The organism is Floricoccus tropicus (assembly GCF_001832905.1).
GTDB classification, from domain to species: domain Bacteria; phylum Bacillota; class Bacilli; order Lactobacillales; family Streptococcaceae; genus Floricoccus; species Floricoccus tropicus.
In genome coordinates, this window is sequence record NZ_MKIR01000001.1 from 115,343 (window position 1) to 230,685 (window position 115,343).

Sequence of the window (115,343 nt, forward strand, 5' to 3'; positions counted from 1 at the left end):
TAATGCTTATTGTTCCATAATATAAATATGGATGAAGCTTTTTCATAGTATATTTAACTACACTACTATTATCACCAGTCCTCCATAAATCTAAATACACAAAATTTACGGAATTATTTTTATTTTCAACGTTTTTTAAAAACGTAGTTTTTCCACTTCCCCACTCACCATTAAAAAAAATAGTTTTATTTCTATTATTATCAATAAAATCCATAAAATTTTTTTCAGCAATTCTTGTATTTATTTTTTTTATTTCCAACTTCTTATTATTAAAATAATCCATTATATCTCCTACATATAACGTTAAACAATTTATTTCTTCACCTTAAACAAAAAATGTGGCATATCAATTCCCTTGTAAAATTTATTAAAAATTCTATCCGCTGTCATTCCATTTCTAATGGCGACATTCATAGAGGCAATATTATTATTTCTAACAGTAGATACAACTTCTCTAACCTTCAATTCATTAAATGCATATTCTTTCACAGCACGCGCAGCTTCTACAGCATATCCCTTGTGCCACTCATCAAAAATCAAATGATAACCTATTTCTTTATAAATCTCGCCTTCTACTACCTGATCAGTAAGACCACATTCACCTATAACTTTTCCGTCATCTTTTAGCTCAATTGCCCATAAACCATATCCATTTTTCTTATATGACTCTATATTCCACTCTAACCAAGAAACAATACGTTCGTCAGAAAATGCTCCTTCGTAGGCATACATCACTCTATCATCTCCTAGAAATGATTTTAAATATTTTTCATCTCCTAGTTCCCATTCTCTCAATATTAATCTTTCGGTCTCTTATATCAAAAATATCTATATAAATACTCAAAACCCTCAGGCAAGTGAGCCGAGGGTTTTAAAATATTATCTTTTAATTTTGTGAATCTTCATCAGACTCATCTTTGTTTTTTTTGCGTTTGTAGAAAAATAATCCACCGGCTAAAGCTATTATGCCAGCTCCTATTGTTGCCCAAAGGGCTTTTTCTTCACCAGTGCTTGGTAAATTCTTTCTTACAGATGAGCTGTTTTTATACCCAACTTTTCCAGAATTGGCTGTATTTCCACCATTTCCATTATTTCCGATAATACCAATTGGTCCTTTTGTACCAGAACCTTCTTGATTATTATTGTTTTTGTCTTTATCTTTGTTCTTGTCTTTATTGTTCCCATCTTCACCTGGATTTGGAACAGGTTTTGGTTTTTTATCATCAGGTTTCGGAATTGGTGTTGGTTTTTGATTAGTTGCTTTTATTGAAATTTTTGTAGATGTGATTTCACTTTCATTTCCTGCCTTATCGAAGGTCTTGAATTGAAGCACAGTGTCCTTCTTAATTTCAAAAGGTTTATCATATTCTTGCCAAGTTTTTCCATCATCTAAGCTATATTTTACTTTTGTTATTTCATCTTTTGAATCAATACCAAGTTCAACAGTAACTTTTTCTTTATCTTTATCGACAATGAGATTAACAGTTGGTTTCCCTGCAATTGCAGTACGGATATTCTTCACTTCAAAAGTAGAAACTGATGATTCATTTCCATATTTATCCTTATATTTGAAGTAATAAGTTCCATTTTCTACTACAGATATATCATTTGGAACCTCTGTCCAAACCTTATTGTCGGTTGAATAATAAAGAACAGGTTTTTCAAAATTACCAGCAGCATCTTTTACTGCTTGATAATTATCTGATGAAAGAATAATTGACTTATTAGTCCATTCTGTATTACTAGACGAAATACTTGGCGCCTCAATATCTTTTTTATGATGACTTACTGTAAAATCAAGTTGTGTTTTATTTTGAAGCTCATCAACTAAAAGTGCAGTCATTTTAGAAGTATCTTCTTCAAGTACTTCGACATCATAATTTACATCTACTGCAGGTTTTCCAGCAAAGAATTTTTCATTAAATACTTCGTACGCTTTATCACTGTATACATGGCTATTATTTATTGCAAAATTGTAACCAGATAAGTTATCAGTTATTGTTGCTTTTACAGTATAAGGATTTAAATTTGTATAAGCTGCTAATTTACCATTGTGCTCTTCAATACCTTTAAGTTGAAGACTCGGTAACTTATCATCTACCCATATTTGATATGCATAATTAACAAGAGGACGACCATTATTTAATCTGTCATCTTGAACATATGCTTGAAGTCTATATGTTCCAGTTGTTATATTCTTCAATTTATAACTAAATTGAAGAGTATTTGGATCGTACTGTACTTTTTCTCCATTAAGAGTAAAGTTCTGAACAGGGTATGCCAACTTACCTGTAACAGTTAAAGACTTAGCTGATTTATCATAATGTTCACTTTCAGTATTAATCAGCATTAAGCCTGAATCTAAATTATCAAGACTTAAGACATCAGAACTTAATGAAGTACTACCTGATGAGGCAATAGTTATTCCTACATATGTCTCATTCCCGATTTCATTTGACGCGACTACATAATATAAATTATCTCCGTAATTGAGTTTAACTTCTTGGCTAAAGTTGCCTGATTCTTCAACTTCAACAGGAATTTGCTCTTTTGTATTTGGATTATAAAGAATCACATCACTAGCATCTTTAACATTACCTGAGATTGTATATTTATCATCTGTTGTATTAATTAGACTATTTTCACCTAATCCGTTAACAGTAACTTCTGGTCCTACGATATTTACATTTACAGCAATTTTAGAAATTTCTTTTTTACCAGATTTGTCTTCTGAAAAAATTACTTCTTTTGTAGAATTTGTTAGAGGGATTGAAACCTTAAATAGTCCATTTTCATCAGTTTTCACTTCAACACCATTTACAAATATTGTTGTATTTTCTTTGTAACTACCAGTTATTTCAAAGGTTTTATTTTCTTCATCAAAGCCTGCAGTAGCTTGGTTAATTGAATCACCATCTGCAATGTTATAGGCTAGTAAGCCATCTTTACTAGTTTCATAGATAGTTGAGGCATAAGTTGAATTTCCAGCATTATCACTAATAGCAAGTTCAATATTATTTTTCCCTTTTTCAAAGTAATCAGTAAATGATTGAACTGATTCGTAGGTATCACCTTTTTTGGCAACTTCAATTGTTGTTTTTTGACCATTTAAGGAAATAGCAACTACCCCTTCATTCAATCCTGAAAGCTCATCACTAGCTTGGAAAACAATGTTACCGTTTTTATTGACACTTAGTTTATCCAATTTTGGAGCAATATTGTCAACTGTGATTGGAATATATGTTGTCTGGTCTGCTCCTCCTGTTTTTGGACTTACTGTTACTTTATACTTGTATTGTCCATCTTTTACCTGGGTATCTTTACCAGTCTTTTTATCAAATACTTCTCCACTCCAAGTGGCACTTGTTACTGTGTGGTTACTCCATTTACCACTTGCATAGTAATCTTTTTGTCCGCTATTATCAATTGAGAGTTCTCTAATTGTTTTGTCCTTATCATCTACAATTTCATACTTTGCTTCATTGAAGTTTTTGTTGAAGTAAAGTACTGGTACTGCATAATCTTGAACCTTATCCTTGTTATCAGGTGAGATTGCGATTTTTTTTGGATCAACATTTGTTTTTCCAGCTTTGTCTTTTACAATACCTAAAACATAATTGTTATCAGAAATTAAATATCCGGACTGATTTGGTGCTGAGTGTCCATCCTCATATATTAATGGATCGATAATTTTTCCTGAATCATATTTACCGAAGAATCCCATATATGGAATAACAAGGTTTGGAACATCAACTCCATCAAAACCAACGAAACCTTCAACAAATTGATTCTCAGCAAAATCGTACGGTAAATTAACTGTGAATGTAATATCTTTTGATTCACCAGCTTTGATAGTAACCTTGTTACTATCAGTCTTTATACTTGCTTTTTCAATTTTTGTATCGTAAATCTCTTTGTTTTCATCAGTTTTTTGAGTATAGACTCCACCATAATCATTAAAGGTATATGTTTCGTCCTTAGAACCATTGTTTTTCAAAGTAACAGTAAAAGTTGATGAGCGACCAATTTCCCTAAGGGTAATTGTTCCATTTCCGTCTGCTTTATTAGCAAGACTGACATTGTTCTCAATCGCAGCAGCAACATTTATTTGTCCTGCCCCTTGTCTTCTTGGAGAGATTATTTCCTTTGTGTGATCAAGATCAATGATTGGAACTGATGTAGATAGAGCTGAATTTTTAGCAAATTTAACTAATTCAGAGCCACTTAAGTTAAGATTTTTTTGTTTAATAGCTTGTAATATTAATGCTTCAGATCCGGCAACAAAAGGAGCCGCCATCGAGGTACCACTCATGTTTTGATATTTATTATCATTAGCCAATGAATAAATATTTCCACCAGGTGCAGAAATTTCTGGTTTGAAATTCAATTCAGGTGTTGGTCCCCAAGAACTAAAGTCAGACATCTTTCCTGCTTCAACATTATTTATTGTTGCCATATTAAAATCAAATGCAACATTTTTTCCTGATTTTGATGCCTCTACTAATTTCGCACCATCTGCTTGTGAAAAACCAAGTGTAGGAAATTCTTTATCATCAAGACTCATTGATACTAAACCATCAGTATTATTGTATATAATGACAGCGACAGCACCATTATCCTTAGCACGTTTTGCTTTTTCAGTAAATGTAATGGCACCACGTGAAATTAAAGCAATATTTCCTTTTAATTCATCTTTCTTATCAGAAGTGTAATCATCTTCTGTACCTAATCCCAAGTCAACTAACTTATGTTCAGATTTTAGACCACTATAATCTGACTCCGCCTGAGTAAACACTGTTGTTGAGCCGTCATTTAAATCAGGGATTGAATCAAATTTTACTAATCCTTTTATTTCCTTAATAGTTTCAATCTTAACCTTTGAGTTTTCTGATGATGCAACTGTTAGAGCCTCTGGTGTAACACCAGGACTACCAGTTGTACTCAATTCTGGCGTATCAAATTGATTCTTAGGATTTCCATCCCCAGTTGATCCACTTGTTCCACTATTCCCAGCAGAAATGACAGAAATAACCCCAGCATCACTTGCTTTTTTAATTGCTTGTGATTGAGGATCATCAATATCTGTATTTGCAGCAGGAGATCCTAAACTCATATTGATAACATCTGCACCAAGTTTCACTGAATCTTCAATTGCAGCTATCACATCATCACTATAACATCCTTTATATGCAGTGTTATTTGAGAACACTTTCATTGCAAGTAGTTGGGCTTCTGGTGCAACTCCTTTGATATCACCATTTGAAGCCGCAATTCCAGCAACGTGCTGACCATGCATACTTCCTGTTGTATCAACAATTTCAGTACTTCCATCTGCATAATTATAACCAAAAGGCACCTTCTCTGTGAAATACTTGCCTTTTCCAAGAGCCGTAGCTGAATCTTTGTTTAAACGTCCACTGCTTTTATTTGATAAATACAGATCTTTATGACTTGAGTCTATCCCAGTATCAATGATAGAAACAACCATTCCTTCACCCTTAAGTTGATGTTCTTCCCAGACTTTTTGAACTTGACCCAAAGAATTTGCATCAGCGTCAGTAGGATAAAAAACCTGTGCTGGCGTAACTGCCAATACTCCATTTAAATCTTTTATTTTATCGTAATCTGCTAATTTAATATCAATTGAAAATGCATTTACAAGATAACCAAATGAACGACGAGCTTTTGCTCCCGCAATTTTTTCGATTTCATTTTTAACTGATTCTTGATTTCCTTTTACAGAATCAATTTCTTTTTCAATTTTTTCAATAGATCTCTTATTACCACTACTTGTTCCAACCTTGTCAATCGCAGCATTCTTGTCTAATTGAACAATTACACGAATTCTTTGATTTTGATCAATCTCTGTCTCAGAACCACCGTCTTTAATAATTCCTTCTAGCTTCAATTGTTCCTTTACTGTATCATAAAATGATTTAGTATTATCTTCATTTTTTAACTGACTTTGATTTTGAAGATACTCTTTTAATTCATTCTCATATTTGGCTGATGATACTGTACTCTCCTTTTGGCTATCCTCCGCATAAACTGTTGCAGCTTGCAACACAGGCGTCGATAATAGTAAAAAACCTGCAGTAACAATGGCTGACTTCTTCAATTCTTTTTTCAATAAACTTCTCCTTATTTTATTACAAAGCAATAATTTCATATATCATCTTCAATCAGTTATTTTTAGAATTATACATAATTATCAGACAATTATTGTTAATGATTATATCACATACTCACATAATAATAAATACATTCATAATAAAAATATTTTGTTATGTATTATAAATTTTTAATTGTAAAATACATTATATAATTGTATACCTATTTCTCTTACTTTTTAAATACTCGCTTTTATGCTAAAATATCTATTATGAAAATACAATCATTTTTTGCTGCTTCAGTAGGAAGATCAGCGCATTTTGTACTAAAAAACTTTTTCAAGAGAGGTTCTACTTTCCCTGGAAAGCTAGCCCTTCAACTTGATCCAAATATACTTGATGAACTTGCCAATAACTACGATGAAATCATCGTTGTAACAGGTACTAACGGAAAAACTTTGACTACTGCTTTGACTGTTGGAATTTTAGAACAAGCCTTTGGCTCTGTGACTACAAATCCTACCGGAGCAAATATGATAACAGGGATTGTATCAACCTTCCTGACTGCTCCTAAGGGGACAAACGGTAGTAAAAAAGTTGCTGTACTTGAAATTGACGAAGCAAGTTTACCTAAAATTACCCAATATATAAAACCAACACTTTTTGTTTTTACAAATATATTTCGTGATCAAATGGATCGTTATGGTGAGATTTATACAACATACGATTTAATCCTTAAAGGCGCAGCAAATAGTCCAGAAGCTACGGTTCTTATGAATGGCGACAGCCCACTTTTCAACTCAAAAGAAGTAGCTAACAAGGTTCTTTACTACGGTTTTGATACACAAAAAGATGAGCCAAAACGTGCTCACTATAATACTGAGGGTGTCCTTTGTCCAAAATGTCATCATATACTTGAATATAAGACTAATACATATGCTAATTTGGGGGATTACCTCTGTCCAAACTGTGATTTTAAACGTCCTGAACTTGATTACAAGCTTACAGAACTTGTTAGTATAGACAATGTGTCAAGCGATTTTATTATCGATGGTCAAGATTACAGAATCAATGTGGGGGGACTATATAATATCTACAATGCACTTGCGGCTGTAGCTGTGGCTGAATATCTTGGCGTATCTAGTAATCAAATTAAAGCTGGTTTTGATAATAGTCGTGCTGTTTTTGGTCGTCAGGAAACTTTTAATGTTGGTAATAAGAAATGTACACTTGTTCTTATTAAAAATCCAGTAGGTGCCAATCAAGTTCTTGATATGATAAAGATGGCACCGTATCCTTTTGCATTAGTAGCATTACTCAACGCTAACTATGCAGATGGTATTGATACAAGTTGGATCTGGGATGCAAACTTTGAGTCAATCACTGATATGGATGTAACAAGCGTTATAACTGGTGGTGTACGTCATTCTGAAATGGCACGACGTCTACGTGTCGCCGGTTTTGACGAAAATAATCTATCAGAAGTTGAAAGTCTAACTGCCGTACTTGAACAAATTGAAAATCAAGATACTGATCATGTATATATCCTAGCAACTTATACTGCTATGCTTGAAATGCGTGAGCTACTTAAAAATAAAAATATCATCTCTGGAGAGATGAAATAATAAGGAGACAGCATGTATAAATCAATAGAATCAAAAGAAAAAAATTATCCTTATTCACTTAATGCAGCTCATTTGTACGGAGATTTAATGAATACATACGGGGACAATGGAAATGTCCTCATGCTTAAATACGTTGGTGAAAAGCTCGGTGCGCATATGACCTTCAATATTGTTAGTCTTGAGGATGATTTCAAGGCTGATAAATTTGATCTTGCTTTCTTTGGTGGTGGTCAAGACTACGAGCAAGTGATCGTAAGTGAAGATTTGCCTAAAAAAGCCGATGGTATCAAAAAATACATTGAAAATGATGGAGTTATGCTTGCAATCTGTGGTGGTTTCCAACTTCTAGGACAGTACTATGTCGATGCGAGCGGAAAAAAAATTCCAGGTATTTCAGCAATGAACCACTACACTCTTAACCAAAAAGATAATCGCTTCATAGGTGATATTGAAATTCATAATGATGAATTTGATGAAACTTATTACGGTTTTGAAAACCATCAAGGTAGAACTTTTTTATCTGACAAAGAAAAACCTCTCGGTAAAGTAGTTTTTGGCCAAGGAAATAATAGTGAAGATGGCACTGAAGGTGCCCATTACAAAAATGTTTTTTGTAGCTACTTTCACGGCCCAATTCTTTCAAGAAATGCAAATCTCGCTTACCGCTTGATTAAAACAGCTCTTGAAAAAAAATATGGGAATGAAATTGAAATTCCTGCATTTGAAGATGTCCTTGCAAATGAAATGCAAGGTCAAGTTGTAAACGATATAAAACGTAAGGCAGAAAAAAGTAAATAATTAAAAACGCTTTGACTTTAGTAGTCAAAGCTTATTTTTTTCTATATCTTTCATAATTATTTACATAATCTTCAAGAGAAATCTTTTCCATCAATTCTCCTATTAGTTCATAAGGAATATTTTTGACATTAGTAAACCTTATACAAGATTTTCCCATATTAAGTTTTGTTGGAACTTCTTTTGCAAATTCATCTTCAAACCAAGCTAGTAGTGCACGATTTCCCATCAACCCCATATGATATAAGGAAATATAATTTTTTTGGCTTGCTAGGCTGACAAATGGTAAAGGTTCATCATTTTGTCCTAAATATCCTTCAGGAAATATTGATAAGGGCACAACATAAGTTGGCATATCATATTGAAAGTTCAAGTCGAAATCCGATGGTATATTTTCATTTATAACATCTAATAACTTTTCATAAGAAACTTTCCATTTATCATCAATAGCTGAAATATATTTTTCAATCTCTTTATTAATATTTGACATAGAATCTACCATCCTCCTGAAGCACCTCCTCCACCTGAAGATCCACCACCAAAACTATCACCACCAGAATGATTAGTTGGATTGTAACTTGAAGAAGAATAGTCATTAGTCATAATATATCCGTCTCCACCATACAAACGGTTACCAACAAGAACTCCGTTTGACACAATTTTAGCATTTGGATTTTTCTCAATTATTTTTCCATACCCTATATTATCATGTAGCGCCTTAAGACTTGTAATTGTTGCAATTCCACTCAAAAGTAGATAGTAAAAATCAGTTTTAGTACGATTTAGTGAACTTGTATTACTATAGTTTGTATACATAATACCTAATTCATTAGCAATTAAACGATTTTGTTTGATCAAATATGAAATAATAAAAATGCCAATCACTGAAATTAGAATTATTATTATTGGAATTAATACTCGGTAGGTAATTTGTCCATTTAGTTGGTCAATCTGTTCATTTAAATTATTTACTTTGATATTCATGATTTCAGTTACTGTTTTAGAAACTGATAAAATCGCCTTACTATAATTTTTATCCTTAAAATCATTTACGATATCATCATCATTAACTATTCGACCTGCTTTACCATCGTTCAAAACTCCTTCCATTCCGTATCCAACTTCGAGACGGAATTTACGATCATCTAAGCTTATCAAATATAGCACACCATTATTAAGCTTAGCATCTCCAATACCAACCTTACGAAAGATTTTGTTTGCATAAGATTCAATCGTTTCATTTGAAGGCAATTTATTGATTGTAACAATCATATATTGAGCTCCATCTGTATAGCGAGCTAAATCTTTATTCATATCATAAATTTTTGATCTTGTATCACTATCTATGATATTAGCATTGTCAGAGACAAAAATATTATTTGAATCAATATTGATATAATTATCACCATCAATTTTTAAAGGAGTATTATTTTTCTCCTCTAATACGTATTCCTTCATACTATCTGCTCTATCTTGGTGAGGTGGATTATTTAAAATATCCTTTTTTTCCTTTTCAATCGCATTAATTCTGTTTTGGATACTATTGATTTGTTTAGGAGCAAGAAATACCAAATATGAAATTGACAATACAGTTAAAATAGAAAATATTATTCTAAATGTAGTGTAATACTTCTCGTTTCTAATTAATTTTCCTTCAAAATTATTATATTTTTTTAATCCATACTCAGGATTAGCAGCCTTATTCAAATTTTTATCAAATTTTTCCAAATCTTTTGTCGAAGCCAATTTTATCTACCTCTCTTCTGATAATTCTATCAAAATACCTTCAACATTTACAGAAAAATGTAATATATTAAAAAAAATTAGTTAATGACTATGCATTAACTAATTTTGATATTAATTTTATATAAAGTTTTATTTATTATTTTACAGTTCTGATTCTCATTGTGTTAGTACGTCCTTCACCAACTGGAACACCAGCTACGATAACGATATTATCACCTGAATTTACGAAACCATATTTACGAGCAACTTCTTCTGCAACATCATACATGTCATCAGTTGAAGCTGGACGTTCTTCAAGAACTGGGAACACACCCCAGTTAATCATTAGAGATTTTTGAACAAACTCGTCAAATGTAATTGCAAGAATATCAGTATCAGGACGGTATTTAGAAATTAAACGAGCAGTGTTACCTGATTCAGTAATTGCAACAACACAGGCAATATCCATATTCTTAGTAGCATCTTTAACTGCTGAAGCAACAACTTCTGTTACACTTGAACGGTCGAATTCTTCTTCGTTTAGACGTCCATATTCAGATAACATAGATTGAGCATTCATGTCAATTCTTGCCATTGCAGCTACAGATTCAACTGGATATTTACCATTTGCTGATTCACCTGAAAGCATAGTAGCATCAGTTCCATCAATAACAGCGTTAAATACGTCTGATACTTCTGAACGAGTAGCACGTGGTTTTTCAGTCATTGTTTCAAGCATGTTAGTTGCAGTAATTACAACTTTACCAGCCTTGTTAACTTTTCTGATAATTTGTTTTTGATAAACTGGAACCATTTCAAATGGAACTTCAATACCCATGTCTCCACGGGCAATCATGATACCATCAGAAACTTCAATGATTTCATCCAAGTTATCGATACCTTGTTGGTTTTCGATTTTAGGAAGAAGTTGAACATGACCGTTACCAGTTTCTTCAAGAATTGCACGAACTTCGTTAACGTCTTTTGCAGAACGAACGAATGAGATTGCGATAAAGTTAATTCCTTGTTCAAGACCAAAACGGATATCCGCGTTATCGCGATCAGCAAGAGCTGGGAAAGGAATTTTAGTGTTAGGAATATTAACACCTTTTTGTTTAGCGATAACACCATCATTTTGAACTTCTACTTCAAATTCATGATTAGTAGGATCTTTAGCAATAACTGTAAGACCTAATTTACCATCGTCGATAAGAATTGTTTGTTTAACATCAACATGGTGATAAATATCAATTCCACCAGCGACGTTCAAAGCAATTTTATCGCGAGTTGATTTAAGACCTTGAGTAGTCATAACACGGATTTTTTCACCAGTTTTGTATTCAAACTCTTTATCGTCACCTTCGAAAAGTTCAGTACGAATTTCTGGTCCTTTAGTATCTAATAGATACCCAACTTTTTGTCCTGCAATTTCTTCTGCACGACGAACAGTTTTCATACGTTCACCTTGCTCTTCATGATCACCATGTGAGAAATTAAAACGGAATACGTTAGCACCAGCTTCAATTAATTTAGCAATGTTTTTTGCACTTGCTTCAACATCAAGTGACTCACCCCAATAACCATCATCACCAAATTTTTTACCACCGCGAATTTCAACGGCTGGTCCAAGAGTTGCTACGATTTTTACACGTTTTTTCATTTTGTGGATACTCCTTCTTTTCTAAAATAATAGTTTATATAAATCTCTTATATATCGTTCTTTTGATTATGAAATCTCTTGACTAAGTTTATAAAGATCTAAGTCAGTTTGGTGCTTGTGATTTGTTAATGTTTCAATAATATCACGAGCAACAAGTTTTTCGCCTTCAACACCTACTGCAAGACCACCTTTATTATCTTTAAGTAAATCTACAGCAAACGCACCCATACGACTAGCTAGAACACGGTCACGAGCAGTTGGTGCACCACCACGTTGCATATGTCCTAAGATAGATACACGTAAGTCACCTACATCACCATGTTTTTTAAGTTCTTGAGCGAATTCTTCTCCACCCATAACACCTTCAGCTACAACGATAAGGTTGTGTTTCTTACCTCTCTTGTAACCTTCTTGAATACGGCTAACAATTTCATCAAAATCAAAGTCAACTTCAGGAATGATGATCTCATCAGCTCCACCAGAAATACCAGCGTTTAAGGCAATATCTCCAGCGCCACGACCCATCACTTCAATTACGAAAGTACGAATGTGACTCTTAGAAGTATCGCGAAGTTTATCGATTACATCAACTGCAGTGTTAACAGCAGTATCGAATCCAATTGTATAATCAGTACCTGGAATATCATTATCAATAGTTCCTGGAACCCCAACAGCTGGGAAACCATGTTCAGTAAGTCTCATTGCTCCATGGTAAGAACCGTCTCCACCAATAACAACAACACCTTCAATACCATGTTTCTTCAATTGCTCAATACCAGCCAATTGACCTTCTTTTTCTTTAAATTCTGGATAACGGGCAGAATATAGGAAAGTTCCACCTTGAGATGCTTTATCAGATACATCTTTAGCTGTAAGTGGGAAGATATCTCCAGCAACCATACCAGCGTATCCGTAGTTAATTCCAAAAACTTCCATGTCTTCATGAAGAGCTTTACGGACAACCGCACGAATAGCAGCGTTCATTCCAGGTGCGTCTCCACCACTGGTTAAAACAGCAATACGTTTCATTAATACATTTCCTCCATCAATATTTTAAACATTAATATTATAGCACGATTTCCTTGTTATGTCTTAGAAATTGTTAATAAATTATCTATAAACCGTTTTCAAGATAAAAGGCTCTAACTTATTTAATAATAAACCGTTTTCTTCAACAGAAATCTCAATTTGCCTTGTCTGACCACTGTCTTGAAAGTGCAAAATAACAGGAATAAAACCAGGGAACTCTCGCAAAATGCTGGCAATTCTTTGATTATTTAAAGAGTTTCCCAGATTAATCCAAAGTTTTACACCATTATCCTCTCTTAAAACAATTCTATCTGCTACCATTTGTAAACGATCATTACGACTAGATACCTTACCCATCATTAAGTAAATTCCACCCTCTTGGAGCAAATTACGATATTGACGGAAGCTTTCAGGAAAAAGTGTTATATCCAAAGTTCCTTGTGTATCTTGAACAGTGAGGAAAGCCATTTTCTCACCTGTCTTAGTCTTATGTTCTCGAATTCGAATCAACTCAACTAAAATAGTTTGCCTTTTATTTACTTGTAACTTGTCTGTTGGTGTATATTCTCCCGTATATGAAAGTGTGATATCAGTCAAAGGATGAGGAGTAAGAGCAACAGATAAAAGTTCCAATTCTTTGTTATATTTCTCAGTTTGACTATAATCCTCAAAATCTTGATAAGAAAAATTAAGCGAATTTAAACCAAATAAATCAAGCTGAATTGTTTGATTATATTCAATCAATTTTGGAAGATTCTCCACCAATTTCCTTCGATTAGAATCAAAACTTTCAAAGGCACCAATCTCGATTAAGGGATTAATATAATTTGGCTTTTGAAAGTTCTCTGGTAATTTTTTAATAAAGTCCGAAAAATCACTATAAGGTCTTTCATTGATGATGTGCAGTGCCATATCTTTTGGCACTCCTTTTACATGACTCAATCCTAGGTTAATTTTATTTCCTGAAATTTTATCATGGTAGGGCATTGAATTAATAGATAACTTGGCAAAATCAAAACCATTCTTCTGAGCATCGGCCAAGTAAATTTCTCTTTTTCCATCAGTCAAAAGTGCTTCGTAAAAGGCATCCGGATAGTAAGCCTTAAAGAAAGTTAGTTGGTAGGCAAGTGCTGCATAGGCATAGGCATGCGACCTGTTAAAGCCATAGTTTGCAAACTTCTCAATCAACTCGTATATATATATTGCTTGACTCTCAGTGTGACCCTCGGCAACTGAACCATTCACAAATTCCTGCTTAAGTGCTTCAATCTCCTTAAGGTTCTTTTTCGAAATAGCTCGACGAAGTAAGTCAGCACGGCTAAGACTAAATCCAGCATACCGGTTAGCAATCTGAATAATTTGTTCCTGATAAATCATTATTCCATAGGTTGGTTCCAAAATATCCTTAATGGAATCATCAGGATAAACTGGAACTTCTTGCCCATGACGCCTCTTTATAAAAGAATCAATATTTTGAGATGGCCCTGGTCTAAAAATTGAAGTTGCATTAACTATATCATCAAATTTGTCAGGTTTTAATCTTCTTAACATTTTAAGCATCTGAGGATTTTCAAATTGAAAAATTCCCATTGTATTGCCTTGTCTAAAAATCTCTAATACATTCTGGTCTTCAAGGTCAATAGCTAAAAAGTCGATTTCCTTGTCATATTTTTTCAATACTAACTGCTTCATCTTTTCAATCAAAGAAAGATTTCTTAGTCCTAAAAAGTCAATCTTAAGCAGACCAATATCTTCAATTGCATATGCTTCATATTGAGTAATTGCTAAGTTATCTCCAGGAGCCAGTGGCGTATAATTTGTTAATTCATTTTCAGCAAGTACTACTCCAGAAGCATGGATTGATGTCTGACGCGGAAAGCCTTCAATTTTAACTGCAGTATCATAAATTTGCTTTAAGAAAGAATCTTTAAGAATCTCAGACCTAAAACGATTATTGTTGGCATATTCTTCCTTAAGATTGGTTCGTCCATGAATCATTTTTGTAAGGTTTGTAGCTTCTACATCAGTCATTCCATAAACCTTAGCTACATCCCTTAAACTTTGCTTCATACCAAAAGTTGAGTAAGTCAAAATTTGAGCAGAGTGGCTTTGACCATAACGAGTTTTAACGTAGTTTAAAAGCACATCTCTTTTATCATTAGGAATATCTATATCAATATCGGGCATGCTGTAACGTTCAGGATTTAAGAAACGTTCAAAAAGTAAGTTGTTTTTAACAGGATCAACGTGCGTTATCTCCAGGGCATAAGCCACCAAAGAACCAGCTGCAGAGCCCCTTCCCATACCTGTATAAATATCTTCACTTCTTGCATATCTCAAAAGATCAGCAACAATTAAAAAGTAGTCATCAAATCCCATGTCGTGAATTACTGACAATTCATGGTTCAGACGTGCTTCATAAATCTCATCTAAATTGCTAATTTGTTTTTCTAAACCAGCAAATGCCAAATCACGGAGCTCTTCAACTGCTGGAATTTTTTTATTGAAAACTGGAAGAGATAAGTTTTCTACTAAATCGTATTTAATATTAGATGCTAAATTTTCAAGAGTCTTCACACTTCCAGGAAACTTTTCATCAAAATATGATGCAAATGAATCTGGTGACTGAAGATACTCACTACTATCATAGACCAAACTTTCATCTAGTTTTGAACCATCACGTACCGCTTGCAAGACATATAAAGTTTCAGAATCTATCTTATTTAGATAACGAATAGTAGGTAAAGGCAATATTGGATAGTCCGACTTCATGTTAGAATTACTATCTAAATCAACTGCTGTATAAATATCTAGCTCTTTTTTGTCGTTTGGAATCCTAAATCCTTGAGGAATAGCTATTGCTATGTTATCTAAGTGACTAAGGAAGTCTTTAATATCCCTACGTCCATAATTATATTTTGTTGAAACTTTAAGTAAATTCTTATATCCTGCTGTATTTTTTGCAATAAGGTAAACAGTTACTGGTACCCCGTCCAAAAGCAAATTTGCTTCAAATCCGATTATTGGATTGAGACCTGACTTATTCGCTAATTTGATAAATGAATAAGCTGCATGGAGATTTGCTTGGTCCATGATGCCAATATTTTTATACCCCATATTTTTAGCAGCAGAAATATAGCCTTCAAGACTTATGGTACTTGAAAGAAAACTATAATATGTTTTAACATTTAATGGTGTAAACATGGGTAAAACTCCTTAACTAACTATCACTTGCTCAATAGAATTGATTATGTTAATATTATAACTGATTTTGAAGAAAAATGCTGAAAGTCTTTTCCAGTATTTCTAAAGCTTTATTTATAGAAAAGAGACGATTATGAAATTTTTAACAGTACTTTTTTGGTCAATGATTTTGGGACAAATTTTAGGATATATCCTAAGCGCCTTACAAGGAACTCCAGATAATTATCTTATTGCTGCAGGAATGTCAATTTATATGGCAGTATTTGTATATTTCATTGGAAATGTTATAAAACCTAAAGTAGAAGCTAAATAATCCACTTGAATGGTGGATTTTTTCTTCCTCTACATCCTAGAAAAAGGAGAAAAATATTGAATATTAAAGGTCCATATTATCATGGAACAAAAGCAGATTTACAAATTGGTGATTTATTAACTGCAGGTTTCAAATCAAATTACGATGATAATGTTGTCATGAATCACATCTATTTTACTGCAATAGCAAAGGGTGCCGGACTTGCTGCTGATATTGCACAAGGTAAAGGAAAACCAAGAGTCTATATTGTTGAACCTACAGGACAATTTGAAGATGATCCAAATGTTACTGATAAAAAGTTTCCGGGAAACCCAACAAAATCTTATAGAAGCCAGGAACCATTAAAAATTGTTGGAGAAGTCACTGAATGGGAAGAATTCCCTGCTGATTTTATCCAATCAATCAGAGATAAGATTGCAAGTGGTAATCCAGGTGAAATAATAAACTAAAAGAAGGTAGACTTGCGCTTACCTTCTTTTTCATACATTCTATTGATTCCATGCAGCTTGGAGTTGCTTTGTTCCATCTTGGATCATTTTTTCCCTGTCTCCTTTAGGATTAGAAAGAATGTTTTCCATTATTGACTTAACTTCGTTATTAAGTGCTGCGTTTGAGTTTTCAGTAACCGGGAAATAAACCAAATCTTTTGTAGACTCAGCTAAGATACCTGGAATTTGAGTATCTTTAGAATCTAGATATTCTTTGTTTTCAAGTACAGACTCAACAACTGGCATATAGCCACTTTTTTGAGCCCAATATAATTGAACCTTAGGTGATGATAGATACTTCATATATTCAAATGCTGCCGTTTTCTCTGAACCACTAGCATTTTTAAACATATATATATCAGTACCACGTTGAATATTCTTCTTCTCTGGGCGAACAGCCATACCATACTTATATCCCGCTGCTGCTGCATTTTTGGCAACAAAAGGTTCTGCTGAAATACTACCTATAAACATAGCGACTTTTTTATTTCCAAATGGAACTGAAACATATTTATCTGAACCTGCTGTCTGAAAATAGCCATCTTTCACTCCATCAGCATAATAATTCACTACTTCTCTTGATTCTTTACTATCAAATGGAACATCTTTATTTACTTCTATACCCTTATTTTCCATTCCAAGGAAATAGTAAATATCTAAAGCATCAAAACCTGCACCTACTACTTGTCCATTAGATTTTTGATAGATGGTCTTAGATACTTCCTTAAGCTCATCTAAGGTTTTAGGAACCTCTACTCCATACTCTCTGAACATATCTTCATTATAGAAAAGTGCCTCAGTTGACTTATTAAAGGGAATACCATATTGAATATCTTCAATTTTTGCACCATCTAAAAGTGGTTGTCTTATTTTCTCTTGGTCTCCCCAACCAATTTTATCATTTTCAATGTAAGGCGTTAAATTCTCCATTTGACCATTTTTTGCTGCATCATAAAACCAACCGGGATGCCCTTGAGTAATTGTCGGTAAATTTTTAGGAGTTTGCATTGTTGAATTTAGTTTTGCTTGCAAATCCTTGTATTCTTGTTGATTTTGAAGTTTAATCTTTATCTTTGGATTTTCCTTTTGAAAGTCATCTGTAATTTTAGTAAGCGCCTTCTCTTGTTCACCATTCATGGCATGCCAAAAAGTAACTGTAGTCTCATCTTTAATCTCAGTAACAATATCATTACTACTTGATTTCTTTCCACCACATGCAGATAAACTAGCGATTGTAGTTACTGCTAACGCTAATATTGCCCATTTCTTGAATTTCATTTTACTCTCCCTATAAAATAATTTTCTATTCTTCTTTGCAAAACTTACATTGTATTCCATCATATTATTTATTAATTAAATTAGATGGAATCATGTAAACGTTTACCGTTATAATATATCATTAATAAAAAAATATCTCCATACAATTATTTCACTTTCTGTGCACTTTTCTTAAAAATATATTTCTATATAAAAAAACCTTGCCAAAATTAGATTGACAAGGTCAGAATTTTTATTTTGATTCAGCATTTTCAACTGATGCAGTAATAAAGGCTGTATAAAGTTCTTCAGAACGATTTGGACGGCTTGAAAGTTCTGGATGATATTGACAAGCAACAAAGAATTTTTTGTCAGATAATTCCACAACTTCAACCAAACGGTTGTCAGGAGAAACTCCTGAGAATACAAAACCAGCATCTTCAAATTGTTCACGGAACTTATTGTTAAATTCGTAACGGTGACGGTGACGACGTTGAACCACTTCTTGGTTATTATAAGCTTTTGCAGTAACACTATTAGCTTTTAATTTAGCAGGATAAAGTCCTAAACGAAGTGTTCCCCCCATATCTTCAACATCAACTTGATCACGCATCAAGTCAATGATTGGATAATTAGTTTCAGGATCTAATTCAGCAGAGTTTGCTCCTTCAAGTCCTAAAACATTACGAGCAAATTCCACACATGTAAGTTGCATACCAAGACAGATACCTAGCATCGGTATATCATTTACACGAGCATATTCAATAGCAACTAGTTTGCCTTCAGTTCCACGGCTACCAAATCCACCAGGAACGATGATACCATCCGCATCTCCAAGCAATGTCTGAGCATTTTCCTTAGTAAGATCATTTGCATTAATCCAATCAAGATCAATCGCAGTATCATTTGAATAACCAGCATGTTTCAATGCTTCAACAACTGATAGATATGCATCAGGAAGTTCTACATATTTACCAACAAGAGCAATTTTTGTAGTCTTCTTAAGATTCATTACATGGTCAACCATGTTAGTCCAGTCAGTCATATCTGCTTTTGGAACATCAAGTTTCAAGTGATCAACTACGATTTGATCCATGTTTTGTGCTTGTAAGTTTAATGGAATTTGATATAAATGCTCAACATCCATAGATTCGATTACAGCTTCTGGAGCAACGTCACAGAATTGAGCTAATTTATTTTTAATTCCTTGTTCAACTGGCTCTTCAGTACGAATGACTAGCATATCTGGTTGAATACCTAAACCACGAAGCTCTTTAACAGAGTGTTGAGTTGGTTTAGTTTTCATTTCACCAGCGGCTTTTAGATATGGGAGTAAAGTTGTATGGATATACATAACATTATCACGACCAACATCAGCCTTCATTTGACGAAGTGCTTCTAAGAATGGAAGAGATTCAATATCACCAACTGTACCACCAACTTCAGTAATGATAACATCACTATCAGTTGTAGTTGCTGCACGTTTAATTTTTTCTTTAAGAGCATCAGTAATATGTGGAATTACTTGAACTGTTGCACCAAGATATTCCCCTTTACGTTCCTTACGTAAAACTTCTGAATAAATTTTACCAGTAGTAACGTTTGAGTATTTATTTAGATTAATGTCGATGAAACGTTCATAGTGGCCAAGGTCTAAGTCAGTTTCAGCTCCATCATCAGTTACATAAACTTCACCATGTTGATATGGGCTCATTGTACCTGGGTCAATATTGATATAAGGATCAAATTTTTGAATTGTCACCTTCAATCCACGGTTCTTCAACAAACGTCCAAGACTCGCTGCTACAATACCTTTACCAATTGATGAAACTACACCACCAGTGACGAAAATATACTTTGTCATTAATTTCCTCTTTCTTTGAATATATAAATAAGGGGATAAACTTTTCATATCTTTACAAAATATTTTCTGTAAAAATATGAATAAAAATAAAAAATGCACCCCTAGGGTGCAACTGTCTGACTTCTTTCGAAGTGCCCGAAAATTATAATACCTTAAAATTGAAAAAAAATCAACACTTAGGCATAAGTATAGTATTTCACAAGAATATGAGTTCTAAAGTTCAGCCGTAAGTATGACATCATTATTATTGTTAAAAACTAAAAAAAATACTATTATTACTATATAAAGATTATAAATTGAAAGGAAGATTATCATGCTTTGGACATTAATAGTAGGTGGCTTTATTGGCTTCTTCGCAGGTAAGATAGCAAAACGCTCTGATTCAATGGGACTTATTTATAAAATTTTCGCTGGTCTTGCAGGTTCATTTATTGGTGAAAAATTATTTAGTAACTTTGGACCACATTTAGCTGGTATGGCTATCATACCTTCAATAATCGGTGCAGTAATAGTTATTATTCTTGTAAGTTACTTTACAGATGGGAATAATAGAAGATAAATTTAAATTGAAAAGGAAGTTAGATATTCAGCAGATTTGAATATTTAACTTCCTTTTTGTGTTTCTATAGAATCTAAAAACAGTTTGTAAGAAATCTTTATCTTCTTATTCATAATTTCTAGTATTGTGCTCTTTCACCACCTATAAGCTTTGGACGACTGGTAAGAGCTGTAACATGTGCTGCTCCAATTTCCTTAAGAACCGGTCTAATGGGTATTTGCACATGCTTAACATGCATCCCTATTGAAGTATCACCAATATCAATTCCTGCAAATGCTTTAACATGCTCAACTTCGACTGGATCATTAAACAGTTTAAAAGCAGCAACTTGCCCGCTTCCTCCCGCATGGAGAGCGGGTATTACAGAAACCTCTTCAAGATTAAATTTTTCAGCAACTTCTCTCTCTACTAATAGTGCACGATTTAAGTGTTCACATGCTTGAACAGCTAGGAAAATATTACGTTTTGAAAGTTCATCATAAATTGTTCCAACGATTACTTGACCAATTTCAGCACTTGAATTTTTACCTATTACACCACCATTTACCTCACTTGAACTCAGACCCAAAACAAAAATTTGTCCTGACTTAATGTTTGATTTTTCAATAACATCAATTATATCAATTCGAGTTTGCTTTTCAATTTCTTTTAAATCCATTTTAATTTCAACCCTTCCACCAATTTATTAATTAATAATGCAACCACAATCCCTACAATATTTTGAAGAAGATTAGGAACTATTCCCTCAATTGCTCCAGCCATTCCATACATGAAAAAGGTAACTATGAAATATCCAACAACCATCACAATGGTTGCAAGAGAAAATCCTAGCCAAGTTGGTTTTTTATATGCAAAGTATCCTTGTAATCCATGGATAATAAGTGAAAAGAACATCCACTGTGGGTAACCAGATAATAAATCAAAAATAAATGCTGAACCGCCTGCCACTCCAGCAACATAGATAGGATTTGAAAAGTTCAATGCAGCAAGAAATATACCTGCATCAAGCAGTGTTACAACTCCAGTAGGTGTTGGAATCTTTAAGAAATATGCAAAAACTACTAAAAGTGCTGTATAAATTGAAAGAAAGGTTAACTTTTTAACATTCATAATTTTGTACTACTCCATATTCATTTGAATTTTTTATTGCTTGGAAAACAAATTCTTTTGCATTTCTGACAGAGTCATAAACATCCACTCCTTTTGCTATATTAGAAGCTATACTTGAAGCAAAAGTACAACCTGCACCATAGTTATTCTTTATAAGAATAGCTTTTTCAAGAATTTTAAATTCTTCACCATCATAAAATAAATCGATTGCCTTATCTTGCTCCAGTCTGTTACCACCTTTTATAACAAGATTTTTTGGACCAAATGAATACAAGATTTTTGCGACTTCTTTCATATCACTCATGTTTTTTATTTTGTGGTTTGATAAAATTTCTGCTTCGATTAAATTTGGTGTGATGACTGTGGCTTGTGGTAGTAATTTTTCTATGAACAGATCGCGTATTTCCGAAACTTCATAGTCGTTATTTTCCTTGAAGACAATAACGGGATCAAGGATAATCGGTGCATTTTTATTTTTCAAAAAATCAGCTGTCAAATCAAGAATTTGCTTGTTCGGAAGCAAGCCTATTTTGATAGCCGAAACTTCTATATTTTCAAGACTTTCCAACTGATCTTTTAAAATTTTTGTATCTACTGAATTGACGAAAAAATTATCTTCTTTTACTGTTACAATGCTGGTCAAAGCCATGAAAGCATATAGATTATAGTTAGCGTAAGTTGCAAGGTCCGCCTGAATCCCGCCACCACTTAATATATCACTACCACCAATTGTTAAAATCTTTTCAGTAACCATTTACTTCCTCATCCACATATCTAACTTCTTTTAGATAGAGTCCTTCTGGTGCTGCCGTAGGACCAGCTAAATTACGGTCTTTAGATGCTATTATTTTTTCAACCTGCTCTACCGGCATCCTATTGTTCCCGATTTTCAAAAGTGTACCTACCATATTTCTAATCTGTTTGTACAAAAAGCCATTACCAGAAAACGTGAACTTTATCGTATTCTCATCAATTTGCTCAATATCTGCTTGAGTTATTGTCCTAACTTTATTTTCAACACTAGTTCCACTTGCAGTAAAACCTGTAAAATCATGCTCTCCAATCAAATACTTTGCTGCCTCTTGCATTCTACTTAGATTCAAGTCATAACGAAAATGCCCTGCATAATTTCTTTTAAAAGGATCACGCGCCTTTGAAGTATCAAGTAAGTATTCATAAGTTTTTTCATGTTTATTATATCGTACATGAAAATCATCAGAAACTTCTTCTACTTCAAGAACAGCTATATCATCAGGTCCTTGTGTATCAAGAGCAAATCGTAATTTTTCCTCATCTCTTTTTTGAGGTAAATCAAAGTGAATTACCTGGGCAATTGCATGAACACGCGCATCTGTTCTGCCACTTCCTTGAACACCAACAGGATTACCTGAATTTAATTTTTTTAATACTTTTTCTAATTCTCCTTGAATGCTTCTAACATTTTGTTTGGTTTGTATTTGAAAACCCGAAAAGTTAGTGCCATCATAGGAAATTATCGCTTTATATCTAGTCATAAAGATATTATAGCATGAATATTAAAGTTCAAACTTTTAAAAATATTAGATGCTTATATAAATATTAAATGATCTCAAATTATATAAAAAAAAGCAGACTATTAATCTGCTTTTCAATGGAAATTTTATTTCCTATACATTTTAAATTGTAGATATTTATCGTTATAAATACCTAGCCATTCTTTACCTAGGTCTTTATATACCTCAAGGTTTTTCATTGTGTCAGCTTCTGGATAAAATTGTTTATCATTTTTCACATCGTCTGGTAAAAGTTCTTTTGCCTTTGCATTAGGTGTTGCATAACCAACATACTCTGCATTTTTCTTAGCATTTTCAGGTTCGAGCATAAAATTAATAAATTCATAGGCAGCCTTTTTATTACCAACTGTCTTAGGCATTACCATATTATCAAACCATAAGTTACTTCCCTCAGTTGGAACAACATAGTGCAAATGATCATTTTCTTCTAGCATTGAAGCTGCCGCACCTGAGAATGTCATTGCTACTGCTGCTTCATCAGAAATCATATATTGTTTAATTTCATCAGCAACTATCGCTTTAACATTAGGAGTGAGATCCTTCAAATGAACTGTAGCCTCATCAATTTGATTAATATCAGTTGAATTAAGACTATATCCAAGTGAGTTAAGCCCCATACCAATTACTTCACGGGCACCATCAACTAACATTAAATTATTAGCATATTTTTTATCCCAGAGATCACTCCAATGAGATGGCGCTTTTTCAACTAGCTTGTCATTATATACAATTCCAAGGGTGCCCCAAAAATATGGAATAGAGTATTGATTATTTTTATCGAAATCTAAATTTAAAAATTGAGGTTCAATATTATTAAGACCTTTAATTTTTGAATGATCAAGTTTTTCAATCAAATTTTCAGAAATAAGCTTTTCAATCATATATTCACTAGGGATGGCTATATCATAAGATGTGCCACCTTGCTGAATTTTTGTGTACATTGCTTCATTACTGTCATAAGTTTCATAGTTAACTTTGTAACCTGTTTTTGTTTCAAAATCCTTTAACAATTCTGGGTCAATGTAATCACCCCAATTATAAATTGTCAAAGTATTGGCTGCCGTTTTGGCACCACTTTTTCTTTGTAAATTTGATGAACAAATTATCAATACTATCATTATTATGATAATTCCACCAAAGAAGGATAAAAGCTTCTTCATGATTATTTTGAACCATCTGTACTGTTTGAATCAGTATTAAAATCAACTTTTGGAGCTTCTTTAGCAGATTCAGATGCCTTAAACATTTCTTTCTTATGAGCACCACGCATACTAGCAACAATGCTAGTTGGGAAGACAGAAATTGTGTTGTTGTAATCTTTAACTGCACCATTATAGTCTTTTCTAGCAACAGCTATACGATTTTCAGTTCCAGCTAGCTCATCAGATAATTGAATGAAATTTTGATTTGCTTTAAGATCTGGATAGTTTTCTTGTATTGCAAGTAAACGTCCTAGAGCTCCTGTCATTTGATCATTAGCTTTAGATAAATCATCAACATTTCCTGATTCTTTTGCACTCAACATACTAGCTCTGGCATTTGCGATATCAGTATAAATCTTTTCTTCATGCTTAGCATAACCTTTTGTTACTTCAACAAGGTTAGGAATTAAGTCATTACGTCTTTGTAATTGTGCATCAAGGTCAGCATATTTTGCATCTACTTCATTACCTGAGCGTACAATTGAGTTACTCATTGTAAAGAATCCAATAACAAGTAAAGCAAGTACTGCTAAAATACCAATAAGTCCTTTTGATTTCATCATTTTTCTCCTTTTAAATTAATTATTTAAGTTTTTTGCTTGTAGAAAATAGCTATCTTGAAGCTCCACCACCACTTGATGAGCCACCACCGAATCCTCCACCAGAGAAACCGCCGCCACCACTTGAGCCGCCGAAACCTCCACCGAAGCCACTACCACCAGTAAACCAATAGCCACCTCTTCCGCCTCGTCCTGATGAACCACCGCCACCAAAAAGATAAATTATGACAATTACAGTAATTATAAGAATTATCCAGTCAGTAATACTACCTTCATTATCCTCATTTGTATTTGATTGTCTATCACCATCTGGTATAACTGTTTCACCATTGAGGTCACGTGCCAGAGCATCCACTGTTTTTACAACAGCGGTATCATAGTCTCCTTTTTCTCGATATGGAACAAAGTATTGATCAAGAATTCTTCCGGCTTTACCGTCGTTTATTTGGCCTTCAAGTCCATCACCGACTTCAACCCGAACTCTATTTTCTTCTTTGGCTATAAGTAGTAGTAAAGCCTTACTTTCACCTTTTTGTCCAAAACCAGATTTACGGAATAATTGATTTGCGTACTCTTCAATTGCCATACCATTTAAACTAGGTATAGTAACCACAACTATCTGATCACCAATATTTTTATCAAGTGTTCTTGACTGGTTATTAACTGTTTCCTTAGTTTGATCATTTAGCATACTTGCTTGATCGTAAACATAAGTATTATCCTGCCAAACTACCTTTTTAACACCCGAATCTTTTTTTGAAGCTTTGGATGAAACTTGCGATGAAGAAGATCCTGAATTGGATGAACTCATATATCCAATTGCTCCGTAGATAAGAATTCCAAAAATAGCTAATGTGATTAAAATTATTACATTTGTAGTTTTTCTTTGATTATTAGGAGGCCTATTATTAAATGATGATCTCCTAGGTGTGACATCACGCATCCTTTTTCTCCTTACTTATGAAGTAATATCCTATCACAAGTATAACAGAAAACAGAAAAACAAGGGTACTTAAAGCGTTAATCTCAAGGCTTATACCTTGACGAGCACGTGAGTATATTTCTACTGATAGAGTTGTAAATCCATTACCAGTAATAAAGAAGGTAACTGCAAAATCATCAAGTGAGTATGTAAATGCCATAAAGAATCCTGCAATAATACTTGAAGTCAAATAAGGTAAAGTTACTTCAGTCAGTGCTTGAAATGGAGTTGCTCCTAAATCATAAGCTGCATCAACAAGTGAATTATCCATCTCTTTTAGGCTCGGCAATACCATTAATACAACAATTGGTATTGAAAAAGCAATGTGACTAAGAAGAACTGAAACAAAGCTAAGTTTAAAACCAATCATAGTAAATAGAATTAAGAAACTAGCTCCAATCATAACATCAGGAGACACCATCAAGATATTATTAAGACCTAGAAGAGTATTTTGTCTCTTCCTCTTAAGACTATCAATATATAAGGCTCCGAAAACTCCAATTATTGTAGAAAGAGTTGCTGATAAAAATGCTAGGAAAAATGTTTGTAAAACAATTATTATCAACCTAGTATCAGAAAATAAATCATGATAATGCTGAAGGGTAAATCCTGTAAAGGAGTTCATATTTCCACCTGCATTAAATGAGTAGAAAATCAAATAAAATATTGGAAGATATAGAACTAGGAAAACAAAAATTAAATAAATTTTAGAAAAATTTTTCATATTATTCTTTTGCCTCCTTATCTCTTGTTAGGAACATGATAGCAAGCATTGTAATAATTAGGACCATACCAATTGTCGCACCCATTCCCCAGTTTTGTGTAACTAAGAAGTTTTGTTCAATTGCAGTACCTAAAGTAATTACTCTGTTTCCTCCAATTAACCTAGTTAACATGAAGAGACTCAAACTTGGAATGAATACTGCTTGAAATCCTGCCTTAATTCCATTTGCTGATAGGGGTAAAATAACTTGCATAAAAGTTTGAAACTTTGTGGCACCCAAATCATAGGAAGCATCTATTAAATTTCGGTCAATTTCTTCCAAAGAATTAAAAATTGGTAGAATCATAAATGGAATTTCAATATATGCTGCAACAAAGATGAATGAGAAATCAGTAAAGAGAATTTGCTTAGCACCAATTCCTACAAACTGTAAGAATGAATTTACTGATCCATACTTACCAAAGATCCCTATAAAGGCATATGCTTTAAGCAATAAATTTACCCAAGTTGGTAAAATTATCAGCATCAGCCATAATTGTTTATTTTTAAGCTGTGTCAAAATATAAGCTGTCGGATATGAAATTATTAGAGTCGCAATTGTTATAATACCAGCATATAAAACGGAATTGGCAGTCATCTTTAGATAAGTTGCACTTGTAAAATATGTCTTATAGTTATCAAGTGTCAGATTACCAGATATATCAAAGAATGATTGGTAGACAAGAAGAAGTAAAGGAGCAACTACGAAGAGGACAACCCACATCATATAAGGAATGGCGAAAAATCTACGCATTCTGCTCATTTTCTTCCTCCTCCTCTTCTAGACCGATTGCAATTCCTTCTTCTACTTCATCTTCTTCAACATATTCTTCAATACGAGCATCAAACTCTTCTTCAGTTTCATTGAAACGCATGATATGGATATCTTCCGGTTCAAAATCTAATCCAATGGTCTCACCAACAATTGCTTTACGTGTTGAGTGAATCATCCATTCATTATTGAGTTCATCATTTGCAAGTATTTCATAGTGAACTCCACGGAATACTTGTGTCGTCACACGAACATTGAACTTCCCTTCATCTGGAAGAGTAAGCTGTAGGTCTTCTGGACGTATCACAACTTCAACAGGTTCATTTTTCCTCATACCACCATCTACGGCTTCAAACTTTTTACCGTTAAACTCAACAAGATAGTCATCAATCATGCGGCCATGAACGATATTGCTCTCTCCAATAAAGGTTGCTACAAAGTGATTGATTGGTTCATCATAGATATCAACTGGTGTTCCAGACTGAACGATTTCTCCCTCATTCATAACAAAAATCCAGTCACTCATTGCAAGAGCTTCCTCTTGATCATGTGTTACGAATATAAAAGTTATTCCGAGTCTTTGTTGCAAGGCACGAAGCTCATATTGCATCTCTGTTCTAAGTTTTAAGTCTAAGGCAGAGAGTGGTTCATCCAAAAGGACAACACGAGGTTGGTTTACTATGGCACGCGCAATAGCTACACGTTGTCTTTGTCCACCAGAAAGCTTCTGAATACGTCGATTTTCAAATCCCGTTAAACGTACCATCTTCAATGCTTCCATAACACGTTCTTCCGTTTCTTCTTTGCCAACTTTTCTAATCTTCAAAGGAAAAGCAACATTGTCAAAAACATTTTTATCTGGAAAAAGCGCATATGACTGAAAGACAGTATGTACATCACGTTTATTGGTCGGTACATCATTTATGCGTTGACCATCAAGAATTATATCACCCGTTGTAGCATCTAAAAATCCAGCAATTAAATTTAAAATTGTCGATTTCCCACTACCTGATGCACCAAGAAGAGTATAAAACTTACCCTCTTCCAGTTCAAAATTTATATCTTTTAAAACCACAGTGCCAGTGTCTTCAAATACTTTGCTGACATGTTTAAATTCAATAATATTATTTGTCAATTTACTTTCTTTCTATCAAATCACATGGAAATGAAATTTATTTTTATAATTTTATATCATCACCTAAAATTTTAACTTCTGTTTCAAGATGAATACCACTTAATTCAAATACTTTTTCTTGAACATAGGCAATTAAATTTACGTAATCACTTGCAGTTCCATTATCAACATTTACCATAAAACCAGCATGCTTATTACTTACTTCAACTCCACCAATACGATGACCTTGAACTCCAGCATCTTGAATTAATTTCCCAGCGAAATGTCCTTCAGGTCGCTTAAATACAGAACCACATGAAGGATATTCTAAAGGTTGCTTAAGTTCTCTAAGATGAGTTAAGCGTTCCATTTCAGATTTAATTTCCTTGTAATCTCCGGCAGATAAATCAAACTTTGCTGATAAACAAATATAATCTTGGTCTTGAAGAACAGTATGACGGTAGCCAAACTTCATATCTTCAGCTTCTATTGTTAAAATTTCTCCAGCATGAGTCATTACTTTACATGAACTTAAAATGTTTGCAATTTCACCACCGTAGGCACCAGCATTCATATAAACTGCTCCACCGATACTTCCAGGAATCCCACAAGCAAATTCAAATCCCGTTAAAGAGTTTTCAAGAGCAATATAGGTTACATCTTTTAAAATTGCTCCTGCACTTGCTTCAATCGAATATCCATCTACTTCGATAGAATTCATCTCTTCAAGTAAAATTACAAAACCTCTAACACCACCATCTCTGATAATTAGATTACTTGCATTTCCCAAAACAAGGAATGGTTCATCAATTTGGTTAGCAAATTTCACTATTTTTTGTAGTTCATCTTCATTTTTAGGAAAAGCCAAAACATCAGCTGACCCTCCAACTTTAGTGAATGTGTAGTTACTTAATTTTTCATCAAATTTAATATTAATTTCTGGTAAGTTTTTTTCTATTTCAATTTTATTAATCATTATTTATATCTTCCTTTTATATGCAAAAAAATAAAAAGCACAGTCGTACTTTTTATTCTAACATAAATATGATATTTGCTAAAGATTTACAAGCCATTTGTAGATACTAAATCACATTATTTTTTATAGTAATCAGGTAAGATGAATTTACCTGCATCTTCTAATTCCTTGGCTATTGATAATAGTAAAATTTCGCTATTTTTTGGTCCCATAAATTGAACTCCTAATGGTAATCCATCAGGACTTACATATGTTGGCAAGCTTATTGCTGCTTGTCCAGTTAAATTTACCACAAATGGATATGGTGATAATTCTAAACTACGTTCAAACATATCGGAAACATTTTTTTTTTGCTCCGTAAAATTAAACTCAGCAATGTTTTCCATCTTTTGACGAGTTTCACCTGATTCACGTTCCATTGTTGTTTTTGGAGCAACTGTTGCTGTTGTGGGAGTTAAGAACAAATCAAAATTATTAAAAATCTTAATATTGAATTCATGATTTGCTTTTTCCCAGGTGTTAAGGCTATTAATATAATCAGAAACTGGAACATTTCGACCAAACTCGTAAAGGGTATATGTCATAAGCTCAGTATATTCTTTTATAATTTGTGAACCAGCTCCACCAGCCTCAAACATGGCAAAAGTTTCTGAAGCATTCATCAAGTAATAATCTTCAATAAGTGTACGACCATTTACTGGGTAATCAACTTGCTCAACATAATGGCCTAACTCTTCCAAATGATTAACTGTTTGAAGAACAGCATCCTGCGCTTCTTCTGAGATTTTTGTACCTACTGGTGATCCAATCGAATAAGCAATTTTAAGCCTCTTTTGAGGTGCAGTAAGATTCAAAAGACCTTTTTCATCTAATAAGGGGGCTGGATATGGAGTTTCTTCTTGAATAACTTGAGTTGCTGCTAAAAAGCGAGCAGTATCTCTTACCGAGATTGTTTCTGCAAAGTCTATTGAAGCTCCTTGCCAACCACGATAACCTCCAGGTCCTTTTGCAGTTCTACCACGAGTTGGTTTAAGCCCTATTAAGCCAGACCATGAGGCAGGTATTCGTATACTTCCACCGCCATCACTAGCACCTGCAAGTGGTGCAAGTCCAGAAGCAACAGCACTAGCAGCACCACCACTTGAACCACCTGAATATCTAGATTTATCCCAGGCATTAAGGCAATCTCCATATAGCTCGCTATCAGTTATATTTTTAAATCCAAATTCAGGACTATTTGTTTTTCCAAAAGGAATAAAGCCTGCTTGCAGAACGGTTTGAACAAAGTTATCAGTAATTTGAGCCTTATTTCCTGCAAGAAGTTTACTTGCTCCTGTAGCACTCATTCCTTTATAATCTTGTCCTAGACACTTAAGAGGGATTGGTACACCGTCAAATAGACGACCTTGATACTCCCATTCATTCAAACATTTTTCAGCTAATTCATAATCATACTCAATAATTGCATTGAGGTCATCTGATTTATATTTTTCCAATGTGGCATCAAGAAGTTCTAAGGGTGAAACTTCCTTATTTTTGACTTGTTCAGCCCAATAACTTGCATCTTTAAGCATTTAATTTCCTCTTCTTATTAATTATCAATTGTCCTATTGTAAAGACAATAATTGAAAGCCAAATAAACATGAATCCTGATAAGTCTCCTCGACTTAGTGGTTCTTTAAATACAAATACTGCGATAATAAGCTGAATTGTTGGACTGACATATTGAACAAATCCAACAATGCTTAACGGTGCACGCTTTAAAGCTTCTGCAAACAATAATAATGGAATGGCAGTTATGGCACCAGATAGAGCTAAGGCGATATTTTCGGTACTCGTATAGTTCCATGGTCCACTTTTTGCAAATAAAGCTAAATAAGTAATAACAAACGGTGAAAGGAATAAACTCTCAACAAACATTGAGACATCACTTGATAAACTAGTATTCTTTTTTGCCATACCATAAAATGCAAATGAAAAAGGTAGTATTATAGATACTAATGGTAATTTTCCATTTTGAACAGTTAGAATTACCACTCCAACAAAGGCCAATAAAATTGAGAGTTTTGTAAATCGATCAAGTTTTTCATGGAAAAATATAACAGCGAGTAATACTGATACTAAGGGATTAATATAATATCCAAGACTGGCAGCTGATGCCTGTCCACTTCCTATCGCATAAATATAAGTTAGCCAGTTTACTGCAATAAAGACGCTCGCTAAAACCATATTTAATAATTGCTTTTTATCATTGAATAAATTTTTCAACTCTGTCTTCAATTTACCAAGTCGTCCACTTACTAAGAAGTATACAAGCATAGTGATAAGAGTTGAAACAATACGATAGCTAAAAACTTCGAGTGAATTTATATTTCCTAAAAACTTCCAAAATAGACTCAGAAGTCCCCAACAAATATGACAAAGAACAGCAAGAAGAATCCCAAGATTCCTCCTGCTATTTTCATTTTCTTTTAAATTTCGGTTAGTAGAACTAGACACAAAGCACTCCTTCTTTATCAACTTTCAAGGACAATACTTTACCATCCAAATCCAAAGATTCTATGCTAGAAACAATTTCATTTTCTACTGTTTCTGGAGCAATCATCATTACGGTTGGACCTGCACCACTTAAATAAGTGGCATAAGCACCCTTATCATGTCCAATCTGCCTAATAGCTTCAAATTCTTTTACTAAACTTCTACGATATTTTTCATGGAATAAATCGGACTCAATCATCTTTCCAGCCTTGTCCAAATCACCTTCCATTAGGGCTGCAATTGCCACATTAGCAATCGAACTTGCTGCAACTGCCTCCTTATAAGGTAATTCAGTAGGTAATACACCCCGACTGTCAGAAGTTAACAATTCATAGTTAGGAATAAAAGCTATGAATGTTGCATTTGGAAACTCGGCTTCAATTGCCGTTGTCTCATCAGCCACAGTGGATGCAATAACTAAATCACCCAAAATTGCTGGGGCAACATTATCAGGGTGCCCTTCTATCTCTGTAGCAAATTTCAACTTTTCTTCATTAGTAAGTTTGAGATTAGCCAGTTTATTTGCTAGTTCAATTCCAGCAACGATAACTGATGAGCTTGAACCAAGACCACGTGCCAAAGGAATATCACTCTTCATAACTATCTTGTGAGCTTTCAGCTCAGGAAAAATCTTTAAGGCAGTTGATATCAATAGATTGTTTTCATCACTTGCAATTTCATCACCCAAGTAATGTACAATATGCCAATTATCACTTTCTTCTAAAACTTCAATTTCTAAATATAAATTTAAGGCAACGCCAACTGAATCGAATCCAGGTCCAATATTTGCTGAAGTTGCGGGTACTTGAATCTTCATTTTACGCACCTAAAACCTTGAAACTATTTAATAACTTAAATTCAGGAACATTTTCAATTTTTTCAGTAACTTCATGAAGTTGTTTTTGAGTCATTTCATGTGTGATAATTACAACACGAGCTGTACTTCCATTTGAACCTTGTTGGAAAACTTGTGCAAAAGAAATTTCCGTATCATTATAAATTTCAGAAAGTTTAAGAATTTGACCATTCTTATCTGGAACTTCAAGGGCAAAATAATATTTACTTTTTATATCATCAGGATTTGCAAGCACAGTTTCACGTTTAAATTGATTAAAAGGATGTGCTGGAATTTCAACCTGAATTTCTTTCCCAATATTAATAATATCTGCTACAACACTAGTTGCTGTTGGACGTTGACCTGCACCAGGACCATAGTACATACTTTCCCCAATACCAATACTTTCAACGTACACTGCATTCATTTCATTATTAACACTAGCAAGCGCATGTCCTTTTGGAATAAAGACAGGGCTAACTTGAGCAAAGAGACCGCTCTCTACTTCTTCAATGCTACCAACTAGTTTAATAACATAACCGAGCTTAGCAGCCATCTCAACATCCTCAGGGCTAATATTTCGAATACCTGTCTTAGAAACTTGATCTACATTGATATTCATACCAAAAGCGAATTGACTCAAAATTACCATCTTGTATGCTGCGTCAATACCATCAACATCATTTGTCGGATCACTCTCAGCAAATCCAAGTTCTTGAGCTGTCTTCAGTGCTTCCTCATATGACCAACCTTCATCGACCATCTTTGTCATCATGAAATTACTTGTACCATTAACAATGCCAAGAACTTTTGTAATTTTGTCGCTATTTAAGCTATTTGCAAGAGTACGAAGAATAGGAATTCCCCCTGCAACTGCTGCTTCATAGTAAAGTGAAACATTGTTCGCTTGAGCGATAGAAATTAATTCTTGACCATGCGTAGCTAATAAATCCTTATTAGCAGTAACTACATGCTTACCTGATTTCAAAGCTTTGGTAATATATGTTTTAGCAGGTTCAATTCGACCAATTAATTCTATTACAATATCAATCTCTGTATCATCTACTACATCTTCAATCTTAGTTACAAAGTTATGGTCAAACTGTTTTTCAAGTCTCTCTTTTGAACTTTCTAATACTAGAATTTTACTAATTTCAACATTAGTACCTATCGCTTGTTCAATTTTTTCTTTATTTTCATTTAATAGAAATGGTACACCCTGTGCTACTGTACCAAATCCTAATAATGCAATATTTAATGTCATACGATTCTCCCTACAAGATTTTAATATATTGTATCAAAAAAAAGTGAGTTTTTCTCACTTTTTCAGAAAATAGTAGTTATATAAATATAAATTATAATCCTACTCTATCAAAGATTTCATCAACACGTTTTAAGTGATAGTTATAATCAAAGGCTGCATCAATATCCTCATCAGTTAAATATTGACGAATTTGTTCATTTTCTTCAACTAAAGGTCGGAACATCACTTGCCCATCCCAAGATTTAGCTGTTAGTGGTTGGACTAAATCATATGCAGCTTCACGAGCCATTCCTTTTTCAATTAATTTGAGCATTACATGCTGACTATAAATTAAACCAAAAGTAGCATCCATATTTCGACGCATATTTTCAGGGAAAACAGTCAAGTTCTTAACAATATTCCCAAAACGATTTAGCATATAATCAACTAAAATAGTTGTATCAGGTGCAATAATTCTTTCAGCTGATGAATGAGAAATATCACGTTCATGCCAAAGTGCAATATCTTCAAAAGCTGTAACAGCATGTCCACGTACAACACGCGCAAGCCCTGTCATGTTTTCAGAACCAATCGGATTACGTTTGTGTGGCATTGCTGAAGATCCTTTTTGACCCTTAGCAAAGAACTCTTCAACTTCACGTTGTTCCGATTTTTGAAGACCACGAATTTCAGTTGCCATTCTTTCAATGCTTGTTGCAATAATAGCAAGTGTTGAAAAGTATTCAGCGTGCAAGTCTCTAGGTAGTACTTGAGTTGAAATCTCTTGAGCTCGAATCCCTAATTTATTACAAACATATTCCTCAACGAATGGAGGAATATTTGCAAAAGTACCCACGGCACCTGAAATTTTACCCGCTTCAACACCTTTTGCTGCTGCCTCAAATCTTTCAATGTTACGCTTCATTTCTGAATACCAAGTAGCAAGTTTAAGGCCGAATGTTGTTGGTTCAGCGTGCACACCATGCGTACGTCCCATCATTACAGTGTACTTATGATCACGAGCCTTATTACCAATAATTTCTAAAAAGTTTTTTAAATCTTGTCTTAAAATATCATTTGCTTGTTTATATAAATAACCATATGCTGTATCAACAACGTCAGTAGATGTAAGTCCATAATGAACCCATTTTCTTTCATCGCCTAGAGTTTCAGATACCGCCCTTGTGAATGCCACAACGTCATGTCGAGTTTCTTTTTCAATTTCTAAAATACGATTAATGTCAAAATCAGCATTTTCACGAATTTTTGCAACGTCTTCAGTTGGAATTTCACCAAGTTCTGCCCATGCCTCATCGGCTAAAATTTCAACTTCAAGCCATGCGCGATATTTATTTTCCTCAGTCCAAATTGCTCCCATTTCAGGGCGAGTATAACGTTCTAACATTTTTTCTCCTATATTAATTTGATACTACTATTATTAAGTAATTTTCGTAATTAGTCAAGTCTAAAAAGAAAAAACCACCAAATGATTGGCGATTTACGAACTTTAAACTATAATTTGATTGGATAGTTAAGAAAAAATGCTTAAATATTAAAAATCGGAATTTTTTCCTGGACTTTCAGATGAGCCATTACCAAAGTAATAACCAGTCTTACAATTAATACTAAATAAATATGTTCCATCTGATTTATACATATTATAGTAACCATTGCCATTTATAATATTTGCAGGAGTAACATAATATTCATTTCCTTTGAAGTAACCACGCTGTCTTGATGTATTTACAATGCCATCAAGTACACCGTCTTTCCATAACCAAGCAGCATTAGATGTATCATCAATTGCTGCTTGGTTTATAGGTACTCGCGAGAGATTATCAGTCCCTCCTTGTGCCTGATTGCTTGCTGCTGATTGTTGAACAACTTGACTAGCTTGATCTTGTTCTGCTTGAGCTTGTTGTGCTTGGGCTTGCTGTGCAGCTGCATCCCGAGCTTTTTTTTCATCATCAGCTTTTTTCTTTGCTTCTTCGGCTTTCTTTTTATCTTGCTCAGCTTTCTTCTTTGCTTCTTCAGCCTTCTTAATATCTTCTGCTTGTTGCTTTTTACCCATTGCAACTGCTTGATCGATTGTCTGGTCGAGCTCAGTTAGACCAGATTTATTTACAATAAAATCCACATTTGGTTTTGCATGCGCATCTTTAATTAGTTTACCATCTACTATAACAGGCTTATTAAATTTTGAATTTATTACATTTAGTGATTCAATTTGTTTCTTCAAATTATCTACCTGACCCTTATACTCATCATACTTTTCACTATCCTTTGTTTTTGATAATGAGTCTTTAATGTCATTAAATTTATCTATATTCTCATTTTTTAAAGCTGTATGCTTATCATTAGTGTAGAAACTATCATATAAAGTTTCAAAATTATTTTCTTTTTTCTTTATATTTGCCACTTTGAGAGCTTGTTCTTCGCGCTCCATCGCTGCTTTTTTATTTGCTTGCGTGACAGCTATACCTCCCGCTGAAAAAAGTGCTAATAATGCAAGAAATATATATATCAATGTCTTTCTTGATTTTGTTTTAGATTCCTCACTCCTTGAATTGTCTTTTGAGTCGTTTGAATCATCAAGAGTATCAGAATTATGTTCTTTACCCTGATCAGAACCCTTTTCAATAATTAAATTTACAACATTACCTGGAATCTTCGTCTCATCATCCAAAACATCTTCAGAAATAGTTGAAGGATTTTTTTCTTCTAGATCTTTTAAATGTTCAATTATATCTTCTTTGCGAATCTTCTTGCTGGCTTCTATTTCACCACGATGTTGCCTAATATATGCATCTAAAACAGATTCATTTTCCTTATTAATACTTTCCTGTTTCTCTGCTATATCTTTGATTTCCTCAATTGTTAAATCAGATGCTTTTGAAAAATCTAAAACTTTTTCTTTGTGAACTTTCGATTCATCATCTGCATTTTCATCAACAGTCTCGCTAACGAGAGAACTATTACTGGTAGCATCCTTTAGCACTTGTTTATCTGACGAATTATCTGCATTTATTTCTTTTTTAGCTACCGCAGACTCAGTAGACAATTCTTCTTTTTCTTTATCAGTTATTTTATCTTTCTCTGTCATTTTCTCTTCCCAAAATATTGATATAAATCAACACGCAAAGTTCCATTATATAATTTACGTTTTTTAGTTGCCTTCTGACCATATTTTTCTTCGAACATCAAATCACTGGTTAAAATGTATTTACTCCATGTTGTGAGTGGTCTAAATACCTCACCCATTTCTTTATAAAGGACTTTTACATCTTCAAACTTAAGAAGTCGTTCTCCATAAGGAGGATTAGAGACAATCACACCATCTTCCTTGTCAGTACGAAAATCTTGTAAACGCATCTGCTTAAAATTGATATCATCAGAAACTCCTGCAACTTTTGCATTCTCCTTAGCAATTTCAATCATACGTCCATCGATATCAAATCCAGAAATATCTAGCTCAATATCTTTATTTATTCTGTCCTTTGCTTCAACTCTAAGTTTATTAAATGTATCCTTACCAAACCAGTTCCACTCTTCACAAATGAAATTACGTCTTAATCCAGGTGCAATATTTCTAGCAATCATTGCTGCTTCTATTGGAAACGTTCCACTACCACAAGTGGGATCAACAAATGGACGCTTCATATTAACTCGCCAATTAGTAAGCATAATTATTGAAGCAGCCATATTTTCTTTAATTGGTGCTCCACCTTTGTCTATTCGATATCCGCGTTTAAATAAACTTTCGCCACTTGTATCAATTAATATTGTAGCTTTATTTTTATGTACACTTACTTCAATTGGTACTGTAGGACCATTTTCAATAAGTGGCACACCATCTGGACGATGAAAATGTGTTTGTAATTTTTTCACAATTGCTTTTTTAGTTATTGCTTGAATACTTGGCTCATTATGAAGTGTAGACTTTACTGATTTTGCTTTTGTAATTGGAAAAGCGTAGCCAAGTGGCAAATATTCTTGCCAGTCTATCGATAAAACACCTTGAAATAATTCTTCAAATGTATTTGCTTCAAACTCACCAACAATAATTTTTACGCGATCTGCTGTCCTAAGCCATAAATTTGCTAGAGCAATTGTATCATTTCCACCAGAAAAAAGAACTCTAGAATTTTCATCAATTCTATTCTCGATTCCTAATTCTCTTAGTTCTCTGGATACAAGTGATTCAATACCCGCCGCACTTGTTGCTACCAACTTATAATTTTTAGTCATATTTATTCCTATTCTTAAAAAAATGGCTGAGCAAAACCCAGCCATATCCTGTAAAACAATTTTCTATAAGCCATGTTTTGTTCCAGTGTAACCAGGTATTACACCTTCGATAATCATCTGTCTGTCTTATCGACCTCGTCTTGCGTTCAATTCCGCTTAACAAGTGCCCCTACCAAAGTTTGGGTTGCTCGCTTGAGGGGTTTACCACGTTCCATCTTAACCATTTCTAGTTAAACTCGTCTCTTTGGCACTTTTACAGATACTTTTCACATATATATAACTATACTTAGTGAATTTCTCAGCCGTAACTTCCGTCCCTAGGCTTATTATTTCACCTAGCACAAACACTACAAGCATCTCAGCTTGTGCGAGCATGGACTTTCCTCACCATATTAAAATAGTGCGATTATCCGAAAATTGCTTCATCATTATAACAAATTATTAAAGAAAATCAAAGATTCTTTAATTAATTATGCTGTATTAATTCATTAGTATCTTCAATTTTTTTATTTTGAGTCCCAAAAACAGCCATTTCTAAACGTGATAGTCTCTTCAAAACATCAAAATTTGAACCTTCTTGGTATTGTCTTTTTGGTGCAATTTGCTTTGCTTTTTCTGTAGCTGCTATTATTTGAGCGGGTTCAATACGTTTTGTGTCACCATCTTCAGCATTATTAGGTTTTTCTTGCATTTTTGAGATTTTTGAACGAAGAAACTCATTCTCCTCTCTTAAACTCAATATCTCATCTTCATATGTCTCATAATCCCTAATAATTTCATCAAGTACTGTATCAACTTGCTCAGGATCAAAACCTCTCATTTTTTTATCAAAATGAATTTCATATATATCTTTAGGTGTATAATTGTAATTCGCCATTAATATCTCCTTGGTATAATTATGATTATCTCAAAACAATTCTATCAGAAAGCATGTAAGCTTTCAAGATTAATAGTTGTTATTTATATCTCTAGCAGTTTCCTCAAGCTGTTCAAAATCGATGCCAAAACTTTCATATCCATCTTTTTTTATAAATAATTTTAAAATGTATTTCAAGTTTGTTTCATGCTCTTGATCATAAAAATAAAAGCATCCATCAGTATGATTCAATAAAAACTCATTATATTCCTTGAATTGGCCTGGATTTTCGTACCTATCATAAGCATATTGTACGAAATCTGCCTTAAGATATTCTGAAATTATCGCTTTCCCTTCTTCATTCCAATTTTCACCTTGCGTCTTAAAATTAAATATGACAGCTAAATGTAAATCACAATTCTCTTTAAGCTCATTGGCAACTTCAAAAACCCAATACTCAAAACCTTTATTTCCAGAGAAAATAAGCCATTCAACACCTTCATCAATAAATCTTAATAAATATTTTTTTATACAACTTTTTATTACTTCAATTCTAGGGTCTGTGTTTTTAAATATCCCTATCTCGTAATCTTTATATCCACAAATCAGTAAACTTTTCATCTTTTTTATCTGCCCCATTTATTTTTTTTTATGTTATAATCATTATAACTATGTCAAAGGTTTTTTGGCAAATAGTAAACACAAAAACTAAGGAGTTCTCTAGTGAAATATCCAAATGGTATTAGGAAATCTACTCCTTTTAAAAAGGAAGATAGCAAAAATAAAAAAATTAATTTTGCTAATCGAGGAATGAGTTTTGAGTCGGAAATAAATGCTACAAATGAATACTACTTAAGCCATGGTATTGCTGTAATCCATAAAAAACCAACTCCAATTCAGATAGTAAAAGTTGACTATCCTAGAAGAAGCCGTGCAAAAATTGTAGAAGCATATTTTAAACAAGCTTCTACTACTGATTTCTCAGGTGTATATAAAGGAAGATATATAGACTTTGAGGCTAAGGAAACTAATCAATTAACTACATTTCCAATGAAAAATTTTCATGAGCATCAAATTAGACATATGGAAAATGTAAGAAATCAAAATGGTATATCGTTTGTACTATTTCATTTTTCTAAATTGAAAGAAACATATTATTTAGACTCAATCTATTTAATATCCTATTACGATAGTACTGATGGTAAAAAATCAATACCACTGTCTTACATTAGGGAACATGGTTACTTAATTGAAATGAATCAAATTCCTAGAATTCCATATTTAAAAATAATTAACAATCTATATTTAGGGGGACACCACAATGAATAGTTCTGATGGTAAATCTAAAAATCAGAATAAACTTATTCGAAAAATCTTAAAGTATGCACTAATCATATTTTTATCACTTTTTATTTTAGCATTTTTAGTGGGTAGTATTTTATTCATTAGTTATGCAAAATCTGCGCCTAAACTTGAAGTTTCTAAACTTGAAAGTAAACCATCATCAATTATATATGATAAAGATGGGAAGGTTATTGCGGATTTAGGTGAAGAAAAACGTGATTTGGTAGCTACTAATGAAATTCCAATTACTCTTGTCGATGCTATCACTTCAATAGAAGATCATCGCTTCTTTAATCATCGCGGTGTTGATCCTGTACGTATTATTGGTAGTGTTGTTCACAATGCAAAAAATGATACTACTCAAGGTGGCTCAACATTAACACAACAGCTTATAAAACTTTCTTACTTTTCAACAAGCAAGACTGATCAAAATGTCAGACGTAAAGCTCAAGAAGCTTGGCTTTCTGTTCAGTTAGAACGTAAAGAATCTAAAGAAGAAATTCTTACTCAGTATATAAATAAAGTGTTTATGGCAAATGGATACTATGGTATGCGAACAGCATCAAAGGCTTATTATGGAAAGGAATTAAAAGATCTTTCATTACCGCAAATAGCTTTACTCGCTGGAATGCCGCAATCTCCAAATGGATATAATCCTTATACAAACCCGGATGGTGCAAAGAAAAGACGTGATACTGTACTCTCATCAATGTTAGAATATGAAAAAATTTCTAAAGATGACTACAATAAAGCTGTTGAAACACCCATTGATTCAGGGCTTAAACAATTAACACCTTCTATCACGATCCCTGCATTCGCAGATAACTTCCTTAAACAAGTAATTGAGCAAGTAAAAGAAGATACTGGACAAGATATTACAGCTGGTGGATTAAAAGTATATACTACATTAGATAGCAATGCTCAAAGATATCTTTATGAATTAGTAAACAGTAATGATTATGTTGCATATCCAGATGAAGATATGCAGGTTGCATCTACTATAGTAGATGTAAAAACAGGCGCAGTAACTGCACAAATTGGAGCTCGCAAACAAGATCCTGGAACTGTATTTGGTAATAACCAAGCAGTAAACACAGACCGTGATTGGGGTTCTACAATGAAACCACTAGTTGACTATGCGCCTGCGTATGAGTATGGAACATATAAATCAACTGGTACATATATCTTAGATACACCATACTATTATCCTGATGGTAATATTTTATATGACTGGGATCGTAAATATATGGGTCAAATGACTGTTAGGAATGCACTTGTTTTATCAAGGAACATACCTGCAGCTAAAACCTTGGAGGCTGTTGGACTTGAGAATTCTCAAAATTTCTTAGAGAAAATGAATTTCAACTTTGAGCCAAGTCTTCAATATTCTAATGCGATTTCAAGTAACAATAGAGGTAGTGGTAAAAAATGGGGTGCAAGTTCTGAAAAAATGGCTGCTGCTTATGCAGCTTTAGCAAGTGGAGGCATGTACACCAAACCATATTATGTTACAAAAATAGTTGATGATGAAGGTAAAGAGACAAACTTAAAACCTGAAAAAGTAAGAGCAATGAAAGAAACAAGCGCATATGTCGTAACTGATATGCTTAAGGGTGTTATTACTGGCGGAACTATGACTAACGGATATATTCCTGGGCTGATTCAAGCAGGTAAAACTGGTACAAGTAATTATGATGACACTGCTGCAGAGACAATTTTAGAGGATTATGGTCAATATATTCCATCTGGCGGTACAATTGCACCAGATGAAAACTTTGTTGGCTATACTACTAACTACTCAATGGCTGTATGGACTGGATATAAGAATAGAATGATTCCTCTATATGGACAAAAACTTGAGATTGCACTTGATGTTTACAGAGAAATGATGAAATATTTATCTCAAAATGTTCCAAATAATGATTGGGAGATGCCTGAAGGTGTTTATCGAAATGGTAGCGAACTTACAGTTGCTGATTAATATTAAACAAAAGAATGATAATTAAAACGTTATCATTCTTTTTATATGTCATAATTTCTGACACGTTCAATTTTTTTTGGTATAATTTAAAGTATAAAAATTTTTGGAGGAAAAAATGAATAAAAAATTTTTAGTTATTATAACGTTTTTATTTTCATTTTTCTCAGTTTTTACAGCCAATGCTGATGAGAAAAAAGTTAAAATCGCTAGTGACTCAACCAACGCACCATTTGAATTTCAAGATTCAGATAAGAAGTATGTTGGTATCGACATTGACTTAATTAATAAAGTCGCTGAAATGAATAATTGGGACATAGAGCTTACAAATCCTGGTTATGACGCTGCTATTAACTCTCTACTTGCTGGACAAGTTGATGGTGTTATCGCTGGTATGTCTATTACAGACGACCGTAAAAAAACTTTTGATTTCTCAGATCAATATTACAAATCTGAAATCGTAATCGCTACTACAAAAGAAAAACCTATTAAATCTTATGAAGAATTAAAAGGAAAAACAGTTGGTGTAAAAAACAGCACCATTTCACAAGATTTCATCTTAAAACATGAAAAAGAATATGGTTATAAGGTAAAAACATTCAATGAAGCATCTCAAATGCTTGATAGCCTTAAGATTGGTGACGTTGATGCTGTAATGGATGAAAAACCAGTTTTAGCCTATACTGCTACTCAAGGTAAAGATATTGCCATTAATATGGATGCTGAACCTATCGGTGGATATGGCTTTGCAGTTAAAAAAGGAACTCATCCTGAATTGATTAAACAATTCAACGACTCACTTGCTGAATTAAAAGCTAGTGGTGAGTACGATGAAATAGTTGCAAAGTATATTGGAAAATCTGATAATAAAGATTCTGCAAAAGAAACTAAAAAAGCAACACCTGTAAAAAATCAATATAATATTTCAAGTGATAGTTTATTTGCTCCATTTGAATTCCAAGATTCTAGCAAAAAATATGTAGGTATTGATGTTGATCTGATGAATGCAATTTCTCAAGATCAAGGTTTCAATGTTAAAATGAACTTTGTCGGATTCCAAACTGCAGTTGACCAAACTCTTGCTAATCAAGCAGATGGTATGATTGCCGGTATGTCAATAACTGACGAACGTAAAAAAGTATTTGATTTCTCTGAACCTTACTTTACTGCTAATTCAACAATCGCAGTTAAAGAAGGAAATGACAAAGTAAAATCATATGAAGATCTTAAAGGATTAACAGTCGGAGTAAAAAATGGTACGGCCTCTCAAGATTTCCTTGAAAAAAATAAAGATAAATATGGTTACAAAATAAAAGTATTTGATACAGCAGATACAATGTATGAAAGTTTAAATACTTCAAGTATCGATGCATTCATGGATGATGAACCTGTTGTTAAATACGCAATCAAACAAGGTAGAAAATTCTCAACTCCTATTAAACCTGAAAAAATTGGGGAATACGGATTCGCAGTTAAAAAAGGAACTAATCCAGAACTTATTGAAATGTTTAACAATGGATTATCTGAACTAAAATCTAATGGACAATACGATAAGATTTTAGATAAATATGTTGGAGATAATCAAACTTCTAATAAAGGCGCTGATGAGTCAACAGTGATTGGAATTCTTAAAAATAACTGGCAACAATTATTAAAAGGACTTGGTGTTACAATCCTTCTAGCAGTTGTTTCATTTATCCTAGCTTTAATTATTGGTATTATCTTCGGATTGTTCTCAGTAAGCCCAAGCGGATTCTTACGTAAAATAACAGAATTATACGTTGACTTAATACGTGGAGTTCCACTAATGGTACTAGCAATCTTTATCTTCTACGGAATTCCAAACTTACTTGAAATGCTTACTGGTCATGCAAGCCCACTTAATGACTTCGTAGCTGGTGTAATCGCCCTAACACTTAACTCTTCAGCATATGTCGCTGAAATTGTTCGTTCTGGTGTCCAAGCAGTTCCAGTTGGTCAAATGGAAGCTAGTCGTAGCTTAGGTGTGCCTTATGCAAGAACAATGAGAAAAGTAATTTTACCTCAAGCTGTTAAAATTACAATTCCAAGTTTAGTTAACCAATTTATTATTACTTTGAAAGATACAACAATCATTAGTGCAATTGGTCTTGTTGAACTTCTTCAAGCAGGTAAAATTATTGTTGCCCGTAATTTCCAATCATTTAAGGTATACGGAATCGTTGGTTTGATTTACTTAATCGTAATCTACATCCTTATCCGTTATGCAAGAAGATTAGAAAGGAACATGAAATAATGGCTAAATTAAAAATTGATGTTCAAGATTTACATAAAAAATTCGGTAAAAATGAAGTTTTAAAAGGTATAAATACTCAGTTCTATGAAGGTGATGTTGTTTGTATTATCGGTCCTTCAGGTTCTGGTAAATCAACTTTTCTTAGAACATTAAATGGACTTGAAAAAATTACAAGTGGCTCAGTATTAGTTAACAATTTTGACCTTGCCGACAAGAAAACTGATTTGAACTTAGTGAGACAGAATGTTGGGATGGTTTTCCAACACTTCAATCTTTTCCCAAATATGAGTGTAATTGATAACATTACCTATGCTCCTGTTGAACTTAAGAAAATGACTCCTGATGAAGCTCGTAAAAAAGCCGAGGAACTTCTTGATACAGTTGGTCTTCTTGATAAGAAAGACGCAATGCCTGACTCACTATCAGGTGGTCAAAAACAACGTGTAGCTATTGCTCGTGCCTTAGCAATGGAACCTGATGTAATGCTCTTTGATGAACCTACAAGTGCTCTTGACCCAGAAATGGTTGGAGATGTACTTGATGTTATGCAAGATCTTGCTAAGCAAGGTATGACAATGTTAATCGTAACTCACGAGATGGGATTTGCTCGTAAGGTTGCTAATAGAGTTCTTTTCACTGATGGAGGAGTAATCCTTGAAGATGGGACACCTGAACAAATATTTGATAACCCACAACATCCACGTTTACAAGACTTCTTAAATAGAGTTCTTCACGCATAATTAAAAAGAGATCTTCGGGTCTCTTTTTAATTAGTTTAAATTTCAACAAATAAAAAATATACTCTTGAAAATTCAAGAGTATATTTTTTTTCATTAAATTGAATCGCCATTCCAAATAGAATTTTTAACGATTACATAGTCAACTTTTGTAAGTGATTCTAAATCTTTTCCACCTGCGTATGAGATTGAAGACTGTAAGTCTTGTTCCATTTCAGTAAGGGTATCCTGTAAATTACCTTTATGAGGAAGAAGAATTTTCTTACCTTCAACGTTTTTATGCTCACCTTTTTGGTATTCACTTGCTGAACCATAATATTCTTTGAATAATTGTCCATCAACTTCTACTGTCTTACCTGGTGATTCTTCATGTGCTGCAAATAATGATCCAACCATGACCATACTAGCTCCAAATCTCACTGATTTTGCAATATCACCATGGGTACGGATTCCTCCGTCAGCAATTATTGGTTTACGAGCAGCTTTTGCACACAGACGAACGGCGGCTAATTGCCATCCACCTGTACCAAATCCAGTTTTAACTTTAGTGATACATACTTTACCGGGACCAATTCCAACTTTTGTTGCATCTGCACCGGCATTTTCAAGTTCACGTACTGCTTCTGGTGTACCAACGTTCCCTGCAATAACGAAAGATTCAGGAAGTTTTTCTTTAATGTATTTAATCATATTGATAACTGAATCAGAATGACCATGAGCAATATCAATCGTGATATAGTCAGGAACTAAACCTGCTTCTGCAAGTTCATCAATAAATCTGTATTCATTATCCTTAACACCAACAGAAATTGAAGAAATTAATCCTTGTGCTTTCATTTTTTCAATAAATGGTCTTCTAGCTTCTTCATCAAAACGATGCATGATGTAAAAATAATCATTTTTAGCTAGATATTCAGCGATTTCTTCATCAATAATAGTTTGCATGTTTGCGGGAACAACTGGTAATCTGAATGTATGCTTACCAAATTTAACGCTTGTATCTGCCTCAGAACGGCTCTTAATGATACATTTGTTAGGTACTAATTGGATGTCCTCGTAATCAAAAACTGGTGTATTGTTCATATTATCTCCTGACTTAGGCTTTATTGTTCAGGGGACCGACCTGGCCAACGCGTAAAAGCGAACGGCTTCGCTACTTCATCATCAAATATCCCTGTTTTAATGAAGCTTCCTTATATATTGTATACAAGTTACTCAATATACACAAGAAAAAAACACCAATATAGGTGTTTTTTTATCTTAACGTTCGGTTTTTTAACTTTATTCTAAAAATCCTGAAAATATTCTTACTAGATATGGTAAGACAATTACAGTGTAGAGAGTTCTACTTATTTGAATACCAGCAATTTTTGGCATGTCACCACCTAATTCACCTGCAATGAGTGAAATGTCTGTTGCCCCTGCCGGTGATGATGCAAATAAAGCTGATTGTAAATCAAGGATGTTCCTTTTATAAATTATTCTTGCAAACACTACATTTACTACTAAATAACTTATTAGTAAAAGAATTACAGGTATAATCAGTTTTGAAAGTTGTTCCATATTTTCCCTAGTAAAGCTACAGCCAATTATTGAACCAGCAGAAATTTGTGCAATATATCTTATCCAATTTGATAGTGGTTTTGTATCTCTAGTTACCTTTAAGACCAATGAAAATATCAAAGAAAATATTAATGCTCCAACAGGAATTCCAATCCATTTTCCTAAAAGTCCACCAGTAGTTGATACAATTAAAACTAACACATTATTTGAAAATACAGAGGATTTATCATCTGTACTTTCTTGGTCACTTTCTTGATCTAGTATCTCTTCTTCTTCCTTAATCTCTTCAATATTGCTATTCTTTTTCTCAGCCTGACTACCGAATTTATTAATAATAAATTTTGTCCAATATGGCAAGATTAAAAGCATACCAACGAGTCTTGCAAGCTGCATAACTGCTACAATACCTGAGTCAGCACCCATATCTATACTAATGAGTGAGACGTCCATTATACCACCTGGTAGACAAGATAAGAGGGCTGTTACTGCATCCATACCATAAAAATGACTAAAGACGAATCCCATTACAAAGGTATTAATTGTAAAAAATAACATCAGTAGAGCAATTGGCTTTATCAAGCTTGGAAAATTTTTCAAATCACTCTTAGTCACTTGCTGACCGATAAAGGCACCACTTACAATTTGAGCGAACAACTTGATGTTTGTCGGAGCATACATCTGTCCACTAATTACGGAAAAGACTGCTACTGCAAGCATACTCCCTGTCATAAAAGGGGCTGGAAGTTTTAATTTTTTAGCTAGAAAACCACCAAAGGTTCCCACTAGCATGGTTAATATTACTTTATAAATCATATTAGTTTACTCCTTTGAAATCATTGTAACATAAATAACAAAGATAAAATTACAAAAATCAAAAAAACCAAGTAAAACACAAGAAAGAAAAACCAACCCAAAGTTGGTCTTAAACTTTTAATGTCATTGCATTTATGGCTACGATAACTGTAGAGAAACTCATTATTATGGCACCAACAATTGGTGATAGAACAATTCCTATCGGTGCCAAGACTCCTGCTGCAAGAGGAATGGCAATTATATTGTATCCTGCTCCCCACCACAAATTTTCTTTCATCTTACGATTTGAATTTTTAGAAAGGTCAAGCATTTTTATTATATCTTCAGGATTAGAATTGACCAATATTACATCTGCTGCTGCAATGGCAACACTTGTCCCACTTCCAATTGCAAAGCTTAAATCGCTAGTAGCAAGGGCCGGTGAATCATTAACCCCATCTCCCACAAATAGAACATTACCTTTTTCTTGATATTCTTTAACAATTTTTGCTTTATCTTCTGGCTTTAATTGAGCTCTAAAATCATTTATTCCTAATTCTGATGCAACTTTTTGAGCTGCTTTTTCATTATCACCAGTGAGCATTACAGGTTCAATTCCACGGTTTTTCAACTCTTTAATAAGTTTTGCAGCCTGTGGTTTAAGTTTATCACCAAGTGTCGCTAAACCAATAACCTCGTTTCCAGATATTAGATAGCTAACTGTCAGATTATCTTCATTATCAATTTTATTGTAATTTATTCCGTTTTCTTTTAAATATTTTTCATTAACGATTTTATATTCTTTTCCGGAAATATTACCTTCGATACCTACGCCAGGAATATTTTCAATATTATTTGCCTTAAGTGAATTATCACTAACCGCTTCAACTAATGCTTGCGCAAGAGGATGAGTACTTCCTTCTTCAAGAGCAGCCATAATTTGCGCTATATCTTTTTGGCTAAATTCTTTAGAAAAAGTCATATAATCATGAACCTTGAAATCTCCATCAGTCAGCGTTCCTGTCTTGTCCATTAAGGCGAACTTGAGCTTAGACACATTTTCTAAAGGTTCACGGTTTTGAATCAAAAGACCATTTTTCGCAGCTAGGGTACTCGTTCTTGACACAACCAAAGGTATGGCAAGTCCCAAGGCATGAGGACACGCGATTACTAACACTGTCACCGCCATCATGATACCATATGAGAGACCGTTGATTGCAGACCAGACGATTAAGGCTAGGATGGCAAATATTAAGGCAGCATAGAATAACCAACCCGAAACCTTATCAGCCATAGTCTCTGCCTTGCTTTTTTTACCCTGAGCTTCTTCCACCAGCTTAGCAACTTGAGACAAATAGCTATCCTTACCAACGACAGTAACTTTCAACTCAAATGGGTAATTTTTGTTGAGTGAACCCGCAAATACTTCTTGTCCTTTTTTCTTTTGCACGACACTCGATTCACCAGTTATCATACTCTCATCGAGCATGGCCTTATCACTAGTTATCACCCCATCAGCAGGTACTCTCTCATTTTCCTTAACCAAAAGAAAATCACCTACTTTTACCTGATTAATGGGAATATCCTTACCACTTGTAAGATGTGCCTCATGAGGTAAAAGTTTAACCATCTCAGTCATACTAGAATTAGCCTGCATTATGGCATTCATCTCAATGATATGACCAAGTAACATGATAACGATTAAGGTAGAAAGTTCCCACCAAAAGTCCATTTGATGTCCACCTGTCATATTAATAATCGTAGAATATACACTATATAAATATGAAACTGAGATACCTAATGTAACTAAGGTCATCATCTCAGGTTTTTTATTTTTTAATTCTGATTTTGCTCCCTCAAAAAATGGTTTTCCTCCATAGAAAAAGATGATTGTACCAAATATCAAGACTATTATTTCTTGATAAGGTAAATGGAGTACTGATGACTTCATACCCATCATAGGTGTTAAAAGTAAGATTGGAATCATCAATAATATACAAATGATTAACCTCTTTTTCATATCTCCATGATTCATGTGTCCCATTGGCATAGAACCGTGGTCCATTGAAGACATATCCATGTTACTCATATCTTCTTTAGACATATTAGACATTTGTTTATGATTACTATCCATATGATGATCATGATTTTCCATATTTTTATGATCCATATTACCTCTCCTTAATTGTTAATATATATACTAGTGTGGTCTAAATTAGGCATACTGTCAAATTAATGATATTAAAAATACAAAAGCTATCTAGTAAAACCAGATAGCAACCCCAAACCCAACCTCAAATATAAATTAATGTATAGTCGTAATATGTAATTTGTAAACTTTCCACATGGAAGTGTCTATTGAGATGTCAAATGTAACGATAAACTGTTATTAAAATGACCGTCGTTTCAGTCTCCATTGTAGTTTGCATCTTTACCGTAGATGCAGGACGGATACATCCATTTTTATACTTGCACACTAATTATAGTTACTAAGATTCTAACTTAGGAACTGAATAAATTCTATTACCAAAAATATCTTTGGTTTGATATTCTTCTTTCCCATATTTTTCAATTTTTTCTGCCCAACTAATCAAATGATTTGTGGTCATTTCTTCAAGTAATGTGGGTTTCTTGTTTGTATTTTTTCTTTTCTCAACCACAGATTTCAAGGCTTTAACAATATCAATTTCTGGATCTTTCGACAAGTTTTCTATAGTCCCTCTAGCATATTTAAGAGTTTTATAATAATCTGTTTTTACTTTTGTCTTAAAGCCGTCTTCAAACATTATTACAACTCCTTCATATGTAAGAGAAAATAATTCATTCAAAAGTTTAGTAGCATCCTCTTTCGTTTTGCATAGTAAATATAAGGAATTGTTATCAGCGATAGTATATTCTGATTTAAGGACATCTCTTCTCTCTAAATTAAATTTTTTAGAAATAACATCAGCTTTTGGTTCTCTTAAATTTTCTTTTAGATTATTATCAACAACATCTAGTATAACTACCTTATTATTATCATAAGAGACAATATGTGGATCTAATTCATTATTAATTACTTCCATTGTTATTGAGTATCTATCACCATTTTGAAAATCTTTTCTTATATATTCTTCTAATTCGTTAAAAGTATGATTTGAACTTTGAAGATTTTCAATCAAAATATCCTTGGCCATCTCAGAATAGTCTTTCCCTGCACCTTTAGAAAACACCTGGAGTCCACCAAGCTCAGGAATATATGACACAATTGCTAAAAAGCCATTTTCTTTTTTAGTAAGTAAAAATTTTTTATTTGACATTTTTTCAGCAACTTTATCAAACCTTGTTTCAGACATCTCATCTATATTAAAGAATTTATTATAGCCTCGAGCTACTACTTCATTTGCCTCATTTACAAATAACCCTCGTGCGGTTACAGTCTCATCGGTCCATAATTTTTTTCTGAAAACATGTGGTTTAAAGTTTAATACTGTAATACCATTACCTAAGTCATTTGCGTTAATATTCCTATCCCTTTTCATAGAAAAGAAATTATATTTTTCAGAGAATTTAGTATACGGCTTGAACTTCTCATTATAAATTTTATTTTCAATTAATTTTTCTTCAATTGAAAAACCTCTATCAGTATCACAATCTTTTGTCAAAGTGATAGCCGCTAAATCATTCCCATGCTCAACTTTTTGTTCTAGGTTAAAAGACTTTTGATTTGAACTTCCAGTAATAACCGGTCTAAGTTGGATGTTTCTATGTCCATGAAATTGGAATACATCATCTTCTTCATTATCCCATTCATTATCAACGTCGATGTCATATCCACCAATACCATATATAAACATATCATCATTTGTTAGAGCTAGATTTTTCAAATAGTCATCATTTGAATATTGTCCTGGATGTAATCCGGCATGAGTTGCAATTAATCTTTTTCCTGCAAAATTTCCAATAAATATTGGTTGAAGTTTTTTTGAAAAATCTACAAAATCAGTTCTCGTATAACCAGCTTTTAACAGAGGAGATAATGTTTCATCCTTAAAATATGAAGAATATTTATTTCCAGAAAGGTAATCATCTAAATGTTGTTCATGGTTTCCTTTTATAAAAACTGAATTTTTTTCCTTCATTAATCTTAAAAGAATTTCCATCGTTTTAACTGGTTCAATACCTCTATCAAAGTAATCACCACAAAAAACATAAAAAGTTGATTGGTTGTAATCTCTCATAAGTTCTTCAAGTGCCGTTCCAGACGAATGAATATCTCCTATGAATTGAATTTTTTCATATTTATCCAAATCACTTTCTCTCCAATCAAGTGATTGAAGCATCTCTTCTGGACTCAAATTGTTAATTCCATGCTTTGATTTATCAAATTTTTTCATATTTTTATACATACGTTCAATAACATAATCTGGTACTTTTCTAAGACCACGATTTTTATTACGATTGTAAAATTCTGATATTGGTAAATCTCTTCCAAACTTTACAAGATGTAATTTATAATTATATTTTTTTGATAAATCCTTGTATTTTTTTAATGATTCTCGAGTTACATGAGTTGCATCTACGATAGTTGTTGATGAATTCTTCATTCTCTCTTCTACAATCGAATATAGCATATTCCAAACTAGTTTATCTTGTTCAAAAGGCATCCCATCAATAACCTGATTAGTGTTTTTATCATAAATATGTAAGGGGCTACCAAATTGTAACCTTAAATTATCGCTAGATATTGTATAATTTTCTAGTTTGTTTTCTTTAATAAATGTAGTTTTCCCTGCACCCGGTACACCTGATAATAAATATATTTTTCTCATAATAATTAATACTATTCCTTTCAACAATTAAAATAGTATTAAAGCCATACTATTTTTCTTCCACTTCTATATTCCAATTTTTTTCTTGGATTTTTGCATCTATTTCTCTTAACTTTTTAGCAATTTGGTCTTTTTTCTTATGTAGGTCTGCGAGATCAACCGTCACGATATCCTTGATTTCTGAATTAGAATATCGATGTACTTTTTCAGATGCTTGGTTAATTACAGAGGTATAAAAAAGATGTTGCCTTCTTAATCCCTCACGCGCAACAAGTGCTTGAGCTAAAGTTTTTCCCTTATCCATAAGAGTTTCTTGATTTGCTTTTTCGATGGTTTCTACAACTTTAACTAATCTTTTGTTAGTCTCTTCAAACTGCTTAATTAAAACCAAAGGATCAATTTCTGGTGTATCACCTTCCTGAATACGAACCACTGAATTCATTCTTTCTTTAATTTCAGCAAGTTTAATCTGAATATCTTTTCGCTCCATCAAGAGTTCTGCAAGTTTCATAATTCCACCTCTTCACATTTCATATTGTTACTTAAATACTAGTACATGACCACAAAAAAAGCAAGAAGATTCTTGCTTGGATGCTTAGAAAAAGTTTATTATTGTAAACCATACTATTGGAATTAATAGTGCTGGAAGTAAGTTCATGCTCTTAAATTCTTTGATTTTCAAGATTGATAGTCCTGACGCAAAAATGAGGAACCCTCCTACAATTGAAAGTTCCGCCATAAATTGTGGCGTCATAAATGGCTCTAGATATCTTGCCCCTAAAAAAATTGATGTCTGCCAGGTAAATAATACTGGTGCTACAAATATCATACCTACTCCATAAGTTGCTGCTAGGGCAATGAATGTTATGAAATCAAGAGTTGAATTTGTAAAGAGGTAAGTTTGATTATTGTTCAATGCACTTTCAATCGGACCAAGAATTGATAAAGATCCCATACACGAAAGTAAGATTCCAGTTGAAATACCTGTTCCTAAATTACCAAGTGAAAATAAATCTAGAAGTTTAGTAAATTTACCATCCAAATTCCAAATTTCTCCAATTAATGAACCGACAGCAAGTGAAACTACGAACAGAACAGGGTAAACACTTTTAGGCATATTTGAAACAACTGCGTTTATACCTAAACCAAGCGCTGCAAGACCCATAGCTGCCATAAGGCTATCTTGATATTCTTCCTTTACTCCTTTTTTAAAGACTCCCCCAATAACACTCCCCAATGCTATTGCTAAGGTATTAGTGATTATACCTATCATTTTAATTCTCCCATTCCTTAAATATTAAGTTAAAAATATAATAAATGCACATAAAAAATGAAAAAGAGATTTTCGAGAAAAATCAAAATCTCAATTTCACATAATCAAATTATCTTATTTTACTTTATATACACTGTAATATATTTCTTTCAAGTAATCAAGTAGATATTGAGGGTTTAATTCCTCACCTGTTGCATCCATGATTAATTGATTTGGTTTACGAGATGCTCCGTATTGATGAATATGTTCTGTCGACCATTTCCTAATTGGTGAATAGTCATCACTTGCAAGCACACCATCAACATCAATATCATTCTTCATAGCATTATGAAGTTGAGCAGCGTACATATAACCTAGGGCATATGATGGGAAGTATCCAAAATCTGCTCCAGACCAATGAACATCTTGCAAGATACCGTCAGCATCGTTGTCAGGTCGAATACCTAAGTATTCTTCATATTTATCGTTCCAGATTTGAGGAAGATCATCAATATTAATATCTTCATTGATAATCATCTTTTCAATCTCATAACGGATAATAATATGCAGTACATAAGTCAAAGTATCAGCATCTACACGGATAAGACTTGCTTGTGTTTTCTTGAGAGAATCATAGAAATCATCAAATGAAATATCATCGAATGTACCTTCAGCACATTCTTGGAAGAATGGATATTGTTTTTTCCAAAATTCACGGTTGCTTCCAATAATAATTTCATTGAAAAGTGACTGTGATTCATGAATTCCCATTGAAGTTCCTGATAGAGCTGGTGTATAAGCATACTTACTATCAATATTTTGCTCATACATACCGTGACCTGCTTCATGAATTACACCAAATACTCCTGCTGGGAAAAATTCTTCATCCCAACGAGTTGTAATACGAATATCGTTATTGTTAATTCCAGTCATATATGGGTGAACTGTATTATCTAAACGACCACGAGTAAAATCAAATCCAAGATCAGCAACTACTTGTTTTACAAATTTACGTTGTTGTTCTTCAGTCATTTTACGATTTAAGAAATCTGTATTTGGTTCTGTTCCTTCTTTAGCTAAAACTTCACGAATTTCCATGATACCATCACGTACTTGATCAAATACTTTATCAAGTTTTTCTGAAGTCATTTTTGGTTCATATTTATTTAAAAGAACATCGTAGTCAGTTGCTTCATCTTTTTTCCAGTATGGAAGTAACTCCTTAACAATACGGATATTCTCAGCTAATTCATCACGATAAAGAGAAAAATCACTTGCTGAACGAGCTTTATGCCATGCACTGTATGCTTTTGATGTTGCGCGTGAGAAATCACGCATTAAATCTGCGGGTACAGCATTATTAAGTTCATAATCTTCCTTAACTAATTCAAATGCTGCTAGTCCAACTTCTGACAATTCTTTCTTATGTTCTTCATCAGAAAAATATTCTACTGCTTCTTTGATTTTAGGACCAACTGATTTTTCAAAAGCAAGTCCAGCTAGGTAGCTTTCAACTTCTCCGCGATCTTCCGCAGCCTTATCTGGCATTCCAGTTGAACTATCCCAGTTAAGAACAGTCGATGCTTGATTTATTAAATTAATTTCTTTTAATTCTTGTAAAAATTCTTGTTCAGTCATAATACTTCCTTACTAATAATTTATAAAGACTATTTTATCACATATTTAGAAAGTTAAAAATACAATTAATCCTTAAATATTAACCATTTGATATTTATTTTTCTAGTTCAATTCCACGAACTCCGCATTTGTCTTGAAATTCCTTTTAATAATAGTCCATATCATGAAGACTTGCAGATTCTATATCTTTTTTTGAATAACCATATCTCAATTAAAATCACTATCACGAATATTGTAACATTTTTAATTCATGTAAAATTTATAGGTGTGTGATATTATGAATTTATATAAATAATTTAATAGGAGGTCATAGATTATGTAATTAGGAATGGTAGAAATAATAACTGATGATATTGAAGAGGCTCTTAAATTTTATAAATTATTAGGTTTTTCAATTTTACTTAGAGATACAAAGGATTGTATTTTTTTGAATAATAAGGGAGTGAAACTATCACTTAGTACTAAAATTTACAATGAGTCAATTTACGGAACTATTCCAAGATCATCTGGAAATAAAGTTGATCTCGCTTTCTTATGTGACTCAGCTCAAGATGTTGATGATCTGTGTCATAAGTTTACTAATGCAGGAGTTGAAATTTTTCAAAAACCTATAACAAATAAGTTAGGGGAGCGCTTTGCAATGATCCAAGACCCTGATGGTAATCTATTAAGAATATATGCTTAAAGTTAAGATAATATTATACAGCCAATGGCTGTATTTTTTTAAAAGAAAATATTTCTCTCATAATTTTTTTCAATATGGATTTTCGCATATATATAATTCGATAAAAAATATCATTGGTATAATCATCAATTTCCATACCTACTAAATTATCAAAACAATCTACATAAAAGCTTAATGTACCATCTTGAGGATAATCCTTTAACCTTTACTGCTCTTCAAAATTTATTTGTGTAAGAAAAGGTAATGCTTGTCCGTCAATATTTCTTGGATAATCAACAGACTTAGGTAAATACCCAATACTACTTAATTGCTTGTTTTCAAATCAATACTCCAAAATCCTCAATATTAAATTTAAGGCCTTGTTTTTTGATTCAACTAAATGCTTATACAATTCGCTCTCTTCAAATGATTCTTTATATTATTCATCATTAATTTCTCCATCTACATATATTTAAAATCATAACCATCTTCAGGTTCTCCAATTGAATATTTCAAAGCATCACCTGTCTTCCTCTTAAACTCATCAATCCAAGACTCCCAAATATCAGCAACTAAATTTCCTTCAAACTTAAGTCCACTAGGTTCAACAGATGCATATAAATAAATTTCATCTCCATCTTTTCCAAACCAATATGGGATATTATTATATCTTCCGAGATAATTAGGCATCAGTGTATAAATCTCAGCGATTTTTTCCCATAAATAATCTAGCAGACTATAATGGATATTTAAATTATAATCTATATTTATAATATTTTTATTGTTCATAGAATTTTCCTTATTAATTCATTTTTAAAATAATTATATTATATAAAATCTAACAATAAAAGTACCAACTTAACCAGTTGATACCTTAAATATTATTTATTAAAAATCTTTGGACCTTTACGCATGTTTGTACGGTCATTTTTAGGTGATGGCATAGTTTATTGGAATTCTATTTTTATTATTTTACCAGAATTAGGTATTTTATCATAGTTTGAAATATATTCTGATATTTCAGGATATTTATTAATTTCTTCAGTAGGAATTTCATCAATATTTTTACAGATAATAATTTGTTTTTTTGAGGAATTCTCAATGAGAACTTCCGAGTTTTCCTTAATTTTATTTATATTTTTATTATGCAAACAAAATATTTCCTTTTTTCCTTCATTTTCAATAGATTTATACATTTTTTCTGAAACATTAATTTTATGCACAATTATTCCACTAAAATTTTCTGTATTTTCCTCAATTTTAAAGTTGTAAAAATCTTTATATGTAACTTCATCTTTTTTCGGAATAATATTAATATCATAATTTGGAATAAAAACATGGAAATTACTAAAATTTTTATATTTTTCATTATCTTTGTCTTTTCCTCCATATGCTAAGTATCTATTTCCAATAGGAATTTTATCTTCTTTATCAAAATAAATTGGCTCCACTTCAAAATATATAGAACCGGAGTCATTGTTTTTCAAATAATTAAGAATTTTATTTTCAAAATATAGTTGTCCAAAGTCTTCACTCGAACTACAGTTAGACCTCATAGTTTGTGGCCTGATATTACTAGCATTTCCTTTCCCAAAAAATTCTTTTGGAATATCTAAATATTTCTCATACGCATGTGCTACTAAATGACCTTTATGAATATTAACATATTTTGGCCCTGTGTCTTCTAATTTATAATAACCATTACTTTTAAGCTGTGAAAGTTCTATTTTACCTTCTAATTCATTAGCTTTAGACAAAATACCTTTCCAAATATATTTTTCATCATTTTCATCATTTTTATCAAGTAATAAAGTATTTTCATTTTCATTTTCATTTTCATTTAAGGCACTATTTTCTTCATATGGAATAAATACTTCCTCATCTTTATAAACAATATCAAAATAGTTTCCTTTTTTAAATCTAATCTTTATTTTTTCGTTATTTTTTAATTCCTCTTTACCTTTTTCAACATTTTTTATAATACTATTTTTTAATTTCTCTTCACCTTCTTCAACCTCTTCAAATTCTATACCTAACATTTCTAATATCTTTGATTTCTTCTTCAATTCTTCATCTTCTTCTTTCATAAGACTCCTCTTATATTATATATTTAATAAAAAACCAGAAAATTCCTGGTTTAAGTTATTATTTATTAAAAATCTTTGGACCTTTACGCATGTTTGTACGGTCATTTTTAGGTGATGGCATAGTTTTTGAACGACCTCCGCCTTGTTTATTTTTGATAATTTCCGCCATTTTTTCCTTTGCAGTCATTGGCTTATCATTTGTTTGATTTGTCATGAATCCTTGTTACCTACTTCTTAAAATTTAAATCACTCATGGAAATGATGAATATATCCATTATATAGGATAATCGCTCATATATAAAGAGATTTATTTTTTATTGGTATCCAAAGCTCCATTTTATAGTTGACATCCATTCGATTTCCAGAGTAGTATACTTCGAGATTAGGACTTTCAGCTAGATCAAAATTTTTCATAGCAAAACCCCACGCGCTTGGAATTGCCTCATTCACTGGTCCTACAAGTTCAAAAATCACATATGTAGCAGCATCAACCACTATTGGCTGAAAATCCTTAACTCTATCTTCTTCAGTAAGTGGAACACAAATCATATAGGTAAATTCATCATCCATAAAATCTGAACTTACTCCGTAAGTAATACCATCATAATTTTTATTTTTTTCATAAAATTTCATCCAAAAGATAGAAAAATCAGTTTCAGTATTAACTCTTCCACAAGATTTGCCTAAGAATTTTTGTTCCTCTATATTAATGATTTTATAATTCATCTACATCACTCATCTTCAAATTCTATAAATTCTTTATTTTTGATATATTGCCCTTCTTCGTCCCTTAAATAAGGAAGAACATCTACAACAGCATCATTATTAATGAGTCCATAAACATGAGGAAAAAGTTTTCCAGTATTCTCTGTATCTTCATATACAACTTCAGAATCTAATTGATCTTCATCAATACAAAGAATTACTAACTCATCTTCAACTTCTTCAAAAAACTTAGTTACACGCCAAAATAATTCAATAGTTGAACAGTGAATAAAGCCATCTTTTGCTAGTTCTTCCTCACCCCATGAAGTTTTATTTTTTCGGTCTTCCCAATCGATTTTCTTTATGCAATGTAAAATCATATAATCTCCATTTTTTCTAATATTAGTTATCTAAAGTCAAATAAATAAATTAATATTGATCAGGCTCAAAACCTGTCTTATCTTCGTTTGTAATTTCCCTAATAAGCCTACACGGAACTCCTGCTGCAATGACGTTTGCAGGAATATCACTTGTGACTACACTTCCTGATCCGATTATTGTGTTACTACCAATATTCACACCTGGATTGATATGAACTCCTGCACCAATCCAAACATTATCACCAATCGTAACTTTCTTAGCATAACATGTACCTGCAGCACGCTCGCTAGCATCAGTAGCATGATTTGTAGTATATATGCCTACTCGAGGACCAAAAAGTACATTATCACCTATCTCGATCCCTCCACCATCTAACATTAAACAATCAAAGTTGGCATAAAAATTCTCCCCAAGCGATATATTGTAGCCAAACTCGCAACGAAACGTTGGCTCAAAATATGCCCCAGTGCCAACCTTCCCAAGTAGTCTTTTTAGGATGCCTTCTCTTATTTCTGGGCCTTGTCCGAAAGAAGCATTATATTCATTTGTCAGTAAAACTGTTCTCTCGCGTGCCTTAATAAGCTCTGGAGTTAAATCGTTGTAGATTTGTCCTGATAAAATATGTTGTCTTTGTTCTTCTAAATTCATAAATATCTCAATCTTTTCTAGGTGTAAAAAATGCGTTACTAATATTTTTCAGACCAACTTTTGGGTAGTATTCCATTGCACTCGGAGCAGATAAGAGAAGAAAAGCGACAGTAGGTCCAAGATCCTCTTTAGTTTTATCTATTAACTTTTTCCCGATACCTTGCTTTTGGTAATCACTGGCAACAGCTAAGTCAGACATATAGCAGACAAAGGAAAAATCAGTAAGACTCCTTGCTACTGCAACTAGCCTATCACCATCCCATGCAGTCCAGATAAGATTTGAATTATCTAGCATTGCCTGAAGTCTTGGGATATCATTTACAGGTCGATTAATGCCTGAACTAATCAAGACCTGACGAAAAGCTTCAACAGAAATTTTTTCGTTTCTTTTGTATTCAATCATATTGATGGCTCCTTATTCTTTTTGTTAATTATACAATAAAAACTTAAAGTCATTATTAATTAATTAACTTATCTAATATAGAGACGACTTCATTTTCATTCCCTTTATATGTATATCTATGATTTTCATGAAGTTTAAGTCCATTATTTCTTGGAATCCTTTCATTCCATAAATTTAAGGAAATGCTTAAGTTTTCAGGATTACGGTTGAATAATATCAAACAATATTTTTCCTCAGATTCATCATACTTAACATCAATAGCAATTTCATCATGCAGAGTTATACACGCTACTCCTTGTCTGTTTTCTGAATCTCCAGAATAAAATTCGAAACTTTTACCCTCAATGCCTTTGCCTTGAAATGTGTCTCTTAGTTTTTCGAATAATAAAATGGTCTCGCAGTTACTGTACCTATATGCTTGAACTCGATCGTTTGTTTCTATTAATACCTTTTTGTCTTTAATAAAAATTTTATTTTTATTGTCCATATATCCAAATAAATTTGGATGCTTTATTAATTTATAAAACTTACTTTCCTCGTCAGAAAAGTTATTAATTGTTTGTTTGAGTTTATCGTCATTCGCATGTAATTTTAAAAAATCAACTATTTTTTGATTATCATGAGAAATTATCTTTAACCATTCATTTCTAGCATTAATATCGCCTCCTAATAAATATTCATCAGGTGCATTGTTAGGACGCCCTCTTACTTTACCTGAAGGTATTGGATATATATTCTCGTCATTATTGTATGCTAAAAGTGCTCTTCTAAAAATAAATGTATTGTTTTCATCATTAGAAATAAAATTATGAAAATTATTGTAAAAATTAATATTTATTTCTACCCAATGACCATCTAATATCAAGTCTCTTATTCTCCCATTAAAAAATTCAATAGATTCTGCTTTAACAAACTTAATTTCTAGATTTGGATCCTCAAGAATAGCTTTTGCTTTTTCTATCTCTTCGTTTACTTGATCTACAGCCAACGAGCTTTTTATTTCGGCGTTACTTGCTAGAAACCCATAAATGTTATGAGAATGTTGGCTTAATTCATTAATGAGTCGTATTGCACCAATCATTGATTGAACATTTGTAATGTCAGCATTATAAATAATATTGCATGATACTCGCATCCATCTTTTGAATGATTCTTCATTTATTTTTGATTCATATAAATAATTACTAATTGCAACAAATACCACTCTATTAATCTGTGTTAACGAAGAGATCAATCCATCAGACTCTGATTTTTTATCATTATATCTCGGAATAAAATGAAATTTTGAAACAAATTTGGGCAAAAATTCTATCAAGTTAGTTGAATTAAAGTTATCTAGTATATTGGAAAGCTTTTCTATACTTTTCTTAGTTACCATATTTTTGATTGACAAGAAACTATCAGAACTATAAGCTTTCTTAAATATTTCGCTATCTTCGATTTGTTTTGCTGACAAATCAGAATTAATTATCCATTCATTCAAGAAGAATCTTGACAAAAATGCTAAATATATCTCATCAATTTCATGATTAACAGAATGATTTTCCCAAAATATATCTGTCCAAGTTGTGTCAATCTTTTGTGAGATTATACTCAATTCGTCATCGTTGTAATTCAAATTATTTTTACAATGTTCTAAAAAGTCTGCTTTAAAGTTTTCAAAGGGCGTCAGCGCCTTGCCTCGAGAATTCATCTTCAAGTACAATTCCTCAGGTTGACCCAACTTATCAATTTCCAAGAAAGAAAAAGTTATTTTATTTAAATCTGATAAATTCAGATTGGGATAATTAGATTTTTTTTCATCAATGGTCTTAATCATTGAAAGTATACTTGATATTGTTGGATCATACTTCCAAGAGTTATAAAACCATTTTACATCCATTTTATGGCTCATCTCATCAATATCATTTACTGACCACTTTTTGCTAATAAGAGCTTGACAAAACTCTCTAGAAGAAATTCTTGTGTCATATGTAAAATTTGAAAACCAGTCAGGCTTAGAATTATTCTTTGATAAGTAAACAGCAAATAACCAAAGAATTGTTATTCTTTGTTGTCCATCTAAAACAGTCAAAATCCCATTTTCTTCTTTTCCATAAATAAAATCTAAATTTATACCATCTCGTGACATTGCCATATATAAATCATCAACAAATTTTTCTCGTTTATCTTTCACCTCTTTACGACCAAAGGCAAAGTCCCTCTGTATTGCAGGAATCTCAACTTTATATTCTTTTAATAATTTTTCTAAATTATATTTTGTAGTCATTTTCTTTCTCCATAAAAGTTTTCAAAGTATCTCTTATTTTTTCCAAATAGCATTCTGCATCACTATCTTCCCATGTGATATTATTTATATTCAGTCCAGAATAATATTTAAGAAAGACGTTTTTGGTTGCTGGCAAAATATAGTTTCCTTTATTCTGGTCAATATCAACTTCAATTATTGTTTTAACTTTTAATGGAAACGGTTTATTTCCATAGCTACGATTGGTATTTTCATCTAATAAGCATAGATTTCCTAGACTATCTACATCATCAAGCCTCTTATTGTCAGTTAAATTGGAATAAAATTGTTCAAAAATATCATCTGTTCCAAGATCCCTATACTCATATTTGTTCAATTCTTCATTAAATAATCCTGATTTTTTGATCTCATCAAGCCACTTTTCTCTTTCAATTTTATTTAATTTGTCAAATTGACTATGGGGAGAAACATGTTCAATATCATAATCTGATGACCTAAAATCATCAAATCTAAATTTAATTTTATTATCAATACATGTCAAAATGTTAAAAAATAATAAAGTCTTATATACCTCTTTATCACCATATGAAATGTCATCAATCTTTTCTAGTATCTCATATACATTTGTTTCTTCAACAAAATTTAAATTATCATCTAAATATTTATAATAATAGTTTGAAATCTTATTTTTTTTCTTATCAATCTGATTTAAAAAACCAATTAAATGATATGTTTTGAAATCATCATACCAGTCTTCTAATGTCATAAAACATTGCTTTACTTGTAACCAAAGTATATTTGCTATTTCATCCATATTTGGATTTTCAATATTTAATTGATTTTCAAAATAAGAATAAAAATTAGATGACTTTGCAACTATACTCAATATATAATCAATTCTTGGCTGATCTGTTTCATCTTGTCCTAACCATGCCCAAAAATTCTTATCTCTTAATTTTCTTTCAATCCTATCCCACTCAGTTGAAATTTCAATAATTGAAAGCTTTGCTTTATTATTAGAAAAATTATTTGTCTTTAAAAATAATCCTTTTACTAATTCTGATTCAACTAATGAAATTTTCCCTGCATTAAGTCCAATAAATATTCTTTCAGAAGAACGTTCGTCTCCAGCTTGTGTGGCATTATATTCAATAAAAAATGCACCATAATTTTCATTAATTAAATATTCATACCATTTTTGTTTTCTTTCTTCATCTTCTCCCAACCAATCCAATGCATTTTGAAAAGCATTATTCATATGGTAAAAATCAATATTTTTATCTGCTAAATTTGAATCAAATATATAATCTTTTAAAAATTCCTCACTTCCAATTGAATCATCATTTTTTCCTATTCTAGTTTCATAAGATAATGAATAGTTAGCACTTTGATTAATAACCTCTAGAGCTTTCAATGCTTTCAAAATAATATAAATACTGGTTAAGCGCTGCTGCCCATCAACTAAATCATAATCATACTTATTCGTATCGTTTTTCTTTAACACTATGGGTTGAAGGCAATATTTATTATTTTCACTAGTAGGTAATTTTGATTGTATTTCCCCCCACTCCCAAATATCATTCAACAAATCTATTACCTGCTTCTTTCCCCAACGATAGCCTCGTTGATAGGCAGGTATAAGATATCTTATAGGTTCAGAAATTATATCTTTAACATTTCTAGTTAAAATAGGCTCATTTGGCGATAAATTTCCAATTAATTTCCCATCTTTAAAAATTTCAACTTGCTCTGTAATTTCAGGCCAATTGTTTATATTTTCTAAATGTAATTGCTTCATAAATTTTACTCCGTTTTAAAATTTTTTAAGTACAATAATTTTTTCTACATCTGTAATTAAAATATCTTAGAATATTTTTAGCTTAATAATTATTAAAAAGTTATGCTATCTACCATCCAAACTTATCTACAACTATCCTTTGGTTCCTAACATACCTATTTGTAGTAGTTTATATACTATAAAGGGTTATCATAATTTTAAATTATCAATTGATAAATATATTATACATCATTACATAGACATATATTGTCTATCCAAAGAAAAAAGACTGCTTAGCAATCATTTTCTTCATACTTATTAACGAATTTTTGGAAAAATTCTCTAATTTCATTAACTAAAAAATCAGGATATAAAACTTTTAATCCTTCTGACTGACTAAAAATCCATCGCATTAAGCCAGGAGTGTATTGAGTTTCAAACTCTAATATTGTTTTACCATTATTTTGAGATAGTATTCTAGCATTAGGAAATTGGTCTTGAATAATCGTTGGATCGTAATTAAACTCTACTTTTACTGTGATTTTTTTCCCCGAAAATGCGTCAACTTTTAGATTTCTATTATCTCCATCGCGATATTTATTACCATATGAAATATTTGGTTTGATATCATTAACTTTTTCAAAAGATATTATTCTATCAATTTTAAGAGTTGGATGTCGTTCCCGATTGATACTTAATGCCTCTATATAAAAATAATGAGAATCATAATAAAGTGCCATAGGAAAAATTTTATAAGTTTGTTCTTCTCTATAAGGGCTCTTATAGGTAACATTTATCACTTCCTCTTTTATTATAGATTCAGATAAAGCCCATATTTTATCAATTCTATCTTCCTCACAAGTTATCGGAACATAGTTCAGTTTTTCACTTCCAATAATATCAGTTATTTCTTTTTTCTCATCCTTAGTAACCAATGAAAGTAAATTATCTATTAACTTATCATTTTCTTTTTTATTAAAAGCACGATTTTCTAACAATATTTTAATAATAACAAGGATATCTTCTTTTTTTAATACAGATTTATCTGAAATAAAGTACGAATTATTCTTTCGTTCTAGTTTTGAAGAATAATTTGATTCTTCTTCAATAAACTGCTCAATTAAACTAAAATCTCTTTGAATTGTCCTCTCATCTTTTTTGAATTCTCTACATAGTTCTTTTTTACTCAACTGAATTCCTTTATTGAGTCTTGTATATAATTTTAAAATTCTTTCTTGACTATTCATTTCTTATTTCAATCTCTTTCCCAATCCAAATTGCTTTTGAATCTCTTGAATGGCCGATTTCACAAGTCTTTGCTATTGGCATATTTGGACCCACAAATTTTTGAACAAGTTCGGTCATATCAGGACTACAATTCTCCTTCTCCATTTCTGTGAATGTTCCAAGGATTATTCCGTTAATCTTTTCGAAAACTCCCATTGAACGCAGCTGAGATAGATAAGTAATCATCTGAGGAATTTTCCCTCCCAATGATTCTATCAATAAAATTTTTCCATTCATTTCTGGAATGTATTTTGTACCTGCAAGTTTTAGGAAACAACGAATATTACCACCAACAACGGTTCCTTCAATACCTTGACCTTGAATAATTTCAAATTTGGGTTTAAAAAGACTATCAGGTTCACCGTGCAAAATATTCTTTATTTGATATAGAACGCTTGATTTGCCAGTCTGGCTGTAAATTGCATTTATTACTGTAGTCAGATCACTGTAGCCCCAAAAGACTGCCTGACTTTTCCTAATAATTTCAAAATCCAGGTAATCAAGAATTTCATTTGCCATGTCACCACCAGAAATATCATAAATATCAGTAACATCTGGATTAGAAAAGAATTTCATAAGTTCATCAGCACGTTCTTTTCCACTGCTCAAAAGTTCATCTTCTTGTTCATAAATACATTTACTAATCAGTAAATTTCTACCATCATTTCTTAAAAGCTCAAAAAGTTTTTCATTTGACTCTTTAGATGAAAGACTTAGTGGATTTGAACATGCTACAATTGCTATTGATTTCATTGGACTCCTTTCAAGTAATTTTCTTCATTATACTATTTTTAGAAATTATCAGCTAGAAAGATTATATATTGAAAATAAAATTATATTTTCTCTTGTAGCAAGAATATGTAAATGATATCATTATTTAAACTAATTATGTTTGATGGGGAGTTTTATGGACAATTTCAATTGTAAATATTGTGGTAGTAATCAATTTAAGAAAACCAAGATAGGTCAGGAGTGTTTATATTGCCATGCCGTCTACGAAAACGATAACGATAGTAACGAAATATTTATAAAGAATCACAAAAGTCAAAAAATAAATAAAATATTCCTTTTCATTGTTGGATTGATTATCTTTATTTCAATTACTGCTTTTGTATTTAGTAATTTAACAGATTTTAATTCACATAAAGATAAAGTAACTTCAAGCTCTACATCTTCTTATAAGAAGACAACTAGTGATAGTTCGAGTATAGATATAAAAACCGATTACGATGATAATCTGCTAAAAAATCCTGACCATAGTGTTAAAGTAGCTGAGCTCTCTTTAGTACAATCTGAAATTGATTTAGCACGAGCGTCAGTAAAAAAATATGGTGGCGACGATACTAAAAAATTTGAAAAATTATTGGATGAAGCTCAAAAAGAGCATGACGAACAAATAAAAAATAGAGTTGTAACCCCACCTAAACCTGATATGATCATTGATAACCCCGACTCTGAATTTTCAATTACAACTTATTATAGGGAAGGTGGATCTCTTTTAGCATATAATGGTGACTACAATCAATACACTAGTCAAGATATAATTAATTTATGGAGGCAGCCGGATAAAGTAATTACGGATTCAGATAAGATAAAAAAAAGTTTATCAATAGATTTTGGAGAAAATAAACATCCCAACAACTATGAAACTAAAGTACTCCAAGAGCAATGGAAAGGTGGAAAAATTACTTGGCGTGAACTTAGATCATTTATTTTACAGATAAATGATAGTGCATATGGTACATACTCTAAAGAGTTCGTATACGAAAGTCAGGGAAAACCAAATGTATATTTTGAAAATGATAATGTTTCCTATGTAACTCCAATTTTGAGATATGTATACTTTCCACGACTTCCTGAAAAATATCCAAAAGAGGGACTCGGAAAGTATCCTGATGATTTTCCGTCAAACTATGGAATGGACGGATATTATCATGAAAAATAAAGAATGTAGAAATTGTGGAAGTACTCAATTTCACGAAAAAGATGGAATATGGTATTGCGATTATTGCAAAACACCATACCCTATCCCAATAATTGAGGAATCTAAATCAGTTGAATTTTCTCCTATAAAAAATAAAGTATTCATTCCTAAATCTATCGCAATATTTCTTTTAACGACTATCTCCGTTTCATTCTTTATTTTAGAAAAAAAATATAATTTGAAGTATACTGAAACAATTGATACGGCCCCATCAACTCATATTAATTTAGGTATTGGAGAGTCGAGTGAAAGAAAATTTCCCAGAAAATGGACACAAGAAATATATGATGATATCAGAATAGCTAGGCAAAAATATGATTCAAAAACAGGAAAATATATTTTTGATGGTGGTGATAATTACAAAGATTTAAAAAAAATTGTCGGTGCTCCATCAAACAAAGAGGTACAAAAAGCCGACTATGGTTATCCTGAAAAGATATATGCTACTTGGAATAAATCTGAAGATAATACTTTAAGTAAAGCAATATATGTAACTTATGATGCAAAAACATTTATGATTTTAGATAAAAGCATTTTCTAAAAAACAACCCCAGTTCCCTTGATTATTTAATCTTAGGAATTAGGGTTGTTTTAGTTTCTAATCATGGTTAATTTTACTTTTTAATATTAAATTACTACTAATCTTTGATATTTATAAAATTAAATATATTGACTAGAACGTATATTTACGAATATCATTTTCTTATTTATATATTTTTTCACCTGTAAACTTTTTAATTTCCTCACTAATATTTGGAAATCTTTTTAACATTTCATTTTGCTCACCCAATATGAAATCTTTTTCCATATAAGAAGGCGACATTGTTGTTCCCATCAATGTATATCCAAAAGCTCCACCATTCTTTATTCGAGCACCTTGCCATGTATTTTTTCTGATTAAAACCTGAGGAGTTTCCCCATCCAATAGATTAATTCCTAGCTTACTGATTTTATGTTGACCTGTTTTATCATCAATCTGAAGAATTTCAACAGCATCACCATAATAATAATGCCATATTTCATCCGCCGAAAGTTTATGCAAATGTGAAAATGAGTCTTTTGTTAAAAAATAATATATTGCTGAGCCACACCTTCTATTTTCATAAGTTTCTTCGCTAAGATATGTTTGAGCAACTAAACCTCCCTCATTTACTAAAGGAACTAAGTTTAGTCTAGAAATAATCTCGTCAGTTGTCATTTTATTCATTAAAATTCTCCTAAATACTATTAACTAAATCTTAATATATTAAAGTTATTAATACAATGAAATTTTAAAACTAATATTTTTTCACAAAAAAAGGAATGCTGTAATGCACTCCTTTTATTATTTATTCATTGAAAAGCAACAAGACTACTGCTAAAAAAGTTACTACTCAGTTCTTTCAATTAGAAGTTCTTTGACTATATTATTTTATAACTTAAACTTATCTAAGTTAATTATTTGATCGTATCTATCTTCATCGTCAATATGATGAGCAATTTCCAAAACCATAACTGGCAATGAAAATAGTAATTCACGAACCATTTTTCCATTCGTAGGATCCAGTGCTGCCGTGACCTCATCAGCAAGTAAAATTTCTTTTTCACGAATTAAAAATCTTGCTAGCTCAATTCTTACTCTTTGACCACCTGATACATTTTCACCATTATTATAAATCTTAAAATTTAAAATATCATCTATTTCGTTATCAAGTTTTACCATTTTTAAAACTTCAAGCAGTTTTTCATCCGAAAACTCCTGTCCCAAAGATAGGTTATATCGAATAGTATCATTGAAGAGAAATGGCGATTGGCTAATCATACCTACTTGTTTCCTATAATCAGTTAATTGTTCTTTTTCTGCATCAAAACACTTTATCTCGCCTTCATCAGGAACCTCCAAACCAGCAATTATTCTAATCAGTGTTGATTTTCCAGAGCCACTGGCACCTTTGATTAAAACTTTTTGTCCCGAGGAAATATCAAATTTAAATTTTTTAAACAGTGTCCTGCCATTATATTGCTTACTTAAGTTTTCAATCTGTAAAGATGCAATCTTTCGAAAATCATCTTCAATTTCCTTGTTGTCTAAAGGAATGGCTAATACGTTAAAAACTTTATCTGCTACTGCTTTTGCACCCTGTATATAAACGACATTATACATGATAGTTTGAATTGGACCAACTAGTTGATTAGAAGCAATATACATGGCTATAAGACTTGCAATTGGAATGGCGTGACCTTTCATTGCAAAATAAAATCCTAAAACTAAGGGAAGAACTTGACTTAGAAAAACCATAAATCCATTACAAAAGAAAATAAAATTATTAGTAAAGTTAAATTTTTGTATTGCTCTATGATAAAGTGAATTTGCTTGATATATACGTTCACAATCTTTTTCTAAGGCTTGATTCATTAATAATGTTTGAGAACCATGAATGCTATCAGATACTTTTGCATGCACATCACTTCTCTTAGTAGACATTTCGTCGCCAGTATTTTTTATTTTATTATTAAGTATGGCTTGAGGTATTGGACGTAAAATTGTAAAAAAAACAAATATTAAGCCCAAAATAAAATTCTGAGAAACAATATATATTGATATAATCAACGCACAGAAAGCCCACCCAATAGTATCAACCATAGGTGTCAAATAACTATCCCCTAAGTATTCCATATCTTGAGTCAACAATGTAATTTTTTCATCATCACTATAATCTCTATTAATCATTAATCTTTGGAATAAGGCTGAACGGATGTTCATTTGAATTTCTCGTTTAAAAATATTACGGGTATGATTACAAAATAGCATTAAGCTATATAAGATAAAATAAACAGAAAAGCCATATATAGCGAATTGGAAAATTTTCTGATAGGTTAGATTTCCTTGATCTAAGGAAAGTGCTCTGGATACTATTAAAGGTGAAGCAAGTGCCAATCCACCATTTGATATTGCACCAATAATTGTTAAAAATTTTGTTTTCTTATCTAAATATTTGAAAATCGAATACATTAAATCTCCTCTGAATAGTTAGCCACTAATAATCTTTTCCAAACGCTCCCGAACTATATATTTATTTTTATTACTTGCATATCATTGTATGTTCCTAATAGATTATTTATTAAACACCATAATTCTTTGATATTTGTTTTACAATCATTATAAACATATTAAATAGTTAAGTCAATTAAAATCAGAAAAATATGATAAATTTTGAAAATTCGAAAATTAATTTTATAAACTTATCTTATTAATTAGAAGCAAACATATATCATCAATATAAAAAGGATAAGCAAAAAAACTGCCATATAAGCAGTTTTGATAATAGTATTTTGTTTTTTGGCAGGTAAATAATGATACTAACTCAGCCGTAAGTTTCTTCAAATCATACTTCGCTTGTGCTCGCATTCTTTGGAAACTCTGCCACGGCTAGCTCTTGCTATTTACTTCGTAAATAGAGAGACTAGCTCGACATGATGTGTTTGTGGGAATAAATCTACTGGTTGTACTTTTTGGAGTTTGTAGCCTTCTTCTTCGAATCGTAATACATCACGCGCGAATGTTGATGGATTACATGATACATAGACGATGCTACGTGCTCCTGTTTTTGTAGCTGACTTGATGAATTCTTCGTCTAGTCCTTTTCTCGGTGGATCAACAAAGATTACATCTGGCTCTATTCCTTCTTCAAGCCATCTTGCCATTGTAGTTTCAGCTTTTCCAACTGTAAAGTCAACATTCTTGATGTCATTTAATTCAGCATTTTTACCTGCGTTAATTACTGCTGATTCTACTGTTTCTACACCATATACTTTTTTAACTTTGTCAGCAACTGAAAGTGCAATTGATCCAATACCTGAATAAGCATCAATTACAACATCATCTTCTTTTAAATCAGCAAAGTCGATAGCCTTTTGGTAAAGCTTTTCGGCCATTTCAGTATTTACTTGATAAAATGATGGTCCTGAAATTTGGTATGTATTACCAAGCATTTGGTCTTCAATATATTCCTTACCATAGAGAACAAACCAATCTGGTCCAAATAGTGCATTTCCATGACTTTCATTAACATTCTGCATAATAGACACGATGTTAGGGAATTTCTCAGTCAAGGCCTCAACAATCTGGTCGATTCTGAAAATCTTTTTCTTAGTAGTGATAAGAGTCACCATGATCTCACCAGAATGATGTCCACGTCTTACCATAATATTACGGATAAGGCCTGTCTTGTTGATTTCATGGTATGGTTTGATGTCAAAGCGACGTAGCAAGTCACGAGTGTAGAGAACCACTTGATCGATTTCTTTATCTTGGATTAAAAAGTCTTCTACTGGTACTAGGTCATGAGAATTTTTTCTGAAGAATCCAGTTTCTGTTTGTCCATTAACTCGACGAACTGGAATTTGAGCCTTATTGCGGTATCCAGTGTTATTTTCAGTTCCAAGAGTATCCATTACTGTGATATCGTTCTTCTTAGCAACTTTTGAAAGTACTGTTTCAACTTGCTTTTTCTTGAAATCAAGCTGTGCTGGATAAGTTAGATGACTAATATCCGCAATACCTGTACGTAGGTATTGGCTATTTACATCGCCTACACGATCATCAGATTCTTTTACATATTCTTCTACTTTACCATATCCAAAGTTTTTGCCAGTTTTCATAACTCGCATTTTAATCACTTCGCCTGGAAGGGCATTTTCTACAAAGAAGGGATAGTTGTCAATTTTGGCAACTCCTGCGCCTTCATGTGTTAAATCAATTACTTCTACTTCGACAATGTCGTTTTTATTAAAATTATTCATAACTATATTGTACCACAGAATAAAACAAAAAAGTCTCTTGCTGTCTTATATAAGAACTCTATTTATCACTATTGTTTTTCACCATCATTTTTATAGACACGTTTTTCATTTATTTCCATCTTTTTTAATATTTCGGCCTCTAAATCAACTTCTAACATTTCTGAAATTCCTAACAAGAATATAGCAACATCTGCTAGTTCTTCTTTAATATTTTCCTCATCATCCTTAAGCCATGCTTTGAAAAGTTCGTTTGTCTCCCCATATAAACAAAGAAGTTCAAATTTTATATCACTTGTGTTAAAGCCATGATCTATCTTATTTTGTAAGATTCTTTTTTGTAGTTCTTTCATAAAATCTCCTTTTCTCTTATGAAAATTATATCAAAAAAACTTGCAAATAGATTTTTACATCTATATACAAGTTTCATTTTTCTAGAGTTATTATCTAATTTGGTAAAATTTTAAAATTACTCACCAAATGTATCTTTTAATTTTGCTTTATATTTGTCAAAATCAACTAATAATGCGGCACCACCATACTGATCTTGAACATCTTGCCAATCACCTAATTCAGGAACTGTATAACTTTCAACACCTTTACTAGCATTCAAAATTGCTGGTATTCCTTTAGTAATTACTGTAGTGTTTGGTACATTGGTAGATGTCAAGGCTTTAATTGTCCCGATAGCACTAGGTCCTGTGAATAGAGTTGCTGGATTTTTAGCTTGTGAGATTATAGCTTCGAGAACTTGTTGTTGACGTTTTGTACGGCCAAAGTCTCCTTCATCATCCTTGCGGAAACGTGCATAGTTAAGCAGTGTTCTTCCATCCATACGTTGCTTCCCTACTTTAATAGTTTGTTTTGGATCCAAATTATTCGGCCCATATCGAAGATCATCTGGTACTTCAACCTGCTTAACTTTTTCTCCATCAACAGTAGAAAATTGTGCATCAATTTTTACACCTGCTGGGAAAAGTGAATCTATTACTTCTGCAAAACTGCTAAAATTAACCATTGCATAGTACTCAGCATCAACACCAAAATTCTTTTTAATTGTATCTCTTGTTAAATCAGCACCTTGGTGATCATTTTGTTCACCCAAATTATAAGCAAGATTTAACTTACTATCAGGATAGCCTTCTGAGCTATACCCTGGAATTTCAACAAGTGTATCGCGCATGAAACTAACAATTTTAACTTTCTTATCAGGTCCACCAATCTGTAACATCATCATACTATCACTTCTAGCATCATCAGTAGTTTGATAATCACGCTGGTCAGTTCCAAGAATTAAGATATTTGTAGCTCCATTCTTAGATTTTTTCCCATTAAATTTTTCAACATTAAAATTGGCAGTAGGAAGATTTTTCACTCGAAAATATCCATATGCAAAAAATCCAATAATCAGAAGTAATATAATAATTATAAAATTTCTTAATTTATGTAAAAAAGATTTCTTTTTCTTAGGTTTTTTTTGTTTAGATTTTTTTTCTTTCTGTGGAACAGTATTATTTAACTTCTCAGGTTTCTCTTCCTCATAATTAGCTTCTGACACATAACTCTCTTCAAATTCTGATTCCGATTGTGTACTAATAGTCTTTCGAATATTTGGTTGAGTCACTTTTCTTCTATCATATTTATGAAGTTCTTCTGATTTATATCCTTGAGTTTCCATTTCTTTTGCTTCAAGTCTTTTGAGTCTCTCCAGCTCAATTTTTTCATTATCAGTAAGATATTTATAGTTCTTTTCTAAGTAAGCCTTACGTCTTTTAAATTTTTGTTCCATTATTTCTATTAACCTCTATATCATCATAATAATAAATTTTATTTTTCTTCGTCTGTTAATACTCCATTCACAAAGTTTCCTTTTAAAACTTGCCCATCAACTGCACTATACTCTCCATGACCATTTGGGATCCCTAAAGAAAATTCTCCCTTATATTTTGCATCATTCGCAAACGTCAAGGTTCCTTTATATGTCAAACCATGAATATCCCAACCACCATTGTAAGAGTAATTTTCTGATTTACTTTTATATTTTTCATTTGAATAAGAGATTTTTTGATTTGTTGGCAATACTATATCAGCCTTAATGTGGTTATCAATTTCTCCATCAACTTTTGTTTTTGAGCTAGCATCAATAAAATTAAATTTACCGTCTAATCTTCCACCAGTAAAATTAGCATTTAATATATTTCCATTCTTAAATGTAATCTTGGCTGGACCATTATAAGTACCATTTTTTATCTTACCTTCATAAGTAAAATCATCATTTTTAATTTTTTTATCAGAGTTTCCGATTGAAAAAATATCTAAAGATATAATCGCAAAAACTATCATTAATGCAGCACTTATTCCCATAAAAATATTAGTATAAAAGTTTGATTTAGTTGATTTATTTTTTGAAATATACTCCTGAGCAGACTCAGTTTGAGTAATTAAATTCTCATCTTCATCTTGTTCGTTTACATCTTGATTGTTTATATGATTGTCTGCTTGCTTTAATATATTATCTGACTCTAAAAATTCAGAATCAGTATTTAAATCCTTATTTTCTACAAAAGATTCACTCATTGATTGAAATTTAAATTCATTTTCATCTTTTTTAAATGAAATTTCTGCCCAATCTACTGAGTCTTTAGTTTCTTTGCTACGTTTGTTAAGTGCTTCCTCTTGAATCTGAGCAAGCTTTTCTCTTAAATCATCACTCATATCATTTATCTCTTATTCGTATTTTATATACTAACCTTCTTAGTCAGTATTTCAAATTATATCATAATATTAATCAAAAATAAAAGATAGACCAAAGTTCTATCTTTTTTAAAAATATTCCCTAAGTATTACATTTTCTTGCCTTAGAATCTCTTGTGTAAATTTACCAATTGATAATTTTCTGATTTCGCCCTCACCTTCTCCATAAATTCCATTATTTTCCGGTAATTGTTCATCTATAATTTCTACCCTACCATTAATGATAGGGGATGTTTTCATAAACTCTTCCATATTGACAATTCTTGCCATCATATAAGGATTTATTAAAATTTTTGCTTGTGAAGGTTCAGACATTTCCCATTCTACAATTTCCTTTTCTGATGCTTTATATTTTACGCTTTCAAAAGCACTTGCATGGCTTGAAACGAAGAAATAAAGTGCATCTTTAGCTTCATCAGTTAAAAAAGTGAGCTCACGAATTACAAAGTTATTGCTTGAAAATTCGTAGATTATATAACCAACTGGTAAATCATTTTCGTAATATACAGCAAAGTTTGGTTTACTTTTGTATTCAAAATAATATGACCATTGATCATGCGTACGATTCACACTTCCAATTTCACTAACCAACTTATGTATCTCGTCCATTTGTGGAAGTGCTTCTTCGAAGTTGAGACGAACAATTTTACCATCTCCCTTTAATCCTTTAGGAAAATACTGAAAAGGAATATCGTATGATTTTTGATTAAAAACATATTCATAACCAAATTTGCGATAAAAACTATAGGAAAATGGTGCTAAATATGAAAATACTGTTCCTTGGTTATAATTATCCTTCAAGATTTCAAGCATTAAATCAGAAACGTAGCTTTTTCCTCTATACTCTGGATAACTTGCTACGTAGCCAATTCCAGACATAGAGACATTTTCCCCACCATAAAAAACATTAAAATGAGAATCAATAATAGCACTTGTCAATTGACCTTCAAGTTCATTTGTATATGCTTTTGAAAATGTTAATAGTTTATAAAAGGCTTCGTCACCACCAGTTGGTGTTTTATGAAAAGCATATTTCATTAGATCTAATAGTTTTTCTTGACTCATAACGATTCCAATTTCTCCATACTTTCTGTCCAAATTTCAAGCATATGCGCTTGATTTTCTTCAATTTTATCCAGATTATTTTGTAATTCTGCCAACTTAACATGATCTTTTTCAACTAACATCATGTCATTTATTTTTTGAATATCTAAATCATTATTTTCCATTTGTTCTTCAGCGCTCGCAATCTCACGCTCAATTTTTCTACGTTGTCTTTGAGATTCTTTTTGCATCTGGTAATCATTTTCTTCAACAAAAGTATTTGACTTTGTATTATTTTCTTGTTCAGCAATCTCCCTTAATGCTTCTTCCTCAGCTTTTTTCTCAATATAATAGTCGTAGTCACCAAGATACATTTTGCCGCCATCATGGCTCAACTCGAGCACCTTACTTGCCACCTTATTAATAAAGTACCTATCATGACTTACAAATAATAATGTTCCATCGAAATCAATCAAAGCATTTTCTAAAACTTCACGACTATCTATATCCAAATGGTTAGTTGGTTCATCTAAAATTAAAAAGTTATCATTCTGCATTGATAATTTGGCCAAAAGTAAACGTGCTTTTTCCCCACCACTTAACATCCCAACAGTTTTCTCAACATCTGAACCAGAAAAAAGGAATGATCCTAAACGTGTTCTAATATCTGCTTCTGGAGTTAAACGGTTCTCACTCCAAAGCTCTTCTAATACTGTGTTATTTGGATTTAAATCTTTTTGTTCTTGGTCATAATACCCTAGAGAAACATTTGCACCTAATTTCGAATTCCCTTCAATAAAAGGGATTTGACCAATTATTGATTTAATTAGTGTAGTTTTACCAATACCATTTTCACCAACAATAGCAATCGAATCAAATTTTCTCTCTTCAAAATCTATTGGCTTACTCATAATTGAATCATAACCAATAGCTGCATCATCAACTGTCAAAACTACATTTCCACTCTCCTTATCAGGAACAAATGAAAAGTGAACTGACTTTTCATAGGTAACAGGCTTATCAAGTACATTCATTTTTTCAAGTTGCTTACGTCTTGATTGTGCTCGTTTTGTAGTACTCGCTCGTGCAATATTTTTATTCACAAAATCTTCAAGACCAGCTATTTCTTTCTGTTGTTTTTCAAATTGCTTAAGTTGACTTGCAAGTTTTTCAGCCCTTAATTCAACATATCTTGAATAGTTTCCGGCATAGCGGCTCAACTCACCTCGTGATAATTCAAATGTTTCCGTAACAACTTTATCTAAAAAGTATCGGTCATGACTGACAATTAATAATGCCCCACGATAATTCTTCAAATAATTTTCTAGCCAAGAAAGTGTATCAATATCCAAATGATTGGTTGGTTCGTCAAGTATCAATAAGTCAGGACGTTCTACTAACATTTTAGCTAGTGCAAGACGAGTTTTTTGTCCACCTGAAAGACTAGAAATAGGCATACTCCATGTTTCTTCAGGGAACTTAAATCCGTTTAGTACACTTCTAATATCAGATTCATAAGTGAAACCATTAAGTGATCTAAATTTTTCTGTCAAAGAGTCATAACGGGACATCAAAGAGTCTAATTCCTCACCACTAACCTCTGACATTTGTAATTCCATATTACGGAGTTCTTTTTCCATGTTTATTAGATCATTAAATGATGATAACATTTCATCATAAATATTTTTGTCTGATGAAAAATTACTATCCTGAGCTAAGTAGCTCATTGATAAGTTTTTAGCCTTGGAAATTTCACCTTTATTTGGTGATTCTTCACCAGCAATTATTTTAAGAAGGGTCGATTTTCCCGCACCGTTTTTTCCAACAAGTGCAATTTTACTATTATCACTAATTGAAAAATTTATATTTTCAAAAAGGATATCTCCCCCGAAGTTTCGTTCTATATTGTTTCCTTGTAATAGTATCATTTTTTACCTCTTTGAAAAATATTATAACATATAAGAGCTTATATATTGAATAATTATTAACAATAATATGGATTAAATATTCAATATATAAGTAAAATTCACAATAAATTTATTGAAGAATAGTGTTGTTAAAAAAATAATCTTATACGTGCTAATGTTTGAACAAATTACAAACTTTTGTTATTATTATTACAAGGATTAATAGGAGGAAAATATGCAAACAAAAACTAAAAATAATGAAGCTTTGCCAAAAGCAACCGCAAAACGTTTGCCAGCCTACTATCGATTATTTAAGAAATTATATAATGATAATGTAGAGCGTACTAATTCTCAACAAATCGCAGAAAACTTAGGAGTTGACTCAGCAACAGTCCGCAGAGATTTTTCTTACTTTGGAGAGCTGGGACGTCGTGGCTACGGTTATGAAACAAAAACATTAAGAGATTTCTTCTCAGAATTACTCAATGATGGTCAAGAAACTAATATTGCATTAGTTGGTGTAGGTAATTTGGGTCGTGCTCTTATTCATTATCGTTTTCATGAAAGAAATAAAATGAGAATTACCCAAGCCTACGATGTTGCCGGTAATCCTCTTGTTGGCACTACTACTGATGATAATATTCCAATTTATAATATATCAGACATCAAAAAGAATCTTGTAAACGATGATATTGAAACCGCAATCTTATCTGTTCAGAGTGAACATGCACAAGATGCCACTGATATATTAGTAGATGCTGGAATTAAAGGAATTCTTAACTTTACTCCACAAAGACTATCAGTCCCTGATAGTGTCGTAGTGCAATCTGTAGACTTAACAAGTGAGCTACAAACATTATTATTCTTTATGAAAAATAAAGATTAAAAAAAATATATTTTTATAGGCCATTTGGCCTTTTTTTATTTATATTAAATTATTTTCTCTAAAACTGTAATATCCATTTTTTCCTACTACTATATGGTCTAAAAAATTTATACCCATAATATCACAAGCTTCTATTATTTTATTTGTAAACTCTTTATCATTTTTACTTGGTTTACTATCACCTGATGGGTGGTTGTGTGCAACTATAATACTTGTTGCCATATATTTCACTGCAAAATGTAAGATTTCCCTTGGATTAGCTGTAGACGAGTTCACAGTTCCAATAAAAATAACTTTTTTTCTAATTATTTTATTTTTAGTATCAAGATACAAACCTACAAGATGTTCTTGTAAAAGATCACCTAAATCATTTATTAACATCTTTCCTAATCCCTCACTTGACACTACAGATCCAAACTTCTGCGGTACTGAAAGTTGCACCCTTTTACCTAACTCAATCATTGCCTTAATTTCAATTGCCTTAGCTTTTCCAATCCCCTTAATTGTTTGTAACTCTTCGATAGTTGCTTTTTTTAAAAGATCCAATGTCTCAAATGTCTCTAAAACTTCATGAGATAGTTGGCCAACTGATAAATCCTTAGTTCCTGTTCTTAAAAGGATAGATAGAAGTTCTTGCTCACTCAAATATTCAGCACCATTTATTAACAATCTTTCTCTGGGCATTAAAGCAATATTTTCTTCTTTAATTTCATACATAATAATATATTCTCCTTATATTTCATATAAAATTAAATACGAAAAAAAAGGAAACATTTTATTTTCCTTTTACTATTATTTTTATATTTTTCAATGCTAAGATGATTAATGTAACCCATGATAATATTGTCATGGTCAAGGCAACATAGTACATGATTGGAATTTTATAAGATATCTCAAAATTATTTTTCCCTTTTTTAATTCCAAACTGTGGTGCTCCAACATTATTCAAATTCAAATCTTTATGTACCACTTCCTTACCATTATATTTGACTACAGTGTCTTTATACACAACGAAAGGTAGCAAAACCTCTTCTTTTTCATCACTGTTAAAAGAAATCAATAGTTTTCCATTCCTTTGTTTCTTTTCTACAACTTTTAATAATGGATTAGAAATCGCTACACTTTCATATTCTTTGTAAGAATAAAAATTATCCTCATCCATCAATGACGCATATTTTAACGGTAGATAATCCGGTGTACTCTTCATCATTAATTCAAATGGAGCATCCAAATTCGCATTAGAATCAAAACTTGCTCTAAGATCATCAGGGCCAGTTGTTGTAAAAATTGTCTTATTCTTAGATTGAACTACTCTATCACTAGACCATATATCACTTGCTTGCCTTGCTAGAGCAAGATAAACACCTGTACTTCCTATCAAAAGTATAGTTAAAATTAGGGGCATGGCTATCTTTTCAAGATTTTTTTTAATACCTAATCCCTCACAAAGCGTATTTTCCCATGTAATAGCAAATGCAAGCATAAGTAAACAAACTGCTGGAGTCAATAATCTCCAAGGAAACTGAATGATAGTAACAAGAGGAACTCTCTCAGCTAAACCAGTCCAGTCTATAATTTTAGAAGATAAAATTAATAAGATAAAGGATATAACAGTAAGTATTCTAGGTATTGTGCTCTTTATTTTATTAAATACAACTAAGAGAAACTGTAAACCAAAAAGAAGCAACAATGACATAGGTAAAAAACTTACTGTTTGCCCTGCTGAAAGCAAATTTTCAAATTGTAAGCTTACCGCATCAACTGACATATCCATGTTTACAAATGGTCTAAGTAAATTATTTTTGCTATATAAATCAATAAGTGGATACCAGACATTTGCTGTTAATAATATAGTAAAAATTGCTGAAATTACAACTCTTTTAAACATATCAAGACGATCTTCTCTGATAAATAATGCAATGATAAAAAAAATAGCGAATAAAATGACTAACAATAATGCAGTAAGCATATGGACTTGGACTGCAACTGAAATTACGAAAGTCATTAATAATATATTTATTTTTTTCTTGTTTTCAAGTAACTGTATACCTGAAATTATTCCAATCGGAATAATGAAACTTCCCCAACTGTTAAAATATTCTTTGATAGCCCATGCTTGAACGATATATAAGCTTGAATACATTAATGATAATGGAAGAGAAGTGCTGGTTCTTATTGCAAATCGCTTAAGTAGCAAAAACATACTTAATGCTGAGAGAAATGTTATTAAGAAATTAGTGAATAATTGATATTTATACCAACTTCCTAAAATAATGAGAAATATTCCATTTAAATAAGCAAATGCTGGTCCATAAATGGCATTTATTATCCTTCCAGATTGTTGAAATCCATATATAGAAATATATGGTTGGAAATCAAAATTCTTTATCTGCATTGCGGAATCATAAAATCGATTGTAATGAAAAAGCCAATCTATCCCCAACTGCAACGATTGATTTTTTAGCTGATAGTACTGTAATGCAATTGAAAAAACGAGAATTGTTAATACAGAAAATATTTCTGGAAAATATCGCTTATTATAAAAAGATGACATTCAATATGAGTCTCCTTTATTAGACTAAAAATTGTAGATAAATCTACTAATTAATTAGTCTACTAAATTTATGTAAATAATTCAAATTTTATTATATTTTTTATTATATGATATTAAAAATAAACTCTATTTCTTATTAGTTTTATCAAAAACACAAATTAAAAAGCCTTACTAACCTTGCGGTTGTAGGGCTTTTGTAAATAAATTATTTAACTGCATCCTTAAGAGCTTTACCAGCTTTAAATGCAGGTACTGTAGTTGCAGCGATTTCTAGTGTTTTACCAGTTTGAGGGTTACGACCTGTACGAGCTGCACGTTCGCGAGTTTCAAAAGTACCAAATCCGATAAGTTGTACTTTTTCACCTTCAGCTAAGAATTCTGAAACTGATGAGAATACTGCGTTTACTGCAAGTTCTGCATCTTTTTTAGTAAGTTCAGCTTTTTCTGCAACTTTTGCAACTAAATCCTGCTTATTAGCCATTATTAATTTCCTCCGAAATTGTATATTTGTTTACCCTAAGGCATTTTAATTTTATCAAATAAATCCTTGTAAAGCAAGCTTTTATAAGGTTTTTTGGGCTTTTTATTATTTTTGTAACAAGTTAAATGACAATTTTTCATTCTTTAAGTCAATTTGATCAACTTCAACTAAAAAATTACTAGGCAGTTCCATCTGAGGTAGTGCAATAGTTACTTTTTCTTTTTGACCATCAATACTTACAAAGCTTGGAAAATCGTATGTTGACTTAATATAATCCAAGGCCTTATCCTTTGGTAAGTTTATATTTCCTGCAGAAATTTTTTCAACCTTTAATTCAATATCACCGTCATCCATAGCGAAAGGTATAAACGTTATACTCAAAGGTATATTCATAAATAAGAATTTATATGTACCAGTAAATGTTGCTACGTCATCAAGATAAAAATTATATGTCATATTAGATGTTTGAAAATCTTTTAAATATGAATTTACTAAACTATTAACTTGCGAAGAAGTCATTTCAATTTTGGCAACCTTATTTGCCACATCTAATTCATGCTTTTCTTCAATTTTAGGATTAACATTGCTATTATAGCCCACAAATATTTTTCCAGCTATACTAGCTACAAAAATAATATTAATTGTTAGCAGGGTAATAAAGAGATATTTCCACCAATTTATTTTTTTATCATTATTTTTAAAACGACTTTTTAAATTTTTTGAGCTATTATCATTCTTATTTGAATCTTGAATTTTTTGCTCATTTATATTGCTATCTTTATTTTCTTCCATTGAACCTCCACTATTGATATAGAAAATTGCTATCATAAGATAGCAATTTACAATAATAATTATTATTCAAATTCTGTCATAACTGCAAATGCACCCATTCCTGCATGAGTTGCAATTGTAGAATTTGTTGGTAATGAAATAATCTCTTTTTCAACGTATGGTTGTAATTTTTCTTTAGCGTAATCAGCAATTGGAGGATATCCTGCATGTGATATACTAATCTCTTTAATATTTCGTCCTTCAAGACTATTTGCGTATTCATCTACCCATTTAGTAAAAGTCTTATTTCCTCTTCCTTTTACAACTTGTGCAAGTTCTTCAGAAGTTAACTGCAAAATTATTTTAAAGTTTAATAAGTTTCCAACCATACCAGTAGCTCGTCCAATACGTCCACCTTTAACTAGATTTTCTAGAGTAGCAACGCCAATAAACAATTCAGTATTATTCTTAACATTTTCAATACTCGCAAGAATTTCTTCTTTTGTAGCGCCATCTTTAGCTAAACGTGCAGCCTCTACTACTTGATATTTAAGTGCTTGGTCTATATACTCACTATCAATGACAGTAACATCTGTATTTGTTAAATTAGAAGCCTGTCTAGCTGCTTCAACAGTACCACTTAAAATTTTTGTTAAATGAATTGATATAACTTGACTTCCATCAGCACCTAAATCATCATATACTTCAGCAAAAACTCCAACAGGAGGTTGACTTGTTTTTGGTAAAGTTTTACTAGATTGCATTTTTTCTATAAACTCTTCTGAGTTTAAATCTGTATCTTTATATAAAACACCATCTATTAAGATAGTAAGGGGAACCACTGTAATATCTAATTCTTCTACGAGACCTGGTTCAATAGTAATCGTTGAATCTGTTACAATCTTTATTGACATTTTACATCACATTCCTATACATATTATATGTTTAATTATAACAAAAAATTCATAGACTGTCGCCTATGAATTTCTTAATAATTTATCAATAAAGCAAATGCAAACATTCTCAGAAGAATTACTGTACTCTATTAAAGTCAGTTTTATATGCTTTTGAGACCGTTTCATTAGCGCTATTTGTATCATATTCTTTAATAAATTTACCGAATACGATAATTCTTGCTGTAGCTTCTAAATCTGAACATGTAACGAGAGTAACTTGAGTCTTTCCAGGAACATCTTCTATCAGATCAACCCTAGTAGGATCAAAAACACCTGTGTTATCAATTTCATATTCATATATTTTACTTTTATCAGTTAAATATATCTTCATACCAACCTGAGCTCTTTCAAGAGGGGTAAACAACAATTTGTCAGCATTGACCATTCCACTTATATGATGACTAGCAAGTGCATAATTTCCCTTCCCCATCTCTTGATCTTCTTTCATAGTGCCCGCTCCATACAAGAGCTCAACATTACCTACACCTTTAAAAATTGGAAGATTAACATTTAAATCAGGAATTGCAATGCCTCCAATTACGGGTAAATTATCAACTGAAGCCCGATCAAGTTGTGAATTCAAGATGTCTTGAAGACTTACAGATTTAACTTTATCAAAATCAAATGAGGTATTAGCTTTTTTGTTTTTATCAATAGCCTTCTTTGTTACATTATTTATTTGATATTTTTGTGTTGTATTTCCAATAAGAAGATTCCTGATTTCTTTATTAAAAATTAAAGCAATTCCAATCACAAAAAGAAAAAATATAAATATGTTTAAAATCGTATTTTTAAGACTTCTTTTCTTCTTTTTTTCCTTTGACATGAACTATTCCTCATTAGTATCATTTTCAGTAACTTCATCTGCATTAGTGGTAGTCTCCACCAATTCATCAACTTCAGAATTCACTAAAGCAAAAGTTACAATCTTAGCATCATCATCAAGCCTCATTACCTTAACACCTTGAGCAGAACGACCAGTTTGAGAAATATTCTCAACACTCGTACGAATAATAACTCCTGTATCAGTAATAACCATTATATCTTCATCACCATTTATTGTAGCAAGGCCAGCTAATTTACCAGTTCTTTCGGTAACATTCATTACCTTGATACCTTTACCGCCACGACCTTTGGTTGGATATTGATCAGCATCTGTACGCTTACCAAGACCATTTTCTGAGATAACCAATACTTCTTGATCATTTGAAATAATACTTGTACCAACCACAAAATCATCTGGTCTAAGATTCACACCTTTAACACCTGCTGCACCACGACCCATATCTCGTACTACTTCTTCTTTAAATCGTACTGAGTATCCATCATGCGTACCTATAATAATTTCTTGTTTACCATCAGTTAACAAAACATTAATTAAATCATCACCTTCACGGAGATTAATTGCTTTTAATCCATTTTGTCGAATATTAGCAAATGCTTTAGCATCCGTCCTCTTAACAAGACCATTTCTAGTTGTAAAGAATAAATATCTTTCTTCATCAGATTGCTCAACGTTAATTACTGTTTCAACATTCTCGCCTTCATCTAATTTAATTAAATTAACAAGAGGAAGTCCTTTAGCAGTTCGACCATATTCAGGAATTTCATATCCTTTCAACTGGTATACTCGTCCCATGTTTGTAAAGAATAATAAATGATCATGCGTACTTGTTGAAACCAAATGACTAATAAAATCATTGTCATTCAAGCCCGTTCCTTGAACGCCACGCCCTCCTCTTTTTTGAGCTCTGAACTCATCTTGAGTAAGACGTTTAATATATCCTTCATTTGATAAAGTTATAAGAACTTCTTCTTTCTCAATCAAATCTTCATCTTCAATCGAAATTACTTCACCAACTAACAATTCAGTACGACGTGGATCTGCATATTTTCTCTTAACCTCATCAAGCTCTTCCTCAATAATGATACGAACACGCTCTGGTTTGGCTAAGATATCTGTTAAATCAGCAATTAATTCTAATAATTCATTGTATTCTTTTTCAATCTTATCGCGTTCCAAGCCTGTCAAACGACGAAGACGCATATCTAATATCGCTTGGCTTTGGCGCTCTGAAAGACCGAAACGTTGCATCAATTCATCTTGAGCAATTGCATCGGTGTCGCTGTCACGTATTACTTTTATAACTTCATCAATGTTATCAAGCGCAATACGTAATCCTTCTAAGATGTGGGCTCTTGCCTCAGCTTTTTCTTTATCGAATCTTGTACGACGTTCTACGACTTCAATTTGGTGTGTAATATAGTGTGTAAGTATTTCCTTCAAGCTGAGAATTTTTGGCTCACCTTTAACGATAGCAAGCATATTAAAACCAAAGCTTGTTTGAAGACTAGTCATCTTAAATAGGTTATTTAAAATGACATTTGCACTCGCATCACGACGAACCTCCATAACAATTCGAATACCATTACGATTTGATTCGTCACGAAGTGCTGTAAGTCCTTCAATTCTCTTTTCACGACTAAGCTCACCGATTCTTTCAACAAGTTTAGCCTTATTAACCATATACGGAATTTCAGTTACAACAATTCTTTCTCTACCTGTAGAAGTTGATTCAATATGACTTTTTGCTCTGAGAGTAATCGAACCTTTGCCGGTCTCATAAGCACGATGGATACCAGAACGTCCCATAACAAGGGCTCCAGTTGGAAAATCTGGTCCCGGGATAACAGTCATTAATTCTTTTGTTGTTACTTCAGGGTTATCTAACACTAATTTAACAGCATCAATAGTCTCACCCAAATTATGTGGAGGAATATTTGTAGCCATACCAACTGCAATTCCCGTAGTACCATTTACTAATAAATTTGGGAAACGTGCAGGAAGTACAACTGGTTCTCTTTCTGTACCATCATAATTATCTACAAAATCAACAGTTTTTTTATTAATATCACGAAGCATTTCAAGAGCAATTTTGCTCATACGAGCTTCCGTATAACGCATGGCAGCGGCACCATCTCCATCCATAGAACCAAAGTTACCATGTCCATCAACGAGCATATTACGATAGCTCCACCATTGTGCCATACGAACCATAGAATCATAGATAGCTGAGTCACCATGTGGGTGATATTTACCCATTACATCTCCGGTTATACGAGCTGATTTTTTATGCGGTTTATCAGGAGTTACTCCTAACTCGTTCATACCATACAAGATACGTCGGTGAACTGGCTTTAAACCATCACGTACATCTGGCAAAGCACGTGCTACAATTACACTCATTGCATAATCGATAAAGCTTGTCTTCATCTCACTGGCTAAATTTACATCTTTTAAGTGCTTATCTTGCATATTTTTTCGGCCTCATTCTAGAAATTATAATTGTTCAAAATTAAATATTATTTATTTTTCATTGTAATAATTATGTTTTCTAAACATATATTTTTCTAATATTTGAACTAACAATATAGTTACTTTATTATAACATATTTAAGACCTTTTTTCACTTAAAGCTTGTGAATATATCCTTTGAAAGACTGACAATTTCTAGAAAGAAATTGCTTACCAAAAATCCAACCGCAACACTTAAAAATATTACAAAATATTGTATAATTCTATAATTTGTGTTTGCTTTAAAGATTTTATTAAAATCTAGTGCAGATAAAAAATTAAACGAAATGTATATAAAAATAAAATGTGATACTACTCTAGTTATTTCAAAAATAATATTCATTATTTCCTCCTATATTCTTAATACTGAGATAAAACTAATCTAAGAAAAAACACCTTTGTAGGTGTCCTTCTTCTTATTATTTTACTTTTGTAATTTTTACTTGAATTTCTCCAACTGGTAACGTTACTTTAACGATGTCACCTTTCTTTTGTCCAACCAAAGCTTGAGCTATTGGAGACTCATTAGAAATTTTACCTTCAAAAGGGTTAGCCTCAGCACTACCAACAATAGTATAAGTTTCAACCTCACCATCAGGTAATTCTTGGAAAGTAACTGTTTTACCAATCGCAACTTCATTCTTATCAACTGCATCACTATCAATAATTTCAGCATTTCTAATCATTGTTTCTACAGTTGAGATACGACCTTCGATGAAGGCTTGCTCATCTTTTGCTGCATCATATTCGCTGTTTTCTGAGAGGTCACCATAACCACGAGCAATTTTAATTCTCTCAACAACTTCTGGACGTTTAATTAATTTTAAATCTTCTAATTCTTGTTCTAATTTTTCCTTACCCTCTTGGGTCATAGGATATGTCTTTTCAGCCATCTTTTCTTCTTTCTTTAATTTACTTTATTTGATCATTTACATATTTCTGAACTTGCTCTTCATGTTCCTCAAGAGTTTTAGAATAATGTACCTCTCCAGTAGTCACATCAGCAACGAAATATAAATAATCATTAGCTTTTGGATTCATAACTGCCTTAATTGCCGAAATTCCAGGATTAGCCACCGGTCCTGGGCCAAAACCAGTATGAACATATAAATTATAAGGCGAATCAATGTTAGTGTCAATAGTAGCATCTTCTTTAAGAGTCGTTTTTTTACCTGATTTTCCTTCAGCATATAATATCGCAATATTACTTTGCAGTGGCATATCTTTATTTAATCTATTATAAAAAACTTGAGCTATCTTTCTTCTGTCCTCATCATTAGCACCTTCTTTTTCTACAAGTGCAGATAAGCTTAGTACTTCATTAACCGACAAATCATTTGATTTGATTTGATCATAATAAGGACTTAGATTCGTATTCATCGTAAAAATCATGTCTTCAATTAATGACTCAACTGTTGTTTTATCAGAATAATCGTATGTCGCTGGAAATAGATAGCCTTCTAGTTGGTACTTCACATCTTTTTTCTCCGGCAATGATTCCATTAATAGAGGATATTTTTCTTTCATATTCTTAATAAAGTTATCATCTGAAATAACTTTTAAAAACTCATCCTTAGTAAATGGAGTTTTCCCTTTCTTATCATCAGAAGAACTATTGATTGTAATTGCATCTGATATTTGTTCAAGTGTATATCCTTCAGGAATTACAACTTTACCAAGAACAGGATCTTGTGGCTTTTCAGTACCACCTTCAATAAGCTTATCTGAAATTTGGTCTAAATTCATACTTGGACTAAAATTATAATATCCACTTTTAAAATTTCCACTACTTTTAAATTTTGTATAATATTGGAAAACAGTTGCACTCTTAATAATGCCATTCTTTTCTAAAATATTACCAATTAGTTTATTACCTGAACCTTCAGGAATTTCTACGCTCTTATATGAAGTATTTTTTGAATCGAGAGGCATAGTTGAAGTACTCCAAAAACGGTAACCCAAAAATCCAGCAATAACAATTAAAATCAACAATATAGTTGAAATTGTAGCAATAATTTTACTTGCTATAGATTTTTGTTTTCTTTTCTGATCACGCCTTGAATGTGATTGCATGGTGCTATCATTTCTTTGATCATGATTGTCGTTTTCCGAAATCTTATCTAAATCATCTGACGCAGAATAACTTGTCTCATCACCTTTATCATTAACTGCTTCATTTGTTCGTTTAGAATATGTTCTTAGAGCATCATCTTTTTTTATGTTCTCTGCTTCAGTCAATTCAGGAACAATCGTTTCTGAATTGGAAAAATCAGTATTATCAGTATTAAACAAATCATCAATTAATAAGCTATCATTTAATTCCTCAGAATTCTTACTCGTGTTATCTACTACTTCGAGTTCATCATCAGTAATATTTTCAGTTATTTCCATATCATCATCGTTGGAAATATTGGGTTCAGGAATTTTGTCTACAATGATATTGTAATCAACATGTTTATCTTCAGTATTTAGCTCATCATTTTCTTCCGATTTAACAGAAGAGTCCGGTATCTCTTTACTTGACTTCATTTGTTCTAATATTTTCTCTTTAAAGCTTTCCTGGGGGAAATTATCATTTTCTTTATTATTATTTTTATTCAAAACTTACCTCTCAAATCGTTATCATGCATAACATTAGTAATTATATTTAAAAATACCATTTTTTCAATGAAAGCACAAGTTTTTACAAGTCACACTGGCGTATATAGCCTATTTTTTCACAAACATTTCATTAATATTTAATATTTGTAATATTTATATAATATATTATTTGTTAAATAATTATTATCAAAAATATTTCATAAATCTGTGTTATACGAAAAGAAAAAATCGCTTACGCGATTACCTTATTCCTAAGGCAATACGTGCATAGCGACTCATTTTATCAACAGTCCAAGCGGGATACCAAACTAATTTAACTTCACTTTCTGTAACTTCAGGAACTTCTTTTAAAGCATCATGAATCTGATCAGTTAATATATCTGCTAATGGACATCCCATTGTAGTTAATGTCATTTTTATTTCAGTATAACCATTGTCTTCGAAACTGATTTCATAAACCAAGCCTAGATTAATAATATCAATTCCAAGTTCAGGGTCAATTACTGATTCAAGAGCAGTTAAAATTCTATCTTTTATTTCTTCGACTTCTTCTGCAGTGTATTTATCAGCCATATAATCTCCTTTTATGTATAAATTCAGAATAGCAAATTTGTGAAAGTATTACAATTATAAGAAATCCTTAAGTTGTTTACTTCTACTTGGATGACGGAGCTTTCTTAATGCTTTTGCTTCAATTTGTCTAATACGTTCACGCGTTACGTCAAAAACTTTTCCAACTTCTTCAAGTGTACGCATTTTACCATCATCAATACCAAAGCGTAGACGAAGAACGTTTTCTTCACGATCAGTTAAGGTGTCTAAAACCTCATCTAACTGTTCGCGTAAAATTACACGAGTAGTATGATCAACAGGATTTTCAATTACTTCATCTTCTATAAAATCACCTAATCGGCTATCATCTTCTTCCCCGATAGGTGTTTCAAGACTTACCGGTTCTTGAGCAATCTTTAATATTTCACGAACTTTATCTGGAGCCATTTCCATTTCTTTACCAATTTCCTCTGGGGTAGGTTCGCGGCCTAAATCTTGAAGTAATTGACGTTGAATACGAATTAACTTATTAATTGTTTCAACCATATGAACTGGAATACGAATAGTTCTTGCTTGATCAGCAATTGCACGTGTAATTGCTTGACGAATCCACCAAGTAGCATATGTAGAGAATTTGAATCCTTTTGTATGATCAAATTTTTCTACTGCTTTCATTAGACCCATATTCCCTTCTTGGATAAGGTCTAAAAACTGCATACCACGACCAACGTATCGTTTTGCAATACTTACAACTAAACGTAAATTTGCTTCAGCTAAATGTTGTTTAGCTTGTTCGTCACCAGCTGCAATCGCCTCTGCAAGCGCAGTTTCTTCTTCCATTGTAAGAAGAGGAACACGACCAATTTCTTTAAGATACATACGAACTGGATCATCAATTTTAACACCAGCTGCAGCTGTCAAGTCCTCATCATCTTCTTCTAGACTTGGATCGTCCTTGAGTGCCATTGCACTCGGATTACCTTCTTTATCAACAATAGAGATGCCTGCATCTTGAATTTTTTGTAGAACATCATCTATTTGATCTGCTTCAAGTTCTAGTTTAGCAATTAGTTCCGTTGTAAGTTCATCATCAGTAACAGTTCCTTCTGCTTTATGACTACGAATATACTCCGCTACTGCTACATCAACACTAGTTACTTCTTTTTTGTTATTTTTAGTTGTCAAATTTATCTCCTCAGTCTAAAAGTCTCTTTTGATTTATTATTTCTAAGGTCAACTCAATCTCTTTTTCTTTATTACCAACTTTACGAGCCGAATCAAGCCGTTCTTTTAAATCCTCAAGCTTTAATATATTTATTTGCTTTTCAAAAGAATTTAATAAATCCCGCATCTCTTCTTTCGCTAATTCATCAGGTAAATTCAAAGATTTAATTTGATACCATAGATTTGATAAATCATCAGATAAACTATGCACTAATTGTATCTCATCAATATTATCAAGAGCCATGTATTGTAAAAGTATGGCTTCAAATAAATTTTGATATTTTTTATGTTTAAAGGCAAATTTTTCATCATCCATAATATCTTTCAATAAATATGGATTAGAGATAAGCCTCTGTAATAAATATTGTTCTGTCCTCTCTAGTGCAGATAATTTAATAGCAGGATTTGCAAAATCATCATAATTAAAATTTTGCTCAACTTGTACTGGGCTGAAAAAATCTTCATCAGCAGGTGGTTGATAGCCCCAATCATCTTGCACAGAAATTTTATTATTTGGACGTAATCTATTTACTTGATTTTCAATACTTTGATAGTCAAAATCTTTAACAGTCTCACTTAACTTTTTAATATAGGCATCTTGTGCCGTCAAACTTGCAACATTAGCTATTAATGGAATCATTTGATCTAAAAAGTTAGTTTGTTCTTGAAGACTTGTAAGATTATCTGGTTTCAGATAATCAATTAAAAACTCTACCTCACTTATTCTACCTTGAGTCATTAAGTTTTTTAGAGCACCCGGATACTGCTTTTCATACTCGTCTGGATCAAGTCGATCAGGAACGGTTACAATTTGAACCTGTTTACCTCTAAGTAAATTCAGAGATTTATAGGTTGCATTTTGGCCAGCCTTATCTCCGTCGTATAGGAGAACAAAACTTTTTGCTAAACGTGAAAGTTTGCTTACATGATTTTCTGTAAGTGAGGTTCCCATTGTAGCAACTACGTTTGTTATTCCAACCCGATAGGCAGCAATTACATCCATGAATCCTTCCATCAAATAAACTTCTTTTGACTTATTGATTAATGGTTTTGCAATATTCAAGTTATATAATTCATAACTTTTATTGAATATTGGAGTTGTTGTTGAATTTTTGTATTTTGCTTCTTTTCGGTTAATCTGATTTTCTTGCCAAATTCTTCCAGAAAATGCAATCACTTGACCGTACTCATTCATGAGTGGAAACATAATCCTATTTTGAAAAGAATCATAGATATTATTCTCTGTAAAAGTAAAAAGACCTGACTCGGATAAGACCTTCTCTTCAAACTTATTCGCTAATGACTTATATAGAACATTAGGCTCATCTGGAGCTAAACCAATACCAAAGCGGTTAATAATCTCATCATCAATTCCACGATCATACAAATATTTTTTTGCCTCTTGACCCAGTTCTGTTGACGTAAGAATCATGTGATAGACTCTACTTGCTTGAGTATGAATTTCGAATAATGCTTGATTAGGATTCTCCTTTTGAGGCGCATCATCGATATCAAGTTTTATTCCAGCATAATCAGCAACCTCTTTAACGCTATCAATAAAACTAACTTGTTTATATTCCTCAATGAATTTTATAACATCTCCAGATTTACCGCATCCAAAACAATGAAAAAATTGTTTATCAGCATTTACATTAAAACTTGGAGTTTTTTCACCATGAAAGGGACATAAACCAAGATAATTTTTCCCAGTTTTAGAAAGTGCTACATATTGTGAAATAACATCAACAATATTAACACTTTGCTTAATTTCAGTGATTTTTTCACGATCGATTTTTGCCATGTCATCACCTCCAAATTAAAAAAGAGCGCAAACTACCAAGTTTTATTTTACCACAAAAATTTAGGATGTAAAGGGAATAGTTTCTAGCAATGTAATAAATATATTATCAGTGCTAAAAATAGGCAGTTACCCATTAAATCAGATATTTTCATACTATATAATGATGTCAGTGTGATAATATTAAAGATCAATAATAAAAAGAAGGAATATTTCCTCCTTACATATCTCTTATAAGCTTTGTTCTCTAAGCTTTTCTAATCTTCTTTGACGTTTTTTAGTCAAGTCACGCGCAGCACCTCTAGGTAAAATATCTTCTGGTAAAACATGACTTTCGGATATCTCACCATCAAATGATTCTAAATATGAAATAACTTCTCTAACAACTGCGGTCGGTGTTGAAGCACCTGCTGTTACCGCAACCTCTTCAACACCATTGAGCCACTCAGGCTTAATTTCACTTACATCTGCAACTCGATATGATTTTACACCCGCTTGCTCCTCTGATACCTGCGCTAGTCGGTTACTATTATTGCTTTTGGGATCACCAACTACAATCGTTAGATCACACCCTACTGCTTGCTCCGATACTGCTTGTTGTCTCTCATTTGTTGCCTGACAAATATCACTATGAATTTCTGCATGTGGATATTTATCTAGAACAGCATCCATTATATCACCCACATCCCACATACTCATGGTCGTTTGGTTGGTTACAAAAATTTTTCCATCAATGTCTAATTTTTCTACATCTTCTATATTTGAAATCAAAAATATTTTATCCGGATCAATACCAAGAACTCCTTCGGGTTCAGGATGTCCTTTTTTCCCAATGTAAATCACTGTATTTCCATCAGTAATTTTTTTTCTAACTATTTCATGTGTTATCAGTACATCTGGACATGAGGCATCAATTGTAACAAGTCCTTTCTCTTGAGCTTTAATTCGAACTTGATCACTCACTCCATGTGCCGTAAAAATAACAGTTCCGCTATCAATTTTATCAAGTATCTCAAGTCGGTTTTCACCATCAATTGTTTCTATTCCAACGCTTTCGAAAGCTTCTGTTACGTGTGCATTATGAACAATCATTCCTAATATATATATAGGCCTTGGAAGGCTCTCGTCCATGGCAACGTTTTTAGCAATAACCATAGCATCAATTACGCCATAACAATACCCCATAGGCGTTATATGCTTTATTTTCATGATAACCTCCAATATTTATTTGAAAAGTACATTCTAACCATTATTTTAGCAAAATTCAAGAGATTTTACTTGTTTTAAAAAAATAAACCCAATTACATAGGGTTTATTTTTTTCTCTTAATTCATTTCAGCCTCTAATTCAGCTTTAAATTCATTCTGTTCTGATAACTCTACCATCTCTCTTCGCTTCTCATCAGCACTAATATTTAAGACAAAACCAACACCTATAGAAAGTATTAAGAGACTATTTCCACCTTGAGAAAGGAATGGAAAAGTAACACCAGTTTCAGGTATCAATCCTGCAAGTCCTCCAAGGTTTACAAATACTTGCATTAGGAAAAGACCAGAAACTCCAATACACATAATTGAATTAAATGGATCTTTTGCCTTTATTCCAACCATCATCATTCTTAATATTAAGAAAAATAGCAATGCAAGAATAAACAACGACATAATTAACCCAAGTTCTTCAATAACAATCGAAAATACAAAGTCAGTATGAGCTTCAGGTAAATAACCTTTTTTCTGTATACTATTACCCAATCCTCGACCAAACCAGCCACCATTACTAATTGCGTAGTAACTGTTTGCCATCTGATGACCGTCTCCAGTTACATCTGTAAACGGATTAATATATGCGACAAAACGTTTATTAATATAATTAAAACGTGCAAGTGGTCCACCGAAAATTTTACCGCCTGTAATATTCACAATTATATCAAACATTATAAAAGATACTGCTCCAATTCCTAGTGCAGTATTAAACCAACCACGGCTTACTCCACTTGAAAAGATCATTATCGCCACTACACCAAGAATAATTAATAAATTACCCATATCCGGCATTGCAGCAACTAATGCGGCAGAAATAATAAACTGACCACTCCAACCATAAAAGGAACCTTGCAAATCATTTTTTCTGATTCTATCTTGATTTTTGGCAAGTGCTGCCGCCAATTGCCAAATAATTAGAATTTTTAAATACTCTACCGGCTGAACAGAAAAACTACCTACTCCAATCCATCCATGAGCACCATTTACAGTTGGTGCTAAGAACCTTGCAATAAACAGTAGGATTATCTCCATCCACATTATCCATTTTATAAGTCTTCGATTTCTAAGAAAACTTAATTTCATGTGATATAGAATCCATATAACCACTAGGCTCGCAATCCAGAAGACTACTTGACTTCTTACTTTCGCAATTGGATTCAAACCTGCTTCAATTTGTATTGGTGTAGTTGTTGAATAAACTATTACCAATCCTAAAATAGATAATACTAAGTATGGAATTAAAATAGTATAATCAAGAAAATTTATTTTTTTTAGTACGGTTTTCATATTAACCTCAAATTATATTTCATAATAAAATTGCTAACTATCATTTTAACATTTTTTAAAGTCAATATAAAGGTAAGTTTTTTACAATTTTATTATCAAAAATATAAAAAAAGTTCATTAAATAAATAATGAAACGAATTTTTATAATATTTCTTATGATCAATTTCGACTAATAACACTTTGAATTTTTTTTATTTTTCTCCTCGAAACATAGCACTCACAGCCATTAATGAATTTAATGCTCAAATTACTTTTATTCAATTCAATGGCATTGGATAGATTTACAAGAAATGATTTATGGCTTCTAATTAATTGATCATATTTTTCTTCAATCTCAGATAATCTTCCATAAAATTCAAATTGATCCGTGCTTGTATTCAATATCAACCTATGTGGTTGTGGTGATGTTTCAAAATATAGTATCTCATCAAGGGGAACATATATATCCTTAAATTTTGTACTTATAAACATCATATCACTATTATCTTTAACATTTTGATTACTCATAAACTTATCCTTTATATAATTATACTAGTACTAAATAACAAATATTATTATTTAGCTCTTGATTTCACAATTGAAAATTTAGGCAATACATAAATAGGCACAATTATTGAAGCTAGTATTATTAGAAAAGCAATCAATAAATATATAGTCTGTGTCATTCCACCAAATTCTGTAGAAAATTCTCCCATCGATATGTCATGAGATAAAATTGCAACTGGTATAAATAAAGGCATTAGTAATTTTAAAGGAGCAACTATTATCACAATTAATAGAATTTTAGATAAATGCTTCCATGTTATATATCTGCTTATAATCGCATTTACAGATATGAATAGATTTTCATAGCTAAATATCAGCAATATTTGAAGAATAAATAGTAAAAAGAAATCAATTTTCAATATATTATGCTCAGGTTGAAATATTAGAACAAAAACTGCTGGTACAAAGTATAAAAATACTAGCGAATCAATCAGATACCCAATCATAGAGCCTGTAACTAAATCAAAAATTCTGAAATTTGTTAATCTATATTTTTCAACGGACAGTAAATTTCTCTGATTCTTTGAAATTCTAACAAGCACTACAATAATATAGATAACTAATATCATTATAAAGGTATATTTCGATAGCATTTCCTTAAACTCACCAAAAGATTGTCCATTAAGGTCTCCTGCATTTTCAACCGTTAGATACCGATTAATTAAATATGAAACAGTAAATTCCATTATTAAAAAAATTAGCGCTATCAAGGATAAATCTGTCTTATTATCGGTGACAATATTTTTTATTACTTTAAGCATCTATATTTCCCCCTTTTTCGTAATAAACTTCTTTAAAATAATCATTAGCAGTCATTCCACTTTCCAAAAGGTCTTCTGTATTTTCATGACCAACTACCGTTTGCCTATCAATTACTACAATCTCATCAAGGATGGGAAATATTTCTTCAATATGATGGCTTGAAATAATAACTGTTGATTCTTCATTAAACCAGCTCATCAAAGCTTTGATTATGCTTTCACGGGCAAAAATATCAATCCCACTGAGTGGTTCATCTAATAGATACAAGTTAACTTTTTTTGCCATTGTAAACATGATAATGGCTTTTTCTTTTGTACCCTTAGACATTTGAGAAATTTTTAAATTTAAATCTAACTTCAAGAATTGTCTTAGCTCTTCAGCTTTTTTTTCATCATAATTCTCATACCATTTTTTATAGAATTTCATCAAGTCTTTAATTTTCATTGATTTAGAAAATCCATCCAAATCTGAGATGTATGAAACATATTTGTTAGTCAATTGATTTCTCTTTTCACCATGAAGAAAAATTTCACCCGAATTTATTGGTAAACAATTGGCAATCAAAGAGATTAGTGTCGTTTTCCCTGAGGCATTTTCTCCCATTAAACCTACAATTTTTCCTGAATCTAAGCAAAGATTTACGTCACGTAAAATTGTTTTTCTATCTCTTTTAAATGTTAGATCATTTATTTTTAATATTTCAGTCATATCTTATTCCCCCTTGAAATATTCTTCAACTAAACTTGTAGTTTCTTCTAAATCAAATCCAAGTGATTTAATTGTTTTCGTAAAATTTTCAACTAAATCTTTTACCTCTTCTTTTTTCATATTTTTTATTATTCCCTCATCATCAGTTACAAATCTTCCAAGTCCGCGTTTACTTTTTAAAATATTTTCTCGTTCTAATTCACTTAATGCATGTTGAACTGTATTAGGATTAACACTAAGTTCAACTGCTAATTCCCTAACTGAAGGGATTTTTTCATCTTTTTCTAGTTTACCGGCTACTATATCATGTTTAATATATTCCATAATCTGCTGATATATAGGACTATTTTTTGTAAATTCTATGACCTTTTCCTCCTCTATTAGTGTTCTAGGTAAATAATACACCGATACTTAATTTATGTCAACAATTTATATAAAAAAATAAAATAAAAAAAGCATGGAAAATTTCCACACTTGCTAAAGTTATATTTTTTTAAGAACTATAAAACCTATTTACACTTCTTCATGCATCGTAACTTTACGTTCTTTAGGGCAGTACTTCAATACTCTTACCTTATCCGGATGAGTTGATTTATTCTTACTACTTATATAATTTTTACTTTTGCACTCCGTACAACGCAAATTTATTTTAACCCGCATTAGTTATATCCTTTACTTTCAAATATTTTTTAAAACTAATCAATACAACTAAAAGATTTATCAATATTGTCACACTAGTTATAATGAATACTTGTGAATAACCACCTAAATATGCTACAAAACTTCCAAGCATTGGACCTGCAACTTGACCAAAGTAATTGAAGGCTTGGTTAAAGCTAAATATCCTTCCAATTCCTTCTGCCGGTGTTATCTTAGTTAGAAGTGAGTTTACACTTGGTAGAATTGCCCCCGTACCGAACCCAAGAAGAAATCTTAAAATTCCAAGTTGAAGCGGTGTTGTTGCAAAAGCCATTGGGAAAACTGTAGCAAAACTATAGATTAATCCTGCAATCATTAACCTATGGCTACCAATCTTATCACCAATTCTTCCTAACCAACTTGAGGACATTATTGCACTAAGACCTGGGGCTGAAACGATTAGACCTGCAATGAACATCAGATTTGCTGAGTTTCCTGATAATTCCCTAATGTAAAGGGTCATAATTGGTACCACACTTTGGAAAGCAACCGGAACTAAGAAGCTTGTCAAAAACAGAGCAAATAAAATTGATTTATTTGGAATTTCATCTAAGACTTCTTTAGTTGACATAAGTTGTTCTGAACTTACTGGTTTAAAATTCTCTTTGACTAAGCTAACTGTCAAAATAGTTACTATCAATAAAAAGACACTTGATATTAGAAATACTTCCCTCATACCAAATAATTGTGCAAGAGTACCACCAAGCGTTGGTCCAATCAAACTTCCAGCTACTGCACCCGTCGATAAGGTTCCAAGGGCATAACCACTCTTTTCTTTTGGTACCTGACTTGCAATTAGGGCTATGGAGTTTGGAATATAGCCTGAAAATAATCCATTTAATAGACGCATAGCAAGTAACCACCATACGTTTGGTACAAATGCAAGAGTTGCCATGGTAAAGGTCATAACAAAACTTGCACGGACAAGCATAACCTTCCTACCTTTTTGGTCAGCAAGTCTCCCCCATACTGGGGCAATAAGACCACTAGCTAAAGGTGAGATACTGACCGCAATACCAGACATTAATTCTAGAGAACCTCTTGGGACTCCTAATTCCTCAATATATAGAGATATAAAAGGCATAACAAGCGAAATACTTGCTGCCGTAAAAAATGACCCTAGCCAGGTCACATAAAGATTTTTCTTCCAGTATAAACTACTGTCTTCCTCAGAAATTTTCACCACTCCCTTTCAAAAGTTTTTTAATTTGTTCTTTTGTATTTTCAATACTTGCAGAATTATCAATAATTTTATCTGTCAAAAGTTTCTTTTCTTCAATTGACATCTGACTTTCTATTCTACTCCTTGCTTGCTCATCTGACAAGTCATTTCGAGCCATTAATCTCTTTAATTGAATTTCAAAAGGCACATAGACTAACCAAACCTCATCAAAATAAGTAAAATTACCCTCAAAAAGTAAAGGAATATCCATAAATATTATCCCGTTACCACCATTATTTTTTTGATCAAATGCAACTGCTTGGTTTCTCCTATTCTCCAACTCTTCGTTTATCACTCTGTTTTGAATTTCTGAAAGTTTAGCTAAATTTTCTGGATTTGAGAACACAAAATCAGATAATTTTTGACGGTTTATACTTTTATCATCATTAAAAAAAGCAGGACCAAAATTTTCTTTTATTGCATTGTAAAGTGATTGTTCTGGTTCTTGCAGCTCATGTACCATCTCGTCAGCATCAATTAGCTGGTAGCCATTTTCCTTTAAAAAATTACTTACCGTAGACTTGCCTGTCGCAATACCACCTGTAATTCCGATAACTTTTGTCATAATAAGCTCCTATTTAGCTCTTTTAGGCTGGCAATTTGGACAAAAATGGGTACCACGACCTGACACCTTCATCTTTTCAATAGTAGTTCCACATCTTGGACAAGGTGTTCCCTGTTTTCCATAAACTTTTAAGTGATTTTGGAATTTGCCTTCTTCACCTAAAGCATTTTTATAGGTCCTAATACTACTTCCACCAAGTTCAACTGATTGCTGTAAAACCCCAATAATTGCATCATGTAATTTTTCGATATTCGCTTTAGGAATAATATTAGCAGGATCAGCTGGATAAATTTTTGCTCGCCATAATACCTCATCAACATAGATATTTCCCAAGCCAGCAACAAGAGACTGATCTAAAAGATAGGGTTTAATTATTTTTTTTGATTTATGCAGTGACTTATAAAATCCCTTACTATCAAAATCTTCAAAAGTAGGTTCAGGTCCTATTTTTTTCCTAGAAAAATAATCTTCTAATTCTGACTCCTTCATGAGCTCCATAGTTCCAAACTTTCTTACATCTTGGTAAACGAGTGTAGAACCATCTTCAAAGTTGAAGAATATGTGGTAATGCTTGTTCTCTGGAATTTCATCTTGATAGAGATTGTATTTACCTTCCATGCGTAAATGGCTTACAAATACATCCTCATCTAATTTAAAAATTAAATATTTTCCACGTCGTTCTACTGAATTAATAGTCTGATTTTTCAAGGCTTTTTCAAACTCTTCAGCTCCAGTTAGAATCATACGAGGATATCTCGCTTCAATCGAGGAAATCTTTTTACCCTTAACGAGATTTGTAAGACCACGCCTTACATTTTCAACTTCTGGTAATTCAGGCATTATATATCTTCTTTCTTTATTTTTCTTTGATATTATATGTTCTAATTTTAACATAAAATAAAAGCATAAAGTATATTCATGCTTTTACTTATAATAAAAATTAATCGTCTAATCCCAATAATCTTCTTGAATAAATAACTTGTCCAGAGTGCATTGCTAAATCATCAATAACTGAAACTAATCTTGCTCCTCTTGAAACAGGTGGATTCCAATTTTTATCCACTATATCATCAAGCTCATTTTCATTTATTGTTTTTAAATATTCTTTAGTTAGATTTGCTGCATCTTCTAAATATCCTCTTAGTAAATCAACATCTGATACTTTAACTTTTGCTGCTTGCTCAGGTGTATGATGCCAATCTTCAGTATCATCAGGAAGATCTAAATTAAATTTTTCCTTCCATCCATTTACTAGCCATAATGGATTTGTACCTTTTAATTCAGAAATTTGATAGTCCATTTCTCTTGCAGTATGCCAAGAAAGCCATGCAACTGATTTAATACTAGGTGCGATATTTTTAGCTGGAAAGTCATTTACTTGTTCAACAGTTAAACCTTCTAATACACTCAAAAATCTTTCATGTCCTCTTTCTACAGCTTCAACGATCATATCTAAATATTCCATAAGTCCCTCTTTTCTAATTATATTCTATCAAATTTAAAACCAAAGATATAATAATTAATATTCTTATTAAAAAGAAAAATGACTTCAAATAGAAGCCACTTAATCATTAATAATCATCTTTACGGTAGCCAAAGTCTTGAAGGTCAAAACGTTTATCACGCCAGTCTTTCTTAACTTTAACCCATAGTTCTAGGTAAACTTTTTCACCCAACATTGCTTCGATATCTTTACGGGCAAGAGTTCCAATCTTTTTAAGCATTGATCCACCTTTACCGATAATGATACCTTTTTGACTTGCACGTTCTACAACGATAGTCGCCATAATATGCATTTTACCAGTGTCTTCATCGCGCTTCATTGAGTCTGTAACAACTGCTACTGAATGTGGTACTTCTTCACGAGTGAGTTGAAGCACTTTTTCACGAATCATTTCACTAACTAAGAAGCGTTCTGGGTGATCTGTTATTACATCTTCAGGGAAATACTGTGGTCCTTCATCTATATGTTCAACTAAAGTATCAACTAAATGGCTAGTATTATTTCCTTGAAGGGCAGAAATTGGTACAACTTCTTCAAAATCCATTTGTGAAGAGTAGTCTTCAATGACTGCTAATAAATCATCTGGACGAACTTTATCAATTTTATTGATTACTAGAAAAACTGGAACGCTTGCATTCTTAAGTCTTTCAATAATCATATCATCACCTTTACCACGCGCTTCATCGGCTGCGACCATAAAGATAATTGCATCCACTTCACGAATTGCACTATAGGCTGCTTCAACCATATAATCTCCAAGAGCAGTTTTAGGTTTATGGATACCTGGTGTATCGACAAATACAATTTGTTCATTCTCAGTTGTATATACACCTTGAATTTTATTTCTTGTTGTTTGAGCTTTATCACTCATGATAGCAATTTTTTGTCCCATAACATGATTAAGGAAAGTTGATTTCCCTACATTTGGACGACCGACAATTGCCACAAAGCCTGATTTAAATGACATATTTCTTCCTTCTATTTTTATTATATTTACTAATATCTAAAATAATTTCATCAACAGTTCAAATATTTTGGGTAGGAAAACAAATAATCCTACAATTACTGCGAAGCCAGATAAAACTAATACTGCACCTGCAGCCATATCTTTTGATTTTTTAGCAAGGAGATGAAAATGATAATCACTTGCTAAATCAACTACATTTTCAATTGCTGAATTTATTAACTCAGCAGCAATTACCAAAAAAACACTCAGCAATATGAAAAGCCAATCAAATTTTGATATTCTAAAAATTAAGCCAGCAAATATAACTGCGACAGTAGATAAAAGATGGGTCCGCAAATTTCTCTCTTCTTTAAAAGCTGTTACGATACCAGATAAAGCAAACTCTAAAGAATTGATGAAAGTTATATTTTTCCAGCGCCTATTATCTCTTGAGGCCATAAGCCGTTAATATTTCTTCCTGAAGACCAAACATTTCTTTTTCTTCTTCAGGAGTATAGTGGTCGTAACCATTTATATGCAAGAAGCCATGAACCGCTAGAAAGCCCATCTCACGTTCAAAACTATGTCCATATTCTTCTGCTTGCTCATGAGCCTTATCAACTGATATATAAAGCTCTCCAATATATGAATCGAATTCATTCATTAATTCCGAAGCATCAAACCCTTCAAAATCAATATCTTCATCAAAAGATATTTCTTCTGGTTTATACTCTAAACTTACAACATCTGTTGGTGCATCTTTATCTCTATAGTATAGATTAATTTCTTGAATTTTTTCATTATCAACAAAAGTAATCATCATTTCTTTTTCACTAGATAAGTTTAATTTCTGAGCAGCTGTTCCCAGTAATTTCACAATATCTTCTTGCATGTCTTTTGAAACCTGACCAGTTTCATCGTGCATTTCTACATACATTTTCATTTTCTCACTATCTCATCTAATTTCATTTTATATCTTATCAGAGTTTAGTTAATTAAATCTCGTTAAATATAAGATTATTCTTCACGTGGTTCTTCATATGCCTCAATAATTCTTGCAACTACTGGATGACGTACAACATCTTTAGCTGTAAAATAAACAAAATCAATTGCTTTGATATTTTTCAACTTATGTTCAGCATCTATTAAACCACTCTTAGCGTTACGCGGAAGATCAATTTGACTGACATCCCCATTAACAATCATCTTAGAGTTAAATCCAAGACGCGTTAAGAACATTTTCATCTGCATAACAGTAGTATTTTGTGCTTCATCTAAAATGACAAAGGCATCATCAAGTGTACGCCCTCTCATATATGCAAGAGGTGCAATTTCAATTGTTCCACGATCCATCATGCGAGTAGTTGTCTCCTTACCTAAAACTTGGTATAAAGCATCATATACTGGACGCAAATATGGATCAACTTTTTCCTGCAAATCACCAGGGAGAAAACCTAAATTTTCTCCTGCTTCTACTGCAGGACGAGTTAAAATGATTCTCTTTACATGACCACGCTTTAAAGCTTGTACTGCTAAAACCACTGCAAGAAATGTTTTACCAGTTCCTGCTGGACCAATACCAAATGTTATATCATGATTTTTAACTGCCTCAACATAGATTTTTTGCCCAATATTTTTAACACGAATAGCTTTCCCTTGTGAATCACGAATAATTTCCTCTTCATATAAAGAAACAAAATTATTAATTTCACCATTTTTTGCCATGGTGTAGGCAGTAATGATATCAGGTGTATGAACTTGCATACCACGTCTTACTAAAACAAGTAAAGCATCAATTGCAAGTCGAACATTCTCAACATCTTGAGCTTGTCCAATAATTTGAATTTTTTCACTGCGATAATGTATCTTCACACTTGCAGCATCTTCAAGATATTTAAGATGTTTATCATGTGCACCTGATAAAACTTCTCCTTCATCAGGATGATTTAGGATGATTTCATAAGAAACTTCTTCCAAATTTTCACCTCTAATATTTATTATATTAATTATTTTTTTCTTGATTTTTTTCTTTTGCTAATTTCTCTCGTTCAATACGAAATTTTCTGTTGGGATTGTATTTATTGAAAAGTTCTTCAATTTTTTCTTTTGTCCAAGCATCACTACTTGCTACAAAATTCCCGTCCTTATCTCTATTTGAAATAATTTTAAAACCCATATTAACCTCTTTAAAATACTCTTATCAATCAACAAATTCGAATACAAAATTACCAATTCGAACTATATCACCGTCACGAGCTCCTCTTTCTCGTAGAGCCTCATCGACTCCCAAACCACGTAATTGACGTGCGAACTTCATAGCTGATTCATCATGATCAAGATTTGTCATATTGAATAATTTTTCAAGTTTTTCACCTGATAAAATCCATGAAGCGTCATCATCACGTGCAATTTCAAATCCTGGTCCTTCTTCATTGAAGCCATAGTATGCTTCTTCAGCTTCTTGAAGAAATTCTTCTTCATCATATACAGGAAATTCTGGTGTTGTTTCTAATAATTCTGCTGTGGCTTCAAGCATTGGTTGTAAACCTTGACGTGTAATACCACTAACAGGGAAAATTAAAGGTTTATCTTCAAATTCCTCGTAATTTGCATAAAGTTTTTCCTTAAATTCTTTAAGATTTTCTTCAGAATCAGGCATATCCATTTTGTTTGCCACAATAATTTGTGGACGTTCTAGAAGTCTTAAGTTATAAGTTTCTAATTCATCGTTAATTGCTTTGTAGTCTTCATATGGATCACGTCCTTCCATACCGCTCATATCAATCACATGTAAAAGAACACGTGTTCTTTCAATATGGCGGAGGAATTGTGTACCCAATCCAACACCTTGGCTAGCTCCTTCAATAAGTCCAGGCATATCTGCTACTACGAAACTTTCTCCATCCCCTACACGGACCATTCCGATATTTGGTACGAGAGTTGTAAAGTGGTAAGCACCAATTTTTGGTCTAGCATTTGAAATAACACTTAATAGTGTTGATTTTCCAACTGATGGGAATCCTACTAAACCAACATCAGCTAAGACACGAAGTTCTAATAAAAGACTTCTATCTTGACCTGGTTCACCATTTTCTGCAATTTCTGGTGCAGGATTTCTAGGTGTCGCAAAACGAATATTACCTCGTCCACCACGTCCACCTTTAGCCGCTACATACTCTTGACCGTTCGTAAGCAAATCAGCAAGTATTTTTCCTGTATCAGGATCTTTTACAGTTGTACCTTGAGGAACTGAAACGATTAAATCAGCCGATCCACGTCCGTGCATCCCCTTATTCATTCCATTTTCACCTGGTTTTGCTTTAAAATTACGGTTATAGCGAAAATCCATAAGGGTTCTTAAGCCTTCATCAACTTTGAAGATGACATTACCACCTTTTCCACCATCACCACCGGCAGGACCACCATCTGGAACATATTTTTCACGACGGAAGGCAACCATTCCGTTACCACCATTTCCGCCTTTAACATCTACTTTTGCTGTATCTAAAAACATTGACATGTATATTTTTCCTCTAAATCTTATAGTTAACTAATTATAACATAAAAGCTGAAACTTCTCATCTCTTGGGATATAATGACTTTTTATTTATTGTGAAATTAAAAACTTTCCGCTTAATACAGAAAGTTTTTAAATATATTTATTACTTAAATTCCAATTTCGTTTTTAACAACTTCTACAATTGTATCAACATAATAATCTACTTCTTCATCAGTTGGTGCTTCTGCCATTACACGAAGTAATGGTTCTGTACCACTTGGACGTACGAGAATACGCCCATTACCAGCCATTTTTTCTTCCATCTGGCCGATAATTTCAGCAATTGCAGGAACATCCATTGCCTTTGATTTCATTGAGTTTTCAACTCGAACATTAACAAGTTTTTGCGGGTAAATCTTAACTTCTCCAGCAAGTTCGCTAAGTGTTTTTCCAGATTCACGCATTACCTTCATTAATTGAATTGCAGAAAGCATACCATCACCAGTTGTATTATAATCTAAGAAGATCATGTGACCGCTTTGCTCTCCACCAAAATTATAATTATTTTTCTTCATTTCCTCAACAACATAACGATCGCCTACTGCAGTGATAACACTTGTAATTTCTTTACTATCTAATGCTTTATGGAAACCAAGATTACTCATAACAGTAGTCACAACTGTATTTTGAGCAAGTTTTCCTGACTCAGATAAATACTTACCAACAATATACATAATTCTATCACCATCAACAATTTGACCATTTTCGTCAACGGCAATTAATCGATCTCCATCACCATCAAAAGCAAGACCGAGATCTGAATTGTTTTTAAGCACTTCTTTTGCTAAATTTTCTGGATGAGTTGAACCAACTCCATCATTAATATTTAAACCATCCGGTGTTTCGCCAATAACATCGAAATCTGTGCCTAAATCTGAAAATACATCACGTACACTTGTACTTGTTGCACCATTAGCTGCATCAAGAGTTACATTATAATCTTCGAATAATCCATCAGCAGTTGATACAAGAAATTCATTGTACTTACGAACAGCTTCAGTGTAATCATGAGCTTTCCCTAATCCTTTTGCAGAAGGACGAGGTAGTTTATCTTCTTCCGCATCGAGCAAAGCTTCAATTTCAAGTTCTTGATCATCTTCAAGTTTAAACCCATCACCACCAAAGAATTTAATACCATTATCTAATGCCGGGTTATGACTTGCTGAAATCATTACACCAGCACTTGCACCTTCTTTTTTAACAAGGTAGGCAACACCTGGAGTTGCAATTACTCCAAGTGTATATACTTCAATACCAACACTTAAAAGCCCTGCAACTAAAGCACTTTCTAACATTTGCCCAGAAATTCTTGTATCTCGAGCAACATATACCTTCGGAGTTCCAGTCTCATGTTGACTCAATACATAACCACCAAATCTTCCAAGTCTAAAGGCCAATTCTGGTGTTAATTCAACATTTGCCTCTCCACGAACTCCATCTGTTCCAAAATATTTTCCCATACTAAACCTCTTCTAATTTATACTTCTCTTCTTATTTTTTTATCGGTGTAACTTTAACTTTTACAACTGATGGTTCTATTAATACATCGTCCGCTGAAACTGGCACTTCAATTGTCTTCTCTTTTGTAACCTCAGTTACATCAATAGGGAGAGAAATTTGTGAAATACCATTTAAAACTGTAGGATCACCAGATATTGTAACATTTTTGGTTTCAATATCAAAATTAAAGCCAGAAAACTTACTATCAATATCACCAGTTATTTTACCAACTACCGGTACCTCTTTTTCAGGTTTTTTAATTTTTATATCAATATTTACTGATTCAGGTTTAATTGCTGCAGGCAATATTTTACCAGCTTTATCAACTGCCTGTAATGTGACTTTACCTTTATAATTATCATCTAAAATAATATCACTCGGAACCGAAGCTTGAATGTGGTCAATTTTAGAAATTATATCAGCTCCAGATACAATAGTTGCCTTGTCTTTGTCTGTCGAAACACTAGATAATTTATAACCATCTGGTATTAACTTCTCATCAACTCTGGTAGTAATAGGAAATGTTTTAGATGATTTCTTTTCAATTGTAATTGTAATTGAGCTTGGATCAACTTGACCATTAACTCCTGATGCTAGTTCTTGAATACGAACTGGAACATCCATAGTTCCTTCTTTAGCATTACTTAAATCTGCTATAAGTGTGAAACTTCTTGTGTCTTTTGATTTTTCAGCATCTAATCTTACTTGATTATAACTTGATAGGTAAACAGTTGCTAAGTTATCAAATCCACTAATAAAATACTTATCTGAATCATATTTCACCTGTATAGGAATATCTTGAAGAGTGACACTATATGTCTGCATATTTTGAGTACTTTTTCCGCTATTTTTTAACTGGATAGAGTTAGCATTGAAGAATAAGATCAATGCAAAAAGTAAGGAAACTAAAATATAGAATGACTTACTATAAGAAAAATTTTTTATTTGTCTCATTTTTTAAACCATCCCTTCTTAATTTTCACTAAGAAACTATCTTTATCCTCTTTTTTTTCACCAAGCTCTAAAGTTAAAACTTCATGGAGTTTTTCTTTCGATACCTCTGAATAGAATTCTCCATTCTTTGTGATACTTATACCACCTGTTTCTTCAGAAACAACTAATGTTAAGGCGTCAGTAGCTTCACTCATACCAATTGCTGCTCTGTGTCGTGTTCCAAATGCCTTTGGAATACTTGATTTATCTGTTAAAGGTAAATAAGCGCATGCAGAAATAATTTTATTTCCCTCAACAATTACTGCTCCATCATGAAGAGGTGTATTTGGAATAAATATATTTATTAATAATTCAGAAGAAATATCTGAATTTAACGGGATTCCTGTATTAGAAAACTCTTCTAGGCTTTGAGTTTTAGCAATTGAAATTAAAGCACCAATTTTTCTCTTTGCCATATAGTCAAGTGCTTTTTCATATGCTTGAACATAGTCTTTGGAATCAACTATCTTAGCAGCAGGTCGCAAAATATTTGTGGTCCTTCCAAGTTGTTCTAAGGCTCTCCTAATCTCAGGCTGAAAGATAATAACACCCGCTATCACACCATAAGTAATAACTTGATTTAGAAGCCAGGTTACTGTTGTAAGTCCTAGTATTTCACTTATTATTCTAATTAAAACAAAAAGTAAAACACCCCTGACAAGAGTAACAACTTTACTGCCTTGAACATAACGCATAATTCGGTAAATAAAGTAGGTTACTACCGCAATATCAACAATTGAAATAAACAATCGCCATGGCGTAAGATTGAGTTGAATTATTTCGCTCCAGAATTGCGGATTAAATATTTGATTAATGTCACTCATAATATACTCCGAGATTTCAAATTGATTTATTTAGACAAACAGACTACTCTATTCGCCCTTCGTTGCTCTTTTTGCCGCACGTTCAGCTCGTCTTGCTGCCCTTCTAGCTTCTGCCTCTGGGTCAACAACTCGCTCTCGTTTTTCACGTCTTACTGGTTTCTCAACCTTTTCTGAATCTACTTTGACTGTTCCTTTAGCTTTTTCTTCTTTAGCAAGAAATTTTTCAGCATCGCCAGACATCCTTGCATAACGTAAAAACTTGCGTCTTGCATCTTGTTTCGTCTTTTCAAACAATAACTCTGCTTTGCCAGGATTAAGTGCTTTTAAGCTTGAAAAACGAACTTGCTGTAACATGAAATCTGTCATTTGATCAAAGTTTGGTTTTTTGAAATCTAAAGTTAGAGGATTTTTACCTTTTTCTTCTAGGTCTGGATTATATCTATAAAGTTGCCAATAACCTGAATCAACTGCCTCTTTTGCTTCAGTCAGTGTCTTACCCATTCCCCCACGTAAACCATGGGAGATACAAGGAGTATAGGCAATAATTAGGGAAGGACCATTATGTCTTTCTGCTTCCTCAAATGCTTTTATAGTTTGCATTTGATTTGCTCCACTTGCAATTTGAGCCACATAAACATTACCATATGTCATTGCCATGAAGCCAAGATCTTTTTTAGCTGCTTCTTTACCGGCTGCTGAGAATTTTTCGATTGCACTTGCGGGGGTAGCCTTTGAAACCTGTCCACCAGTATTAGCATAAACCTCATTATCCATAACTAATAAGTTGACATCAGCACCACTTGCAATTACATGGTCAATACCACCATAACCAATGTCATATGCCCAGCCATCTCCACCAATCATCCATTGACTTGGTTTAACAAATTGATCCTGATGCTTGATAATTTCTTTAAAAGCATCATTATCTGAGACATCTTTCAATGCTGATTTTAATTTTTCAGCTCTCTGTCTTGTTCCTTGCGACTCAAAGCGATGCTCAATCCAGTCCTTCATCAAATTAGCAAGTTCTTCAGATGCAAAAGGAATCAACTCTTCCATTTGAGATGCTAATTTATCTCTGCGTGCTACACTCGCAAGCCACATTCCATAACCAAATTCCGCATTATCTTCTAATAAAGAATTCGACCAAGCTGGACCTTGTCCATCTTCATTTGTGGTATAAGGAGTTGCAGGAGCAGCTCCTCCCCATATTGAAGAACATCCAGTAGCATTAGCAATCATCATCCTATCACCAAACATTTGTGTTAGTAATTTTACATAAGGAGTTTCACCACAACCTGAACATGCACCAGAAAATTCTAGTAATGGTTTATTAAACTGACTTCCAAGAACTGTATTCTCCCTTGCTGGATTCTCTTTTTGTTTTAGAGTCATTGAAAATGCCCAATTTATGGTTTGGTCATTAACTTCTTCATAAGGCTTCATGACTAGGGCACCTTTTTCTTTGGCAGGACATGCCTCAACACAAAGTCCACAACCCGTGCAGTCTTCAACAGAAACTTGTATTCGATACATGAGTCCGTCTTTACCTTTAAAATCTTTTACATGGTACCCATCAGGTGCTTGATTCATTTCATCTTCATCAATTAAGAATGGACGAATCGCAGCATGAGGACATACAAATGAACATTGATTACATGCCGTACATGCTTCAGCATTCCAAACAGGAACTTCAAGGGCCACTCCGCGTTTTTCAAATGCTGCGGTACCAACAGGTATGCGACCGTCAGTCATATTATTTACAACTAAATCACCAACAGAAAGCTCATCACCTTCTTGTGAGTTGACACTATTAAGAATTTGGAAAACATATTTGTTCTCCCCCTTGTTACCTTTTTTCTTTTCTGGTGCTTGTGCATATTTCCAAGATTCAGGAACTTCAACCTTATGTAATCTTTCAGCAGCTAGGTCCATTGCTAAGTGGTTACTCTCAACAATTTTCATTGATTTTCTTGCATAAGAATCTAGTGCATCTTGTTTTAAAATACTCATTGCCTGATCAAATGGCATGATATTTGTTAATTTAAAGAAGGCAACTTGCATTGCAGTATTTATTCTTCTTCCAAGACCCACCTCACGAGCAATATTTACAGCATCAAGAGTATAAAATTCAATATTATTTTCAGCAATATACCTTTTAAACTTACTTGGTAAATGCTTATCTAATTGTTCATCACTCCATAAAGTGTTTAGTAAGAATGTCCCTCCAGGTTTAAGCCCCTTTAAAACGTCATACTGATGGAGGTAATTTGAAGCATGAACAGCTACAAAGTCAGCACTTTGTATTAGATATGTTGATTTTATAGGTGTACTTCCAAACCTTAAATGACTAACAGTTAGTCCACCTGATTTCTTAGAGTCATATGAAAATGCACCTTGTATATATTTATCGGTATTATTACCAATAATCTTTATAGCAGATTTATTTGCACCAACAGTACCATCACTACCAAATCCCCAGAATTTAGCTTGATAGGTTGTAGATGGAGTCAAGTCAATTTCTTCACCCAAGTCAAGTGATAAATTAGTCACATCATCCTTTATACCTACTGTAAATAATGTTTTAGATTTTTCCTTTAAAAGCTCATCATATACAGCAATTATTTGTTGCGGTGTTGTATCCTTACTTCCGATTCCGTAACGACCACCAATTACTTTTACATCATGATCAAATAATGCACTTTTAACATCAAGATAAAGCGGCTCACCATTACTTCCAGGTTCTTTTGTCCTATCTAAGACAGCAATATTTTTTGCAGTTTTAGGTAAATGTTCTATAAAATTTTCAACAGGGAATGGACGATATAAATGAATATTAATAAAACCGACCTTGCGTCCATTTACATTTAAATAGTCAACAACTTGCTCTATTGTTTGTCCAACACTACCTAATGATACAATAACTTCAGTTGCTTCAGGATCACCATAATAATTAACTAAATCATAACTTGTTCCGCGAAGTTCATTAATTTTTCTCATATATTTTTGAACTATAGCTGGAGTCGCTTCGTAATATGAGTTTACTGTTTCTCTTTGTTGAAAATGAATGTCAGGGTTTTGATTGCTTCCAGATACTGAAGGATGATCCGGGTTCATTGCTCGATTTCTAAACTCTTCAAGCTTTTCTTCATTAATCATTTCTGCAAGATCTTCATAGTTAATTACATCAATTTTTTGTAATTCATGACTTGTCCTAAATCCATCAAAAAAATTGAGGAAGGGAACACTGGCCTCAATTGTTGCTAAATGTGCAACAGCTGATAAGTCCATAACTTCCTGAACACTCGCCTCTGCAAGCATTGCATAACCAGTTGTTCTTGCAGTCATAATATCGCTTTGATCTCCAAATATATTCAAAGCATTTGTAGTAACAGCTCTCGCAGCTACATGTATTACACTTGGTAATAATTCACCAGCAATTTTAAATAAGCTTGGAATCATTAGAAGTAAGCCTTGACTTGCTGTGTATGTAGTTGCTAAAGCACCAGCTTTTAATGCACCATGTACCGCACCTGCAGCACCTGCTTCACTCTGCATCTCAGTTATTTTTACTGGTTGACCCCAAATATTTTTTTTACCTTGACTTGACCATTCGTCAGTATACTCAGCCATCGGGGAACTTGGAGTAATGGGGTATATTGCTGATATTTCTGAAAAAGCATAGGCAATATGTGCTGCAGCCATATTCCCATCCATAGTTTTTTTCATCTTATTCTTTTCCTCCTCTAGAGGGTCTTTGATATTATATGTTGGTATTTTACTGAATAAAATCAGCATTCTTATCTATTTTAACACTTTTTAGTCCAAAATTGTGCGATAATGCAAAAAAGTCTATTGTTTTATGGACAAATTTTAGATAAATAGTAAAATCAAAATCTTAAAGTTTTCATAAAATTTTTAAGATCAAAAAAAGCTATCCAAAAATTTGGATAGCTTCTCACAGATTTTATTATTCATTACCTGCTGTTTCGTCTGCTGCAGCGGCTTCTGCTAATTTATTATCAATAGCTTGTGCTGCTGTAATAAGAGCAAGTTTATATACTTCTTCTTCATTACAACCACGAGATAAATCAGAAACTGGTTTGTTCAATCCTTGAAGGATTGGCCCAACAGCGTCAAAGTTACCTAAACGTTGTGCAATCTTGTAGCCAATGTTACCAGATTGTAAATCCGGGAATACAAATACTGTTGCTTTACCAGCAACTTCACTTCCTGGAGCTTTAAGTGCACCAACATTTGAATCATAAGCTGCGTCAAATTGGAATTCTCCATCAAGAGCTAAATCAGGACGTGCTTCTTGAGCAAGTTTAGTAGCTTCTACAACTTTATCAACATCTGGTGATTTACCACTTCCTTTTGTAGAGAAGCTTAGCATTGCTACTTTTGGATCGATATCAAATAGTTCAGCAGTTTCAGCAGAAGCAATCGCAATGTCAGCTAGTGCTTGAGCATCTGGTTCAATATTGATAGCACAGTCACTGAAGATGTATCTTTCTTGATCACGACCGCGGAGTAATAGGAAAGCCCCACTAGTTCGAGAAATTCCAGGTTTTGTTTTAATAATTTGAAGTGCTGGACGAACTGTATCAGCTGTTGAGTGAATGGCTCCACTAACAAAACCATCAGCAATTCCCATTTGAACAAGCATGATTCCAAAGTAATTTTCGTCTAAAAGTAATTCACGTGCTTGTTCAGGAGTGACTTTACCTTTACGGATTTTAACTAATTCTTCTATAAAAAGTTCAGTTCTTCCACAATTTCTTGGGTCGTAACTTTCATAACCTTCAGATACAATCCCTGTATCTTTAAAGTTAGCAGCAATCTGTTCTTTGTTACCAACTAAAACTGGGATTATGTGTCCTTCAGCTCTTAAACGGTTTACCGCTCCTAGTACACGTGGGTCAGTTGCTTCAGGGAAAACAATTTTGATGCCTTTTCCTGAAATTTTGCTTTTTAGTGATTCAAATAAATCCATTGGTATTCTCCTCTTTTTTCTAAGAAATTCACTTTCATTATAGCTCAAAGCTTGTGAAATGTAAACGATTACGAATACTTAATAGGACTTTTATCCTGTACTATTAGTGTATTATTTATTTGTGAAAAAGGTTTGCTACCGAAAAACCCACGATTTGCAGAAAACGGACTTGGATGTGCTGATTTAATTACCTTACCACTTATCAAGTGTTCGTATGATTGGGCATGTTTGCCCCACAATACCCAGATAATATCAGGCCGCTTTTCACTTAAATATGAAATGGTATTTTCAATAAAAGTCGACCAGCCAATTTTTGCATGACTTGCTGGTTGATGAGCAACCACTGTTAATGC

At 32.5% G+C, this 115,343-nt stretch carries 106 protein-coding genes, 1 other RNA gene and 1 pseudogene (2 of these 108 running past the window's edge); 13 read left to right on the forward strand and 95 right to left on the reverse strand.

Going from position 1 to position 115,343, the window contains the following annotated elements:
- The 3 genes from BG261_RS00605 to BG261_RS00615 all read right to left on the reverse strand — a co-directional run.
- Positions 1-283: the start of a P-loop NTPase fold protein gene (locus BG261_RS00605; RefSeq protein ID WP_070791184.1), read on the reverse strand. It extends 1,577 nt beyond the left edge of the window; 283 of the gene's 1,860 nt are visible here — the first part of the coding sequence; its start codon is at positions 281-283; its stop codon lies off the left edge, out of view.
- 29 nt (positions 284-312) lie between these two features.
- The gene (locus BG261_RS00610; RefSeq protein WP_324609665.1) at positions 313-795 is read right to left on the reverse strand and encodes a GNAT family N-acetyltransferase; all 483 of its coding nucleotides are present in this window, start codon (positions 793-795) and stop codon (positions 313-315) included.
- A 91-nt stretch (positions 796-886) separates the two neighbouring features.
- Complete coding sequence (locus BG261_RS00615; protein WP_070791188.1) at positions 887-6,130, reverse strand: S8 family serine peptidase; 5,244 nt, start codon at positions 6,128-6,130, stop codon at positions 887-889.
- Between the two features lie 252 nt (positions 6,131-6,382).
- On the opposite strand from BG261_RS00615, the gene murT reads away from it, so the two are divergent.
- Together murT and gatD are read left to right on the forward strand one after the other, a co-directional pair.
- Positions 6,383-7,735 carry a lipid II isoglutaminyl synthase subunit MurT gene (murT, locus tag BG261_RS00620; RefSeq protein WP_070791191.1) on the forward strand — a complete coding sequence of 451 codons (1,353 nt, stop codon included), beginning with the start codon at positions 6,383-6,385 and terminating at the stop codon, positions 7,733-7,735.
- Between the two features lie 12 nt (positions 7,736-7,747).
- Entirely contained in the window at positions 7,748-8,533 is a 786-nt protein-coding gene (gene gatD, locus BG261_RS00625; RefSeq protein WP_070791193.1) for a lipid II isoglutaminyl synthase subunit GatD, read from the forward strand.
- Between the two features lie 31 nt (positions 8,534-8,564).
- On the opposite strand, the gene BG261_RS00630 is transcribed toward gatD, so the two are convergent.
- The 5 genes from BG261_RS00630 to BG261_RS00650 all read right to left on the reverse strand — a co-directional run bounded on the left by BG261_RS00630 (position 8,565) and on the right by BG261_RS00650 (position 16,148).
- On the reverse strand, positions 8,565-9,020 hold the full coding sequence (locus tag BG261_RS00630) for a DUF1801 domain-containing protein (protein WP_070791426.1): 456 nt from the start codon (positions 9,018-9,020) through the stop codon (positions 8,565-8,567).
- Positions 9,021-9,025: 5 nt separating this feature from the next.
- Positions 9,026-10,276 carry a TPM domain-containing protein gene (locus BG261_RS00635; RefSeq protein ID WP_070791195.1) on the reverse strand — a complete coding sequence of 417 codons (1,251 nt, stop codon included), beginning with the start codon at positions 10,274-10,276 and terminating at the stop codon, positions 9,026-9,028.
- Positions 10,277-10,412: 136 nt separating this feature from the next.
- The gene (gene pyk / locus BG261_RS00640; RefSeq protein ID WP_070791197.1) at positions 10,413-11,915 is read right to left on the reverse strand and encodes a pyruvate kinase; all 1,503 of its coding nucleotides are present in this window, start codon (positions 11,913-11,915) and stop codon (positions 10,413-10,415) included.
- A gap of 66 nt (positions 11,916-11,981) precedes the next feature.
- The gene (gene pfkA / locus BG261_RS00645; protein ID WP_070791199.1) at positions 11,982-12,944 is read right to left on the reverse strand and encodes a 6-phosphofructokinase; all 963 of its coding nucleotides are present in this window, start codon (positions 12,942-12,944) and stop codon (positions 11,982-11,984) included.
- 81 nt (positions 12,945-13,025) lie between these two features.
- Positions 13,026-16,148, reverse strand: a complete 3,123-nt coding sequence (locus tag BG261_RS00650) for a DNA polymerase III subunit alpha (protein ID WP_070791202.1) — start codon at positions 16,146-16,148, stop codon at positions 13,026-13,028.
- A gap of 133 nt (positions 16,149-16,281) precedes the next feature.
- Between BG261_RS00650 and BG261_RS00655 the strand changes: the two genes are divergently transcribed.
- Positions 16,282-16,461 carry a YjzD family protein gene (locus BG261_RS00655; protein ID WP_070791204.1) on the forward strand — a complete coding sequence of 60 codons (180 nt, stop codon included), beginning with the start codon at positions 16,282-16,284 and terminating at the stop codon, positions 16,459-16,461.
- A 53-nt stretch (positions 16,462-16,514) separates the two neighbouring features.
- The gene (gene arr, locus BG261_RS00660) at positions 16,515-16,910 is read left to right on the forward strand and encodes an NAD(+)--rifampin ADP-ribosyltransferase (RefSeq protein ID WP_070791427.1); all 396 of its coding nucleotides are present in this window, start codon (positions 16,515-16,517) and stop codon (positions 16,908-16,910) included.
- A gap of 39 nt (positions 16,911-16,949) precedes the next feature.
- On the opposite strand, the gene BG261_RS00665 is transcribed toward arr, so the two are convergent.
- Complete coding sequence (locus BG261_RS00665) at positions 16,950-18,227, reverse strand: extracellular solute-binding protein (protein WP_070791205.1); 1,278 nt, start codon at positions 18,225-18,227, stop codon at positions 16,950-16,952.
- Between the two features lie 232 nt (positions 18,228-18,459).
- Entirely contained in the window at positions 18,460-20,070 is a 1,611-nt protein-coding gene (pyrG, locus tag BG261_RS00670; protein WP_070791207.1) for a CTP synthase, read from the reverse strand.
- Between the two features lie 313 nt (positions 20,071-20,383).
- On the opposite strand from pyrG, the gene BG261_RS00675 reads away from it, so the two are divergent.
- A complete protein-coding gene (locus BG261_RS00675; RefSeq protein WP_070791209.1) occupies positions 20,384-20,629 on the forward strand; it encodes a GlsB/YeaQ/YmgE family stress response membrane protein in 246 nt (81 codons plus the stop codon).
- A 118-nt stretch (positions 20,630-20,747) separates the two neighbouring features.
- Here BG261_RS00675 and BG261_RS00680 read toward each other — a convergent pair whose 3' ends face one another.
- The 21 genes from BG261_RS00680 to BG261_RS00780 all read right to left on the reverse strand — a co-directional run bounded on the left by BG261_RS00680 (position 20,748) and on the right by BG261_RS00780 (position 40,002).
- Positions 20,748-21,287, reverse strand: a complete 540-nt coding sequence (locus BG261_RS00680) for a TIGR01440 family protein (RefSeq protein ID WP_070791211.1) — start codon at positions 21,285-21,287, stop codon at positions 20,748-20,750.
- Complete coding sequence (locus BG261_RS00685) at positions 21,278-21,739, reverse strand: ECF transporter S component (RefSeq protein ID WP_070791213.1); 462 nt, start codon at positions 21,737-21,739, stop codon at positions 21,278-21,280. Before BG261_RS00685 ends, BG261_RS00680 begins: the two co-directional genes overlap by 10 nt.
- A complete protein-coding gene (locus tag BG261_RS00690; protein WP_070791214.1) occupies positions 21,729-22,493 on the reverse strand; it encodes a bifunctional hydroxymethylpyrimidine kinase/phosphomethylpyrimidine kinase in 765 nt (254 codons plus the stop codon). The genes BG261_RS00685 and BG261_RS00690 overlap by 11 nt, the downstream gene beginning before the upstream one ends.
- Positions 22,483-23,253, reverse strand: coding sequence for a tRNA pseudouridine(38-40) synthase TruA (gene truA, locus BG261_RS00695; RefSeq protein ID WP_070791216.1), 771 nt, complete (start codon positions 23,251-23,253; stop codon positions 22,483-22,485). Before truA ends, BG261_RS00690 begins: the two co-directional genes overlap by 11 nt.
- Positions 23,254-23,378: 125 nt before the next feature.
- Positions 23,379-24,452 carry an ABC transporter substrate-binding protein gene (locus BG261_RS00700; protein WP_070791219.1) on the reverse strand — a complete coding sequence of 358 codons (1,074 nt, stop codon included), beginning with the start codon at positions 24,450-24,452 and terminating at the stop codon, positions 23,379-23,381.
- 2 nt (positions 24,453-24,454) lie between these two features.
- Positions 24,455-25,057, reverse strand: a complete 603-nt coding sequence (locus BG261_RS00705; RefSeq protein WP_173646035.1) for a LemA family protein — start codon at positions 25,055-25,057, stop codon at positions 24,455-24,457.
- 49 nt (positions 25,058-25,106) lie between these two features.
- Positions 25,107-25,997 (reverse strand): TPM domain-containing protein, encoded by an 891-nt coding sequence (locus BG261_RS00710; protein ID WP_083318222.1) that lies wholly within the window; start codon positions 25,995-25,997, stop codon positions 25,107-25,109.
- The gene (locus BG261_RS00715) at positions 25,990-26,760 is read right to left on the reverse strand and encodes an ABC transporter permease (protein WP_070791224.1); all 771 of its coding nucleotides are present in this window, start codon (positions 26,758-26,760) and stop codon (positions 25,990-25,992) included. The genes BG261_RS00710 and BG261_RS00715 overlap by 8 nt, the downstream gene beginning before the upstream one ends.
- Before the next feature lies 1 nt (position 26,761).
- Complete coding sequence (locus BG261_RS00720) at positions 26,762-27,562, reverse strand: ABC transporter permease (RefSeq protein ID WP_070791226.1); 801 nt, start codon at positions 27,560-27,562, stop codon at positions 26,762-26,764.
- Positions 27,546-28,706: an ABC transporter ATP-binding protein gene (locus tag BG261_RS00725; RefSeq protein WP_070791228.1), complete on the reverse strand. Its 1,161-nt coding sequence runs from the start codon at positions 28,704-28,706 to the stop codon at positions 27,546-27,548. The genes BG261_RS00720 and BG261_RS00725 overlap by 17 nt, the downstream gene beginning before the upstream one ends.
- Before the next feature lie 43 nt (positions 28,707-28,749).
- Complete coding sequence (gene murB, locus BG261_RS00730) at positions 28,750-29,661, reverse strand: UDP-N-acetylmuramate dehydrogenase (RefSeq protein WP_070791230.1); 912 nt, start codon at positions 29,659-29,661, stop codon at positions 28,750-28,752.
- 116 nt (positions 29,662-29,777) lie between these two features.
- Positions 29,778-31,235, reverse strand: a complete 1,458-nt coding sequence (locus BG261_RS00735; protein WP_070791232.1) for an amidase family protein — start codon at positions 31,233-31,235, stop codon at positions 29,778-29,780.
- Positions 31,228-32,160, reverse strand: a complete 933-nt coding sequence (gene rarD / locus BG261_RS00740; RefSeq protein ID WP_070791233.1) for an EamA family transporter RarD — start codon at positions 32,158-32,160, stop codon at positions 31,228-31,230. The genes BG261_RS00735 and rarD overlap by 8 nt, the downstream gene beginning before the upstream one ends.
- Positions 32,153-33,016 carry a homoserine kinase gene (thrB, locus tag BG261_RS00745; RefSeq protein WP_070791235.1) on the reverse strand — a complete coding sequence of 288 codons (864 nt, stop codon included), beginning with the start codon at positions 33,014-33,016 and terminating at the stop codon, positions 32,153-32,155. The genes rarD and thrB overlap by 8 nt, the downstream gene beginning before the upstream one ends.
- 1 nt (position 33,017) lies before the next feature.
- Positions 33,018-34,298 (reverse strand): homoserine dehydrogenase, encoded by a 1,281-nt coding sequence (locus BG261_RS00750; RefSeq protein WP_070791237.1) that lies wholly within the window; start codon positions 34,296-34,298, stop codon positions 33,018-33,020.
- Positions 34,299-34,389: 91 nt separating this feature from the next.
- On the reverse strand, positions 34,390-35,682 hold the full coding sequence (gene purB, locus BG261_RS00755; protein ID WP_070791239.1) for an adenylosuccinate lyase: 1,293 nt from the start codon (positions 35,680-35,682) through the stop codon (positions 34,390-34,392).
- A 147-nt stretch (positions 35,683-35,829) separates the two neighbouring features.
- On the reverse strand, positions 35,830-37,380 hold the full coding sequence (locus tag BG261_RS00760) for a cell division site-positioning protein MapZ family protein (RefSeq protein ID WP_070791241.1): 1,551 nt from the start codon (positions 37,378-37,380) through the stop codon (positions 35,830-35,832).
- Positions 37,377-38,525 (reverse strand): THUMP domain-containing class I SAM-dependent RNA methyltransferase, encoded by a 1,149-nt coding sequence (locus tag BG261_RS00765; protein WP_070791242.1) that lies wholly within the window; start codon positions 38,523-38,525, stop codon positions 37,377-37,379. Before BG261_RS00765 ends, BG261_RS00760 begins: the two co-directional genes overlap by 4 nt.
- Before the next feature lie 61 nt (positions 38,526-38,586).
- Positions 38,587-38,943, reverse strand: an RNA gene (gene rnpB / locus BG261_RS00770) — RNase P RNA component class B.
- Between the two features lie 48 nt (positions 38,944-38,991).
- Positions 38,992-39,402 carry a cell division regulator GpsB gene (gene gpsB, locus BG261_RS00775; protein ID WP_070791245.1) on the reverse strand — a complete coding sequence of 137 codons (411 nt, stop codon included), beginning with the start codon at positions 39,400-39,402 and terminating at the stop codon, positions 38,992-38,994.
- Positions 39,403-39,471: 69 nt separating this feature from the next.
- Positions 39,472-40,002, reverse strand: a complete 531-nt coding sequence (locus tag BG261_RS00780) for an SLOG family protein (RefSeq protein WP_070791246.1) — start codon at positions 40,000-40,002, stop codon at positions 39,472-39,474.
- Positions 40,003-40,104: 102 nt separating this feature from the next.
- On the opposite strand from BG261_RS00780, the gene recU reads away from it, so the two are divergent.
- From recU to BG261_RS00800, 4 genes are all read left to right on the forward strand, one after another.
- A complete protein-coding gene (gene recU / locus BG261_RS00785) occupies positions 40,105-40,710 on the forward strand; it encodes a Holliday junction resolvase RecU (protein ID WP_070791248.1) in 606 nt (201 codons plus the stop codon).
- Positions 40,703-42,706, forward strand: coding sequence for a transglycosylase domain-containing protein (locus BG261_RS00790; RefSeq protein ID WP_070791250.1), 2,004 nt, complete (start codon positions 40,703-40,705; stop codon positions 42,704-42,706). The genes recU and BG261_RS00790 overlap by 8 nt, the downstream gene beginning before the upstream one ends.
- Positions 42,707-42,821: 115 nt before the next feature.
- The gene (locus BG261_RS00795; RefSeq protein WP_070791252.1) at positions 42,822-44,978 is read left to right on the forward strand and encodes an ABC transporter substrate-binding protein/permease; all 2,157 of its coding nucleotides are present in this window, start codon (positions 42,822-42,824) and stop codon (positions 44,976-44,978) included.
- Entirely contained in the window at positions 44,978-45,718 is a 741-nt protein-coding gene (locus tag BG261_RS00800) for an amino acid ABC transporter ATP-binding protein (RefSeq protein ID WP_070791254.1), read from the forward strand. Before BG261_RS00795 ends, BG261_RS00800 begins: the two co-directional genes overlap by 1 nt.
- A 93-nt stretch (positions 45,719-45,811) precedes the next feature.
- Here the strand turns inward: BG261_RS00800 and guaC are convergent, their stop codons facing one another.
- The 8 genes from guaC to BG261_RS00835 form a co-directional block, all read right to left on the reverse strand.
- Positions 45,812-46,798 carry a GMP reductase gene (gene guaC, locus BG261_RS00805; RefSeq protein WP_070791256.1) on the reverse strand — a complete coding sequence of 329 codons (987 nt, stop codon included), beginning with the start codon at positions 46,796-46,798 and terminating at the stop codon, positions 45,812-45,814.
- Between the two features lie 70 nt (positions 46,799-46,868).
- Positions 46,869-46,958: a DUF1563 domain-containing protein gene (locus BG261_RS11720; RefSeq protein WP_075201831.1), complete on the reverse strand. Its 90-nt coding sequence runs from the start codon at positions 46,956-46,958 to the stop codon at positions 46,869-46,871.
- 38 nt (positions 46,959-46,996) lie between these two features.
- A complete protein-coding gene (locus BG261_RS00810; protein ID WP_414653939.1) occupies positions 46,997-48,088 on the reverse strand; it encodes an AbrB family transcriptional regulator in 1,092 nt (363 codons plus the stop codon).
- 112 nt (positions 48,089-48,200) lie between these two features.
- The gene (locus BG261_RS00815; RefSeq protein ID WP_099098621.1) at positions 48,201-50,240 is read right to left on the reverse strand and encodes a copper-translocating P-type ATPase; all 2,040 of its coding nucleotides are present in this window, start codon (positions 50,238-50,240) and stop codon (positions 48,201-48,203) included.
- A 319-nt stretch (positions 50,241-50,559) separates the two neighbouring features.
- The gene (locus BG261_RS00820; protein WP_070791260.1) at positions 50,560-52,881 is read right to left on the reverse strand and encodes an RNA ligase; all 2,322 of its coding nucleotides are present in this window, start codon (positions 52,879-52,881) and stop codon (positions 50,560-50,562) included.
- A 49-nt stretch (positions 52,882-52,930) separates the two neighbouring features.
- Positions 52,931-53,392 (reverse strand): DIP1984 family protein, encoded by a 462-nt coding sequence (locus tag BG261_RS00825; protein ID WP_070791262.1) that lies wholly within the window; start codon positions 53,390-53,392, stop codon positions 52,931-52,933.
- A gap of 84 nt (positions 53,393-53,476) precedes the next feature.
- The gene (locus BG261_RS00830) at positions 53,477-54,154 is read right to left on the reverse strand and encodes a DUF554 domain-containing protein (RefSeq protein ID WP_070791264.1); all 678 of its coding nucleotides are present in this window, start codon (positions 54,152-54,154) and stop codon (positions 53,477-53,479) included.
- 114 nt (positions 54,155-54,268) lie between these two features.
- A complete protein-coding gene (locus tag BG261_RS00835; protein ID WP_070791266.1) occupies positions 54,269-55,771 on the reverse strand; it encodes a carboxypeptidase M32 in 1,503 nt (500 codons plus the stop codon).
- A gap of 328 nt (positions 55,772-56,099) precedes the next feature.
- On the opposite strand from BG261_RS00835, the gene BG261_RS00840 reads away from it, so the two are divergent.
- Positions 56,100-56,456 (forward strand): VOC family protein, encoded by a 357-nt coding sequence (locus BG261_RS00840; protein WP_083318223.1) that lies wholly within the window; start codon positions 56,100-56,102, stop codon positions 56,454-56,456.
- A 13-nt stretch (positions 56,457-56,469) separates the two neighbouring features.
- On the opposite strand, the pseudogene BG261_RS11725 reads toward BG261_RS00840, so the two are convergent.
- The 12 genes and pseudogenes from BG261_RS11725 to BG261_RS00895 all read right to left on the reverse strand — a co-directional run bounded on the left by BG261_RS11725 (position 56,470) and on the right by BG261_RS00895 (position 66,724).
- A pseudogene (locus BG261_RS11725) lies at positions 56,470-56,754 on the reverse strand (DUF1963 domain-containing protein).
- Between the two features lie 143 nt (positions 56,755-56,897).
- Positions 56,898-57,224, reverse strand: a complete 327-nt coding sequence (locus BG261_RS00845) for a hypothetical protein (protein ID WP_206598611.1) — start codon at positions 57,222-57,224, stop codon at positions 56,898-56,900.
- A gap of 158 nt (positions 57,225-57,382) precedes the next feature.
- Entirely contained in the window at positions 57,383-58,522 is a 1,140-nt protein-coding gene (locus BG261_RS00850) for a hypothetical protein (protein WP_070791268.1), read from the reverse strand.
- A gap of 58 nt (positions 58,523-58,580) precedes the next feature.
- On the reverse strand, positions 58,581-58,736 hold the full coding sequence (locus tag BG261_RS11390) for a hypothetical protein (protein ID WP_158006652.1): 156 nt from the start codon (positions 58,734-58,736) through the stop codon (positions 58,581-58,583).
- A gap of 77 nt (positions 58,737-58,813) precedes the next feature.
- Positions 58,814-59,248, reverse strand: coding sequence for a GyrI-like domain-containing protein (locus tag BG261_RS00860; RefSeq protein ID WP_070791270.1), 435 nt, complete (start codon positions 59,246-59,248; stop codon positions 58,814-58,816).
- A gap of 5 nt (positions 59,249-59,253) precedes the next feature.
- Complete coding sequence (locus tag BG261_RS00865; protein ID WP_070791272.1) at positions 59,254-59,607, reverse strand: DUF952 domain-containing protein; 354 nt, start codon at positions 59,605-59,607, stop codon at positions 59,254-59,256.
- A 49-nt stretch (positions 59,608-59,656) separates the two neighbouring features.
- Positions 59,657-60,256, reverse strand: a complete 600-nt coding sequence (locus BG261_RS00870; protein ID WP_070791273.1) for a sugar O-acetyltransferase — start codon at positions 60,254-60,256, stop codon at positions 59,657-59,659.
- 7 nt (positions 60,257-60,263) lie between these two features.
- Positions 60,264-60,659, reverse strand: coding sequence for a GNAT family N-acetyltransferase (locus BG261_RS00875; RefSeq protein WP_070791274.1), 396 nt, complete (start codon positions 60,657-60,659; stop codon positions 60,264-60,266).
- A 55-nt stretch (positions 60,660-60,714) separates the two neighbouring features.
- Positions 60,715-62,928, reverse strand: coding sequence for a DUF262 domain-containing protein (locus tag BG261_RS00880; RefSeq protein WP_070791276.1), 2,214 nt, complete (start codon positions 62,926-62,928; stop codon positions 60,715-60,717).
- Positions 62,912-64,705: a DUF262 domain-containing protein gene (locus tag BG261_RS00885; protein ID WP_070791278.1), complete on the reverse strand. Its 1,794-nt coding sequence runs from the start codon at positions 64,703-64,705 to the stop codon at positions 62,912-62,914. Before BG261_RS00885 ends, BG261_RS00880 begins: the two co-directional genes overlap by 17 nt.
- A gap of 272 nt (positions 64,706-64,977) precedes the next feature.
- Positions 64,978-65,931, reverse strand: a complete 954-nt coding sequence (locus BG261_RS00890) for a helix-turn-helix transcriptional regulator (protein ID WP_070791280.1) — start codon at positions 65,929-65,931, stop codon at positions 64,978-64,980.
- On the reverse strand, positions 65,924-66,724 hold the full coding sequence (locus BG261_RS00895; RefSeq protein ID WP_070791281.1) for an LD-carboxypeptidase: 801 nt from the start codon (positions 66,722-66,724) through the stop codon (positions 65,924-65,926). The genes BG261_RS00890 and BG261_RS00895 overlap by 8 nt, the downstream gene beginning before the upstream one ends.
- Before the next feature lie 154 nt (positions 66,725-66,878).
- On the opposite strand from BG261_RS00895, the gene BG261_RS00900 reads away from it, so the two are divergent.
- Positions 66,879-67,916 (forward strand): DUF4947 domain-containing protein, encoded by a 1,038-nt coding sequence (locus BG261_RS00900; protein WP_070791284.1) that lies wholly within the window; start codon positions 66,879-66,881, stop codon positions 67,914-67,916.
- Complete coding sequence (locus BG261_RS00905) at positions 67,906-68,496, forward strand: TFIIB-type zinc finger domain-containing protein (protein ID WP_070791286.1); 591 nt, start codon at positions 67,906-67,908, stop codon at positions 68,494-68,496. Before BG261_RS00900 ends, BG261_RS00905 begins: the two co-directional genes overlap by 11 nt.
- A 162-nt stretch (positions 68,497-68,658) precedes the next feature.
- Here BG261_RS00905 and BG261_RS00910 read toward each other — a convergent pair whose 3' ends face one another.
- The 8 genes from BG261_RS00910 to BG261_RS00945 form a co-directional block, all read right to left on the reverse strand.
- Entirely contained in the window at positions 68,659-69,162 is a 504-nt protein-coding gene (locus BG261_RS00910; RefSeq protein ID WP_070791288.1) for a cupin domain-containing protein, read from the reverse strand.
- Positions 69,163-69,366: 204 nt separating this feature from the next.
- Positions 69,367-70,947, reverse strand: a complete 1,581-nt coding sequence (locus tag BG261_RS00915) for an ATP-binding cassette domain-containing protein (protein ID WP_070791290.1) — start codon at positions 70,945-70,947, stop codon at positions 69,367-69,369.
- A 431-nt stretch (positions 70,948-71,378) separates the two neighbouring features.
- Positions 71,379-72,737, reverse strand: coding sequence for a 23S rRNA (uracil(1939)-C(5))-methyltransferase RlmD (gene rlmD, locus BG261_RS00920; RefSeq protein WP_070791293.1), 1,359 nt, complete (start codon positions 72,735-72,737; stop codon positions 71,379-71,381).
- A gap of 68 nt (positions 72,738-72,805) precedes the next feature.
- The gene (locus BG261_RS00925) at positions 72,806-73,087 is read right to left on the reverse strand and encodes a MazG-like family protein (RefSeq protein WP_070791295.1); all 282 of its coding nucleotides are present in this window, start codon (positions 73,085-73,087) and stop codon (positions 72,806-72,808) included.
- A gap of 116 nt (positions 73,088-73,203) precedes the next feature.
- A complete protein-coding gene (locus tag BG261_RS00930) occupies positions 73,204-74,523 on the reverse strand; it encodes an LCP family protein (protein ID WP_070791297.1) in 1,320 nt (439 codons plus the stop codon).
- Between the two features lie 38 nt (positions 74,524-74,561).
- Positions 74,562-75,449 (reverse strand): MORN repeat-containing protein, encoded by an 888-nt coding sequence (locus tag BG261_RS00935; RefSeq protein WP_070791299.1) that lies wholly within the window; start codon positions 75,447-75,449, stop codon positions 74,562-74,564.
- Between the two features lie 108 nt (positions 75,450-75,557).
- Complete coding sequence (locus tag BG261_RS00940) at positions 75,558-76,553, reverse strand: GNAT family N-acetyltransferase (protein ID WP_070791301.1); 996 nt, start codon at positions 76,551-76,553, stop codon at positions 75,558-75,560.
- Positions 76,550-78,460, reverse strand: a complete 1,911-nt coding sequence (locus BG261_RS00945; RefSeq protein ID WP_070791303.1) for an ABC-F family ATP-binding cassette domain-containing protein — start codon at positions 78,458-78,460, stop codon at positions 76,550-76,552. The genes BG261_RS00940 and BG261_RS00945 overlap by 4 nt, the downstream gene beginning before the upstream one ends.
- Before the next feature lie 214 nt (positions 78,461-78,674).
- On the opposite strand from BG261_RS00945, the gene BG261_RS00950 reads away from it, so the two are divergent.
- Positions 78,675-79,325 carry a redox-sensing transcriptional repressor Rex gene (locus BG261_RS00950; protein WP_070791305.1) on the forward strand — a complete coding sequence of 217 codons (651 nt, stop codon included), beginning with the start codon at positions 78,675-78,677 and terminating at the stop codon, positions 79,323-79,325.
- 39 nt (positions 79,326-79,364) lie between these two features.
- Here the strand turns inward: BG261_RS00950 and radC are convergent, their stop codons facing one another.
- The 36 genes from radC to BG261_RS01120 form a co-directional block, all read right to left on the reverse strand.
- On the reverse strand, positions 79,365-80,042 hold the full coding sequence (gene radC, locus BG261_RS00955) for a RadC family protein (protein WP_070791307.1): 678 nt from the start codon (positions 80,040-80,042) through the stop codon (positions 79,365-79,367).
- A gap of 58 nt (positions 80,043-80,100) precedes the next feature.
- The gene (locus tag BG261_RS00960; protein WP_070791309.1) at positions 80,101-81,879 is read right to left on the reverse strand and encodes a putative glycosyltransferase family protein; all 1,779 of its coding nucleotides are present in this window, start codon (positions 81,877-81,879) and stop codon (positions 80,101-80,103) included.
- 205 nt (positions 81,880-82,084) lie between these two features.
- The gene (locus BG261_RS00965; RefSeq protein ID WP_070787850.1) at positions 82,085-82,360 is read right to left on the reverse strand and encodes a non-specific DNA-binding protein Hbs; all 276 of its coding nucleotides are present in this window, start codon (positions 82,358-82,360) and stop codon (positions 82,085-82,087) included.
- Between the two features lie 105 nt (positions 82,361-82,465).
- Positions 82,466-83,152, reverse strand: coding sequence for a YpmS family protein (locus BG261_RS00970; protein WP_158007164.1), 687 nt, complete (start codon positions 83,150-83,152; stop codon positions 82,466-82,468).
- Between the two features lie 62 nt (positions 83,153-83,214).
- Positions 83,215-84,045 carry a DegV family protein gene (locus tag BG261_RS00975; protein WP_070791311.1) on the reverse strand — a complete coding sequence of 277 codons (831 nt, stop codon included), beginning with the start codon at positions 84,043-84,045 and terminating at the stop codon, positions 83,215-83,217.
- Positions 84,046-84,163: 118 nt separating this feature from the next.
- A complete protein-coding gene (locus tag BG261_RS00980; protein WP_070791312.1) occupies positions 84,164-84,913 on the reverse strand; it encodes a class A sortase in 750 nt (249 codons plus the stop codon).
- A 3-nt stretch (positions 84,914-84,916) separates the two neighbouring features.
- Positions 84,917-87,403 carry a DNA gyrase subunit A gene (gyrA, locus tag BG261_RS00985; protein WP_070791315.1) on the reverse strand — a complete coding sequence of 829 codons (2,487 nt, stop codon included), beginning with the start codon at positions 87,401-87,403 and terminating at the stop codon, positions 84,917-84,919.
- Between the two features lie 151 nt (positions 87,404-87,554).
- Positions 87,555-87,785, reverse strand: a complete 231-nt coding sequence (locus BG261_RS11730; protein WP_070791317.1) for a DUF1146 family protein — start codon at positions 87,783-87,785, stop codon at positions 87,555-87,557.
- A gap of 76 nt (positions 87,786-87,861) precedes the next feature.
- Complete coding sequence (gene greA / locus BG261_RS00995) at positions 87,862-88,335, reverse strand: transcription elongation factor GreA (RefSeq protein ID WP_070791319.1); 474 nt, start codon at positions 88,333-88,335, stop codon at positions 87,862-87,864.
- A 19-nt stretch (positions 88,336-88,354) separates the two neighbouring features.
- The gene (mltG, locus tag BG261_RS01000) at positions 88,355-90,043 is read right to left on the reverse strand and encodes an endolytic transglycosylase MltG (RefSeq protein ID WP_070791321.1); all 1,689 of its coding nucleotides are present in this window, start codon (positions 90,041-90,043) and stop codon (positions 88,355-88,357) included.
- Positions 90,044-90,283: 240 nt separating this feature from the next.
- The gene (locus tag BG261_RS01005) at positions 90,284-90,616 is read right to left on the reverse strand and encodes a metal-sulfur cluster assembly factor (protein ID WP_070787843.1); all 333 of its coding nucleotides are present in this window, start codon (positions 90,614-90,616) and stop codon (positions 90,284-90,286) included.
- A gap of 54 nt (positions 90,617-90,670) precedes the next feature.
- Positions 90,671-91,780 carry an RNA polymerase sigma factor RpoD gene (rpoD, locus tag BG261_RS01010; RefSeq protein ID WP_070791323.1) on the reverse strand — a complete coding sequence of 370 codons (1,110 nt, stop codon included), beginning with the start codon at positions 91,778-91,780 and terminating at the stop codon, positions 90,671-90,673.
- Positions 91,781-91,790: 10 nt separating this feature from the next.
- Positions 91,791-93,620, reverse strand: coding sequence for a DNA primase (dnaG, locus tag BG261_RS01015; protein WP_070791326.1), 1,830 nt, complete (start codon positions 93,618-93,620; stop codon positions 91,791-91,793).
- A 228-nt stretch (positions 93,621-93,848) separates the two neighbouring features.
- On the reverse strand, positions 93,849-94,826 hold the full coding sequence (locus tag BG261_RS01020) for a 4-hydroxy-3-methylbut-2-enyl diphosphate reductase (RefSeq protein WP_070791328.1): 978 nt from the start codon (positions 94,824-94,826) through the stop codon (positions 93,849-93,851).
- A 116-nt stretch (positions 94,827-94,942) separates the two neighbouring features.
- A complete protein-coding gene (locus BG261_RS01025) occupies positions 94,943-96,166 on the reverse strand; it encodes an FtsW/RodA/SpoVE family cell cycle protein (protein ID WP_070791330.1) in 1,224 nt (407 codons plus the stop codon).
- Positions 96,167-96,325: 159 nt separating this feature from the next.
- Positions 96,326-96,673, reverse strand: a complete 348-nt coding sequence (locus BG261_RS01030) for a LytTR family DNA-binding domain-containing protein (RefSeq protein WP_070791332.1) — start codon at positions 96,671-96,673, stop codon at positions 96,326-96,328.
- 47 nt (positions 96,674-96,720) lie between these two features.
- Entirely contained in the window at positions 96,721-97,473 is a 753-nt protein-coding gene (locus BG261_RS01035; protein ID WP_070791334.1) for a hypothetical protein, read from the reverse strand.
- On the reverse strand, positions 97,466-98,182 hold the full coding sequence (locus BG261_RS01040; protein WP_070791336.1) for an ATP-binding cassette domain-containing protein: 717 nt from the start codon (positions 98,180-98,182) through the stop codon (positions 97,466-97,468). Before BG261_RS01040 ends, BG261_RS01035 begins: the two co-directional genes overlap by 8 nt.
- A 3-nt stretch (positions 98,183-98,185) precedes the next feature.
- Positions 98,186-98,506, reverse strand: a complete 321-nt coding sequence (locus BG261_RS01045; protein ID WP_075201827.1) for a GntR family transcriptional regulator — start codon at positions 98,504-98,506, stop codon at positions 98,186-98,188.
- Positions 98,507-98,695: 189 nt separating this feature from the next.
- Positions 98,696-98,842: a 50S ribosomal protein L33 gene (gene rpmG, locus BG261_RS11070; RefSeq protein WP_075201828.1), complete on the reverse strand. Its 147-nt coding sequence runs from the start codon at positions 98,840-98,842 to the stop codon at positions 98,696-98,698.
- Complete coding sequence (locus BG261_RS01050) at positions 98,832-100,064, reverse strand: multidrug efflux MFS transporter (protein ID WP_233278880.1); 1,233 nt, start codon at positions 100,062-100,064, stop codon at positions 98,832-98,834. The genes rpmG and BG261_RS01050 overlap by 11 nt, the downstream gene beginning before the upstream one ends.
- Positions 100,051-100,668 carry a dephospho-CoA kinase gene (gene coaE, locus BG261_RS01055; RefSeq protein ID WP_070791337.1) on the reverse strand — a complete coding sequence of 206 codons (618 nt, stop codon included), beginning with the start codon at positions 100,666-100,668 and terminating at the stop codon, positions 100,051-100,053. Before coaE ends, BG261_RS01050 begins: the two co-directional genes overlap by 14 nt.
- A gap of 9 nt (positions 100,669-100,677) precedes the next feature.
- Entirely contained in the window at positions 100,678-101,508 is an 831-nt protein-coding gene (mutM, locus tag BG261_RS01060) for a DNA-formamidopyrimidine glycosylase (protein ID WP_070791338.1), read from the reverse strand.
- Positions 101,509-101,608: 100 nt separating this feature from the next.
- Positions 101,609-102,133, reverse strand: a complete 525-nt coding sequence (locus tag BG261_RS01065) for a DinB family protein (RefSeq protein ID WP_070791339.1) — start codon at positions 102,131-102,133, stop codon at positions 101,609-101,611.
- Positions 102,134-102,239: 106 nt separating this feature from the next.
- Complete coding sequence (era, locus tag BG261_RS01070; protein WP_070791340.1) at positions 102,240-103,139, reverse strand: GTPase Era; 900 nt, start codon at positions 103,137-103,139, stop codon at positions 102,240-102,242.
- A 36-nt stretch (positions 103,140-103,175) separates the two neighbouring features.
- On the reverse strand, positions 103,176-103,577 hold the full coding sequence (locus tag BG261_RS11595; RefSeq protein WP_070791341.1) for a diacylglycerol kinase family protein: 402 nt from the start codon (positions 103,575-103,577) through the stop codon (positions 103,176-103,178).
- Positions 103,561-104,055, reverse strand: a complete 495-nt coding sequence (ybeY, locus tag BG261_RS01080; protein ID WP_070791432.1) for an rRNA maturation RNase YbeY — start codon at positions 104,053-104,055, stop codon at positions 103,561-103,563. The genes BG261_RS11595 and ybeY overlap by 17 nt, the downstream gene beginning before the upstream one ends.
- An 80-nt stretch (positions 104,056-104,135) precedes the next feature.
- Positions 104,136-105,095 (reverse strand): PhoH family protein, encoded by a 960-nt coding sequence (locus tag BG261_RS01085; protein WP_070791342.1) that lies wholly within the window; start codon positions 105,093-105,095, stop codon positions 104,136-104,138.
- Between the two features lie 25 nt (positions 105,096-105,120).
- Positions 105,121-105,294, reverse strand: a complete 174-nt coding sequence (locus BG261_RS11535; protein ID WP_099098622.1) for a hypothetical protein — start codon at positions 105,292-105,294, stop codon at positions 105,121-105,123.
- Between the two features lie 24 nt (positions 105,295-105,318).
- Positions 105,319-106,638 (reverse strand): GTPase ObgE, encoded by a 1,320-nt coding sequence (gene obgE, locus BG261_RS01090; RefSeq protein ID WP_070791343.1) that lies wholly within the window; start codon positions 106,636-106,638, stop codon positions 105,319-105,321.
- A 146-nt stretch (positions 106,639-106,784) separates the two neighbouring features.
- Positions 106,785-108,137: a phosphoglucosamine mutase gene (glmM, locus tag BG261_RS01095; protein ID WP_070791344.1), complete on the reverse strand. Its 1,353-nt coding sequence runs from the start codon at positions 108,135-108,137 to the stop codon at positions 106,785-106,787.
- A gap of 31 nt (positions 108,138-108,168) precedes the next feature.
- Positions 108,169-109,131 carry a CdaR family protein gene (locus BG261_RS01100; RefSeq protein WP_070791345.1) on the reverse strand — a complete coding sequence of 321 codons (963 nt, stop codon included), beginning with the start codon at positions 109,129-109,131 and terminating at the stop codon, positions 108,169-108,171.
- The gene (gene cdaA, locus BG261_RS01105) at positions 109,128-109,994 is read right to left on the reverse strand and encodes a diadenylate cyclase CdaA (protein WP_070791346.1); all 867 of its coding nucleotides are present in this window, start codon (positions 109,992-109,994) and stop codon (positions 109,128-109,130) included. Before cdaA ends, BG261_RS01100 begins: the two co-directional genes overlap by 4 nt.
- A gap of 48 nt (positions 109,995-110,042) precedes the next feature.
- On the reverse strand, positions 110,043-113,723 hold the full coding sequence (gene nifJ, locus BG261_RS01110) for a pyruvate:ferredoxin (flavodoxin) oxidoreductase (RefSeq protein WP_070791347.1): 3,681 nt from the start codon (positions 113,721-113,723) through the stop codon (positions 110,043-110,045).
- Between the two features lie 241 nt (positions 113,724-113,964).
- Complete coding sequence (gene pta / locus BG261_RS01115; RefSeq protein WP_070791348.1) at positions 113,965-114,990, reverse strand: phosphate acetyltransferase; 1,026 nt, start codon at positions 114,988-114,990, stop codon at positions 113,965-113,967.
- Between the two features lie 68 nt (positions 114,991-115,058).
- Positions 115,059-115,343, reverse strand: partial view of a uracil-DNA glycosylase gene (locus BG261_RS01120; RefSeq protein WP_070791349.1) — the end only. Its footprint extends 360 nt past the window's final position; the window shows 285 of its 645 coding nt (coding positions 361-645); its start codon lies beyond the right edge, outside the window — the gene reads right to left on this strand; it ends in the stop codon at positions 115,059-115,061.

Coding starts and splice junctions, on each gene's coding strand:
- era (WP_070791340.1), bottom strand. CDS start 103,139: ATGTCATTTAAATCAGGCTTTGTGGCAATTGTCGGTCGTCCAAATGTA.
- BG261_RS00950 (WP_070791305.1), top strand. CDS start 78,675: ATGCAAACAAAAACTAAAAATAATGAAGCTTTGCCAAAAGCAACCGCA.
- BG261_RS01040 (WP_070791336.1), bottom strand. CDS start 98,182: ATGACTGAAATATTAAAAATAAATGATCTAACATTTAAAAGAGATAGA.
- thrB (WP_070791235.1), bottom strand. CDS start 33,016: ATGAAGATTCAAGTACCCGCAACTTCAGCAAATATTGGACCTGGATTC.
- BG261_RS00815 (WP_099098621.1), bottom strand. CDS start 50,240: ATGGATCATAAAAATATGGAAAATCATGATCATCATATGGATAGTAAT.
- BG261_RS00890 (WP_070791280.1), bottom strand. CDS start 65,931: ATGAATAGTCAAGAAAGAATTTTAAAATTATATACAAGACTCAATAAA.
- BG261_RS00825 (WP_070791262.1), bottom strand. CDS start 53,392: ATGAAACTTGCAGAACTCTTGATGGAGCGAAAAGATATTCAGATTAAA.
- dnaG (WP_070791326.1), bottom strand. CDS start 93,620: ATGGCAAAAATCGATCGTGAAAAAATCACTGAAATTAAGCAAAGTGTT.
- BG261_RS00630 (WP_070791426.1), bottom strand. CDS start 9,020: ATGTCAAATATTAATAAAGAGATTGAAAAATATATTTCAGCTATTGAT.
- BG261_RS00960 (WP_070791309.1), bottom strand. CDS start 81,879: ATGTCATCTTTTTATAATAAGCGATATTTTCCAGAAATATTTTCTGTA.
- gatD (WP_070791193.1), top strand. CDS start 7,748: ATGTATAAATCAATAGAATCAAAAGAAAAAAATTATCCTTATTCACTT.
- rlmD (WP_070791293.1), bottom strand. CDS start 72,737: ATGAATAATTTTAATAAAAACGACATTGTCGAAGTAGAAGTAATTGAT.
- BG261_RS00650 (WP_070791202.1), bottom strand. CDS start 16,148: ATGTTTACACCATTAAATGTTAAAACATATTATAGTTTTCTTTCAAGT.
- BG261_RS01100 (WP_070791345.1), bottom strand. CDS start 109,131: ATGAGACAAATAAAAAATTTTTCTTATAGTAAGTCATTCTATATTTTA.
- murB (WP_070791230.1), bottom strand. CDS start 29,661: ATGATTAATAAAATTGAAATAGAAAAAAACTTACCAGAAATTAATATT.
- BG261_RS00710 (WP_083318222.1), bottom strand. CDS start 25,997: ATGCGTGATGTCACACCTAGGAGATCATCATTTAATAATAGGCCTCCT.
- BG261_RS00900 (WP_070791284.1), top strand. CDS start 66,879: ATGGACAATTTCAATTGTAAATATTGTGGTAGTAATCAATTTAAGAAA.
- BG261_RS00685 (WP_070791213.1), bottom strand. CDS start 21,739: ATGAATGTTAAAAAGTTAACCTTTCTTTCAATTTATACAGCACTTTTA.
- murT (WP_070791191.1), top strand. CDS start 6,383: ATGAAAATACAATCATTTTTTGCTGCTTCAGTAGGAAGATCAGCGCAT.
- pfkA (WP_070791199.1), bottom strand. CDS start 12,944: ATGAAACGTATTGCTGTTTTAACCAGTGGTGGAGACGCACCTGGAATG.
- BG261_RS00735 (WP_070791232.1), bottom strand. CDS start 31,235: ATGCTTAAAGATGCAAGTTATTGGGCTGAACAAGTCAAAAATAAGGAA.
- BG261_RS00880 (WP_070791276.1), bottom strand. CDS start 62,928: ATGACTACAAAATATAATTTAGAAAAATTATTAAAAGAATATAAAGTT.
- BG261_RS00930 (WP_070791297.1), bottom strand. CDS start 74,523: ATGGAACAAAAATTTAAAAGACGTAAGGCTTACTTAGAAAAGAACTAT.
- BG261_RS00870 (WP_070791273.1), bottom strand. CDS start 60,256: ATGAATTTAGAAGAACAAAGACAACATATTTTATCAGGACAAATCTAC.
- BG261_RS00680 (WP_070791211.1), bottom strand. CDS start 21,287: ATGGATTTAAAAGAAATTGAAAAGCAAACTCGAATTGATATAATTGAT.
- BG261_RS00895 (WP_070791281.1), bottom strand. CDS start 66,724: ATGAAATCAATAGCAATTGTAGCATGTTCAAATCCACTAAGTCTTTCA.
- BG261_RS00860 (WP_070791270.1), bottom strand. CDS start 59,248: ATGAATTATAAAATCATTAATATAGAGGAACAAAAATTCTTAGGCAAA.
- BG261_RS00705 (WP_173646035.1), bottom strand. CDS start 25,057: ATGATGAAATCAAAAGGACTTATTGGTATTTTAGCAGTACTTGCTTTA.
- BG261_RS00790 (WP_070791250.1), top strand. CDS start 40,703: ATGAATAGTTCTGATGGTAAATCTAAAAATCAGAATAAACTTATTCGA.
- purB (WP_070791239.1), bottom strand. CDS start 35,682: ATGTTAGAACGTTATACTCGCCCTGAAATGGGAGCAATTTGGACTGAG.
- BG261_RS00925 (WP_070791295.1), bottom strand. CDS start 73,087: ATGAAAGAACTACAAAAAAGAATCTTACAAAATAAGATAGATCATGGC.
- BG261_RS00655 (WP_070791204.1), top strand. CDS start 16,282: ATGAAATTTTTAACAGTACTTTTTTGGTCAATGATTTTGGGACAAATT.
- BG261_RS00970 (WP_158007164.1), bottom strand. CDS start 83,152: ATGGAAGAAAATAAAGATAGCAATATAAATGAGCAAAAAATTCAAGAT.
- BG261_RS00885 (WP_070791278.1), bottom strand. CDS start 64,705: ATGAAGCAATTACATTTAGAAAATATAAACAATTGGCCTGAAATTACA.
- BG261_RS01005 (WP_070787843.1), bottom strand. CDS start 90,616: ATGGCTGATAAATACACTGCAGAAGAAGTCGAAGAAATAAAAGATAGA.
- BG261_RS00820 (WP_070791260.1), bottom strand. CDS start 52,881: ATGAGAAAAATATATTTATTATCAGGTGTACCGGGTGCAGGGAAAACT.
- BG261_RS00845 (WP_206598611.1), bottom strand. CDS start 57,224: ATGAACAATAAAAATATTATAAATATAGATTATAATTTAAATATCCAT.
- BG261_RS00965 (WP_070787850.1), bottom strand. CDS start 82,360: ATGGCTAATAAGCAGGATTTAGTTGCAAAAGTTGCAGAAAAAGCTGAA.
- cdaA (WP_070791346.1), bottom strand. CDS start 109,994: ATGAGTGACATTAATCAAATATTTAATCCGCAATTCTGGAGCGAAATA.
- greA (WP_070791319.1), bottom strand. CDS start 88,335: ATGGCTGAAAAGACATATCCTATGACCCAAGAGGGTAAGGAAAAATTA.
- truA (WP_070791216.1), bottom strand. CDS start 23,253: ATGACTAGATATAAAGCGATAATTTCCTATGATGGCACTAACTTTTCG.
- BG261_RS00865 (WP_070791272.1), bottom strand. CDS start 59,607: ATGATTTTACATTGCATAAAGAAAATCGATTGGGAAGACCGAAAAAAT.
- BG261_RS00795 (WP_070791252.1), top strand. CDS start 42,822: ATGAATAAAAAATTTTTAGTTATTATAACGTTTTTATTTTCATTTTTC.
- BG261_RS00980 (WP_070791312.1), bottom strand. CDS start 84,913: ATGTCAAAGGAAAAAAAGAAGAAAAGAAGTCTTAAAAATACGATTTTA.
- BG261_RS00945 (WP_070791303.1), bottom strand. CDS start 78,460: ATGATACTATTACAAGGAAACAATATAGAACGAAACTTCGGGGGAGAT.
- ybeY (WP_070791432.1), bottom strand. CDS start 104,055: ATGTATGTAGAAATGCACGATGAAACTGGTCAGGTTTCAAAAGACATG.
- BG261_RS00720 (WP_070791226.1), bottom strand. CDS start 27,562: ATGAGCAGAATGCGTAGATTTTTCGCCATTCCTTATATGATGTGGGTT.
- BG261_RS00675 (WP_070791209.1), top strand. CDS start 20,384: ATGCTTTGGACATTAATAGTAGGTGGCTTTATTGGCTTCTTCGCAGGT.
- BG261_RS00835 (WP_070791266.1), bottom strand. CDS start 55,771: ATGACTGAACAAGAATTTTTACAAGAATTAAAAGAAATTAATTTAATA.
- BG261_RS11730 (WP_070791317.1), bottom strand. CDS start 87,785: ATGAATATTATTTTTGAAATAACTAGAGTAGTATCACATTTTATTTTT.
- BG261_RS00975 (WP_070791311.1), bottom strand. CDS start 84,045: ATGTCAATAAAGATTGTAACAGATTCAACGATTACTATTGAACCAGGT.
- BG261_RS00700 (WP_070791219.1), bottom strand. CDS start 24,452: ATGAAGAAGCTTTTATCCTTCTTTGGTGGAATTATCATAATAATGATA.
- rpmG (WP_075201828.1), bottom strand. CDS start 98,842: ATGCGGGTTAAAATAAATTTGCGTTGTACGGAGTGCAAAAGTAAAAAT.
- BG261_RS11595 (WP_070791341.1), bottom strand. CDS start 103,577: ATGGCCTCAAGAGATAATAGGCGCTGGAAAAATATAACTTTCATCAAT.
- BG261_RS00935 (WP_070791299.1), bottom strand. CDS start 75,449: ATGAGTGATGATTTAAGAGAAAAGCTTGCTCAGATTCAAGAGGAAGCA.
- BG261_RS00905 (WP_070791286.1), top strand. CDS start 67,906: ATGAAAAATAAAGAATGTAGAAATTGTGGAAGTACTCAATTTCACGAA.
- BG261_RS00715 (WP_070791224.1), bottom strand. CDS start 26,760: ATGAAAAATTTTTCTAAAATTTATTTAATTTTTGTTTTCCTAGTTCTA.
- BG261_RS01020 (WP_070791328.1), bottom strand. CDS start 94,826: ATGAAAATAAAGCATATAACGCCTATGGGGTATTGTTATGGCGTAATT.
- BG261_RS00910 (WP_070791288.1), bottom strand. CDS start 69,162: ATGAATAAAATGACAACTGACGAGATTATTTCTAGACTAAACTTAGTT.
- BG261_RS00760 (WP_070791241.1), bottom strand. CDS start 37,380: ATGACAGAGAAAGATAAAATAACTGATAAAGAAAAAGAAGAATTGTCT.
- BG261_RS00850 (WP_070791268.1), bottom strand. CDS start 58,522: ATGAAAGAAGAAGATGAAGAATTGAAGAAGAAATCAAAGATATTAGAA.
- pta (WP_070791348.1), bottom strand. CDS start 114,990: ATGGATTTATTTGAATCACTAAAAAGCAAAATTTCAGGAAAAGGCATC.
- BG261_RS00800 (WP_070791254.1), top strand. CDS start 44,978: ATGGCTAAATTAAAAATTGATGTTCAAGATTTACATAAAAAATTCGGT.
- gpsB (WP_070791245.1), bottom strand. CDS start 39,402: ATGGCGAATTACAATTATACACCTAAAGATATATATGAAATTCATTTT.
- BG261_RS00780 (WP_070791246.1), bottom strand. CDS start 40,002: ATGAAAAGTTTACTGATTTGTGGATATAAAGATTACGAGATAGGGATA.
- BG261_RS00750 (WP_070791237.1), bottom strand. CDS start 34,298: ATGACATTAAATATTGCATTATTAGGATTTGGTACAGTAGCACAGGGT.
- coaE (WP_070791337.1), bottom strand. CDS start 100,668: ATGACAAAAGTTATCGGAATTACAGGTGGTATTGCGACAGGCAAGTCT.
- BG261_RS01065 (WP_070791339.1), bottom strand. CDS start 102,133: ATGGAATATTTAGATATGATCGTTGAAGCTGTAGAAAGAGGACATGAA.
- BG261_RS01025 (WP_070791330.1), bottom strand. CDS start 96,166: ATGAAAACCGTACTAAAAAAAATAAATTTTCTTGATTATACTATTTTA.
- BG261_RS00690 (WP_070791214.1), bottom strand. CDS start 22,493: ATGGTTACTGAAAAGATTTTAACAATTGGTGGTAGTGATATATTAAGT.
- BG261_RS00840 (WP_083318223.1), top strand. CDS start 56,100: ATGGTAGAAATAATAACTGATGATATTGAAGAGGCTCTTAAATTTTAT.
- nifJ (WP_070791347.1), bottom strand. CDS start 113,723: ATGAAAAAAACTATGGATGGGAATATGGCTGCAGCACATATTGCCTAT.
- BG261_RS11390 (WP_158006652.1), bottom strand. CDS start 58,736: ATGACAAATCAAACAAATGATAAGCCAATGACTGCAAAGGAAAAAATG.
- BG261_RS00940 (WP_070791301.1), bottom strand. CDS start 76,553: ATGAGTCAAGAAAAACTATTAGATCTAATGAAATATGCTTTTCATAAA.
- BG261_RS11535 (WP_099098622.1), bottom strand. CDS start 105,294: ATGGGTTTTAAAATTATTTCAAATAGAGATAAGGACGGGAATTTTGTA.
- pyrG (WP_070791207.1), bottom strand. CDS start 20,070: ATGACAAAGTATATTTTCGTCACTGGTGGTGTAGTTTCATCAATTGGT.
- gyrA (WP_070791315.1), bottom strand. CDS start 87,403: ATGCAAGATAAGCACTTAAAAGATGTAAATTTAGCCAGTGAGATGAAG.
- guaC (WP_070791256.1), bottom strand. CDS start 46,798: ATGAACAATACACCAGTTTTTGATTACGAGGACATCCAATTAGTACCT.
- BG261_RS01045 (WP_075201827.1), bottom strand. CDS start 98,506: ATGGAATATATTAAACATGATATAGTAGCCGGTAAACTAGAAAAAGAT.
- BG261_RS00915 (WP_070791290.1), bottom strand. CDS start 70,947: ATGTATTCGATTTTCAAATATTTAGATAAGAAAACAAAATTTTTAACA.
- BG261_RS01035 (WP_070791334.1), bottom strand. CDS start 97,473: ATGCTTAAAGTAATAAAAAATATTGTCACCGATAATAAGACAGATTTA.
- glmM (WP_070791344.1), bottom strand. CDS start 108,137: ATGGGAAAATATTTTGGAACAGATGGAGTTCGTGGAGAGGCAAATGTT.
- BG261_RS00830 (WP_070791264.1), bottom strand. CDS start 54,154: ATGATAGGTATAATCACTAATACCTTAGCAATAGCATTGGGGAGTGTT.
- obgE (WP_070791343.1), bottom strand. CDS start 106,638: ATGTCAATGTTTTTAGATACAGCAAAAGTAGATGTTAAAGGCGGAAAT.
- BG261_RS00875 (WP_070791274.1), bottom strand. CDS start 60,659: ATGATTGAATACAAAAGAAACGAAAAAATTTCTGTTGAAGCTTTTCGT.
- BG261_RS00765 (WP_070791242.1), bottom strand. CDS start 38,525: ATGACTAAAAATTATAAGTTGGTAGCAACAAGTGCGGCGGGTATTGAA.
- BG261_RS01030 (WP_070791332.1), bottom strand. CDS start 96,673: ATGAGTAATCAAAATGTTAAAGATAATAGTGATATGATGTTTATAAGT.
- mutM (WP_070791338.1), bottom strand. CDS start 101,508: ATGCCTGAATTACCAGAAGTTGAAAATGTAAGGCGTGGTCTTACAAAT.
- radC (WP_070791307.1), bottom strand. CDS start 80,042: ATGTATGAAATTAAAGAAGAAAATATTGCTTTAATGCCCAGAGAAAGA.
- BG261_RS00665 (WP_070791205.1), bottom strand. CDS start 18,227: ATGAAATTCAAGAAATGGGCAATATTAGCGTTAGCAGTAACTACAATC.
- pyk (WP_070791197.1), bottom strand. CDS start 11,915: ATGAAAAAACGTGTAAAAATCGTAGCAACTCTTGGACCAGCCGTTGAA.